This window comes from Micromonospora chalcea (assembly GCF_002926165.1).
In the GTDB taxonomy this organism is placed as follows: Bacteria; Actinomycetota; Actinomycetes; order Mycobacteriales; family Micromonosporaceae; genus Micromonospora; species Micromonospora chalcea.
Window position 1 is genome coordinate 1 of the sequence record NZ_MAGP01000086.1, and the last position, 99,639, is coordinate 99,639.

Sequence of the window (99,639 nt, forward strand, 5' to 3'; positions counted from 1 at the left end):
CATGATCGACCGGATCAGCGGCAGTGGGGGTGGGTGGGCGTCCCGGGATGCGGGAGACGGGGGCAGGGTCGGCGCGGGTGATGGCTGTCATTTCTTGCGCAAGGAATGCTTGACTCTTGCAGGCCTGTGGCGGCATTCTGCTCTGACACCCTGCGCCACCACAGAACGGGAATCGACAGCGATGACCTCCGCCACCACCCCCACGCCACGGACCGCCGACGACGACTGGTGGCGGTCCGCGGTCGTCTACCAGGTGTACGTCCGCAGCTTCGCCGACGCGAACGCCGACGGGGTCGGTGACCTCCAGGGCATCCGGCAGCGCCTTCCCTACCTGCGCGACCTCGGCGTGGACGCGCTCTGGCTGACGCCGTTCTACACCTCGCCGCAGGTCGACGCCGGCTACGACGTGGCCGACTACCGCGACGTCGACCCGCTGTTCGGCAACCTGACCGACTTCGACGAGATGATCACCGACGCGCACGCGCTCGGCCTGCGGATCATCGTCGACATGGTCCCCAACCACACCTCCAGCGCGCACCCGTGGTTCGCCGCCGCGCTCGCCGCCGGCCCCGGTTCGCCGGAGCGTGAGCGCTACCTGTTCGCCGACGGCAAGGGCGAGCAGGGCGAGCTGCCCCCGAACGACTGGGAGAGCATCTTCGGCGGCCCGGCCTGGACGCGCGTGGTCGACGGCCAGTGGTACCTGCACCTGTTCGACCCGGCCCAGCCCGACCTGAACTGGCGTCACCCCGAGGTGCGGGCCGAGTTCGAGGACGTCCTGCGCTTCTGGCTGGACAGGGGCGTGGACGGCTTCCGGATCGACGTGGCCCACGGAATGATCAAGGCCGAGGGCCTGCCGGACGTCGGTTTCAACTCGATGACCACCGGCCGGCGCCAGTCCGAGCTGCTGGGCAAGGGCCGGCTGCCGTACTTCGACCAGGACGAGGTGCACGACATCTACCGCGCCTGGCGGCCGATCCTGGACAGCTACCCCGGCGGCCGGATGGCGGTGGCCGAGGCGTGGGCCGAGACCCCGCAGCGGCTGGCCCGCTACATCGGCCCGGACGAGCTGCACCAGGCGTTCAGCTTCGACTTCCTCGACGCCACCTGGTCGGCCGACTCGTTCCGCAAGGTGATCGACACGGCGCTGGCCGAGTCCACGATCGTGGGCGCGCCGACCACCTGGGTGCTGTCCAACCACGACCGGCAGCGGCACGTCACCCGGTACGGCGACGGCGAGGTCGGCCTGCGCCGCGCCCGCGCCGCCGCGCTGCTGATGTTCGCGCTGCCCGGCTGCGCGTACGTCTACCAGGGCGAGGAACTGGGCCTGCCGGAGGTGCTGGACCTCCCCGACGTGCTGCGCCAGGACCCGGCGTTCCGGCGTACCGGGGAGAGCCGCGACGGCTGCCGGGTGCCGATCCCGTGGGGCGGCGACCTGCCCCCGTACGGCTTCGGGCCCGACGGCAGCGAGCTGAGCTGGCTGCCGGCGCCGGCGACCTGGCGGGAGCTGTCGGTGGCCGCCCAGGCCGGTGCGCCCGGCTCGACGCTGGAGCTGTACCGGACCGCGCTGCGGATCCGGCACGAGCACCCGGCGCTCGCCGGGGTCGGCGGCATCACCTGGCTGGAGACCGAGCCCGGCGTACTCGCGTTCCGCCGCGCCGCCGGGGACGCCGAGCTGACCTGTGTGGTCAACATCAGCGGCGCCGACGTGACGGTGAGCGGTCACGGCCGCCCGCTCGTCGCGAGCGCCGACCTCACCGAGCGGGGCGACGGGCACGTCCTGCCGGTGGACGCGGCTGCGTGGTTCGAACGGCGCTGAGCCGGGTAACCCGCCAACGACCTGGCCGTCCGTTGTGCTCCGCGCCGACGGGCGGCTGGGCTGCCGGCCCCTTGTGGTGGGGGGTGAGGTGGTCCCGGCCCCTCGGGAGTCCGCTCCCGGGGGGCCGGTGTCCATCCTGGCAGCCCGGGGTACCACCGGGGGATGACCGCACGCGTGGCGCAGTACACCCTCGATGTCAGCGACCTGGACCGGATGGCCCGGTTCTGGTCCGCCGCCCTCGGCTACACCGTCTCGCAGGGCGACGACGGCAACGCGAAGCTCTACCCGCCGCCCGGCCGGCCCGGCCCGACCGTCTGGTTGCAGGGCAGCGGCACCCCGAAGCGCGGCAAGAACCGGCTCCACCTGGACCTGGTCGCCGACGAGGGGCAGACGGCGGAGGTCGAGCGACTGATCGGGCTCGGCGCCCGGCGCGCCGACGTCGGGCAGACCGGCGCGGAGGGCTTCGTGGTGCTCGTCGACCCGGAGGACAACGAGTTCTGCGTGCTCGACGGGCCGCCGCGCTGAGCGTCCTCAGCCGCCCTTGGCGGTGAGCAGCGCGGCGATCCGGGCGAACCCGGCCCGGATCTCCTCCCGGTCGGGCGCCTTCGCCGGCTCGGGCTCCGGCTCGCGCTCGGCGGCCCGTTCCAGCTCCTCGTCGATGACGTCCTCGAAGTCGCCGTACAGGTCAGCCTGGTCGATCCCGGCCGCCTCGTCCTCGGCGGCGATCTGCGCGGCGGCGATCTCACCCCGGATCTCCTCCGGCGTGAGCGCGGGCAGCAGCGGCTCCACCACCGCCATCAACTGCTCCTCGGAGTTCGGGGAGGGGTGGCCGTTGATCTCGTCGACCAGGGCCCGCACCGCCGCCACCGCCATGGCGGCCACCGGCTGGCGCACTGTGGTCAGCGGCGGGTCGGTGAACGCCATCAGCGGGGAGTCGTCGTACCCGACCACGGAGACGTCGTCGGGCACCGACAGGCCGCGCTGGCGGGCGGCCCGGATCGCGCCGAGCGCCATCAGGTCCGAGCCGCAGACCAGTCCGGTCACGCCGCGTTCGATGAGCCGGCCGGCGGCGGCCTCGCCGCCCTCGACGCCGAACAGCGACAGCTCGGTCAGCTCGGTCAGCTCGTCGGAGGTGATGTCGGTGAGGCGCCCCATCGCGGCCTTGTAGCCGGCGACCTTGCGCTGCACCGGCACGAACCGGTCCGGGCCGGTGATCAGGCCGATCCGGCGGTGCCCGAGCGCGACCAGGTGGGCGACCGCCAGTTCGGCGGACTCCCGGTCGTCGCAGGAGACGAACGGCGCGGGGATGCCCGGCGCGTACCCGTTGATCATGACGATCGGCAGCGGCCGGGCCAGCAGCGTGCGGTAGCGGTCGTGGTCCGCGGCGGTGTCGGCGTGCAGGCCGGAGACGAAGACGATGCCGGAGACCTGCCGGTCCAGCAGCATCTCCACGTACTCGTCCTCGCGGACGCCGCCTGGGGTCTGCGTGCAGAGCACCGGTGTGTAGCCGGTGGGGGCGAGCGCGGACTCGATGATCTGGGCGAACGCCGGGAAGATCGGATTGTCCAGCTCCGGCACGACCAGGCCGACCAGCCCGGCGCTGCGCTTGCGCAACCGGGCCGGACGTTCGTACCCGAGCACATCGAGGGCGGTGAGGACGGCCTGCCGGGTCTCGGGGGCCACGCCGGGGCGGTCGTTGAGCACCCGCGACACCGTGGCCTCGCTGACTTCGGCCTGTTGGGCGATGTCGGACAGTCGAGCGCGCATGTGCGGCACTTTAGCCCAACGGCAAAGTCTTGCGTACACTTCTGCAAGCCCTTCCATTCTCTGCAACCTCTTGCTAACGTCCCCGCAACATGCGAGAGCAGCGGCGCAGCACCCCTGTGCCGGTCAGCAAGAAATTTCAGAGGTTTCCACTGGCGGGCCGCCCTTCCCCCGGCGGGCCGCCATGACGACAGGAGTACCGATGCGCATCCGTACCGCGGGTGTGGTCGCCGTCCTCGGCCTGGCGCTCGCCGCCTCCGGCTGTGGTGACAGCGGCAGCGACGACAAGCCGGCCGCCGGCGAGTCCGCCAAGGCGACCGGCGGCAAGCTGGTCATCTGGGCCGACGACAAGCGCACGGCCGCCCTCAAGCCGTTCGCCGAGGAGTTCGGCAAGGAGAACGGCGTGACCGTCGAGGTCCAGGCCGTCTCCAAGGACCTGCAGACCAACTTCGTCACCGCCTCGCAGCAGGGCAGCGGCCCGGACGTCGTGGTCGGCGCGCACGACTGGATCGGCAACCTGGTCCAGAACGGCGCCATCGACCCGGTGCAGCTCCCGGCCGAGCAGAAGAGCGGCTTCAACGAGACCGCGATCAAGGCCGTCACGTTCAACGGCCAGCTCTACGGCGTGCCCTACGCCACCGAGAACGTCGCGCTGATCCGCAACACCGAGCTGGCCCCCGAGGCGCCGAAGACGATCGAGGACCTGGTCGCCACCGGCAAGAAGCTCAAGGCCGAGAAGAAGGCCAGCGAGATCCTGTGCCTGCAGTCCGGCCAGAACGGCGACGCCTACCACATCTACCCGCTCTACACCTCCGGCGGCGGCTACCTGTTCGGCACCACGGCGAACGGCGACTACGACCCGAAGGACCTGGGCGTGGGCAAGCCGGAGTCGATCGCTGCCTTCCAGAAGATCGCCAAGCTGGGTGAGAAGGGCGAGGGTGCGTTGAAGCGCTCCATCACCGGCGAGAACTCCATCGCCACCTTCACCGGCAAGAAGTGCGCGTTCCTGGTCTCCGGCCCGTGGGCTGTGGCCGACGCCAAGAAGGCCAACATCTCCTACGACATCTCCCCGGTCCCCGGCTTCGCCGGTGGCCAGGAGGCCCAGCCGTTCGTCGGCGTCCAGGCGTTCTACGTGGCCGCCAAGGGCAAGAACAAGGCCCTGGCCCAGGAGTTCGTCACCAACTACGTGACCAAGCCCGAGCTGGCCGTCGCGCTGTACAAGGCCGAGCCGCGCCCGCCGGCGCTGACCGCCGCCTTCGACCAGGTCAAGGGCGAGGACCCGGACCTGGCCAAGTTCTCCGAGGCCGGCAAGAACGGCCAGGTGCTCCCGGCGATCCCGGCCATGGCCGCGATCTGGGACCCGTTCGGCAAGGCGGAGGCCGCCATCATCGGCGGCGCCGACCCGGCCAAGACGATCACGGCCGCCGGCAAGACCATCCAGGGTCAGATCAAGTAATGAGCGCGCCGCTGTCCGGCCCGGGGTCTGCACCGCAGGCCCCGGGCCGGGAGCCCGCACGCCCCGGGCTCCCGCGCACGTCCCGTACCGCGCGGCAACACGCGCCGATCACCGCGACCGGCCTCGTCGTCAAGGTGGTCCTGCTCGGCCTGGTGGCCGGGATCGCGATCTGGGCGGCCTTCCCGCTCATCGAGGCCGAACACTGGATCGGGCTGGGCATCCTGGTGGCCACCACCGCCGGCCTGTTCTACCTCTACCTGAGCCGCCGGCACATCCCGGCCAAGTACCTGGTCCCCGGCACGCTCTTCCTGATCGCCTTCCAGGTCTTCCCGGTGCTCTACACCGCGAGCACCGCGTTCACGAACTTCGGCGACGGCCACCGCGGCAGCAAGGACGACGCGATCGTCGCCGTGCAGACCTCCTCGGTGAAGCAGGTCCCCGGCTCGACCGAGTACAACCTCACCATCGCCACGAAGGGCGACCCGGCGAGCGGCCCCCTGGTCTTCCTGCTCAGCGACCCGAAGACCAAGGACGTCTTCGCCGGCGACGCGGACGGGCTGCGCAAGCTGGACGCCGCCGACGTCGAGGTGAGCAGCCTCAGCGGCAAGATCACCGCCGCGGACGGCTACACCCTGCTGAACATCGGGCAGGCCAGCAGCCGCAGCGACGCCGTCACCGCGCTCATCGTGCCCACCGACGAGGGCGCCATCCGCTCCAACGGCCTCACCCGGGCCTACGAGGGCAAGGCGATCCGGGCATACGACGCCGGCTGCGACTGCGTCAAGGACAGCGAGACGGGCAAGACGTGGACCGCAGACGAGGAGTCCGGCTCCTTCGTCGCCGCCGACGGCGAGCGTCTCGCCCAGGGCTGGAAGGTCGACGTCGGGCTGAAGAACTTCAGCACCGTGCTCACCGACCCGAACATCTCCGGCCCGTTCTTCGGCACGCTGGCCTGGAACTTCGCGTTCGCGATCGGCTCCACCGGCCTGACGTTCCTGCTCGGCATGGCCATCGCGCTCGCGCTGCACTCACCCCGGATGCGGGGTACCAACTTCTACCGGGTGCTGCTGATCCTGCCGTACGCCATGCCGTCGTTCGCGATGCTGCTGATCTGGCGGGACATGTTCAACACCGACTTCGGCCTGCTCAACAACCTGTTCGGGCTGGACGTCGACTGGTTCGGCGGCAACTGGTCGGCCCGGATCGCGGTGCTGCTGGTGCAGCTCTGGCTCGGCTACCCGTACATGTTCCTGGTCGCCACCGGCGCGTTGCAGGCCATTCCGCGGGAGCTGACCGAGGCGACCTCGGTCGACGGCGCGTCGCCCTGGCAGTCGTTCCGGTCGGTCACCCTGCCGCTGCTGCTGGTGGCGCTCTCGCCGCTGCTGATCGCGTCGTTCGCGTACAACTTCAACAACGTCAACGCGATCCTGTTCACCACCGAGGGCGGTCCGTTCGCGCCGGACAACCCGACGAACGGCGCCACCGACCTGCTGATCACCTACACGTACCGGCTCGCGTTCGGCGCACAGGGCGCCGAGTTCGGCCTGGCCGCCACCGTCTCGATCTTCATCTTCGCGATCGTGGCGACGGTGTCGGCGATCAGCTTCCGGCGGACCCGTAAGCAGGAGGAGGTGTACTCGTGACCACAATCGCGCGGAAGCCCACGGCCACCCGCACGCCGGCCCGCCGCTCGCGTGGACGCTGGTTCGCGCAGGTCGGCTGGCGGCACGTGGTGGGCGTGCTGGCCGTGGCGTTCAGCCTCTTCCCGATCCTGTTCGTGATCTCGGCGGCGCTCAACCCGCTCGGCACGCTCTCCTCCACCGAGCTGCTGCCGACCGGCGCGTCGCTGGAGAACTTCACGAACCTGTTCGACCGGACCGCGTTCGGCCACTGGTTCCTCAACTCGCTGCTGCTGGCGGGCGTGGCCAGCTTCGCGTCGATCTTCCTGTCGTCGCTCGCGGCGTACGCGTTCTCCCGGATGCGCTTCGCCGGGCGCCGGGTCGGCCTGCTCGCGCTGCTGCTGATCCAGATGTTCCCGCAGTTCCTGGCGATCGTGGCGATCTTCCTGATCTTCACCACGCTCACCGACCTCTACCCGGCGATCGGGTTCAACACCCCGTGGGGCCTGTTCCTGCTCTACATGGGTGGCGCGCTCGGCGCGAACACCTGGCTGATGAAGGGCTTCTTCGACACGCTGCCGAAGGAGCTGGACGAGTCGGCGACCATGGACGGCGCGTCGCACGTGCAGGTCTTCTTCCGGATCATGCTGCCGCTGGTGGCGCCGATCCTGGCGGTGACCGGCCTGCTCGCCTTCATCGGATCGATCAACGAGTTCATCATCGCCAACGTGTTCCTCACCGAACCCGAGGCGAAGACGCTCGCGGTCGGCATGTACGGCCTGGTGGCTGGCGAGCGCAACAACAACTTCGGGATGTTCGCGGCGGGCACCCTGCTCACCGCGATCCCGACGGTGCTGGTGTTCCAACTGCTCCAGCGCTACATCGTCTCCGGACTCACCTCCGGAGCGGTAAAGGGCTGAGCCTCCTCGGCTCACGCTGCGGCAAGGGCGTCGTGTCGGCGTACACCGGAGCGGTTCTCGGGCGGACCGCCGCGGTCGGGTGAAACCGACCGCGGCGGGTGCCCGCCCCTCTCCCTGTCGGTACGACGCGAAAGGCAACACCATGTCCCTTCAGCCGCACCACGACGGCTCCGCCACCTACGTCCCGGAGCAGGAGCCCGCGCTCGGGCAGACCGTCCCCGTCTTCGTCCGGGTGCCGGCCGGATCCGGCGTCTCCCAGGTGCACGTGCGCACCACCGGCGACGGCGAGCCGCGCTTCGCCGAGGCGCGGGTCGACCGCACCGACGACGGCGACGTGTGGTGGCGGGCCGACGTCGAGGTCCGCAACCCGGTCAGCAACTACCGCTTCCTGCTCGACGGCGAACGCGGCGCCCGCTGGCTCAACGCCGCCGGCCTGGCCGGGCACGACGTGCCGGACAACGGCGACTTCAAGCTGGTCAGCTACGCCCCGCCGCCGGCCTGGGCCCGGGACGCGGTGATCTACCAGATCTTCCCGGACCGGTTCGCCCGCTCGGCCGCCGCCGACGGCCGGACCGTGCCGGACTGGGCCATCCCGTGTGACTGGGACACCCCGGTCGTCGGCCGCGGCCCGGAGACGCCCCGCCAGTTCTACGGCGGCGACCTCGACGGCGTCACCGAACACCTGGACCACCTGGACCGGCTCGGCGTCAACACCGTCTACCTGACACCGGTGTTCCCGGCGCGCTCCAACCACAGGTACGACGCGTCGAGCTTCGACACCGTCGACCCGCTGCTCGGCGGCGACGCGGCGCTGGCCCGGCTCGCCGACGCGGTGCACGCCCGGGGCTGGCGGCTGCTCGGCGACATCACCAGCAACCACACCGGCGACGCCCACGACTGGTTCACCGCCGCCGTCTCCGACGTCAACGCGCCGGAACGCGAGCTGTACTACTTCGACCTGCCCGGCTCGGACTACGAGTCGTGGAACGGGGTGAAGTCGCTGCCGAAGCTGAACTGGGGCAGCGCCGAACTGCGCCGCCGGTTCGCCACCGCCGAGGACTCGCTGCTGCGCCGCTGGCTGCGCCCGCCGTACGGGCTGGACGGCTGGCGGGTCGACGTGGCGAACATGACCGGGCGGCGGGGCGCTGACGCGTACACCCACGAGGTGGCGCGGCTGCTGCGCGAGGTGGTGGCCGAAACCCGGCCGGACGGGCTGCTGCTGGCCGAGCACGGCCACGACCACACCGGTGACCTGGACCGCGACGGCTGGCACGGGACGATGAACTACGTCGGCTTCACCGACCCGGTCTGGTCCTGGCTGCGCCACGGCGACGACCCGGTGCCGAACTTCCTCGGCACCCCGGGCGGGGTACGGCGGCGCGACGCGGGCGCGGTGCTCGCCACCATGAACACGTACCGGTCGCTGGTGTCGTGGCGCTCGTACACGCACTCGTGGCAGCTGCTCGGCTCGCACGACTCGGCCCGGATCCGCACCGTGGTCGGCGACGCGGCCCGGCAGGAGGTGGCGGCCGGACTGCTCGCCACCATGCCCGGCACGCCCGTGGTCTTCGCCGGGGACGAGCTGGGCCTGACCGGCACCAACGGGGAGGGCTCGCGTACGCCGATGCCGTGGCACCGGCGCCAGAGCTGGGACCGGCGCACGTTCGAGGCGTACCGGTCGTTGCTGACGCTGCGCCGCGACGAGCCGGCGCTGCGGCACGGCCAGCTGCGCTGGGTGCACGCGGACGCGGACACGCTGGTCTTCCTGCGCGAGGCGCCCACGTCGACGGTGCTGGTGCTGGCGAGACGTGCCCCCGGCACCCCGGTCCACCTGGCCGGCGTGGGCGCCGCAGACAACGTCTACGGCAACGCCCCAGCTCTCCACCCCGACGCCGACAACAAGGTGACCCTCCCCTCCGAGGGCCCCACGTTCCAGGTCTGGCGCCTCCGCTGATCCCACGCCCCGCCCCGTCGATCTTGCGGTTTCGGCCCGTGCCGTGCGGCTTTCGCACCGTATGCCGGGGCGGTAACTGCAAGATCGCGGGGGAGGGGTCACGGTATGACGGCAGGTCGGCCGGGTCATTACTACAAAGCGTCGTTGATGGGGGAGGATGGGCCGCGTGGAAGCTCTTCGACTGATTCTTCTCTACGTCCATCTGATCGGTTTCGCGCTGCTGCTCGGCGGCGCGATCGCCCAGTACGTCTCCGGCAAGCTGCGCATCAACGCTGCCATGCTCTGGGGCGCGATCATCCAGATCCTCACCGGCATCGGGCTGTCCGCCCCGCTGCGGGACGGGGACGAGCCGGCCCCGGCGAAACTTGTTACCAAGTTGGTGCTCGCGCTGCTCATCTTCGTCATGGTCTTCTTCTCCCGTAAGCGGGAGACCGTCAACCGTGGCCACTTCCTCGCGATCGTCGGGTTGACGCTGGTCAACGCTGCCGTCGCGGTGTTCTGGCGTTAGTTCGCCGCCAGTCGGGGAAGCTGCGGGAAACGGACGTTCGCGACACCACCGCGCACGCCCGCCGGCCGGATAAGTGACCTGCCCCACCCAAGGGTTACACCGGGGTAACGGACGCTCAACAGTCGTGCACGATTGTCGGCCGGTGGGTGGGCGCGGGCGTACGCTCCCGTCCGTAACGTGGGACGCCGGCCGCACATCGCAGGCCGGCGCAAGGGCTGCGCACCGCGCACAACGCGGTGTGCAAGGGGAAGGAGACGTCTTGCGCTCTGTGCGTGGGATGCGGATTGCCTCCGTCATTGCGGCGGGTGGACTCGTGCTGGGCGCTGCCGCGTGTGGTGAGGCTCCGGACGACGACAACAACGCCGGCGGCGACGGCGGCAAGAAGTTCAGCGCCTGCATGGTGACCGACGTCGGCGGCGTCGACGACAAGTCCTTCAACGCCTCGGCCTGGAAGGGCCTGCAGGAGGCGAAGAAGGAGAACGACAAGATCGACATCAAGTACGTCCAGTCGAAGGCCGAGGCGGACTACGAGGTCAACCTGACCGGGTTCGTCAACCAGAAGTGCGACTTCATCCTCGCCGTCGGTGGCCTGATGTCGGACGCCACCAAGGCGGCGGCTGAGAAGAACCCGAACCAGCAGTTCGCCATCGTCGACGCCAACCCGGGTGTGTCGAACGTCTACCCGATGCAGTTCGACACCGCGCAGGCCGGGTTCCAGGCCGGCTACCTGGCCGCCGGGATGAGCAAGTCCGGCAAGGTCGGCACCTACGGCGGCCTGCCGATCCCGCCGGTCACCATCTTCATGGACGGCTTCGCCGACGGCGTGGCGTACTTCAACAAGGCCAAGAGCAAGAACGTCCAGGTGCTGGGCTGGGACAAGGCCACCCAGAAGGGCTCCTTCGCCAACTCGTTCGAGAAGCAGGACGAGGGCAAGAAGGTCTCCGACGCGCTCGTCGCGCAGGGCGCCGACATCGTGATGCCGGTCGCCGGTGGCGCCGGTCTCGGCACCACCTCCGCGGCCAAGGCCTCGGGCGGCAAGTACTCGGTCGTCTGGGTGGACATCGACGGCTGCGAGAGCACCCCGGACTGCTCGGCGATCCTGACCACCGTCGTCAAGAACATCCCGGACGCCGTCAAGGAGGCCGCGCTGAAGGCCGCCGGTGGCGAGAAGCTCCAGGCCACGCCGGGCTTCGTGGGCACGCTCGCCAACAACGGCGTCTCGATCGCCCCGTACCACGACTTCGACAGCAAGGTCCCGGCGGACCTGAAGGCCGAGGTCGACAAGATCAAGGCGGACATCGCCGCCGGCACCATCACCGTCACCTCGAAGGCCCAGCCGACCAAGTGACGGTTCCGCCGGCCGCCGCGATGCGATCATCGGCAGCGGGGGCCGGCGGGCACCAGGTTTGACGATCCGGCCGTCCCGGCGCAACGGGGAAGGTACCCCGAGCGCCGGGGCGGCCGATCAGCTTGACTCCCCCCGACATCCCCACCCGGCGTGGTGGCGGCGCGGCAGGTCGCTACGCTGCACCATCGCTCGCACTCCAGGAGGTTGCGCTGAGACTCGAACTGCGCGGCATCACCAAACGGTTCGGTGATCTGGTCGCCAACGACCACATCGATCTGACGGTGGAGCCTGGAGAGATCCACGCCCTGCTCGGCGAGAACGGCGCCGGCAAGTCGACCCTGATGAACGTGCTCTACGGCCTCTACCAGCCGGACGAGGGCGAGATCCTGGTCGACGGCAAGCCGCTGAAGCTGAAGGGTCCGTCGGACGCGATCGCCGCCGGAATCGGGATGGTGCACCAGCACTTCATGCTCGTACCGGTCTTCACCGTGGCCGAGAACGTGATGCTCGGCGCCGAGCAGGTCAGGGGGCCGTTCGCCGGCATCCTCGACCGGCGACGGGCCCGGCGCGAGGTCGCCGAGGTGTCCGAGCGGTACAACCTGCGGGTCGACCCGGACGCGGTGATCGAGGACCTGCCGGTCGGCATCCAGCAGCGGGTGGAGATCGTCAAGGCCCTCACCCGCGACGTCGACCTGCTGATCCTCGACGAGCCGACCGCCGTGCTCACCCCGCAGGAGACCGAGGAGCTGCTCGCGGTGATGCGGTCGCTCAAGGCCGCCGGCAAGTCGATCGTGTTCATCACCCACAAGCTGGGCGAGGTGAAGGCCATCGCCGACCGGATCACCGTGATCCGGCGCGGGAAGACGGTCGGCACCGCCGAGCCGAGCGCCAGCCGGGACGAGCTGGCCGCGCTGATGGTGGGCCGCAGCGTCCGGCTGACCGTGGACAAGAAGCCGGCCACCCCGGGCAAGCCGGTCCTGGAGGTCTCCGGCCTGGTCGTGGACGACGACCGGCAGGTACGCGCTGTCGACGGCGTCGACCTGACCGTGCACGCCGGTGAGGTGCTCGGCGTCGCGGGCGTGCAGGGCAACGGCCAGACCGAGCTGATCGAGGCGATCATGGGCCTGCGCCCGGTGCTCGCCGGCACGATCAGCCTGGACGGCGAGCCGACGTCCGGCTGGTCGACCAAGAAGGTGCTCCGCGCCGGCGTCGGCTACGTGCCGGAGGACCGCAGTGTGGACGGCCTGGTCAAGGAGTTCTCCGTGGCGGAGAACCTGGTGCTGGACATCTACGACCGGCCGCCGTTCGGCAAGGGCCTGTCGCTGAAGCCCGAGGCCATCGCGAAGTCGGCCCGGGAGCGGATCGAGCAGTTCGACGTCCGTACCTCCTCGGCCGACGCCGCGGTCGGCACGCTCTCCGGCGGCAACCAGCAGAAGGTGATCGTGGCCCGGGAGCTGTCCCGGCCGCTGAAGCTCTTCATCGCGGCCCAGCCCACCCGGGGTGTGGACGTCGGCTCGATCGAGTTCATCCACAGCCGGGTCATCCGCGAGCGGGACATCGGCACCGCGGTCATGGTGGTCTCCAGCGAGCTGGACGAGGTGATCGGCCTGGCCGACCGGATCGCGGTCATGTACCGCGGCCGGATCATCGGCGTCGTCGGCTCGGACACCCCGCGCGAGGAGATCGGCCTGCTGATGGCCGGCATCACCCCGGACGCCGCCACCCCGGACGCCGCCACCGCGACCGACGACGGCCCTGGCAACGAGGACGAGGCATGACCAACCCGAACCCCGTCTCGGGCTCCCCGGACAAGGAACCGGCGACCGAGGCGCAGGAGTCGCTGAGCGAGGCCCGGGCGACGCCGACGCAGCCGGCCGGCGACACCGAGCAGACGGTGCCGGCCACCGCGACCGCGAAGAGGCCGGCCCCGGCCGGAGAATCGCGCCCCGGCATGGGCCGGATGTTCCTGGACAACCTCTGGGCGGCCAACACGGTCACCGTGACGGTGCTCGCGGTGCTGCTGGCCATGGTGGTCGGCGCGGTGCTGATCATCGTGTCCGACCCGGAGGTGCTGGCCACCTACAGCTACATCACGGCTCGCCCGTCGGACGCGCTGAACGCGAGCTGGACGGTGGTCAGCGAGGCGTACGCGAACCTGTTCAAGGGCGCGATCTTCGACCCGGACGCGGTCGGCTTCACCGCCGTCATGAGCCCGATCTCGGAGACGCTCACCTACGCCGCGCCGCTCGTCTTCACCGGCCTGTCGGTGGCGCTCGCCTTCCGGGGCGGCCTGTTCAACATCGGCGCCCAGGGTCAGGCGACGATCGCCGTCATCCTGGCCGCCGTGGCCGGCTTCGCGCTGCCGCTGCCGCCCGTCGTGCACCTGCTGGTGGCGCTGATCGCGGGCGCGCTCGGCGGCGCGCTCTGGGGCTTCATCCCCGGCATCCTCAAGGCCCGGGCCGGCGCGCACGAGGTGATCAACACGATCATGCTCAACTACGTGGCGGTCTACTTCCTGTCCTGGATCATCGTCCAGAACGGGGTGCAGAACCCGAACCGGTCGGACGCGATCAGCAAGCCGGTCGACTCCACCGCGCAGCTGCCCCGCCTGCTCGGCGACGACCTGCGGGTGCACGCCGGCATCCTGCTCGCGGTGGCGGCCACCTGGTTCATCGCCTGGCTGCTCAACCGCTCCACGCTCGGCTTCGAGCTGCGGGCCGTGGGCGCGAACCCGGACGCTGCCCGCACCGCCGGCATCAGCGTGACCAAGACGTACGTGCTGGTGATGGTGCTCGCGGGCATGCTGGCCGGGCTGGGCGGCTCGACCATGGTGCTCGGCACCACCGCTACCGCACTGACCCCGCTGGTGATCGCGCAGATCGGCTTCGACGGCATCCTGGTCGCGCTGCTCGGGCGCGTGAAGCCGTGGGGCGTGCTGCTGGCCGCGCTGCTGTTCGGCGCGCTCCAGGCCGGTGGCAACCGGATGCAGTCGTACTCCGGCATCTCGCTGGAACTGGTCACCGTGCTCCAGGCGCTCATCGTCATCTTCATCGCCGCGCCTGCCCTGGTGAAGACGATCTTCCAGCTCCGGGCGGCCCGCGCCGCCCGGTTGCAGACGAGCCTCGCGAAGGGCTGGTGAGCATGTCCACCACCGCTGTCCCCGAGGTCGCCGTTACCGCGGTCGACGAGGGTTTCTGGACCCGTAACCGGAAGATCGGCGTGGTCCTGCTGGCGCTCGGCGTGCTCGCGGCGGTGCTGTTCGGCGCGCTCGCGACCGACCAGCACGCCCGGTTCACGCTCAGCGAGACCGAGGGCGGCGCCGCCCTGGAGATCAACGGTACGGTCGGCGCGATCCTGTTCGGGCTGATCACCGCCGCGGCCGGAGGCGCGCTGCTGGCCGGTGTGCCGAAGCGCTGGTTCGCGCTGCTGCTCGGCGCCGGGCTGGTCGCCTTCGTGCTGAGCTTCCTGTGCTGGCAGGTCTCCGCCGCGCCCGAGGGGCGCAACTTCATGCCGCTGGTGAACGTCGTCCGTGGCACGTTCATCCTGGCCCTGCCGCTGATCTTCGGCGCGCTCGCCGGTGTGCTCTGCGAGCGCTCCGGCGTGGTGAACGTGGCGATCGAGGGCCAGCTCCTGATGGGCGCGTTCTCCGGCGCGCTGTTCGGCAGCATGTCCGGCAGCGTCTGGGTCGGCCTGGTGGCCGCCGCCATCGGCGGCGCGTTCATCTCGTTCCTGCTGGCCGTGTTCTCCATCCGCTACCTGGTCGACCAGGTGGTCATGGGCATCGTGCTCAACCTGCTCGCGGTCGGCATCACCGGCTTCCTCTACGAGCGGCTGATGCAGACCGACGCGGCGAAGTACAACAGCGCGCCCCGGTTCGGCAACTGGGAGATCCCGCTGCTGTCCGACATCCCGCTGATCGGTCCGGCGCTGTTCCGGGGCAACATCTTCCTCTACCTCGGCCTGCTGCTGGTGCTGGTCATCCACCTGGCGCTGTTCCGTACCCGGTGGGGCCTGCGGACCCGCTCGGTCGGCGAGCACCCGACCGCCGCCGACACGCTGGGCGTGAAGGTGCTGCGGCTGCGCTACCGCAACGTGATCCTGGCCGGTCTGGTGGCCGGTGTCGGCGGCGCCTCGTACACGCTGGCGCTCTACTCGTTCACCAAGAACATGATCGGCGGTAAGGGCTTCATCGCCCTTGCCGCGCTGATCTTCGGCCGGTGGAGCCCGACCGGCGCGCTGCTCGCGGCGCTCTTCTTCGGCTTCGCCGACCAGCTCGCCACCTACCTGGGCGCGATCGGCAGCAGCATCCCGAGCCAGTTCCTGGCGATGCTGCCGTACCTGGCGACGATCCTGGCCGTGGCCGGGCTGGTCGGCAAGGTCCGGGCGCCGGCCGCCGACGGCAAGCCGTACATCAAGGGCTGACCGCCCGCCGCGACACCGTGCCCGGCGGGGCGACCCGCCGGGCATCGTCGTCTCCGGCCGTGCCACGACCGATCGGCGTGAATTGGGCAGAATGGGAGTCGTGATGGAGATCGACTGGGAGCGGCTGCGGGCCGCCGCCACCGAGGTCATGCGGCACGCCTACGTGCCGTACTCGAAGTTCCCGGTGGGCGCCGCCGCGCTCGTCGACGACGGCCGCGTCGTGGTCGGCTGCAACGTGGAGAACGCCGGATACGGCGTGACGCTCTGCGCCGAGTGCGGCGTGGTGTCGCAGCTGCACGCGACCGGCGGGGGCCGGATCGTGGCGCTGTCCTGCGTCGACGCCACCGGCGAGCCGCTGATGCCGTGCGGCAGGTGCCGGCAGTTGCTGTGGGAGCAGGGCGGGCCGGAGTGCCTGGTCGAGTCGAAGGGCGGGCCGCTGCGGATGGCCGAGCTGCTGCCGCACGCCTTCGACGTGGCCGACATCGAGGCGGTGACCGGCGAGCACCCGGTGCCGGTGGTGCCGGACCGGCTGGCCGCCTGGCGGGGCCGGGGCACCGTGTTCGTGCACCCGGACCTCTCGGCCGGGCAGCAGGTCTGGACGGCGTACTGGGAGCGGTCCTCCGGCGGCGCCGAGGACGCCGAGACCGGCGTGCTGGAGGAGGGCTCGACCTGGGACGACCCGGCGAGCGCGATCGAGTGGGGGTTGGCGCGTACGCCGCGCGTGGTGGTGGTGGACGCGTCCGGCACGGTCTTCTGGGCCGGCGAGGGGGAGCCTCCGTCGGAGATTCCGGTCCGCTGGGGTTGAGCTGGGGGAATCGGGCCGAGGGTGCCCGGCTCCGGGCGGTCAGGCTTGATCCCTCCGCCGGTCACCCTCGGCCCGATTCCTCGACGGTCACCGTTCGCGGGCGAGTGCGACCATGCGCGATTACTGATTGGATCTTGTAAGTGAGTGCTTTTGCGGCGGTTGACGTCATTCGGGCCAAGCGGGACGGGGGTGTGCTGAGCGAGGGGCAGATCGACTGGGTGGTCGACGCGTACACGAAGGGTCTGGTCGCCGACGAGCAGATGTCCGCGCTGGCCATGGCGATCCTGCTGCGCGGCATGACCGCGCCGGAGATCGCCCGGTGGACCGCCGCCATGATCGCCAGCGGCGAACGGCTCGACCTGTCGCCGGTGGCCCGCCCGACAGTGGACAAGCACTCCACCGGCGGTGTCGGCGACAAGATCACCCTGCCGCTGACCCCGCTGGTCGCCGCCTGCGGCGCGGCCGTCCCGCAACTGTCCGGCCGGGGCCTGGGCCACACCGGCGGCACGCTGGACAAGCTGGAGTCGATCCCGGGCTGGCGGGCGGCGCTCACGAACGACGAGTTCATCGCGCAGCTCCGCGACGTGGGCGCGGTGATCTGCGCGGCCGGCGACGGGCTCGCCCCGGCCGACCGCAAGCTGTACGCGCTGCGCGACGTCACCGGCACCGTCGAGGCGATCCCGCTGATCGCCAGCTCGATCATGAGCAAGAAGATCGCCGAGGGCACGGGCGCGCTGGTGCTCGACGTTAAGGTCGGCTCCGGCGCGTTCATGAAGAACGCCGACGACGCCCGCGAACTGGCCCGCACCATGGTCGAGCTGGGCGGCGCGCACGGCGTACGGACCGTCGCCCTGCTCACCGACATGTCCACGCCGCTCGGCCTGGCCGTCGGCAACGCGGTCGAGGTGACCGAGTCGGTGGAGGTGCTGGCCGGTGGCGGCCCGGCCGACGTGGTGGAGCTGACGCTGGCGCTGGCCCGGGAGATGCTCCACGCGGCCGGGCTGCCCGACGCCGACCCGGAGGCGGCGCTGCGCGACGGCCGGGCGATGGACGCCTGGCGGACGATGATCCGGGCGCAGGGCGGCGACCCGGACGCGCCGATGCCCACCGCGAACGAGGTCGAGGTGGTCACCGCGGCCGAGGACGGCTGGGTCGCAGAGCTGGACGCGTACGCGATCGGGGTGGCCGCCTGGCGGCTGGGCGCGGGCCGGGCCCGCAAGGAGGACCCGGTGAGCATCCCGTCCGGCGTGGTGCTGCACAAGCGACGGGGTGACCGGGTGCGTGTCGGCGACCCGTTGTTCGAGCTGCGCGCCGAGCACGCCGAGCGGATCCCGGCCGCGCTGGCCGAGGCGCGCGAGGCGGTGCGGATCGCGCCGGACGCGCCGGAGGCGACGCCGCTCGTCATCGAGCGGATCGGCTGAGGGCCATGGTGCCGGGCCGGTCGGAGTCGCTATCCTCCCAGGCCAGGGGGGACCGACCGGCGAGGACCCGAACAGACAGGGACTGACCGTGCGCGTATCCGCCCCCGACCCCCGGGCCGTCCGGGAGGCGAGCCTGGACGAGCTGTCCCGGCTGGGCCTGCCGCTGCCCCCGCCGCAGTTCCCGCTGGTCTGGGAGCCGGGCGACGAGATCGAGCTGCGTCCGACGCCGGAGGTCGAGGCCCGGATCGCGGTGCTGCACGTGATCCTGGCCCGCTGCTTCGGCATGCCCGCGCAGGCGGCGATGAGCTGGCTGCTGGAGTCGCACCTGGTCGACTCGGTGACGCCGCCGGAGTGGCAGTTCGTGATGGGCGGCCGGGGTGACCACAGGTCGTTCGTGCTGCACCACGACGCGCTGTTCTCGCTGGCCTGGGTGCTCGGGCTGGCCAAGGAGCTGGACCCGACGGTGCCGGTGGACGAGCGGCTGGTCGAGCGGATGCCGAACCTGGTGGCGGGGGAGACGTTCGCCCAGTGGCAGGCCCGGATCCTGGCCGCGCCGCAGCACCCCGGGGACGCCGCCGCGCTGCTCGACCTGCACTACTGCCTGGACTGGGCGTACCTGGAGACGGAGAAGGCCGGCGGCGCGCTGCCGGGCCTGGTGGACGCCAACGCGATCGGTCAGCGCCGGTGGGCGCTGGAGTGGGCGGTGGTGCTGCGCGGGCCGTACCACGACGAGCCGCCGGGCTGGGAAGAGGTCGACCTCTCCACCTGAGCCGGGTCAGCGCGGGCGGTGCACGCCGAGCCGGACCGAGAGCGTGACCGGGACCGGCTCGGGCAGCGCGGCGATGCGCGCGGCGAGCCGTTCCGGTTCGGCGTGCCAGGCGCTCGGTCCCATCCCGACGAGCGTGGTGACCTCGGCGCGGGTCAGCGCGAGGCGGGCCCGGTGCCCGGTCGCGGACTCCTCGGCGAAGTGGGCGCCGAGGCTGCCCGCGACCCGGTCGGCCTTGTCCGGGTCCACCCGCAGCAGGTCCAGCGCCTCGACCAGTTCGGCCAGGTGGTCGGCGGCCGGGGTGACGACGAGCAACGCGCCGCCGGGGTCGAGCACCCGGTGGAACTCCGGGCCGTTGCGCGGCGCGAACACGTTCAGCAGCACGGCCACCGACCGGTCGGCCAGCGGCAGGCGCTGCCAGGTGTCGGCGAGCGCGGCGGCGGCCCGCGGGTGGGCGCGGGCCGCGCGGCGCAGCGCCGGCTTGGAGACGTCCAGGGCCAGGCCGGCGGCCTCCGGCAGCGCCGCCAGCACCGCCGCGAGGTAATGCCCGGTCCCGGCGCCGGGCTCGACCACCAGCGGGTACGGGTCGACGCCCGCGACGCGTACCGCTGTGGTCGCGAGCGCGGCGGCGACGGCGTCGTAGTGGCCGGCGGCGAGGAAGTCGGCGCGGGCGGCGACCATCTCGGCGCTGTCCCCGGTGTGCGGGGAGCGGCCGGCGAGCAGGTTGACGTACCCCTGCCGGGCGGTGTCGAAGCTGTGCCCGCGGGGGCAGCGCAGGGCGCGGGTGGTGCCGGCGGTGGCGGCGGTCAGCGGTTCGGCGCAGACCGGGCAGCGCAGCCGGGCGAGGATGCGGTCGTCCACGCCTCAGTCCTTCGCTTCCGGGCGGCCGGTGGGGCGGCCGGTGAGGTGGTCGACCACCCGGTGGCTGAGCGTGCCGAGCGCGGCCAGCTCCGCCGGGGTGAGCAGGTCGATCAGGTGCCGGCGTACGGCGGCGACGTGCCCGGGCGCGGCGGCCTCGACGGCCTGGCGCCCGGCCGGGGTGAGCGTGACGACCGAGCCGCGGCCGTCGGTGGCGCACTCCTCCCGGGTGACCAGGCCACGCTGCTGCATCCGGGAGATGTGGTGGGACAGGCGGCTGCGGGACCAGAGCATGCGGTCGGCCAGCTCGCTGAGCCGCAGCCGCTGCTCCGGGGTCTCGGACAGGTCGCTCAGGACGTCGTAGTCCGGCTCGGAGAGGCCGGCGTCCTGCATCAGTTCCCGGGCCAGTTCCAGGTCGAGCAGGCGTCGCATGCGGCGGTAGCCGCGCCACGCGCGGTCCTCCTGCTCGTCCAGCCAACGCGGTTCGTCCACGGACCGATCCTACCGGTGTTGTTGACATGTCACCAAGTTGCGGTCTAGCTTGATGACATGTCAACCAAACTGCCGTCGCGGCTGGTGCGGCTGTTCGCCGGCCTGGCCCTGTTCGGCGTCAGCGTCGCGCTGATGGTCCGCGCCGACCTCGGGCTCGCGTCCTGGGACGTGCTGCACCAGGGGCTCGCCGAGCGCACCGGCCTGCCGATGGGCGTGCTGGTCAACGGCGTGGCGCTGCTGGTGCTGCTGCTGTGGATCCCGCTGCGGCAGCGCCCGGGCGTCGGCACCGTGGCGAACGTCGCGCTCGTCGGCCTGGCCCTCGACGCGACGCTGGCGCTCCTGCCGCCGGTCGCCCCGCTCGCCGGCCGGATCGGCCTGCTGGTCGCGGGCGTCCTGCTCAACGGCCTCGCCACCGCGCTCTACCTCGGCGCCCGCCTCGGCCCCGGCCCGCGGGACGGGCTGATGACCGGCCTGGCCGCCCGCGGCCTGCCGCTCGGCCCGGCCCGCACCGCGATCGAGGTGACGGTGCTGGCCGTCGGCTGGCTGCTCGGCGGCGTCGTCGGCCCCGGCACCCTGCTCTACGCGATCGGCATCGGGCCGATCGTCGCCTGGCTCGTTCCCCGGCTCACCGCGCCGGCCCCGGCCGCCGCCCCGACAGGAGTGACCTCACCATGCCCCGCCTGAACGTCGTCGTCGCCAGCACCCGCCCCGGCCGGGTCGGCCGTCGCATCGGTGACTGGTTCACCGCCGCCGCCGTCCGCCACGCCGGCTTCGACGAGGTGCGCCTGCTCGACCTGGCCGAGGTCGGGCTGCCCTTCCACGACGAGCCGCACCACCCGTCCGAGCGGAACTACGTGCACGAGCACACCCGCGCCTGGAGCGCCGAGATCGACGCCGGGGACGCCTTCGTGCTGGTGATGCCGGAGTACAACTACGGCTTCAGCGCGCCGCTGAAGAACGCGATCGACTACCTCTACCACGAGTGGCAGCACAAGCCGGTGGGCTTCGTCAGCTACGGCATGACCTCCGGGGGCCTGCGCGCGGTGCAGATGATCAAGCAGGTGGTGACCACGCTGAACATGACCCCGGTCAACGACCAGGTGGTCGTCTTCCTCCGGCAGGCGCTGGACGAGTCGGGCGAGCTGCGACCCGACCCCGGCCGTGAGGAGGCCGCCGCGCTCATGCTGGATCAGCTCGCCCGGCTGGCCGCCGCGCTCGCCCCGCTGCGGGTGACCGCATGAGCGCCCGGCTGTGGGAGCTGTTCGGCGAGCGCGGGCGCGGGGTGCTCGTCACCCTGCGCCGCGACGGCCGGCCCCAGCTGTCCAACCTCGACTACCTGGCCGAGCCCGGCCTGATCCGCTGCTCCACCACCGACGGCCGGGCGAAGGTGCGCAACCTGCGCCGCGATCCCCGGGCCAGCTTCCACGTGACCACCGCCGACGGCGGGGCGTACGCCGTGGCCGAGGGCACCGTGACGCTCACCCCGCCGGCCGCCGCCATCGACGACGCGACGGTCGACGAGCTGGTCGAGGTGTACCGGCGCATCCGCGGCGAGCACCCGGACTGGGCCGAGTACCGGGACGCCATGGTGGCCGACGGGCGGGTGGTCCTGCGGCTGGCGGTGGAGCGGGTGTACGGCTGGCGGCCCTGAACCGGCCCGGTCCACCGTCGCGCCCGTACCGGGGGTGACTAGGGTCGGAGCATGGTCGCAATCTCGTACGAGGACATCGTCAAGGTCCCGAAGGCGCTGCTGCACGATCACCTCGACGGCGGCCTGCGGCCCGCGACGATCGTCGAGCTGGCCGCCGAGGTCGGCCACGAACTGCCCACCACCGACCCGGCGGCGCTCGGCGTCTGGTTCACCGAGGCGGCGAACTCCGGCTCGCTGGAGCGCTACCTGGAGACGTTCGCGCACACGGTGGCGGTCATGCAGACCGCCGGCGCGTTGCGCCGGGTCGCCCGCGAGTGCGCGCTGGACCTGGCCGCCGACGGCGTGGTCTACGCCGAGGTGCGGTTCGCCCCGGAACAGCACCTGGAGCAGAACCTGACGCTGGACGAGGTGGTCGACGCGGTGGTCACCGGGTTCCGGGAGGGCAGCGCGCTGGCCGCCGAGGCGGGCACCCCGATCCGGATCGGCACGCTGCTCACCGCGATGCGGCACGCCGCCCGGTCGCAGGAGATCGCCGAGCTGGCCGTGCGGCACCGCGACACCGGGGTGGTCGGCTTCGACATCGCCGGCGCCGAGGCGGGCTTCCCGCCCACCCGGCACCTGGACGCGTTCGAGTACCTCCAGCGGGAGAACTTCCACTTCACCATCCACGCCGGTGAGGCGTTCGGCCTGCCGTCCATCTGGCAGGCGATCCAGTGGTGCGGCGCCGACCGGCTCGGCCACGGCGTACGCATCGTCGACGACATCACCCCCGGCAACCCGCCGGTGCTGGGCCGGCTGGCCGCGTACGTGCGGGACAAGCGCATCCCGCTGGAGCTGTGCCCGTCGTCGAACGTGCAGACCGGTGCCGCGGCCTCGATCGCCGACCACCCGATCGGGCTGCTGCGCGACCTGCGGTTCCGGGTGACTGTGAACACCGACAACCGGCTGATGAGCGGCACCTCGATGTCGCGGGAGATGGCGCTGCTGGTGGAGGCCTTCGGCTACGGCTGGAAGGAACTCCAGTGGTTCACCATCAACGCGATGAAGAGCGCGTTCATCCCGTTCGACGAGCGGCTGCGGATCATCGACGAGGTGATCAAGCCGGCGTACGCCGAGCTGATCGGCTGATCACGACTGGCGGGGGTGGCCGGAGAGCAGCGCGGCCACCCCGCGCAGCACCTGACCGGCCCGGGCCGCCTCGGCACCGAGCCCGGTCTGCCGGCGCAGCACGGCCGGCTCGGCACGCAGCAGCGCGACCCCGCGCCGGAGCAGCACCCGGGGCGCCTTGCGCTGCTCGGCGAGGTCCCGGGCGAGGCGGCGCAGGAACGTCGCGCCGCGTGGGCGGCGCAGCGCGTACGCGCCGGCGAGCACGCCCTGCCGGCGGCACTCGGCCACGATCTCGGCGGCGAAGATCCCCTCGGCGACAAAGATTGGCGATCCGTCGATGTCGAATGGCCGGGTGGCCACCCTGCGGTCCGCGCCGATCGCATAAACCGGCACTTCGGCCTTGCCCTCCCGAGCCAGTCGGGTGATTGTTTGCACCGCCATGTCCGCATCCCAGGACAGTGGGGACTCCCAATCCACCTGTCCGTTCCGACGCGGACACGTAGGGTCGTCGCCGTCCTTGTAGAAGTCGTCCAGGCAGAGCACCGGAAGTCCGGTTCGCTGCGCTATGTATGACTTTCCTGACCCGGAGGGGCCAGCGAGCAGGACAACGCGATGCGGGTGTTCCATTACCTTCAGTGACTCCGGCCAGACGGATAGCTATCAAATTGCATCAACATCTCATCACACCTCCGGTGAGGGACAACCTGGTCTTTCTCTTTGCGGGGCGGCGTGATGGAATCTCGGAGGTCCGACCCGCCGGGTCGGTCGCTCGGCGTTGCCCTCAGGTGACGTCGGGCGCGGTAATGCGAGGGCGGTGACGTGAGCAAACGGCCAACGACGGCGGGCTCCTTCCTGTCGCGGCTGCGCCGGCCGATGAGTCGGCTGCGCGACATGCCGATCTGGTCCAAGCTCGGTCTGATCATGATCGTGCCGACCATCGCCACGGTCGTGGTGGGCACCAGTGGTCTGGTCGACCACCTGGAGACGCTCAACAATGCCAACCGTGCGGGGGACCTGGCCAATCTGATCGGCTACTCGGGTGACCTGATCGACACGGTGCAGGACGAGCGGGTCGGCGCCGTGCTCTTCCTCGGCGCGAAGGAGTTCCAGACCCGGGCGCAGTACCAGGAGGGCTACAACCGGGCCAACCAGCGGGTGGACCAGGCGAAGTCGCCGTACCTGCGGCAGCGTGGCGAGATCGACGACCTGCCGCGCAACTTCGTCGGGCTGCTGGACGCGATCGACACCCAGCTGAAGGACCTCCCGGCGACGCGCAGCCAGGTGCTGAACGGCAAGCTCAAGATCAATGACGCCGACCTGACCTACCGGCAGCTGATCGAGGACCTGCTCGCGATCCGCGACTCCGCCACCCAGCTCGCCGGCGACAACGACCTGAGTGACCGGATGCGCGCGGCGGCCGCTGTCGCCCGGCAGAAGGAATTCCTGACCCAGCGCCGCGTGGTCGTCCACCAGGCGATCACCCAGAACCAGTACACCCCCGCGCTGCGCGAGCAGTTCATCGCCAGCGGCACCGGCCAGTCGCAGGCGTTCGCGACGTTCCAGGCGGTAGCCACCGACCCGGACAAGCTGTTCTACGACCAGACCGTCTCCGGGCCGGACCTGCGCCGGGCGGAGCTCTACACGAGTTTCATCTCGGGCAACAACAGCGGCTCGATGGAGAACGCCCAGTTCGGCGCGGACCAGTGGGACCAGGCCATGGTCGCCAACGCGAAGCTGATGCGGACGGTGGAGTCCCGCCTCGACGGCAACGTGGTCCGGCAGGCCGACGCGCTGCGCTCGGACACCCAGCGCCAGGTGTTCCTGGAGACCGGCCTGCTGCTCACCATGCTGCTGCTGGCCATCCTGTTCGCGTACCTGGTCGCCCGCTCGATGGCCCGCTCGCTGCGCGACCTGCGCCAGGGCGCCCTGGCGGTGGCCCAGTACGGGCTGCCGCAGGCCGTCGCCCGGCTGCGTGACCCGCAGGTGACCGGCCAGCTCACCCCGGTGCAGCTGGCCAACCAGATCGCCGAGCCGCTGCCGGTGCGCAGCAAGGACGAGTTCGGCCAGGTGACCGAGGCGTTCAACGCCGTCCACCTGGAGGCCGTCCGGACCGCCGCCGAGCAGGCCGCCCTGCGGGCGTCCGTCGCGACCATGTTCGTCAACCTGGCCCGCCGCTCGCAGATCCTGGTCGACCGGCTGATCGGCCACCTCGACCGGCTGGAGCGCGGCGAGGAGGACCCGGACCGGCTGGCCGAGCTGTTCCAGCTCGACCACCTCGCCACCCGGATGCGCCGCAACGACGAGAACCTGCTGGTGCTCGCCGGCGCGGACTCCACGCGTGTGCAGCGCGAGCCCGCCGCCCTGATCGACGTGCTCCGCGCCGCCCAGTCCGAGGTCGAGCACTACACCCGGATCGAGTTCGGGGTGATCGACCGGGACATCGAGGTCGCCGCCCACGCGGTGAACGACCTCGTGCACCTGGTCGCCGAGCTGTTCGACAACGCGACCGCGTTCTCCCCGCCCGACTCCCAGGTCATGGTGGAGGCCCGCCGGGTCGGCGACCGTGCCTCCCTCTACGTGGAGGACCGGGGCATCGGCATCAGCCCGGAGCAGCTCCGGGACCTCAACGAGCGGCTGGCCACGCCGCCGCAGGTGGACGTCGCGGTCTCCCGGATGATGGGTCTGGTCGTGGTGGCGCGGCTGGCCGCCCGCCACGGCGTCCGGGTCGAGCTGCGACCGGGCACCGACCGGGGCACCGTCGCCGACGTGACGCTGCCCACCACGGTCCTGGTGCCGCGTGCCCTGGCCGGCCGTGGTCCGGGCGCGCCGGCCCTGCCGCCCGCCGCCCCGCAGCGGAGCGGACCGACGCCCGCCTTCGGCGCCCTGGCCGCTTTCGGCAACAACAACCCGCAGAGCCTGCCGCCGGCCCCGCACCCGGGCGCCTCCGGCAACCAGGTCACGCTCGGCGGACGCGCCTTCGACCCGGCGCCGCGCAACGGCTCGGGCACCCCGGCGAACGCAGGTGGCGCTCGCGCCATGCCGGCCTGGTCCGACCTGACCGGCGCCAACCCGGGCGACGGGGACGGCGGGTTCGGCTCCCGGCCCTCGTCCGGCTCCGGATTCGAGCCGCTGCCCCAGCGGCGCAACCCGGCCGAGGGCGACCCGGGCACCAGCGGCCAGCAGCCGGCGATCCCGCGCCAGCTCCCGAGCAGCCCCGAGGCGCGGCCCTACAGCCCGCCGCCGGTCTCCGCGCCGCCGGTCCCGCCGGTGTCGGCGCCGCCGCTGCCGCCGGTCTCCGGCGCCCCGGCCGCCGGCAACCCGCTGCCGTACCGTCCGGTCTCGGCCGCCCCGGTCTCCGGCGACCCGTTCTCCGGCCGTCCGGTCTCCGCGGCGCCGGTCTCCGGCGACCCGTACACGGGCCGTCCGGTCTCCGCCACGCCGGTCTCCGGGCAGCCCACGTCGGCCGCGCCGGTCTCCGGCCAGCCGGCCGCCGGCTACCAGGTCTCCGCGCCGCCGGCGAACCAGCTGCCGGCGCGACCGGTGACGCCCGGGCCGGGCGTCGGTGCGCCGCCGGTCTGGCCGCCGGTCACTCCGGCCCCGGCCCCCGCGGCGCCGGAACGGCCCACCAGCGGCATGGACATGACCACCGAGCTGCCCCGGGTGCCGCGCACGGAGATGCCGGCCACCGCGCAGCCCGCGACCGGCCAGCCGTCGGCCGCCGGCCCGGCGACGAACCAGCCGGCTGCCACCCCGGCGACCAGCCGGCCGGCTGCCGCCCCGGCGGCGCGACCGGGCCCGGCAGCGCAGCAGCAGGGCAACCGCCAGCGGTACGCCGACGAGACGATGGAGCTGCCGATCTTCCGGGAGCTCGAGTCGGCGTGGTTCCGTACCCGCCGGCCCGGGCCCCACGAGGAGGCGGCGGCCCCGGCCCCGACGACGAACGGCGGCGACGCCACCCAGCAGTTCGCCAAGGTGGACACCGCCGGCCGGCCCGTGCCGCAGCCGACACCCGCAACGACAGGTAACGCACCGATGGCACACACTCCGACGGCCGGCGGAGCACCGCGTGACAACGGCGCGGCGAACGGGAACACCCGTCCCGCGTACGGCGGAGGGCTGCCCACCCGGCAGCCGACCGCGTCGCCGCAGTCCTCGCCCTGGCAGACCGCGGCCGACGACGGCTGGCGCGCCGCCTCGGCGGCCACCGAGGTGCCGGTCGCGGAGACCACCCAGAAGGGCCTGCCGAAGCGGAAGCCGATGGCCCAGCTCGTGCCCGGCAGCATCGACAAGCCTTCTGCCTCGGTGCAGCGGCGGACGCCGGAGGGCGTCCGGGGCCTGCTGTCGGCCTACCATCGGGGCGTGCAGCGCGGGCGTAACACCGACAGCAACACGACCGGCCCGGAGGGCACTCCGGGCGGGCAGCAGTCCTCGCAGTCTGGCTCAGGCCCGGTGGCCGGGAGCGGGCAGAAGGAGCAACAAGGATGACTACTACGCAGGATCTCGGATGGCTGCTCGCCAACTTCGCCGACCGGGTGCCCGGTGTGGCGCACGCGGTCGCGGTCTCGGCCGACGGCCTGCTTCTCGCCTCGTCCCGTGACCTTCCGCGGGACCGCGCCGACCAGCTCGCCGCGATCGCGTCCGGTCTGGTCAGCCTGACCCAGGGCGCGGCCCGCTGCTTCGAGGGCGGAGCGGTGTTGCAGACAGTCGTCGAGATGGACAACGGATTCCTGTTCCTGATGTCCATCTCCGACGGTTCGTCGTTCGCGGTGCTGGCGGCGCGGAGCTGCGACGTGGGTCAGGTCGGGTACGAGATGGCCCTGCTCGTGGACCGGGTGGGCGATGCCCTGACGCCGCAGCCGCGCACGGCTGTGGGGATGATGGGCTGAATGACGCGCTGGCCGGTGGGTCAGGTGCGGGAACAACAACGACAGCGACGGATGTCACCGGGGCGAGCCGGTGTCGGGTACGAGGGAGGTGAGCGGCGACATGGATCGTGACGAGCCGACCGGCGCATTGGTCCGGCCGTACGCCGTCACCCGTGGTCGTACCCGTCCCCGGCTCGACATCGCCCTGGAGGCGCTCGTCGAGACGACGGTGCGCGGCCGAGCGGTTGCCACTGGCAATGGTGGCCACGGTCGTGAACACCAGTACATCGCCGCGTTGTGTGACGGACGTGTGCAGTCGCTCGCCGAAATCGCGGCGCGGATGCAGCTTCCGCTCGGCGTGGCCCGGGTGCTCATCGCCGACATGGCGACGGACGGCCTGGTCGCGGTCCACGAGCCGACCATTTTGGACGACTCCGACGACGCGGTGGGCACTGAACTGCTGGAGAGGGTGCTGAGTGGACTTCGCAGGCTCTGACATGTCGCACCGGCCGCCGGCCCCGAGCGGCCGAGTGACGTCGGCGAAGATCGTTATCGCCGGTGGGTTCGGCGTCGGCAAGACGACGCTGGTCGGCTCGGTCTCCGAGATCACGCCGCTGACCACCGAGGCGATCATGACCTCCGCCGGTGTCGGCGTCGACGACACCCGGCAGGTGCCGGGCAAGACGACGACCACGGTGGCGATGGACTTCGGTCGTATCTCGATCGACCGGGATCTGATCCTGTACCTGTTCGGTACGCCGGGTCAGACGCGGTTCTGGTTCATGTGGGACGAGTTGGTCCGGGGTGCGATCGGCGCTGTGGTGCTGGTCGACACCCGGCGGCTCGCCGACTGCTTCGCCGCCATCGACTTCTTCGAGCACCGGCGGCTGCCGTACCTGGTGGCCATCAACTGCTTCGACGGCATGCAGTACCACGATCCGCAGGACGTCCGGGACGCGCTGGCGATCTCCCGCGACGTGCCGGTGGTGCCGTGCGACGCCCGTAACCGGGAGTCCACGAAGCACGTGCTGATCTCGCTGGTCGAGTACGTGCTCACCATGCGGCGCTCGCGGGCCGTCGCACCCGCCTGACCGACGCGCGGAAGCGCCCGGCGGCCTGAGGCCACCGGGCGCTTCTTGCCGTCCGGGGACGGACACGGTACGCGGTCGCCCGGTGACCTCCAGGAAGGACTCGCCGGGCGGCGCTCCGGGTCAGCCGAGACGCGTCCAGCCGCCCCGGTAGACCTGGTAGACGGCGAGCGAGTCGGGTTCCATGCCACCGTGCCGCGCGGCGGTGAACGCGTACCCGCCCGCGATGCCCTGGACCGCCTGCGCCTGGAGCAGCGCCCGCAGGCGGCCCCGGTCCAGGCTCGTCGCCATCCGCGCCGACCACGCGAGGAGCTGGAGGGCGTCCGAGGCGTACGGGGCGAAGCCGGGGCTGCCGCCGTGCCGCTGGGTGTAGCGGGTGGCGAAGTCCCGCCGGGCCAGCTGCGCCGTGGTGGTGGCGGTCACCGCGGAGATGTCCAGGCAAGCCGGGTGCACGGCGTATGCGCCCTCCACGGCGGCGGCGTTGGCCCCCTGCACGGTGTCGTCGGCGACCGCGCCGGCGTCGAAGAAGATCGGGCCGCGGTGCCCGGCGGCGCGCAGCTCCCGTGCCGCGGCACCGGAGTCCGGCGCGGTGGCCCAGACGACAACGCCGTCCCGCTCGCCACCAGCGACGCGCTCGGCGGCGGCACGGAAGCGCCGGCCGGTCGCCGGCAGGCGTACCGTGCGGGCCAGGTCGGTGCTGCTGTCCGCGAGCGCCTCCCGCATCGCCCGCACACCCGAGTCGCCGTGCAGCCCGTCGGCGGCGAGCAGGGACACCTTCCGGACCTTCATGGACTCGAACAGCTCCACCAGGCGGCGTGCCATGTCCACGGCGTCCGGCGTGAGCTTGTAGGTGAACGTGCGCTCGTCGAGCGGCAGCACGATGCGGTCACCGTAACCGAGCGAGAGGAACGGCGTCTTGACCTGCTGGGCGGCCGTCGCCAGGGCGACGGAGGTCTCGCCGAGCACGCCGCCGATCAGGGCCTGCGCGCCGGCCCGGGTCAGCTCGGCGGCATGCCGGGCGGCGACCTGCGGGTTGCTGCCGTTGTCCAGGATCTGGAGCCGGACCGACCGGACCAGGTTCCCGACCGGGATGCCGGTGCGGTTGAGCGAGTCGGCGGTGAGCTGCAGGGCCTGCCGCTGGGCGACGCCGAGCACCGACCCCGCGCCGGTGAGCTCCAGGCTCGCCCCGACGATCAGATCCTGGTCGCTCGGCGCGCTGCTGGACGGGCCGTCCTCCGGCCGCTGGCCCTGCGGCGCGCAGCCTGCCAGCAGCACGCTCCCGGCCGCGGCGGCGAGGACGCCCCGCCGGGTGAGCACAGTGGAGTCGAACGCCGGTGTCGCCATTGGAATCGCCTTCCCACCCCGGCGAACAGGCGCCGCCGCTGGTCCGCCGGGTATGTTCCCGGCCGGTCCAGCCCAGCGTCAAATCGCCCAGGTGTGGGATGAAACACCCCACTCGTGGGCCTGGCGGACTCTGATCAGGAGCGGTAACCGGCCGAGCGGTACTCGTACTCCCGGTCGTCCTCGCGGTCCCCGGTGTCGCGGGTGAAGTCCCAGCCGCCGGCCGCCTCACGGCCCGGACGGCCGCCCACGGCGAAGCCGCCGATCTCCTGGCCACGCCGCCAGCCCCGGAAGTATCCGGTGGTGTTCTCGGCCAGGCTCGCCGCGTTCCGGACGATCCGCAGGGGACGCTCCTCGCGCAGCGGGGAGCCCGGCACCAGGTTGGCCTGCGGCACCCGCTTCGGCAGGCCGGCCTTGGTCTCCGCGCCGACGGACGGGCGGGCGGCCTGTTCGGCCGCCTGCCAGCCGGTGTCAGCGGTGCTGGACCACTCCAGGTCGGCCTCGTCCCCGTGCCCGACGAACCAGGCGGACTTGGCCTGCGCGAAGATCAGCAGGTCACCGTCGCCGTCGTCGGAGACCGGCGGCGGGCGGTGCTCCTTCGGCGCCGGACGCCGCTCGGGCGGGGCGGGAAGTGAGGCGCGGGCCGGGTCGCCCTGGTCGACGAGGCGCAACGGCGGCGTGTCCAGCCCGGGATCGGCCTGCCGGCTCATCTCGTCGCGCAGCGCCCGGTCGGCCAGCGGCGGAGGCTCCACCAGCCGCAGCATCGGCGGCTCCTGCGGAAGGTCGTCGGCGAGCCACGGCGGCGTGACCCGGCCCGGGTCGCTCGGCGCGTCCACGCCCCGTCCGTACGGGTAGGTGGTGCCCTCCCGTTCCCGGGCGGCGTCGTCCTCGTTGTTCACGAGCGGCCAGTTCGCCCGGGAACCCGGCGGCGCCGCCTCCGGCGCCGGTGGGCGCGGAGCCGGCACCGGGATGCTCAGGTCGGTGGCGCTGAACCCGCCGGTCGGCGGCTCCTGGTGCGGATTGGTCTTCGGGCGGGGCGGAATGACGGTGCGCTGCCGCTCCGCCCGCGCCTTGTTGATCGCCGCGGTGGTCAGCGTCGGCCGGAACGTCTCGCCGGCCTCGGCCGGCGGCACGGCGCCGCGCGGCGACGGGGCGATCGGGGTGATGCCGGGCGGCGGCGGAGGCGGCGCCGAGACGGGCCGGTTGGTGGGTCCGTCCACCCGCGACGGCAGCGGCGCGCCGGTCGGCTCGGGCCGGGACGGCGGCGCGGAGGCCGGACGGCCCAGCGAGGCAGCCGGAGCCACGGGAGTCACCGGGGCCGGAGCGACCGGCGGAGGCGTGACCGGGGCGGGAGCGACGGGTGGCGGGGCGAGCGGCCGGGGCGTCGTCGTGGCGGCCGGGCCGGAGACCGGCTCGGGCCGGCCGCGGCGCCCGCCGGGAATCGGCTCCGGGCGGCTGCGCCGTCCGGCCGGCTCGGGTGCGCCGGCCGGCTCGGGACGACCACGGTGTGCCGGCTCGGCGGCCGGCTCCGGCTGGACCGGCCGCACCGCGCGCAGGTCGGTGGCCGGGGCCAGCTCGTCGACCTGCTCACCGCGTCGGGCGGCGGCCCGGCGGCCGGTGGCGGGCGCGGGAGCGGTGCGTTCGGCGAGCGCGCCCACGAGCGCGTCGCATCCGGCGTCACAGGTCCGGACCGAGGCGACCGCCTGCCGTACCGTCTCGGCGACGGCGGCGGTGAGCGTCCGGTTGACGGTGGCCCGCCGGGGTGTCTCGGAGATGGCGACCCGCAGCGCGGTCACCGCGTCGGAGATGTCGCCCGCGTCCGCCAGACCCTCGGCGGCCAGCTGCGCGACCACCGCGTCGGCGGTCAGCCCGCCGTCGCGGCCACGGGCCGCGGAACCGGTGAGCATCCCCGGCTCGGGCAGCGCGTCGAGAACCGCGAGGGCGACCCGGTCCGCCGGGTCCGGATACGCGCGCAGCGCGGCCGGGTAGAGCTCGCGGAGCACCTCGCGCAGCGTCACCGCGGCCGAGTGCCGGCCGCTCGCCAGCGCCGCGTGCGCGGCCAGGACCTGCGTGTATCCGGCTAGCTCACGCGGCGCCGGGAGGGTCACCGCGGAGAGCGCGCCGGCCTGCAGCGCGCGGACCAGCGCGACCGCGCGGCGCTCGGCGGGCGGGGACTGCATCTCCTCCAGGGAGTCGTCGTCGGCGAAGCGCTCGGCGAAGTCGTCGACCGAGTCGTCGTCGGCGATCGCCAGCGGACGGCCGGCGGCGCTCAGCAGCGAGGTGACGATGTGGTCGTCGCTGTCCGCGGCGATGGCCGCGCCGCTCGGACCGCCGGACCGCTCCACCAGCAGCGCGACCAACTGGGCGTACCCGGCGGCCTCGTCGGCGATCTCACAGACGTGCAGCAGACGGCCTGCGTCGTCGACCACAGCGGACGTCAGCGTCGTTCCGGCCGAAGCCGTTCGGTCGGCCGGATCTGCCGAGGCCAGACCGCAGTACACGCGCACGAGCGCCACGGCGTCGTCCTCCTCCCGGGACACAGGTCTTGCTCTGCCAGAGACTGATGCTCCCCGCTCCGGGTCAGTCGCGCCAGTCCACAACCGCAGAGATCTTGCCGACAATGGTGCGCCAACCCAAACTTGCGGTTTGTGCCCCGATTTTCTTCAGCCGGCGCCGACCCAGGAAACCACCGATTCCGCCGTTGACGGAAGCCCGCAGCGCCTCGTCCAGATCGTCCAGGCTCGAGCCGGCGGAGAGCATGTCCAGCACGGCTGGTAGCCGCAGCGCGTACGCCAGGTCACGGGCGATCTCACCAGCTTCGATGAGTAGCTCGTGGTCCCATGCGTCGTGGCCGCCGCGCAGGTTCTCCACCACCAGGTCGAGTTCGTAGGTGTCCTCGTCCAGCGGGGCGATGTCGGCCGGTTCCAGCCGTTCGGACAATTCATTCCAGCTGTCCAGTTGGGACAGGTCGTTGGGCGCGCCGGAACGGATGAAAGAGACCAATGACTCCGGGGTCTTGAACAGCAGGAGCCGGCCCTTGTGGGTGAGGAAGGCCGGCACCTCCTCGTCGCCCGCGGCGTCCTCGTCCTCGTCGTCGTCCTCTTCGTCCTCGGACTCGGCCTTGTCCTCGGTCGCGTCGTCGTCCGCCTCGCCCTTGCGGCGCCCCTTGGCGGCCTTCTCGGCCTTGTCGTCGTCGTCCTCGTCGTCCTCCTCGGCGGAGAGGGCGGCGAACTCCTCGTCGAGGATCACCACCTCCTCGTCGTCCTCGGTCTCGACGACCTGGCGACGGGCCAGGAAGGGGTCGTCCTGGTCGCGCTCGGCGACATCGGTCGGGGTCAGCTCGCGCGCCGGCCGGTACGCCCGCAGCGTGAAGCCGGTGCCGGCGGGCAGCGCGATCTCCACCGGGTCGATCCGCACCTCGTCCCAGAGCGCGCGGTCCGCCGGCGGGCGGTCCGCCTCGACCTCGTCGGCTGCGGCGGGCGCGTCGGTGTCGTCGAGCTCGGGCTCGTCGGCGTCGGGCCGTTGGGGCGACTGGCGGGCCACGCTGACCTCCGTGTGCGTTCGGTTGCCCACCCGGCGGCGTCGCGCCGCCGAGTGACTCTGCGCACATACCCTAGTGGGCGAACCGTTGCGGCCGGGAGCCGCACCCCTTGGCGTTCCGGAGGATCGACAAGTAGCGTTGCTACGCATGAAGGCGCAGGCGCTGCACGGACACCTCGACGCGCTGCTGCTCGCCGTGCTGGAACAGGGCCCGCGACACGGCTACGCGATCATCGAGGCGTTGCGTGCCCGCAGCGGCGGGACGCTGGATCTGCCCACCGGCACCATCTATCCGGCGCTGCGCCGGCTGGAGCGGGCCGGGCTGGTGGCGAGCACGTGGAGCACAGTCAACGGCCGGGAACGCCGCACCTATGAACTGACCGAGGCCGGTGGCCGGGCGCTGGTGGGGGAGCGGGCCGGCTGGCGCGAGTTCAGCGCCACCGTCGGCCGGTTCCTCGGGGCGGACGAGCCGCCCACGGCCCCGGCCTGAACCCCGCCGGCCGGACCGGTGGGCCGGCCGCTCGGGCGGCCGATCGGCTCAGCCGGCCAACCGCCGCTCGGCGAGCACCCAGCAGCGGGCGGCCCGGACCAGTGCGAACCAGGCCGCGGACACCACCGTCGCCCCGATGATCATCGGGGGCCAGGTGAGCGCGGCGTCCCACAGCCCGACCGACCAGCCGAACAGCGCGCCGCCGGCGGTCACGCCGAGCGCCAGGGCGCCGGTCAGACCGAAACCGATCAGTCGGGCCGGACGGACGAGCCGGGGCGACCCCCACCGGGCGGTGAGCGGGCCGACGAGCAACGCGGCCAGCGCCAGCGCGGCGATCACGCCCCAGATGACGTTCAGCCCGGCGGAGAGCAGCAGGTAGCTCGCCGGCGGCGGGGGACCGCCGCTCCAGCTCGACCCCTGCCAGGTCAGGTCACCGGCGGCGATCAGCACCACCGAGATCAGGAGCGTGCGCAGCGCCAGCCCGCGCAGCGCGCCGGTGGCCAGCTCGGCCTGGAACTCCGGCACGAGCTGCCGGTCACTGCCGAACTCGGCGACCGCCCGCCGCTCCGCCTCCGCGCGCGGCAGGCCCTCCTCCCGGTACGCCTCGACGGCGTCCTCCAGCGCGTGCCGCGTCTCGGTCAGCAGGTCGGCCTTGAGCCTGTCCGGCCCGTACAACCGTCCGGACAGCTCGCGCAGCCGGCGGTCGACCACCGCCTCGTCATGGACCCGCATGCGCACAAGCCTGCCATCGGGGGACGGGCTACCGCGTCAGGGAAAACCCCGATCGGATTCAGTGCGCGCTACGGCGTGACCGCCAGGTAGCCGCGTTCGGCCGTCTGCTGCCGCAGCCACTGCTCCCGGTACCAGCCGGGGCGTGCCACCAACTCGTCGTGCCGGCCGCGCTGTACCACCCGGCCGCCGTCGAGCACCACGATCTCGTCCAGCCCGGCCAGGCCGCTGAGCCGGTGGCTGATCAGCAGCACCGAGTGCCCGGCCGGGGTGGCGGCGAGCGTGGAGTCCAGCACCGCGTCGGCGGCGGACGGGTCGAGCCCTTCGGTCGGCTCGTCGAGCACCAGCACCGGCGGGGCGGCCAGCAGCGCGCGGGCCAGCGCGAGGCGCTGCCGCTGCCCGCCGGAGAGCTGCCCGCCCTGCTCGCCGACCACTGTGTCCCAGCCGTCGGGCTGTTCGCGTACCCAGTCGAGCAGGCCGGCCGCCCGGGTCGCGGCGACCAGGTCCGCCTCGGTGGCGTCCGGACGGCCGAGGAGCAGGTTCTCCTTGACCGTGGCGTGGAAGACGTACGCCTCGGCGAGCAGGCCGCCGACCACCCGGGGCAGGTGCTCGTCCGGGATCCCGGCCACCGGCACGCCGCCGACGGTGACCCGGCCGGTGTCGGGGCGTACCGCGCCGGTGAGCACGGCGGCGAGCGTGCTCTTGCCGGCGCCGCTCGGCCCGACCACCGCCACCCGGCGGCCGGCCGGCAGGTCGAGGTCGAAATCGGCCAGCGCGGGGGCGGCCCCGGTCCGGTAGCGGACCGTCACGTCGGCGAACCGTACGTCGTGGCCGTCGATCGCGGGCTCCGGCGCGCTCGTCGGCGGCGCCGTGGCGGCGGGCTCGGCCAGCAGGTCGGCCACCCGGGCCAGCCCGGTCCGGAGCTGGGCGCGCTGGCGGGCCGCCGCGACGAGCGCGAGAGCCACCTCCACGGCGGCGAGCGACCCGACCGCGAGGACGCCGACGAGCACCCCGCCGACCCCGGCCCGCAGCGCGACGGCCACCACCGCGGCGGCGGTGAGGCCACCCACGAGTACGCCCGTCGCGTCCACCGCGAAGCCGGTAGCGGCGAGCCGGCGTTCCAGCTTCGCCAGCCGCGCGCCCCGGTTCTCGGCGGCGGCGAGCGCGGCGCCGGTGGCCCCGAACGCGGCCAGGTCGGCGGCGCCGTGGGTGAGGTCGACCGCGTCCACCGCGAGCGCGCCGCGCAGCGGGGCGACCTCGTCGGCGGCGCGGCGGGTGAGCCGGGTGGCCAGCGCGGGCAGCGCCACGCCGGCCACCAGCAGGCCGATCGCGAGCACACCGGCGGCCGGCGGTGAGATCAGCGCGGCGACGCCGACCGCGAGCACGCTGACCACCGCCGCGGCCGCTCCCGGCACGAGCACGCGCAGGAGCAGGTCCTGGGCCGCCTCCACGTCCGACACCAGGCGGCTCAGCGCGTCCCCGGTACGCCGGCCGGCGTCGCGCCGAGCGGCGAGCGTGGCGAACACCCGGGCCCGTACGTCGGTGATCATGCGGAGCACGGCGTCGTGCCCGGCGAGCCGTTCGGTGTACCGCAGCACGCCCCGGCTGACCGCCAGCGCCCGGACCGCCACGATGGCCACCGTCAGCCGGTCCAGCGGCGGGCGGCCCGCCGCGCTCATCAGCAGCCAGGTGGCGGTGGCCATCAGCGCCAGGCCGGCGAACTCGGTGGCGGCGGCGAGCAGCCCGGCGCCGAGCAGCCGGCTCAGGTACGGCCGGGCCAGGCGCAGCACCGCCCGTTCCGCGCCGGGGATCATCGGGCCACTCCCGGCCCGGTGGCGGTCGGGTGCAGTTCGGTGACCCGGCCGTCCTCGACGCGCAGGATCCGGTCGGCGTCGGCGAGCAGCGCGGGCCGGTGCGCGACGAGCAGCGCGGTACGTCCGGCGACCAGCCGCCGGGTGGCGTCCAGCACGACCGCCTCGCTGGCGGAGTCAAGCCGCGCGGTCGGCTCGTCGAGCAGCACGATCGGCGCGTCCCGCAGGAACGCGCGGGCGAGCGCGACCCGCTGCCGCTGACCGCTGGACAGGCCGTGGCCGCGTTCGCCGAGGCGGGTGTCCAGCCCGTCGGGCAGGGCGTCGACCACCTCGTCCAGCGCGGCGTCGGCGACCGCGGCGGCGAGCACGTCGTCCGGGGTGTCCGGCGCGCCGAGGCGGATGTTGTCGGCGAGCGACCCGGCGAACAGGTGCGCCCGCTGCGGCACCCACGCCAGTTCGCGCCGCCAGGCGTCCAGGTCGACTCCGGCCAGGTCCACGCCGTCGACGGTGACCCGGCCGGAGGTCGGTGCGACGAAGCCGAGCAGCAGGTTGAGCAGCGTGCTCTTGCCCGCGCCGCTGGGCCCGATGACGGCGATCCGGTCGCCGGGCCGGATGGTCAGCGTGACGTCGCGCAGCGCTGTGGTCCGGTCGTACGCGACGCTCACGCCCTCGAAGCGGATCTCGCCCCGGCCGCCCGGCGTGGGACGGCGGGGTTCGGTGGTGGCGGGCGCGTCGGTGGCGGAGAGCGTGAGCGCCTCGTCCAGCGCGGTGAGTCCTTCCATGCTGGCGTGGAACCGGCTGCCCGCCGCACGCAACGGCAGGTACGCCTCCGGGGTGAGCAGCAGCACCAGCAGCGCGGTGGAGAGCGTGAGGCCGCCGCCGAGCAGCCGGATGCCGACCGGCACCGCGACGAGCGCGACGGAGAGCGTGGCGACGAGTTCCAGCACCAGCGCGGACAGGAACGCGATGCGCAGCGTCTTCATGGTGGCCTGGCGGTGGCCGTCGGCCATCCGGCGTACCACGTCGACCTGTCCCCGGGACCGGCCGAACGCGCGCAGTGTGGGCAGCCCGGCCACCATGTCGAGGAAGTGCCCGCCGAGCAGTGACAGCCGCCGCCACTGCCGTTCGGTGGCGGCCTGCGCCTGCCAGCCGAGCAGCGCGCCGAAGATCGGGATGAGCGGGATGGTGAGCGCGATGATCAGCGCCGAGCTCCAGTCGGCGAACACGATCCGGGCCAGCACCGCCACCGGCACCGTGACGCTCAGCACGAGCTGCGGCAGGTAGCCGGTGAAGTAGGGGTCGAGCGCGTCGAGCCCGCGCCCGGCCAGCGTGGCGAGCTGCCCGGCCCGCTGCCCGGCGACCCAGGTGGGGCCGTGCCGGCCGACCGCGCGCAGCAGGTCGGCGCGCAACGCCGCCTTGACTGTCGCGGCGGCCCGCGCCGCCACTGTGCCCTGCGCCCAGCTCACCAGCGCCCGCCCGGCGACCGCCGCCACGAGACCGGCCAGCGCCGGCCGGTGCAGCCGCCCGTCGAACGCGGTGGCCAGCAGCGTCGCCAGCGCGGTCGCCTGGGCGATCACCAGCAGCGCGGTCAGCCCGCCCAGCGCCGCGAGCACGGCGAGGTCGCGCCGGGCCGCGGGGACCCGACGCAGCAGACGCGGGTCGAACGGGCGGCGGTTCACCAGTACACCGGTGCCCTGCCGTCGATCCGTCCCCGGAACACCCACCAGCACATCGCCTGAAAGCCTAGTAGGGCCGGCACGAGCGGTAACGCGAGCCATCCCAACAGTGCCAGCGTCGGACGGCCGGCGGCCGCCTCGGCCACCGTCAGCGAGGCTGCCGGGTCGGCCGTGGAGACCAGGATCCGGGGCCAGAGCGCGGCCCCGACCAGCGGCGCGGGCAGCGCCAGCGCCGTCGCGGTCGCGGCGAAGGCCACACCGGCCCGGCCCCGCCGCAGCGCCGCGCGGGCCGTCAGCAGCGCGGCCACGAGCGCCAACGGCAGGAGTACGGCCACAGCCGGGCGCGCCACCGCGGCGCGTACCCGATCGGAGAGCACGCCCAGGACGGTGGCCGCGCCGACCGCGACGAGTGCGGCGGGCACCAGGCCGGCGGCCAGCCGGGCGAGGGCCGGGGCCTCGGCGGCGGGCAGCCGGAGCGTGAGGAACGTCGCACCGTGCACCGCCACCAGCGCCAGCAGGGCCAGCCCGGCGGCGGCGACGAACGGGGTGGCGAGATGACCGACACCGACCACGTGCCCGTCGGCGCTCAGCGGCACGCCCTGGAGCAGCCCGCCGAGCACCGCGCCCCAGCCCAGCGCGGCGAGCACGCCGCCGACCACCACCACCCGGTCCCAGCCGGCGCGCGCCGTTCCGGAGACCGGGCGGCTGCGCAACTGCACCCCGGCGGTCACCAGCACCACCCCGGCCAGCGCGGCGAGCACCGCCGGGTAGAAGCCGGAGAGCAGCTCGCCCTCCAGCCGGGGGAACGCGCCGAACAGGATGCCGACGGCCGCCACCAGCCAGACCTCGTTGCCGAGGAAGAACGGCCCGAGCGCGGCGAGCGTGGCCCGGCTGCCCGGCGTCGGGCCGCGCCGGGCCAGCAGCAGGCCGACGCCGTAGTCGTAGCCGCCGAGCACGAGGTAGGTGGCGAAGAAGAGGCCGAGCAGGGCGTACCAGGCGAGTTCCACGGCGGGCTCCCTCAGACGAGCACTGGCTGGTGGTGGGGGTCGGTGTCGGGCGCGGGTGGTCGGCCGAGGGCGGGGTCGTACGCGCCGCGCGCGGCGTGCCGGGCCAGCAGCGTCCAGTTGGTCACCGCGAGCGCGCCGAGCAGCAGGCTGAACCCGATCAGCGAGGCGAGCATCAGCCCCGGCGAGACCGGGGAGACGGCCTGCGCGGTGGGCAGCAGCCCGTACGCGGCCCAGGGCTGGCGGCCGACCTCGCGGGCGATCCAGCCGAGCAGCATCGCCACGAACGGCAGCGGCAGGCCGAGCAGGATCAGCCAGAGCGGGAACCGCAACCGGATGATCCAGTCGCGCCAGAGCAGCGGCAGCAGGAGCCAGAGGGCGCCGAGCGTGAAGCCGATCAGGATCATGAAGCCGAGGCCGACGTTGGAGAGCACCGGCGGATCCCAGTCGCCGGGGCCGTACCGCGCGGTCCAGTCGGCGACGAGCGTGTCGCGCTCCGGCCCGCCGCCGAACTTCGTCGGCTGGAGCTGCGCGACCGGGCCGAACTGGGCGAAGCCGAAGCCCTGGAGCGTGCTGACCGCTAGCGCCGCGGTGACCAGGCCGAGGCGCAGCGAGGTGCGGAACAGTGCGTAGTCGCTGGTACGCCGCAGCAGGTGCCAGGCGCTGACCGCGGCCATCAGCAGGCCGCCGGTGACCAGGCTCGCCGAGATCACGTGGCCGAACGCCATGCCGAACGTGGGATTGGTGAGCAGCGCGCCGAAGTCGGTGAGGTGGGCGACGCCGTCGCGGACCTCGTACCCGACCGGGTTCTGCAGCCAGGCGTTCGCCACCATGATCCAGAACGCCGAGGCGTACGCGGTGATCGCCACGCCCCAGAGCAGCGCCAGGTGTACGCCGCGCCGCAGCCGGTGCCACCCGAAGATCCACATGCCGAGGAACGTGGACTCCAGGAAGAACGCCACGAGCGTCTCGATGGCCAGCGGCGCCCCGAACACGTTGCCGACGTAGCGCGACAGCCCGCTCCAGTTCAGCCCGAACTGGAACTCCATCACGATGCCGGTGGCGATGCCGAGCACGTAGTTGATCACGTAGAGCTGGCCCCAGAACCGGGTCAGCCGCTCGTACACCGGTTTGCCGGTGAGGAAGCCGGCCGTCTGCAACCCGACCAGCAGCGTGACCAGGCCGAGCGTGACCGCCACGAACAGGAAATGGATCGAGGTGGTGGTGGCGAACTGGAGGCGGGCGAGGAGCAGCGGATCCACTGTCGTCCTCCCATGGGTCGACTCTCTTGTCGTAGTCAACCTACACGTAGCTTCACTACCTATAGAGGTGTGCGAACCCGGAGAAGTCCCTTAGGGGGCGAGATCAGCTCAGGAACAGGGCGAACGGCAGGGAGACGAGCGTGCCCGCGACGGCGAGCGCCATCGCGCCGAGCACCCGCGGCGGGCGGTCCGCGACGAGCAGCCGCTGCACCCGTACGTCCAGATCGCGGTCGCCGAGTCCGAGCGTGCCCGCCGGTTGCACCCGGTGCTCGGCGGCGGCGAACCGCCGCAGCGCACCGGCGAGCAGCGCGTCCGCGTGCAGCTCCCGGGCCTTGTCGTCGGCGCGCATCTCGACCAGCAGCGCCACCCTCGCGTGCGCGTCCCGCACCCACTGGAACCAGGGCAGCGCCCGGCACAACGCGGTGAACGGCAGCAGCACCAGATCGTGCCGCTCCTGGGCGTGCGCCCGCTCGTGGGTGAGCACCGCCGCCAGCTCGGCCGGGTCGAGCAGGTCGAGCGTGCCCGCGCTCACCACCACCCGGGGCCGCACCCCCGGCAGGCAGTACGCCGCAGCGCTCGGGTGGTCGAGCACCAGCGCGCCGGGCACCGTCGGGTCACGCCGGGCCACCAGGTGCAACAGCTCCCGGTGCCGGCGCTGGGCGCGTACCGCGCCGTGCAGGCTGCGTACCGTCGTGGTGAGCAGCACCACGCCGATGCCGAGACCGACGCCGACCAGGCTGAGGTGCACCGCGCCCACACCGGCCGGAAGCGTGCCGTGGGCCAGGTCGTCGGCCAGCGCCAGCAGCGCCCACCCGGTCGCCCGGTCGTAGACGTCGAGGCCCAGCGCCATCGGCAACCCCATGGCCGACAGGCCGAGCGCCAGCCCGACCGCCTGCCAGCACAGGATCGCCACCCGGGGCGCGCGCCACGTCCAGCGCGCGGCGGCGAGGACCTGCGCGGTCAGCCAGCAGGCCAGAATGGTCGCGGCGAAGTGCAGGGCGTACGCCACGGCGGCCGCCTACCGGTCCGTCGCCTCGTCGAGCGCCGGCCGACCGGGCCGCGGGTCCTCGATCCGGCCGGTCGTCCCTGCCTCGGCGGTCGCTGGCCCGGTCGCTCCGGTCTCGGTGGTCGTTGGCCCGGTCGTCCCGGTCTCGGTGGTCGCTGGCCCGGTCGCTCCGGTCTCGGTGGTCGCTGGCCCGGTTGCCCCGGTCTCGACGATCGTGGGCCCGGTCGCTCCGGCCTCGGCGCTGAGCGCGGCGCGGAGCACGTCCGCCTCCGTGCCGGTCACCGAACGGGCGAAGCGCACCAGCGCGGCGTCCCGGCTGCCGCCGAGATCGAGGGCTTCGAGCATGAGCTGGGCGATGTGCGCCTCGCGGGTGGCGGCGGGGCGGTAACGCCAGGCGCGGCCCTCCCGCTCGCGCTGCACCATGCCCTTGCCGGCGAGCCGGTCGAGCACGGTCATGACGGTGGTGTAGGCCAGTTCGCGGCCGTCCAGGGCGTCGGCGACCTCGCGCACCGTCACACCGCCCGAGGCGGCTGGTGCCGCGTCCCACAGCACGTCCATCACCGCACGCTCAAGGTCCCCCAGCCGAGTCACCCACCAATCCTACCTCCGGTAGTAGACCCTCTCCGCCGCCCCGGTCCCCGGTTCCGGTCCCCGCCCCTCGCTCCCGAAGATCAACACCAGCTCGGGGAGGTGGTGTGGTCCGAGGCGGCTCGATGCAGCCACCTCCCCGTACTGGTGTCGATCTAGCTCTCCTCGGACGGCCCCGCCAAGATCCACTCCGCCTCGGGGAAGTGGTGCAGTCCCGGGTCGGTCGATGCGGCCCTCTCGGGGATCTGGTCTTGATCGTGCTGGCCTCAGGGTGGGCGCCTCGGCAAGATCCACGCCAGTTCGGGGAGGTGGTGGCATTCGGGGCGGGTTGATGTGACCACTTCGCCGTACTGGTGTCGATTTTGGTGCGTGGGAGGGCAGGGTCAGCGCCAGTTCGGGGAGGTGGTGCAGTCCCGGGCTGGTTGATGTGGTCACTCCGGGGAAGTGGTGTTGATCTTGCTGGGCGGCCGGGTGAGTGTCGGGGCGCGGCTCGGGTCACTTCGGGGGTTTGGTGTTGATCCTGTCGGCCTTGTGCGGGTGCCTCGGCAAGATCAGCGCCAGTTCGGGGAAGTGGTGGCATTCGGGGCGGGTTGATGTGACCACTTCGCCGTGCTGGTGTTGACCTTGGTGCGTGGGGGCGAGTCGGCACCGGTTCGGGGAGGGTGGTGCTGTCCGGGGTCGGTTGATGTGGCCACCTCGGGGAGGTGGTGTCGATCTTGCTCGGCTGCGGGTGGGACCGACGACCGTTCGCGGAAAGTGCGGGGACGGGAAGTGGCGGCAACCCGGGAGGGTGTGCCGCCACTTCGGGCCGGGGCCGGACTGCCGCCTGTCAGACGCCCTTGGGGTGCCAGACCGTCTTGGTCTCCAGCAGCGTGGTCATCCGGGTGATGCCGGGATCGGCGTACCAGTCGTGGTCGGCCGGGGCCGGCCGGAGCACCCGCTTGAGGTTCTCCGCGGCCTTGATCTCCAGGTCGGCGGCCAGCTCGGCGTCGGCGACGCCGGTCAGGTCGATCGCGTTGACGTCCATGTGCGCGGCGAGCGTCGGCACGGTCTCGGTCAGCCGGCCGGTGAGGATGTTCACCACCCCGCCCGGCAGGTCGGAGGTGGCGAGCACCTCCGCCAGCGTCACCGCCGCCAGCGGCGCCGCCGGGGAGGCGGCCACCACGACCGTGTTGCCGGTGACGATCGCCGGGGCGATGACGCTCACCAGGCCGAGCAGCGCGGGCTCCTCGGGGGCGGCCACCGCCACCACGCCGGTGGGCTCCGGCGCGGACAGGTTGAAGTACGGGCCGGCCACCGGGTTCGCGCCGCCGTACACCTGGGACAGCTTGTCGGACCAGCCCGCGTACCAGACCCAGCGGTCGATCGCGGCGTCCACCTCGTCGGCCGGTACGCCCAGGGCGACGAACTGCTCGCGCCGGCCCTCCAGCATCTCGGCGACCCGGTAGAGGATCTGACCCCTGTTGTACGCGGTCGCCCCGGCCCAGCCCTTCACCGCGGCGCGGGCGGCCACTACCGCGTCCCGCGCGTCCTTCCGGGAGGCAAGAGACACGTTCGCGGATTGCACGAGATACGACCGTCCCGACTCGCTGCGCGGGAACTTCCCGCCGATGAAGAGCTTGTACGTCTTGCGTACCGCGACCCGCTCAGACATTGAGGTACCCCTCCAGCCCGTGCCGGCCGCCCTCGCGACCGTAGCCCGACTCCTTGTAGCCGCCGAACGGCGACGTCGGGTCGAACTTGTTGAACGTGTTCGCCCACACCACTCCTGCGCGCAGCCGGTCGGCCAGCCACAGGATCCGGGAACCCTTGTCGGTCCAGATTCCGGCCGACAGCCCGTACGGCGTGTTGTTGGCCTTTTCGACGGCCTCCGCCGGGGTGCGGAACGTGAGCACGGACAGCACCGGGCCGAAGATCTCCTCGCGGGCGATCCGGTGGGCCTGGGTGACGCCGGTGAAGATGGTCGGCGCGAACCAGAAGCCGCGCTCGGGCAGCTCGCACGGCGGCGACCAGCGCTCCGCGCCCTCGGCGGACCCGGCGTCGGACAGCTCCCGGATGCGGGTGAGCTGCTCGGCCGAGTTGATCGCGCCGATGTCGGTGTTCTTGTCCAGCGGGTCGCCGACGCGCAACTGGGCCATCCGGCGCTTGAGCGACTCCAGCACCCGGTCGGCCACCGACTCCTGGACCAGCAGCCGGGAACCGGCGCAGCAGACGTGCCCCTGGTTGAAGAAGATGCCGTTGACGATGCCCTCGACGGCCTGGTCGATCGGCGCGTCGTCGAAGACGATGTTCGCGGCCTTGCCGCCCAGTTCCAGCGTGAGCTTCTTGCGGGTGCCGGCGACCGAGCGGGCGATGGCCCGGCCCACCTCGGTGGAGCCGGTGAACGCGACCTTGTCCACGCCCGGGTGCTCGACCAGCGCCCGGCCGGTGTCGCCCGCGCCGGTGACGATGTTGACCACGCCGGCGGGCAGGTCGGCCTGCTGGCAGATCTCGGCGAACAGCAGCGCGGTCAGCGGGGTGGTCTCGGCGGGCTTGAGCACGACCGTGTTGCCGGCGGCCAGCGCCGGGGCGATCTTCCACGCCAGCATGAGCAGCGGGAAGTTCCACGGGATGACCTGCGCCGCCACGCCGAGCGGCTTCGGGTCCGGGCCGAAGCCCGCGTGCGGAAGCTTGTCGGCCCAGCCGGCGTAGTAGAAGAAGTGCGCGGCGACCAGCGGCAGGTCGACGTCGCGGGACTCCTTGATCGGCTTGCCGTTGTCCAGCGACTCCAGCACCGCCAGCTCGCGCGAGCGTTCCTGAATGAGCCGGGCGATCCGGAACAGGTACTTGGCCCGGTCCCGGCCCGGCATCGGACCCCAGACCTTCTCGTACGCGGTCCGGGCGGCGCGCACGGCGCGGTCCACGTCGTCGGCGCCGGCCTCGGCGATCTCGGCCAGCACCTCCTCGGAGGCCGGGTTCACCGACTTGAAGCTGCCGCCGGAGGCCGGGTCGACGAACGCGCCGTCGACGAAGAGCCCGTACGAGGGCTTGATGTCCACCACCGAGCGGGACTCGGGGGCGGGTGCGTATTCGAACATCGCGTTCAGTCCAGGGTGAAGTAGTCGGGGCCGGCGTAGACGCCGGTCGTCAGCTTGGTGCGCTGCATGAGCAGGTCGTTGAGCAGGCTCGACGCGCCGAACCGGAACCAGTCCGGGCTCAGCCAGTCGGCGCCGACCGTCTCGTTGACCATGACCAGGTACTTGATCGCGTCCTTGGTGGTCTTGATGCCACCGGCCGGCTTGACGCCGACCTGACGCCCGGTGGCGGCGCGGAAGTCGCGGACCGCCTCCAGCATCACCAGCGTCACCGGCAGCGTGGCCGCGACCGGGACCTTGCCGGTGGAGGTCTTGATGAAGTCGCCGCCCGCGAGCATGGCGAGCCAGGACGCCCGCCGCACGTTGTCGTACGTGGCCAGCTCGCCGGTCTCCAGGATCACCTTGAGGTGGGCGTCCCCGCACGCTTCCTTGGTGGCCACGATCTCGTCGTAGACCTCGGCGTAGCGCCCGGACAGGAACGCGCCCCGGTTGATCACCATGTCGATCTCGTCCGCGCCGGCCTCGACCGCCGCGCGCACGTCGGCGAGCTTGATCTCCAGCGGGGCCTGACCGGACGGGAACGCGGTCGCCACGCTGGCCAGGTGCACGCCGCTGCCGCGGAGCACCTCGGCCACGTACGGGACCATCGACGGGTAGACGCAGACGGCGCCCACGTGCGGGCAGCTCGGGTCGGCCGGGTCGGGGCGCAGCGCCTTCGCGGCCAGCGCCCGCACCTTGCCGGGCGTGTCCGCGCCTTCCAGGGTGGTCAGGTCGACCATCCGGATCGCCAGGTCGATCGCCTCGGCCTTCGCCGTGGTCTTGATGGAGCGGGTGCCGAGCTGCGCCGCCCGCTGCTCCGCGCCGACCTGGTCCACGCCGGGCAGGCCGTGCAGGAAGGTCCGCAGAGCGGTCTCGGATCGTCCCAGCTCGGAGAGATCCGACCGGGCCGACGTCGTTGTCGCCGTCATGCCCCGAATAGTACGCACTCGCGAGTCCTGTGATCTTGGTCACGGACAACGGGTTGCGAGCGTCGTACGTGAGCGGGGTCGCTGGTCGGGCCGCACCCACCGTGCGCCGGTCCACGGAGCGGTAGGTTGAGCGATCGTGGACGTAACCGTCATTGACCATCCGCTCGCCCAGACGCGGCTGACCGCCATGCGGGACGCCCGGACCGACTCGTCGTCGTTCCGGGCGGCGCTGCGCGAACTCACCACCATGCTGGTGTACGAGGCCGCGCGCTCCTTCCCGGTCGAGAAGTACTCGATCCAGACCCCGGTCACCGCCACCGAAGGCAGCCGGCTGGCGAACCCGCCGCTGCTGGTGCCGGTGCTGCGGGCCGGTCTCGGCATGGCCGACGCCGCGCTCGGCCTGCTGCCCGAGTCGTCGATGGGCTTCGTCGGCCTGGCCCGCGACGAGGAGACGTACGAGCCCCGCGCGTACATGGAGTCGCTGCCGCGCGACCTCAGCGGCCTGCCGGTGCTGGTGCTCGACCCGATGCTCGCCACCGGCGGCTCGCTGGAGCACTGCTGCCGGCTGCTCGCCGACCGCGGCTGCACCGACATCACGGTGCTCTGCGTGCTGGCCGCGCCGGTCAGCATCGAGCGGCTGGAGCGCTCCGGCCTGCCGCTGCGCCTGGTCACCGCCTCGATCGACGAGGGCCTGAACGACTCGAAGTTCATCGTCCCCGGCCTGGGTGACGCCGGCGACCGCCAGTTCGGCGGCATGCCCCGTTTCTGAGGCCGGTCCCGGTGCGGAGGGTCGGCCCTCCGCACCGGGAACCGGACTGCCCCGGCGAGTTGGTGCGCGGGGGTGCGGGGAGGCGCTAGCGTTCCGGGCCATGACTGGTGTTGCGCTCGCCGAAGAGCTGCTGCTCCTCGCGTACGACGACGAAACCGGCAAGGCCACCATGCCGCGGATCAGCCTTGACCTGGGCATGGCCGCGGCGGTGCTGGTCGAGCTGGCCCTGGCCGGACGGCTCGCGTACGCGGACGGGAACCTGGCGGTGATCGATCCGGCGCCGACCGGTGAGCCGATCGCCGACGCCGTACTCGCCAAGATCGCCGCGGAGACCCCGCACACGCCCTCGTCGTGGGTGCAGCGGCTGCCGGACGGGCTGCGCGACCGGATCCTCACCGACCTCTGCGGGCGGGGCGTGGTCCGGGACGTGGAGGAGACCGAGCTGGACTTCATCCACGTGCACCGCTACCCGGTGGCGGACCCCTCGGTCGAGGCGGACATCCGGCAGCGTCTGGCCGACGCGCTGACCAGCGGGCAGCTCCCCGACGAGCGGACCGCCGCGCTCGCCACGCTGGTCGCGGTGCTGCGCATGGAGCCGGCGCTCGGGCTCACCGGCCCGGCCGCCGAGGATGCCGGGCGCCGCCTGGAGGAGATCGCCGCCGGCGCCGGGTTCTCCGGCACGGTGAGCCTGGACGACAGCGTGGTGCGCCCGTCGATCAGTCTGGTCATCGCCGCGCTGGGCCAGGCCGTCGACGCCGCCCTGGGCAAGCGGTAAGGAAGGGCCCCCTCTTAACGCCTCCGGTAGAGGAAGGGCCCCTTATTAACGCGAGGCGTTAATAAGGGGCCCTTCCTTACACCCGGTCAGAGGCCGAGGGCGGCGGCGATCTCGTTGCGCAGCTCGGTCACGGCGGCACGCGCGCGCTGCCGGGCCGCCGGCACGTCGCCGCCGGTCACCGGCTCCACCACCTCCAGGTACGCCTTGAGCTTCGGCTCGGTGCCGGACGGCCGGATCACCACCCGGGCCGCGCCGGTGCGCAGGATCACCACGTCCGCGTCGGGGAGCAAGTCGGTCGCCTCGGTCACCGGCTGCCCGAGCAGCGCGGTCGGGGTGGCCGCCCGGATCCGCGCCATCGAGTCCGCGATGACCCGCAGGTCCTCCACCCGGACCGAGAGCTGCTCGGTGTGGTGCACGCCGAACTCGGCGGCCAGCTCGTCCAGCCGGTCGAGGAGCGTACGGCCCTCGGCCTTCAGACCGGCGGCCAGCTCGGCGACCGTCAGCGCGGCGGTGATGCCGTCCTTGTCGCGTACGTGCTCCGGCGCGACGCAGTAGCCGAGCGCCTCCTCGTAGCCGTACACGAGCGGCTCCCGGCCGCCGCCGGCCCGGACGATCCACTTGAACCCGGTGAGCGTCTCGTCGTAGGGCAGCCCCCGGGCCGCCGTCATGGCGCGCAGCAGCGCCGAGGACACGATCGTGGTGGCGTACAGGCCGGTCACGCCGCGCCGCATCAGGTGGTCGGCGAGCAGCGCGCCCACCTCGTCGCCGCGCAGCATCCGCCAGGACCCGGCGTCGCGTACGGCCACCGCGCAGCGGTCCGCATCCGGGTCGTTGGCGATGGCGAGATCCGCGCCGGTGCGGTCGGCGAGCGCGACGAGCAGGTCCACCGCGCCCGGCTCCTCCGGGTTGGGAAAGCTGACGGTCGGGAACGCCGGGTCCGGCTCGGCCTGCTCCGGCACCACGCCCGGCACGCCGAACCCGGCGTGCGCGAAGGCGGCGGTCAGCACCGCGCCGCCCACCCCGTGCAGCGGCGTGTACGCCACCTTCAGGTCGCGCGGCCCGGTCGGGTCCACCACGGCGGCGGCCCGTTCCACGTACGCGGCCACCAGGTCGTCGCCGAGCACCTGCCCGGCCGGGCCGAGCGGCACCTCGGCGAGCGGGCCGACGGCCCGGATGGCCGCCTCGATGCCGGCGTCGGCCGGCGGCACGATCTGCGCGCCCGCACCCAGCTCACCGCCGAGCTGCGCACCCAGGTAGACCTTGTAGCCGTTGTCCTGCGGCGGGTTGTGGCTGGCGGTCACCATCACCCCGGCGACCGCGCCGAGCTGCCGGACCGCGAACGCCAGCACCGGCGTGGGCAGCGGCCGGGGCAGCAGCAGCGCCGGACGGCCCGCCCCGGTGGCCACCTGGGCGGTGCGCTCGGCGAAGGCCAGCGAGCCGCGCCGGGCGTCGTACCCGATCACCAGCGGGCCCTCGCCGCCCTGGGCGGCGAGCCAGCGCACGAGCCCGGCGGCGGCCTGGGTGACCACGGCGAGGTTCATGCCGTTCGGCCCGGCGCGCAGCGGGCCGCGCAGTCCGGCGGTGCCGAACGTCAGCGGGCCGGCGAACCGGTCGGCCAGGTCGGTCGCCGTGCCGGGCAGCCCGTCCAGGACGGCGCGCAGCTCGTCGCGGTCGGCCGGGTCCGGGTCGTCGGCGAGCCAGCGCTCGGCTCGGACGCGAAGGTCGTCTAGGTCAGTGGTTTCCGCCGCCATTGCCTCTTGATAGCACGGCGGCGGATCACCACTGGCCGTCGGCCTCGACTCAGTTCGCCTCGGTGAGCTGGAACGAGCCGACCATCGCGTCGAAGATCGGCTTGCTCTCCGCGAACCGCGCGTCGGTCGAGGAGAGGTAGAACGAGTAGACCTTGCCGTCCTTGACCACGCCCCGCCAGATGCCGTGACGCATGGACTCACCCTCGCCGCAGGTGTATTCGAGCTGGCCCGCGGTCTGCCCGGCGAGCGGCTGCTCGGAAACCGACACCTCGGTGTAGGGGGCGGGACAGGTCTTGCTCTTGGCGCTGTTCTTGTTCAGGTTCCGCGAGGCGAACTCGGCCCAGCTGATCGAGGTGCCGCCCCACGGCTCGGCGATCACCCGCACCTTGCGGCCCTCGTCCTCGGGGTCGACGTAGTCGACGTAGAGGCCGCCGGTCTGCCGCTGCCAGCCCTTCGGCACCTGGATGGTCACGCCCTTGACGGTCTGCTCCTGCATCTCGGGCGCGGCGGCGGCCGAGTTCGACGGCAGCGTGCCCACGATCGGCGGTGGCGTGTCGTCGCCGCCGCTGGTCAGCGCGATCACGCTCACCAGCAGCACCACGGCGAGGCCACCGGCGGCGGCGAGCTGGACCTTGCGCGGCCACGCCTTGATCCGGCCGAGCAGGCCCTTGGCCGAGCCGAGCGCGCCGCCACCACCGGCGGCCGGAGCGGTGGCCGGCGTGGTCCACGGCTGGCCGGTGCCGGGCACCGACCACTGGTTGCCGCCGCCGTACACCGGCTGGGTGGCGTCGGCGGCACGGCCGTAGACCGGCTGGGTGGTCGGCACCTGCTGGGTGGCGTCCGCTCCGGCGCCCTGGCCGAGCCGGACCGTGGCGTCCGGCGAGATGCGCTGGGTGGCCTCGGGCGCGGGCCCGGACATCGCGCCGGTCGGGGTGTGCAGCGGTCCGGCCAGCGCGTCCGCGCTGGTCTCGTCCAGCGCGGCGTCGCCCGCCGCCGGCTTCTCGCCGGCGGGCCGCTCCCTGCGGCGCAGCGCGGCGAGCCGGTCGGTCAGCGACTCGTCCGGACCGATCATGGCCCGACCGCCGATCTGGCCGCTCGGCTTCGGCTCGGCCGCGATGGCCGGCGGCGTGGTCGGGCGCGGCACCGGCACCACCGCGTACGGGTCGGTGACCGAGTTGACCGCGGTGGCGGTGCTGGTCAGCGGCCCGGCGAGCAGTTCGCGCAGGTTGGCGCGGGCCCGGTGCACGTCCATCCGGCGGGCCGGGTCCTTCTCCAGCAGCCCCATCAGCACGCCGGTGAGCGGGCCGCTGCGCTGCGGCGTAGCGGGCGGGTCCTCGACCACGGCGTGCATGGTCTCGATCGGGTCGCCCTTGTCGAACGGGGGACGGCCCTCGACCGCCGTGTAGAGCGTCACGCCGAGCGAGAACAGGTCGCTGGGCGGCCCGAACTCCTGGCCCATGGCCCGCTCGGGAGAGATGAAGTGCGGCGAGCCGAGCACCATGCCCGGCGTGGTGAGCTGCACGTCGGTGGGCATCCGGGCGACGCCGAAGTCGGTGAGCACGCAGCGGCCGTCGGAGCAGATCAGCACGTTGGCCGGCTTGACGTCGCGGTGCAGCACACCGATGGCGTGCGCCACCTCCAGCGCGCCGAGCAGCGCGATGCCAATCTTGGCGACGGCGCGCGGCGCGACCGGCCCGTCCTCGATCACCATGTCGGCGAGGCTGCGGGCGTCCAGCAGCTCCATCACGATCCACGGCCGGCCGCCCTCGGTGACCACGTCGTAGACCTGCACCACGGCCGGGTGCTGGATCGCGGCGGCGGCGCGGGCCTCCCGCAGCGTCCGTTCGTAGAGCGCGTCGCGGTCGCTCGGGGCGAGCCCCGGCGGGAGGACGACCTCCTTGACCGCCACGTCGCGGCGCAGCAATGTGTCTGTGGCCCGCCAGACCGTGCCCATGCCTCCGTTGCCCACCGGGGAGCGCAGCGAGTAGCGACCACCGATGGTGGTGCCGGGCGCCGCGCGTCCAGTGGGGGGACTGGCCGGTCCGCCGCTCCACGTCGGAATCTGAGTCACAGAAAAGCCACCGGGGGATATCGAGGGGGCTGGGACACAACCCCTCTATCTTGCTGGTTCCGACGCCCGATGCGAAACCCGACGCGGCGGGCGTTTACCTACTCGACGGTATGTGGCCGGTTGCTCACCTCCGGTGGTGTGCCGTGGCCAGGTGTGCGGTATCCCTCACCCACCAGGCGGTCAGCGCGTCCTACCATCCGGTAATGAGCGATGCGCGGTCAAGCGAGTCGGGTTTCCCGATCCAGGGCGTCTACACGGCGGCAGACCTTCCGGCGGACCTGGAGGCCCGGCTGGGCGAGCCGGGCGAATTCCCGTACACCCGCGGGGTCTACCCGACGATGTACACCTCCCGGCCCTGGACGATGCGACAGTACGCCGGCTTCGGCACCGCGACCGAGAGCAACGCGCGGTACCACCAGTTGCTGCGCGCCGGGACGATGGGCCTGTCCGTCGCGTTCGACCTGCCCACCCAGATGGGGTACGACTCGGACGACCCGATCGCGCACGGCGAGGTGGGCAAGGTCGGGGTCGCCATCGACTCCATCGAGGACATGCGCACGCTGTTCGGCGGCATCCCGCTGGACAAGGTCTCCACCTCGATGACGATCAACGCGCCCGGCTCGGTGCTGCTGCTGCTCTACCAGCTCGTGGCCGAGGAGAACGGCGTGCCGGGGGCGGCGCTCAACGGCACGATCCAGAACGACATCCTCAAGGAGTACATCGCCCGGGGGACGTACATCTTCCCGCCGAAGCCCTCGCTGCGGCTGGTCGCCGACACGTTCGCCTACTGCCGGGCCGAGGTGCCCAAGTGGAACACCATCTCGATCTCCGGCTACCACATGGCCGAGGCCGGCGCCTCGCCCGCGCAGGAGGTCGCGTTCACGCTGGCGAACGGCGTGGAGTACGTCCGCGCGGCGCTCGCCGCCGGGCTCGCAGTGGACGACTTCGCGCCCCGCCTGTCGTTCTTCTTCGTGGCCCGCACCACGCTGCTGGAGGAGGTCGCGAAGTTCCGCGCGGCCCGGCGCATCTGGGCCTGGCTGATGCGTGACGAGTTCGGCGCGAAGAACCCGAAGTCGATGATGCTGCGGTTCCACACCCAGACCGCCGGCGTGCAGCTCACCGCCCAGCAGCCGGAGGTGAACCTGGTCCGGGTGGCGGTGCAGGGCCTCGGCGCGGTGCTCGGTGGCACCCAGTCGCTGCACACGAACAGCTTCGACGAGGCGATCGCGCTGCCCACCGAGAAGGCGGCCCGGCTGGCGCTGCGCACCCAGCAGGTGCTGGCGTACGAGACGGACCTGACCGCCACCGTCGACCCGTTCGCCGGGTCGTACGTGGTGGAGGCGATGACCGCCGAGGTGGAGGCGGCGGCCACCGAGCTGATGGACCGCGTGTTCGACCACGGTTCGGCGGTGGACGCGATCGAGGCCGGTTTCCAGAAGCGCGAGATCGAGCAGTCGGCGTACCGGATCGCCCAGGAGATCGACTCGGGTGAGCGGGTGGTGGTCGGCCTCAACCGGTTCCAGATCGACGAGGAGGAGCCGTACGAGCCGCTGCGGGTGGACCCGGCGATCGAGGCGGCGCAGGGGGAGCGGCTGGCCCGGCTGCGCGCCGAGCGGGACTCCGGCGCGGTGGAGCGCGCACTGGCCGAGCTGCGTTCCGCGGCCGAGGGCGACGCCAACGTGCTCTATCCGATGAAGGAGGCGCTGCGCGCCCGGGCCACCGTCGGCGAGGTGTGCGGCACGCTGCGCGAGGTGTGGGGGATCTACCGGCCGAGCGATCGGTTCTGACGTTTTCAGGCGGCGGTCCCGTCGGCGCACGCAGGTGCCCGGCGCGGGCCGCCGTCGTGCGTCCGGTAGTGGTCTGAACTGGGCAAACGGGGCTGCTGAGGCGTACCGTTGGTCCTCTTCCGGGCGACGGCGCCCGGCCGGTCACGGCGGGTGGCCGGGCGGTGGCGCCCGGTGCCGCGCGTGTGCGATTCGGCGATTCGGGTAACCGGATCGGATGAACGGGACGGACAGCCTGTGCGGTCGACGGCCGGGCGGTCATGTCACCGTCGGGAGTCTTCCGGCAGCCGACAGTTGTCGCGCAATTGTCCGAGCGGCAGTTAATTGCCGCGACTAATGCGACAATTCGGAACAGCGGCCCGGATATTAGTGGCCGTTGAAACGGTTACGCGTTGTAGGAGGTGGGAGGCGGATGACGGGCTCCGACCGTGATCTACCTGCTGTCCCGCAGATATTCGAGCACTCTCACCAGGGCATTCGTGACGCTGCGCGGTCCGACCGCTACGCGAAAGATGTTGCGCAGCGTCACCGCCGGAGGTCTAGGCTGTCTGCTGTTCTACCCGATGATCCATCCATCTCTAGTGATCGAGAATTCGACGTGACGAGTGCGTTGACGCTGCCTTCCGGCGGCCCGCTGGCGTCGTCCCGGCCCGAGGCGCCGACCGGTTCCCAGCCCCTGCCCTTCGAGCTCGACCATCTCCTCGCGCTGCGCGTGCCCGGCCTGATCGCGACCCGCCGGCACCTCCACTCCCACCCGGAACTGTCCGGCGAGGAGTTCGAGACCGCCGCCCTGGTGCACCGCGAGCTGTCCCTCGCCGGGCTGAAGCCGCGCCTGCTGCCGAAGGGCAACGGCGTCATCTGCGACATCGACGGACGCCCGGACGGCCCGGTGATCGCGCTGCGCGCCGACATCGACGCGCTCCCGCTGGACGACCCGAAGGACGTGCCGTACCGCTCGACGGTGGAGGGCGTCTGCCACGCCTGCGGCCACGACGTGCACACGTCGGTGATGCTCGGCGTCGGCATGCTGCTGGCCCAACTCGCCGACATCGGCCAGCTCGACGGCCGGGTACGGCTGATCTTCCAGCCGGCCGAGGAGATCCTGCCCTGCGGCTCGCTGGAGGTCATCGAGGCCGGTGGTCTGGAGGACGTGGTGCAGATCTTCGCGCTGCACTGCGACCCGAACCTGCCGGTGGGCAAGGTCGGCCTGCGGGTCGGCCCGATCACCGCCGCCGCCGACAACGTCACCGTCCGGCTCACCGGGCCGGGCGGACACACCGCCCGCCCGCACCTGACAGTCGACCTGGTGGACGCGCTCGGCCGGCTGGTGACCGAGGTCCCGACCCTGATCAGCCGCCGGGTGCCGGCCAACAGCGGGCTGCTGCTGGTGTTCGGCCACGCCTCGGCCGGCACCCGTTACAACGTCATCCCCTCCGAGGCGTGCGCGGCCGGCACGCTGCGGGTGATGGACCGCGACACCTGGGACGAGGCGCCCAAGATCGTGGCTCAGGTGGTGCGGGACGTGCTCGCGCCCACCGGCGCCACTGTCGATCTGGAATACCTGCGCGGCCGGCCGCCGGTGACGAACGACGCCGGCGCGATCGGCGTGCTCACCGCCGCCACCGCCGCCGCGCTCGGCCCCGACGGCATCGCCGAGACGCCGCAGAGCATGGGCGGCGAGGACTTCTCCTGGTACCTGGAGCACGTCCCCGGCGCGCTCGCCCGCCTCGGCGTGGGCCGCAGCGGGCCCAATGTGGACCTGCACCGGGCCTCGTTCGACGTGGACGAGCGCGCCATCGAGGCGGGCGTACGCCTCATGGTCCAGACCGCGCTGCGGGCACTGGCGGCGGCGCGCTGACCGGAGCCTCGGCCGGACCGGCCGGGCCCGGCGGCATCGGGCCCAGGCCCGGCTGCGGCATCGCGCCCGGGCCGGGCGGCGGCGTCCGCCGGGCCCGCCGGCGCCGCCACAGGAGCAGCAACCACAGCGGTACGCCGATCACCACCGCGAAGGGCAGCACCGCCCCGAGCACGGTCAGCGCGATGCGGGCCGAGGCCCGGAACGCCGTCCACCCGCCGTCCAGCCCGCTGCGGAAGCCCAGATCCGCCTCCTCCTCGGCGGTGCTGGCGTCCTGCCCGAGCAACGTCACGGTGATGGTGGAGAGCGCGGTCAGGTCCGCCAGCCGGCGCTTGCGCGCCTCCAGCGCGGCCAGGTCCGCCTGACGGGTGCCCACCTCGTTCTCCAGCCGGACCAGCTCGTCCACCGAACTCGCCTGGGCGAGCAGCTTGCGGGCGCTCTCCACCCGCGCCCGCTGGGTGGCGATCCGGGCGTCCAGGTCGACCACCTGCTCGGTGACGTCCTCGGTGCGGATCTCCCGGCGCTCCTGGCGGCCGAGGCCGGCGAGCTGGTCGATCACACCGGCGAACTTGTCCGCCGGCACCCGCAGGGTCAGCACCGCCCGGGCCTCGGCGGAGCGGCTCGACCGCCGGTCGCCGCCGACGAACCCACCGGCCGCTGTGACCGCGGTGACCGCCTCCAGCGACGCGGCCTCCACATCGTCCACCCGGATCTGCATCGTCCCGGTGTAGATGATGGACCGCTGGTCGACCCGCAGGTCCGCGCCGCCGGTGCCGCCGGGAGCCGCCTGGTCGCGATCCGCGCCGCCCGCGGCGGGCTGCTCGCGCGCCGCGCCTCCGTCCATGGCCGGCGCCGCCGCGTCGCCGCCGCTGTCCTCGTCCGCGCCGCAGGCGCCCACGGCGAGCGCCGCGACCAGGCCCACCGCCACCAGGGCAAGGCCCCGGAACCGTCGTCCACCCATTCCCCGTACTCCGATCGTCGGCGGCCCCGCCCACCGGGACCGATACCTCGGACGTGGCGCGTGGTCGCGCCGGTTCCGGCAGACTGCGCTGAGGACATCACGATTCGGTATGCGAGGAGTCACGATGCACGTCACCAAGTACTCGCACTCCTGTCTCCGGCTGGAGCACGACGGGGCGGTGCTGGTTGTCGACCCGGGTGGCTTCAGCGAGCCGGAGGCGCTGGACGGGGCGGACGCGGTGCTCGTCACCCACGAACACCCGGACCATGTGGACGTCGCCGCGCTCACCCGGGCGCTGGAGCGGCGGCCGGTGCCGGTGCACGGCCCGGCCTCGCTCGCCGGGGTGCTCGGCGACGCCGCCGAGGCGCTCGTCACCGTCTCGCCGGGGCAGTCGCTCACCGTCGCCGGAGTGCCGGTGCGGACGTACGGCGGGCAGCACGCGGTCATCCACCCGGACATCCCGGTGATCCCGAACATCGGCTACCTGTTCGCCGACGTCCTCTACCACCCGGGCGACGCGCTGTTCGTCCCCGACGACGTGCAGGTGGACACGCTGTTCGCCCCGATCCACGCGCCCTGGTCGAAGTTCTCCGAGGTGGTCGACTTCATCCGCGCGGTCGCCCCGCGCCGGGCGTACGCGCTGCACGACGCGCTGCTCAACGGCAACGGCCTCGGCGTGCTGGACCGGCAGTACACCGCGTTGTCCAAGACCGACTACCGCCGTCTGGAGCCGGGCACCCGGATCGACGTCTGAGCATGGCCGAGGTGCCCGCGGAGGTGATCCGGCAGCTCTACGCCACGCCGCCGGACCGGTTCGTCGCGGCCCGGGACGCCGCCGTCGCGCAGGCGCGGCAGTCCGGCGACCCGCGTACCGCCCGCGAGATCGCCAAGCTGCGCCGGCCCACGGTGGCGGCCTGGCTGGTCAATTTGCTCGCCATCCGCCGACCCGAGCTGGTCGCCGACCTGAGCCAGCTGGCCGAGTCGCTACGCGCCGCGCAGCGCGACCTGCGCGGCGGCACGCTGCGGGAACTGTCCGCGCAGCGGCGCGCCGTCGTGGGCGCGCGGGTGGCGGAGGTACGCCGGCTCGCCGCCACCGAACCCGCCGCGCCACCGGCCGGGCGGCTGCCGCTGGGCGAGGTGGAGGCGACACTCAACGCCGCGCTGTCGGACACCGAGGTGGCCGAACAGGTACGCGCCGGACGCCTGCTGCGGGCCAGCCACTACGCCGGGTTCGGCGAGGTGCCCCGCCCCCAGCTGCGGCTCGTGACAGGGGGCGAGGAGGCGCCTGTCGTACCGGATCGGGCGGTTGAGCGGGCCGACGCGCGCCGGGCCCGCAACGAGCGGGCGGCGCGGGCCGAACGGGCCGGGCGGCGGCGGACCGCGACCCGGGAGCTGACCCGGGCCCGGACGGACCTGGACCGGGCCGAGAAGGAGCTGGCGGCGGCCGACGCGGCCGAGCGGGACGGCGCCGCGACGCTGGACCGGATCGAGACCGAACTGGCCGAGCTGGAGCGTCGCCGGGCCGTGGCCGAGCAGGAGCTGAGCCGGGCCCGGCTGGCCCGGCGGGGCGCGGAACGGGCGGCCTCCGCGGCCCGGCGCCGGGCCGGTGAGGTGGAGGCCGTGTTGGAGGCGCTCGACGCCGAAGAGGGGGATGCCGACACCGGTGACGACCGGGCAGACTGAGCGTGATGAATGGCTACGGTGGAGTGACGGGCGGCCGATGACTCCGGAACAGCTCGCCGCCGCCTGCAAACCGCTGGTGCTCGAACTCGGGGAGGCGTTCGCGCGCTGCCCGTCCACGCTGCGCCGGGCGCGGCTGCTGGGCATCTCCGGGTGGGCCTTCTACATCACCGGACGGGCCGGTGCGCTCGGTGACGTCCGCGCCGAGACCGTCGCCGCGGCGCTGGGCTTCATCGCCCCCGAGGCGGTCACCGACGGCTGGGACGCCGCCGCACGCACCGTCCCGCCGCTGGAGGTGGCCGCCGCCAACCTGGCCGAGTGCTGCCGGTGGGGCACCGCCCGGCTCGGTGACGGCGCCGAGTCGTCCCGGCTCGCCGCGCTGCTGGGCCGGGCGGTCGAGGCGGCCGACGGCAGCGGCATGCCGCTGTTCGCCGCCTGGCGGGCCATGCCGGTGCCCGACCCGTCGCCGGGCGCCCGGGCGGCGGTCGGCATGCTGCTGCTGCGCGAGCACTTCGCCGGGGCGTACCTGCTGGCGGTACGCGCGGCCGGGCTGACCCCGCTGGAGGCGGTGCTGGCCGGGCCGGAGGGCGAGGCGGGCGCGGCGGCGTGCGGCTGGGCGCCCCCGTACCCGCCGGTCGGGCCGCTGGTGCGACGCCGACTGTGGGCCGAGGCGGTGACCGACCGGCTGGCGTCGGCGGCGTTCCGCGCGCTCAGCACCGCCGAGGGGGCGGAGCTGCTGGGTCTGCTCGCCGCCGCGCGGAAGCGCGCCCGGCGCGGATAAATGGGAGGCGGCCCCGCCGGTCCGGCTGCCAGGATCTGGCCCGTGACGCTCCCCGCCGGCTGGTCGGCCCGCCGCCCGACCCTCGACGACGTGCCCGCGATCCTGGCTGTGGTGCACGCCTCCGACACGTTCGCCGTGGGCTACCCCGACTTCGACGCCGAGGATGTGCGGTCCGCGCTGATCGCGCCGTTCGTCGACCCGGCGCGGGACTCCTGGCTGGTCACCGACCCGGACGGTACGGCGGTGGCCTGGTCGATCCTGGCCAACCCCAGCGGTGTCGGCCGGGAATGGGTGGACGTCCTGGTCGACCCCGACCGTGGCGCCGACCTGCGCGCGCCGTTGCTGGCGCGGCTGCTGGAGCGGGTCGCCGAACGTGCCGCCGAGCGCGGCCTGCCCGCGCTGACCGCCCGCGCCGGCGTGTACGCGCCGGAGACCCGCTGGGCCGGTGAGCTGGCCGAGGCCGGGTTCACCCGGATCAAGCGCTACATCCGGATGAGCCGCTCGCTGGCCGACCTGCCCGCCGAACCGGCGCCCCCGCCCGGGGTGACGGTGCGGCCGCTGCGCGCCGACGACGAGAACGACCTGCGGCTGTTCCACCGGATCTACGACACCGCGTTCCGGGACACGCCCGACCACGACCCGCTCGACTTCGAGCAGTGGCGGGACCTGCTGCCCTCGTACGGGAAGGTCTGGGACGAGTGGTTCCTGGCCGAGGTCGACGGCGAGCCGGCCGGCGCGCTCCAGTCCTCCGACCAGGCGCTCGACCAGGACCGGGGGTGGGTGCGGACGCTGTCGGTGCTGCCCGCGTACCGGCGGCGCGGGGTGGGTGCGGCGCTGCTGCGCCGGGCCTTCGCGGTCTACGCGGCGAAGGGCCGCGAAGGGGCCGGGCTCGGTGTCGACCTGGCCAACCCGACCGCACCGGTCACGCTCTACCGCTCCGTCGGGCTGGTGGAGGAGCGTTGGGTCGACATGTACGAGCGGAGCGTGCCCGCCTCGCGGGTGTGACCCGGCACCCCTCGTACCGGGGTCGCCGAGCGCGGGTGCGGCCGCACGGCGCACACTGTGGGTGTGGGAGACGCGCTACGCGGACGCGGTGCCGGTGGGGCGGGACCGCAGCTCGGTGACGTAGTCGTCCGGCGCGCCCGCCTTCTCCGCGGCGTTCGCCAGCTCCGACAGGTACCACGCGGTGGGCAGACCGCCCTCGTAACCGTCGAACACGTAGACCCACGCGGTCACGTCGCCGTCGAGCGTCGAGACGCGCACGGTCAGCCTGCGGTACGTCTCGGCGGTCACGCCCTCGATCTCGTCGAGCTGCGCGGCGTCGTACGGGTGGATGTCGTAGAGCGCCACGAAGACCCGGTCACCCGGGGACTCGACAACGGTGCTGACCGAGCCCTCCCATCCGATGACGTCCTCGCCGGCGAAGGTGAGCCGCCACCCCTCCAGCCAGCCGGTACCCACCATCGGCGAATGCGGGCAGTAGGCGCGCATGCGGGCCGGGTCCAGGTTTGAGCCGTAAGCAGCGTAGAGACGCACGGCGACGACGATAGCCCGGCTGGCGGGTGGGGGAGAATACGACAGTGCGTGTCGAACCCGACGGGGAGAAGAAAGTCACTGTGAGCACAGACGAGGGGCTAATGCTGTGAGCCAGATCGTGATCATCGGCGGCGGGCCGGCCGGGTACGAGGCGGCCCTGGTCGCCGCGCAGTTGGACGCCGAGGTCACAGTGGTCGAGGCGGAGGGGGCCGGCGGCGCCTGCGTGCTCTCCGACTGCGTGCCCTCCAAGACGTTCATCGCCAGCTCCGAGGTGGTCACCGGCTACCGGGACACCGAGGAGTTCGGCGTGCACTCCGACGGCCTGGAGGCGGTCACCGTCGACGCCCGGGCGGTGCACGAGCGGGTCAAGCGGCTCGCGCTGGCGCAGTCCGCCGACATCCACACCAAGCTGGTCAAGGCCGGCGTCGAGTTCGTGGCCGGCACCGCCCGGCTCGGCGAGGACACGCTCGGCCACACCCACCGCGTGATCGTCACCCCGGCCGGCGGCGGCGAGGAGTACTCCATCGCCGCGTCGACGGTGCTCGTCGCGACCGGCGCGACCCCGCGCCAGTTGCCCACCGCCGTACCGGACGGCGAGCGCATCCTGACCTGGCGTCAGGTGTACGACCTGCCCGACCTGCCCGAGCACCTGATCGTGGTCGGCTCCGGCGTGACCGGCGCCGAGTTCGCCAGCGCGTACCTGGCCATGGGCGTCAAGGTCACGCTGGTCTCCAGCCGGGACCGGGTCATGCCGCACGAGGACGCCGACGCCGCGATGGCGATCGAGCGGGTGTTCCGCAACCGGGGCATGAGCATCCTGAACAATTCCCGCGCCGAGGCGGTCCGCCGCGTCGGCGACGGGGTGGAGGTGGTGCTCTCCGACGGCCGCCAGGTCACCGGCTCGCACGCGCTGATCGCCGTCGGCTCGATCCCGAACACCGCCGACCTGGGCCTGGCCGAGTACGGCGTGGAGCTGGCCCGGGGCGGTTACGTGACTGTCGACCGGGTGTCCCGTACCAACGTGCCGGGCATCTACGCGGCCGGCGACTGCACCGGCGTGCTGCCGCTCGCGAGCGTCGCGGCCATGCAGGGCCGGATCGCCATGTGGCACGCGCTGGGCGAGGCGGTCCGGCCGCTGCGGCTGCGTACCGTCGCGGCGAACGTCTTCACCGACCCGGAGCTGGCCACCGTCGGCGTCTCCCAGGACGAGGTGGACGCCGGCAAGACCCCGGCCCGCCAGGTGATGCTGCCGCTGTCCGGCAACGCGCGGGCGAAGATGGACGACCTGGCCGACGGCTTCGTCAAGCTGTTCTGCCGGCCCGCGAGCGGCCAGGTGATCGGCGGCGTGGTGGTGGCGCCGAAGGCCAGCGAGCTGATCCTGCCGATCACGATGGCGGTGGAGAACAACCTCACCGTCAACGAGCTGGCCCACACCATCACCATCTACCCGAGCCTGTCCGGCTCCATCACCGAGGCCGCCCGCCAGCTCATGCTCCACGAGCTGGAGTAGCCCCCTTCTTTCGTCGATCATGGAGTTGCGGCCCCCGATCCGACCGGTATGCCCGGTCTGTGCGGGGTCACAACTGCATGATCGACGACTTTGGTCAGGGTGAGGTGCAGGGCCAGGGTGGTGATGACTGCCGTCTCCGTGAGGATGAGCGCGCGCTCGATCAGGCCCAGCAGGGCCCGGTCGCCGGGGTAGGCGGACCAGATCATCGCGCCCGCCAGCAGCAGGCTGGCCACGGTCAGGCCGCGCAGCCAGGCCGCGGCTCCCGCGACCGGGTTGCGGGCCAGCAGCCAGCCGGCCACGGGCAGGGCCAGGAACGACAGCACCGAGGCGTACCGGTGCACGTACGCGGCGGTGTCCATCGGCGTACCCGGCTCGTTAGTGGGCACCACCGCCGCGGCCAGCAACCCGGCCGACCAGGCGGTGAGCAGCGCGAGCGGCACCCGGCCCGCACCGGCCCGGCGCAGCGCCGGCAGCAGCACCAGGCTGGCCGCCGCGAGCACCGCCATCGCGGTGTCGATGACGCCGCCCCGATCGGAGACGGCGAAGTCGCTGACGGTCAGCGACCAGGGATCCAGATCGTCGCTCACCCCGACGTGACCCATCACCGCGAGCACCGCCGCCAGGACGATCCCGCCGAGGGCCAACAGGCCGCTGCTCCGCGTTCCAGGCATACGGCCAGCCTGTCGCCGGAACCGCCCCAGACGGATCCGGGACCACCACCCACTTCGCTACCCGGGTCGTCCCCTACCGGACCCCCGAGAACGGCGTCAGGTCCCGTCGGGTGAAGGCGCATCGTCTGCCGGGTCTCCCGTCGACTGCGCGCCGTTGATCGAGGCCAGCATCTGTTCTCTGAGCTGCCCGCGCCGGGTCACGCGCTCGGCGTCATCCCATGAGGGATCGATTCGCCGAGCCCTGGCCTTGACGTCGTGCCACGCCGCCGTGTCGCTCATGGCCTGTTCTTCCTTCACGTCGATCAGGTGCTCGGGGGTCAGCTGCCGGTCGAGTCGGCGGTGGCCTCGGCGCGGGTCTGCCGGGCGCTGCTGATCCAGGTCATCGCCCATCCGGCCAGCGCGAACCCGGCCGCCGCCACCCCACCGATCAGCAGCAGCCGCCACGCCGAGTGGGTCAGCGCCGTACCGCCCAGGTGGCCGACGAGCGCGCCGTAACTGGACCAGGCGAGCGCCGCCGCCGCCTCGTAGGGCAGGAAGAGGCGGTACGGGTAGCGGCTGCGGCCGGCCGAGAAGCAGGCCGCCATCCGGCCGCCGGGCACGAACCGGCAGAGCAGGATCACCAGCGGCCCCGGCTCGCGCAGCCCGCGGGTGACCCGGGTGACGGCCCGGCGTGCCCGTCCGCGTGGCGTGGCCCGTGCCGGCCGGCGGGTCGGCGTGGTGCGGCCGATCAGGTAGCAGGTCAGGTCGCCGATGAAGACGCCGGCCGCGCCGACAGCGATGGTGACCGGCAGGCTGAGCCCGCCGTAGACGGTCAGCGCCCCACTCGTGATCATGACGAGCTGGGTCGGCACCACCGGGACGAAGGCGTCGGCGATCAGCAGGGTCAGCAGCAGCGCGTACGCCCACATGGGCGACGCGACGTCAGAGATGAGCTCGGCCACGACCGCCACCTCGCCGGAGTTCTCCGTTCGACCGGATCGAGGGTGACGCCGTGTCCGGCGTCACCACCACCGGCCCCACCTGGCGGTGACCAGCGACACCGACGGGCCGTAGGTGTGGAACGAGCCGACCCGGCCGGAAGTGACGGATGGGCGGGGCCGCGGAGCGGGGCGGCGGATCGACGGATCGCGGCGTACCGTTGGCGGGACGCGGCACCGGAGCCGTCGGGTCCCCCGTTCCCGATGTCCGGGCCGCCGCGGGTCGCCGGCAGGTCCCGTGTCGGCGACCCGCACCCTCTCTCCGAAATCCAGGTGCGCCGGTGCCGTCCGCGCGTCTACGGTCGGGGCATGCGCAGCGCGGTAGTGACCACGACGCCGGGTGTTCCCGGCGCGCCGCACTGACGTTTCCGTCGACGAGGCCCCGGGGCGATCCGCTCCGGGGCCTCGCGGCGTTCCGGGCCTGCTCGCCTCCGGGTCGTACCCGATCAAGGAGAGCGACATGATCGACCACCGCAGGCTCGGCCGGGACCTGGAGCTGTTCGTCTCCGACCCGCTCGCGGGCGCCGGGCTGCCGATCTGGCTGCCGGACGGCGCCGCCGCCCGGCACGCCGTCGAGGAGTACGTGCGGGAGCTGGAGCGGCGGGCCGGCTACCGGCACGTCTACTCGCCGCCGCTGGGCAAACGGGAGCTGTTCGAGCTGTCCGGGCACCTCGGCTACTTCGCCGACGACATGTTCCCGCCGATGCGGCTGAGCGCCGACGACGAGTTCGTGCTGCGTCCGGCGCTGTGCCCACATCACGCGCTGGTGTTCCGCGCCCGGGGCCGCTCCTACCGGGAGCTGCCGCTGCGGATCGCCGAGCTGGGCGGCATGTACCGGGCGGAGCGTTCCGGGGTACTCGGCGGGCTGTCCCGGGTGCGCGCCATCTCGCTCAACGACGCGCACACCTTCTGCGCGCTGGACCAGGTCGGTGACGAGGTCCGCGAGGTCCTGCGGCTGATCGGCGAGGCGCACGCCGCGCTCGGCGTGCGTCCCGCCGGGTTGCGGCTGTCGTTGCGCGGGCCGGGCCAGCGGTACGTGGGCGACGACGCGAGCTGGGCGCGGGCCGAGGACCTGCTGCGCGCGGCGCTCGACGGGGTGGACGTCGTGGAGGCGCCGGGCGAGGCCGCGTTCTACGGCCCGAAGATCGACATTCAGATCGTGGACGCGGCCGGTCGGGAGTCGACCATCTCCACCGTCCAGCTCGACTTCGACAAGCCGGAGCGGTTCGACCTGTCGTACACCGACTCGGACGGCCGCCGGAAACGGCCGGTGATGGTGCACCGCAGCCTGGTGGGCAGCATGGAGCGGCTGTTCGCGTACCTGATCGAGGTGCACGAGGGCGCGTTCCCGGCCTGGTACGCCCCGGTGCAGTTGCTGCTGCTCCCGCTCGACGCGGCGCAGGCCGACGCGGCCGCCGGGCTGGCCCGCCGGGCGGAGGCGGCCGGGCTGCGGGCCGAGGTGGACCATGCCGGCTCGCTCGGCGCCCGCATCCGCGACGCGGCCCGCAGGCGCATCCCGTACACCGGGGTGGTCGGCCCCCGGGAGGCGGCCGACGGGTCGCTCTCGCTGCGTCTGCGCGACGGCCGGGTGCTCGACCCGATGCCCGCCGCGCAGGCGCTGGGCCTGATCGGCGCGGTGGTCGCGAGCCGGTCGGCGGCGCTGCTCCCGGTCTGACCCCGGCCCGTCCGGGTGCCGGGAAGGCACCCGGACGGGGACCGGTGTCGGACCTGTGGCCGGGTCCACGTCAGTTCCCGACCGGCGTGCCGGCACCGGCACGCATTCCGTTCGGCGGGCCGGCCGGTGCCGGCGCCGGTACCTCGTCGGTGATCACCGCGCCGGTGAACTGCGCCCGGTAGAGCCGGGCGTACGCGCCACCGGCGGCGACGAGCTGCTCGTGGGTGCCCTGCTCCACGATCCGGCCCTGCTCCATCATCAGGATCAGGTCGGCGTCGCGGATGGTGGAGAGCCGGTGCGCGATGACGAAGCTCGTCCGGTCCGAGCGCAGCGCCGCCATGGCGCGCTGGAGCAGCACCTCGGTGCGGGTGTCCACCGAGCTTGTCGCCTCGTCCAGGATCAGCAGCGACGGCTCGGCCAGGAACGCGCGGGCGATGGTGATGAGCTGCTTCTCGCCGGCGCTGACGTTGCTGCCCTCCTCGTCGATCACGGTGTCGTAGCCGTCCGGCAGGCTGCGGACGAACCGGTCCACGAACGTGGCCCGCGCGGCGGCGAGGATCTCCTCCTCGGTGGCGTCCGGGCGGCCGTAGGCGATGTTGTCCCGGATGGTGCCGCCGAACAGCCAGGTGTCCTGCAGCACCATGCCGATCCGGCCGCGCAGGTCGTCGCGGCGCATCGTGGAGATGTCCACCCCGTCCAGCGTGATCCGGCCGGCGTCCAGCTCGTAGAACCGCATGACCAGGTTGACCAGCGTGGTCTTGCCCGCGCCGGTGGGACCGACGATGGCGACCGTGTGGCCCGGCTCGGCGACCAGGGACAGGTCGTCGATGAGCGGCTTCTCCGGGTCGTACCGGAAGGAGACGTGCTCGAACTCGACCCGCCCGTGCGGGTCGGCGATCCGGGCCGGCTCGGCCGGGTCGGGGCTCTGCTCGTCGGCGTCGAGCACCGCGAAGACCCGCTCGGCCGAGGCCACGCCGGACTGCAGCAGGTTGGCCATCGAGGCGACCTGGGTGAGTGGCTGGGTGAACTGCCGCGAGTACTGGATGAACGCCTGCACGTCACCGAGGCTCATCGAGCCCGACGCCACCCGCAGCCCGCCGACCACCGCGATGGCGACGTAGCTGAGGTTCCCGATGAAGAACATCGCCGGCATGATGATGCCGGAGACGAACTGCGCGCCGAAGCTGGCCCGGAACAGCTCCTCGTTCTTGGCGTGGAAGGCGGCCTCGACCTCCTTCTGCCGGCCGAAGACCTTGACCAGCTCGTGCCCGGTGTACGCCTCCTCGATCTGGCCGTTCAGCTCGCCGGTGTGCTTCCACTGCGCGATGAACTTGCCCTGGGACCGCTTCGCGATCTGGCCGGTGACCACCACCGACAGCGGCACCGCGACCAGCGCGACCAGCGCCAGCAACGGCGAGATCCAGAACATCATTCCGAGTACGCCGACGACTGTGAGCAGCGACGTGAGCAACTGGCTGAGCGTCTGCTGCAGCGTCTGCGACACGTTGTCGATGTCGTTCGTGACCCGGCTCAGCAGCTCACCCCGGGGCTGCTTGTCGAAGTACGGCAGCGGCAGCCGGTTGAGCTTGTCCTCCACGTCGGCGCGCAGCTTGAGCACGGTGCGCTGCACCACCCCGTTGAGCACCCAGCCCTGCGCCCACTGCAGGATGCTCGCGCCGATGTAGAGCACCACCGCGAACGCCGGCACCCGGCCCAGCGCGTCGAAGTCGATGCCGGCGCCGGGGATGACGTCCATCCGGGCCAGCATGTCGGCGAAGTTGCCGTTGCCCTCGGCGCGGGCCGCCTCCGCCGCCGCCTCGGTGGTGGTGCCGGGCGGGAGCTGCCGCCCGATCACCCCGCTGAAGATGATGTCGGTGGCGTGGCCGAGCACCTTCGGTCCGACGACGCTGAGCCCGACGCTGCCCAGGGCCAGCGCGAGCACGCCGGTGAGCTGGAGTCGGTACGGCCGCAGCCGCCCCAGCAGGCGGCGCGCCGACGGCCCGAAGTTCATCGCCTTCTCGGCCGGCATGCCCATGTTCATGTGCGGCGGTCCACCGGCGGGCCGGCGTCCGGCCGGAGGCAGCCGCTTCGGTTCGTTCTTCTGCTGCGGAACCGGCGCGCTCACGCGGCCACCTCCGCCGTCTGCTGCGACGCCACGATCTCGGCGTACGTGGGGCAGCTCTCCAGCAGTTCCTCATGTCGTCCCATCCCGACGACACCCCCGTCCTCGAGCACGATGATCTGGTCGGCGTCGACGATCGTGGAGACCCGCTGGGCCACGATCACCACCGCCGCGTCCGCGGTGACCGGCTTGAGGGCGGCCCGCAGCCGGGCGTCCGTGCCGAGGTCGAGCGCGGAGAAGGAGTCGTCGAAGAGATAGATCTCCGGTTTGCGTACGAGCGCGCGGGCGATCGCCAGCCGTTGCCGCTGGCCACCGGAGACGTTCGTGCCGCCCTGCGCGATCGGCGCGTCCAGTCCGCCCGCCATCTCGGCGACGAAGTCACGCGCCTGGGCGATCTCCAGTGCGGCCCACAGGTCGGCGTCGGTGGCGTCCGGGTTGCCGTACCGCAGGTTGCTGGCGACGGTGCCGCTGAACAGGTACGGCCGCTGGGGTACCAGCCCGATCCGCCGCCACAGCTCCTCCGGGGCGAGTTCCCGGACGTCCACGCCGTCGACCGGGACGGCGCCGGCGGTCGGGTCGACGAGCCGGGGGATCAGGGTCAGCAGCGTCGTCTTGCCGGCGCCGGTGGAGCCGATGATCGCGGTGGTGCGGCCCGGTTCGGCGCGGAACGAGATGTCGTGCAGCACCGGCGCGCTCGCGCCCGGGTACTGGAATCCGGCGCCGCGCAGTTCCAGCTCGCCGTGGCCGGTGACCTCGGTGACCGGGTCGGGCGCCGGCACCACCGACGAGTCGGTGTCCAGCACCTCCTCGATGCGTTCGGCGCAGACCGCGGCCCGGGGCACCATCATCAGCATGAAGGTGGCCATCATGACCGCCATCAGGATCTGCATCAGGTACTGCAGGAACGCGGTCAGCGCGCCGACCTGGATCTGGCCGGAGTCGACGCGCGCCGCGCCGAACCAGAGCACCGCGACGCTGGAGACGTTCAGGACCAGCATCACGATCGGGAAGATCAGCGCCTGGAGCCGTCCGATCCGCAGCGCGGTGGCGGTCAGGTCGGTGTTCGCCGCCCGGAACCGGTCGGTCTCGTACGGCTCCCGGACGAAGGCCCGGACCACCCGGATGCCGGTGATCTGCTCGCGCATCACCCGGTTGACGGTGTCGATCCGGGTCTGCATGAGCCGGAAGCCCGGCACCATCCGGCGGATGATCAGGCCCAGCGCGACGGCGAGCACCGGTACGCAGACCAGCATCAGCCAGGAGAGCCCGACGTCCTCGCGCAGCGCCATCACCACGCCGCCGACGCTCATGATCGGCGCGGCGACCAGCATGGTGCAGCTCAGCAGCACCAGCATCTGCACCTGCTGGACGTCGTTGGTGTTGCGGGTGATCAGGGACGGCGCGCCGAACCGGGCCACCTCGCGGGCGGAGAAGCTGTTCACCCGCCGGAAGATGGCGCCCCGCACGTCGCGGCCGAAGCCCATCGCGGTCTTCGCCCCGAAGTAGACGGCGGCGATCGAGCAGGCGATCTGGAGCAGGCTGACGAGCAGCATCCAGCCGCCCGTACGCAGGATCTGGTCGGTGTCGCCGACGGCGACGCCGCGGTCGATGATGTCGGCGTTGAGGCTGGGCAGGTAGAGCGAGGCGATGGTGCCGACGAACTGGAACGCCACCACGGCGACCAGCCATCGTCGGTACGGGCGTAGATGTGTGCGGAGCAGGCGGATCAACACGGATGGCTCCCCGTTGGCGGCTCGGTGTCGGACTCGCTGTCCCGGTTCAACCGACGGAGGTCTCCGTCGGACATGCCGGTGATGATTTCGATCAGGAACTCGCGGATGACCGCCCGCTTGTCCGGGTCGGCGTCGACGGACGTCAGTGGCCGGTCGCTGTGGATCATGTCGATGATGGTGCGGGCGTGCTCGCCGCCCTTGTCGGTGAGGGCGAGCCGGACGGTGCGGCGGTCCTCGGGCGCGCGGCGCCTGGTGACGAAGCCGTCGCGTTCGAGGGTGTCCACGATGCCGGTGAGCGTGGCGGGCCGGACGAAGCACAGCTCGGCCATTTCCCGGTGGCTCACGTCGCCGGATCGGAGGAGGATCATCAGGACCCGCATGCCGGCGGACGTGAGCCCGTGGTGTTCGGCGAGGTAACGCCCCCAGTGCTGCTCGACGACGTGGCCGGCGATGGAGACCAGCCGGCCGAGTGGCGCGTGGTGCAGGGCGTCGGGGAAGCGGACGAGCGGGCCCATGTTCACGAGCGTCAGATTAGCTCCCGAACCATCAGGGCCCAAACTATTTCTGAGAATCTCCTCAGCCGCGGTCGGCGCGGGCGCGCGGAGGCTCGTCCGGGGCGGTGGCGACGTACTCGCGCATCACCTCGGTGACCTCGCGCAGGAACGCCGTGGTGGCCTCGGCCTGCTCGGGGGTGAGCCGGGAGACCGCCCGGTCGACGCCGACGAGCATCGGGCGCAGCGCCTCCAGCACCTCACCCACGCCGCTCTCGGTCACCTGGAGGCTGAGCCGACGCCGGTCGTGCGGGTGCGGGGCCCGGGCGACGTGACCGGCCTGCACCAGCCGGTCCACGAGCGTGGTCGCCGAGGCGGACCGGATGCCGAGCCGGTTGCCCAGTTCGACCGGGCCCAGTGGCTCCGGGCTGGAGATCAGGTGATGGATCGCGGCGGCGTCGGTCGAGTTGAGGCCCAGGCGGCGGGCCAGCGCGGCCCGGGTGTCACCGGCGATCCGCAGCACCTCGCGCAGCGCCCGGGAGGTCTCGCTGCTCGGCGGCGGACCCGGTGCGGGCTCCCCGGTTGACGGCACCCCCTCCATGGGATAAAGCTAGCACTTCGGGTAGCTAGAAAATCTAGCTAAAGGGAGGGCGCCATGCGCGGCGACGGGCGCGGACGCTGGTTCGGGCTGCTGGCCATCAGCCTCGGCGTAGCGATGATCATCGTGGACGCCACCATCGTGAACGTCGCGGTGCCGCAGATCATCCGGGACCTCGACATCACCTCCACCGACGCGCAGTGGGTGCAGGAGGCGTACACCCTGGTCTTCGCCGCGTTGCTGCTGGTCGCCGGCCGCTTCGCCGACCGGTCCGGACGGCGGCGGATGTTCCTCGTCGGCGTCACAGTGTTCGTGGTCGCCAGCGTCCTCGCCGCGCTCGCCGGCTCCGGCGAGACGCTCATCGCCGCCCGGGTGCTCCAGGGCGTCGGCGGGGCGATGATGCTGCCCACCTCGCTCTCCCTGCTCAACGCCAACTTCACCGGCCGGGAGAAGGGCATCGCGTTCGCCGTCTGGGGCTCCACCATCGGTGGCGCGGCAGCGCTCGGGCCGCTGCTCGGCGGCTGGCTCACCACCACGTACTCCTGGCGGTGGGCCTTCGGCATCAACGTCCCGGTCAGCCTCGCCGTGATCGTGGCGACGCTCGTGCTGGTGGCCGAGTCCCGCGACGACCGGGCCGAACGCGGCCTGGACCTCACCGGCGCGCTGCTCTCCGTGATCGGCATGACCGGCGTGGTCTTCGCGCTGATCGAGGGCCGCACCTACGGCTGGTGGGAGCGGGAACGGCCGTTCAGCCTGTTCGGGCTGGACTGGACCGCGTCGATCTCACCGGTGCCGGTGGCCGCGCTCCTCGGGCTCGCCGCGCTCGGGCTCTTCCTGACCCAGCAGGTACGCCGCAACCGGGCCGGCCGTCCGGCGCTGCTCGACCTGTCGCTGTTCGGCATCGGCTCGTTCCGCAACGGCATCCTGGCCGCCGCGATCGTCAGCCTGGGCGAGTTCGGCCTGCTGTTCGCGCTGCCACTGTGGTTCCAGAACGTGCTCGGCTACAGCGCCTTCCGGACCGGCCTGGCGCTGCTGCCGCTCGCCGTCGGCAGCTTCCTCGCCAGCGGCATCGGTGCGCCGCTGACCCAGCGCTGGGGCGCGGCCCGGGTGGTCCAGCTCGGTGTCGCCGCCGAACTGGTCGGCGTGGCCGGGCTCGGATTCGTGGTCGCGCCGGACACCAGCTGGTGGGCGCCGGTGGGCTTCCTGTTCGTCTACGGCGTTGGCGTCGGCCTGGCCACCGCCCAGCTCACCGGCGTCTCGTTGTCCGAGGTGCCGGTACGCCGCAGCGGCCAGGGCTCGGGCCTGCAGAGCACCGCCCGGCAGGTCGGCTCAGCGCTCGGCATCGCGGTGCTCGGCACCGTGCTCTTCGCCGGCCTCGGCGGGCTGCTCGGCGACCGCCTGGCCGACCAGCCCGGCCTCGACCCGGCCCAGCGGGACCAGGTGGTCAGCGCGGTCAAGGAGAGCGCCGGCGCGGCGATCGGCGGGCTGGAGGCGGACCCGCGTACCGCGCCGATCGCCGAGGAGGCGAAGGCGGCGTTCTCCGACGCCACCCGGTACGCGGCGTTCGCGGGCGCCGGCTTCCTGCTGATCGGCCTGGTCGCCTGCCTGCGCCTGCCGACAGTTCGCCATGGGGAGACCGGGGAATCCCAGCCCGCCGAGACGGAGCCGTCCCGGGCCTGAGCCGGGTTCCGCCGGTCGGCGTGGGCGGGCAGGGTCGCCGGGCCCGCGGCGGGTCATCCGCCGAGGGTCACCGCCAGCGCCGCGGCCACGAAGACGACCTGGAGCGCGGTACGGACGCCGAGCGGCGTCACCGGGCGCCCGGCGAGCGTGAGGCGTCGCCGTGCGGCTGACACGTTGGCCGGGAACATGGCGAGCATCAGCAGTGCCAGCCCGGCCGCCGCCGGGCGCGCGGTGGCCGGGAACAGCAGCGCGAGCGCGCCGGCGAGCTCCAGCACGCCGGTCACTGTGACCAGCAGGTCCGGCCGGGGCAGGGACGGCGGGACCATCGCGATGAGGTCGTCGCGACGGGACGCGAAGTGGGCCACGCCGGTCAGCACGAACATCAGCGCCAGCCCAACCCGCAGCGCGGGGTGCCACCCGTCCAGGGCGTCCACGCCGAGCAGACCGGCTATCCGGGCCAGCGCGGTGCCGGCGAGCAGTGCGATCAGGGGTGCCATTGTCGATCCCTCCGACGAACATCTTGTCGCTGACAAGATTGCGGCGATGGTGCCATCTTGTCAATGACAAGTTAGGGTGACTGCATGGCCTCGTACCACCACGGCGACCTCCGCCGCGTCCTGCTGAGCACCGCCGCCGAGGCGATCGCCGAGTCCGGACCGGCCGCGCTGAGCCTGCGTGAGCTGGCTCGGCGCGCCGGGGTCTCGCACGCCGCGCCGGCGCACCACTTCGGCGACAAGGCCGGGCTGCTCACCGCGTTCGCCACCCAGGGCTTCGACCTGCTCGCCGACGCGTTGCGGCAGGCCGGGGACGACCTGCTCGACACCGGCGTGGCCTACGTCGGGTTCGCGGTGCGGCACCGGGCGCACTTCGACGTCATGTTCCGGCCCGAGCTGTACCGGGCCGACGACCCGGAGCTGGTCGCCGCCCGCGCCCGCTCCGGCGACGTGCTGCGCGAGGGGGTGGCCCGGCACACCGGGCGGGAGCCGGACGCCGACGCGCTCGCCGCCTGGTCGATCGTGCACGGCTTCGCCACGCTCTGGCTCTCCGGCGCGCTGCCGCCACGGGTGGGCGACGACCCGGAGGCTGCCGCCCGTACCGTGATCAGGCGGTTGTTCGACTGAGCCGGCCGAACGTCACCAGCTCGTCGGCAGCGGCATCCCCTCGGTGTACCCGGCGGCGCTCTGCACACCGACGAGCGCCCGCTCGTGGAACTCCTCCAGGCTGCGCGCGCCCGCGTAGGTGAACGCGCTGCGCACCCCGGAGATGATCTCGTCGATGAGGTCCTCGACGCCGGGCCGGTTCGGGTCCAGATACATCCGGGCCGAGGAGATGCCCTCCTCGAAGATCGCCTTCCGGGCCCTGTCGAACGCGCTGTCCTCGGCCGTACGGGCGCTCACCGCACGCGAGGACGCCATGCCGAAGCTCTCCTTGTAGCGCCGCCCGTCGGCGTCGGTGTACAGGTCGCCGGGGGACTCGTAGGTGCCGGCGAACCAGGAGCCGATCATCACGTTCGACGCGCCCGCGGCCAGCGCCAGCGCCACGTCGCGCGGGTGGCGTACGCCGCCGTCGGCCCACACGTGCCGCCCCAGCGAGCGGGCCGCCGCGGCGCAGTCGAGCACCGCGGAGAACTGCGGACGGCCCACGCCGGTCATCATCCGGGTGGTGCACATCGCGCCCGGCCCGACACCCACCTTCACGATGTCCGCACCGGCGTCGACCAGGTCACGTACGCCATCAGCGGTGACCACGTTCCCCGCCGCCACCGGCACCGGCGGGTCCAGCCGGCGGACCGCCCGCAGCGCCTGGAGCATCCGCTCCTGGTGCCCGTGCGCGGTGTCCACGACGAGCGTGTCCACCCCGGCCTCCAGCAGGGCGGCGGCCTTGCCGGTGACGTCGCCGTTGATGCCCACCGCGGCGGCGATCCGCAACCGCCCCCGGTCGTCCACCGCGGGCTTGTACAGCGTGGCGCGCAGCGCGCCCTGCCGGGTCAGCACCCCGACCAGGCGGCCGTCGCCGTCCACCACCGGCGCGATCCGCCGCCGGCCCGCCGACAGCCGGTCGAATCCGGTACGCGGGTCCGCGTCCGCCGGCACGGTGTGCAGCTCGGTCGACATCACGTGCCGGAGCTGGGCGAAGCGGTCCACCCCGACGGTGTCCGCCTCGGTCACCACGCCCATCGGCCGGCCGTCCCCGTCGACCACCACCACCGCGCCGTGCGACCGCTTCGGCAGCAGATGGATGGCGTCGCCGACGGTGTCGGTCGGGCCGAGGGCGATCGCCGTGTCGTGCACCAGGTGCCGCTGCTTGACCCAGCCCACCACGTCGGCGACGACCTCGATCGGGATGTCCTGCGGGATCACCGCCACCGCGCCGCGCCGGGCCACCGTCTCGGCCATCCGCCGGCCCGCGACGGCCGTCATGTTCGCCACCACGAGCGGGATCGTGGTGCCGGTCCCGTCGGTGGTGGCCAGGTCGACGTCGAGCCGGGAGCCCACCTCGGACCGGTTGGGCGCCATGAAGACGTCGTTGTAGGTCAGGTCGTGCGCGGGGACCGCGCCGTGAAGGAACCGCACCCGGCCATCATTCCCGCCCCGGGCCGTGCCCGCCCCCGGTGGTGGCTCACACCACCCGGCCTCGCGCTGTTAAGAAGGGGCCCCTTCACTACCTCAAACGTTAAGAAGGGGCCCTTCCTTACACCTCAGGCGATGGTGCAGATCGCGGCGCCGGACGTGATCACCGCGCCGACCTCGGCGGCGAGCCCGCTGACCGTGCCGGCCTTGTGCGCGTGCAGCGGCTGCTCCATCTTCATCGCCTCCAGCACCACGACCAGGTCGCCCTCGGCCACCTCGTCGCCGTCGGCGACCGCGATCTTCACGATCGTGCCCTGCATCGGCGAGGTGAGCGTGTCGCCGCTGACCGCGGCACCCGCCTTGCCTCCGCCGCCCCGGCGGGCCGGCTTCTTCGCGGCGGGCGCGGCTGCCGCCGTACCCGCGCCGAGCCCGGCGGGGAGGACGACCTCCAGCCGCTTGCCGCCCACCTCGACCACGACGGTCTCGCGCTCGGCCGGCTCGTCGGCGGCGCCGGCGGCGGCGGTGAACGCCGGTACGGTGTTGTCCCACTCGGTCTCGATCCACCGGGTGTGCACGGTGAACGGTTCGGCGGTGAACGCCTCGTCGCGGATCACCAGGCGGTGGAAGGGCAGCGCGGTGGCCATGCCGTCGACCACCATCTCGTCGAGCGCCCGGCGGGCCCGCTCCAGCGCCTCGGCGCGCGTCTCGCCGACGATGATCACCTTGGCGAGCAGCGAGTCGAAGTTGCCGCCGATCACGTCGCCGGCCGAGATGCCGGTGTCCACCCGCACGCCCGGCCCGGAGGGCAGGCGCAGCGCGGTGACGGTGCCCGGGGCGGGCAGGAAGTTGCGGCCCGGGTCCTCGCCGTTGATCCGGAACTCGATGGCGTGTCCGCGCGGCGTCGGGTCCTCGGTGAAGCGCAGCTTCTCCCCGTCGGCGATGCGGAACTGCTCGCGCACCAGGTCGATGCCGGCGGTCTCCTCGGTGACCGGGTGCTCGACCTGCAGCCGGGTGTTCACCTCCAGGAAGGAGATCGTGCCGTCCGCGCCGACCAGGTATTCCACGGTGCCGGCGCCGTGGTAGCCGGCCTCGCGGCAGATGGCCTTGGCGCTGTCGTGGATCTGGGCGCGCTGGGCGTCGGTGAGGAACGGCGCGGGCGCCTCCTCGACGAGCTTCTGGTGCCGGCGCTGCAGCGAGCAGTCCCGGGTGCCCACCACGATCACGTTGCCGTGCTGGTCGGCCAGCACCTGCGCCTCGACGTGGCGCGGCTTGTCGAGGTAGCGCTCGACGAAGCACTCGCCCCGGCCGAACGCGGCGACCGCCTCACGGGTGGCCGACTCGAACAGGTGCGGGATCTCCTCCATGGTGCGGGCGACCTTCAGGCCACGCCCGCCACCGCCGAAGGCGGCCTTGATCGCCACCGGCAGGCCGTGGTCGACGGCGAACGCCATCACCTCGTCCGCGTTGCCCACCGGGTCGGGGGTGCCGGGCACCAGCGGCGCGCCGGCGCGCTGCGCGATGTGCCGGGCGGTCACCTTGTCGCCGAGGTCGCGGATCGCCTGCGGGGTGGGGCCGATCCAGGTGAGCCCGGCGTCGATGACGGCCTGGGCGAAGTCGGCGTTCTCGGAGAGGAAGCCGTAGCCGGGGTGCACCGCGTCCGCGCCGGACCGGGCCGCGACGTCGATCAGCTTGTCGATGCGCAGGTAGCTGTCCGCGGCGGTGTCGCCGCCGAGCGCGTACGCCTCGTCGGCGAGCGTGGCGTGCAGGGCGTCCCGGTCGGAGTCCGCGTAGACGGCGACGCTCGCCAGGCCGGCGTCGCGACAGGCGCGAATGACGCGGACGGCGATCTCGCCGCGGTTGGCGATGAGAACCTTGCGCACCTTGAGGCTCCTCCCGGGAGGTCGTTGCCGGGAGTTTAGCGGCCTACCTGCGGAGCCTAACGATCGCTCAGTGTGGGATGCGGCACTGTAGTCAAATTTGCCTATTACGCTTGTCCGGTGTCGGCAACGAGGATGATGATTCTGGGCCTGGTCCGGTGGATGCAGCCGGTGCACGGCTACGACGTGCGCCGTGAGCTGCTGAGCTGGAGCGCGGACAAGTGGGCCAACGTGCAGCCCGGCTCGATCTACCACGCGCTGCGCAAACTCACCGACGAGGGCCTGCTGCGGACCGTCTCGGTCGAGCAGGTGGGCGCCCGCCCGGCCCGCACCACGTACGAGGTGACGGCGAAGGGGGAGGACGAGTTCGAGACGCTGCTGCGCGCGCAGTGGTGGCAGGTGCAGGAGCCGCCGGACCCGTTCGTGGCGGCGTTCTCCTTCCTGCCGGCGATGCCGCGCGAGGAGGCCGCGGCGGCGCTGCGCAACCGGGCGAACCTCCTTCGCGCCGGGGTCGAGTCGATGCGCGCCTCGCTCGACTCGGACTGGGTACGCACCCGCAAGCCGGTGCACGTCGGGTGGATGTTCGAGCTGTGGCTGGCCCGCGCCGAGGCGGAGACGGCGTGGTGCGAGCGGATCGCGGAGCGGATCGAGTCGGGAGTGTCGTACCTGCCCGATGGGATGGAGCGGGCCGAGGGCTGGTCGGGCTGGACCGACGGCTCCCGATGACACGACATAATCAACGTTGACCAAAGAAGCTATATCGCGTTAGCCTCGGCAGGAATCGCGGGGGATTCGTGCGTCCTCGCGGACGATCGGCGGCCGGTCAGGCCCGCCCGGACGACCAGGAGCAGAGATGATCGAGACCAGGGGGTTGCGGAAGTCGTACCGCTCCCGCGAGGGTCGCGAGACGAAGACCGTGGACGCCGTCCGCGGCGTCAACCTCGACGTCGCCGAGGGGGAGATCTTCGGCTTCCTCGGGCCCAACGGCGCCGGCAAGACCACCACGCTGCGGATGCTCGCCACGCTCATCGAGCCGGACGGCGGCGAGGCCACCGTGGCCGGCGCCGACCTGCGCAAGGACCCGGCCGAGGTGCGCCGCCGGATCGGGTACGTGGCCCAGGGCGGCAGCACCTGGGACGAGTCGAGCGCCCGCGAGGAGCTGGTGCTCCAGGCTCGCCTCTACGGCATTAGCAAGGCCGAGGCGCACCGACGCGCCGAGCGCGCGCTCGAAGCCTTCCAGCTCACCGAGTACGCCGACCGCAAGTGCAAGACCTACTCCGGCGGCCAGCGCCGGCGGGTCGAGATCGCGCTCGGCATCATCCACGAGCCGAAGATCGTCTTCCTGGACGAGCCGACCACCGGCCTCGACCCGCAGAGCCGCGCGCACATGTGGGACGAGATCCGCCGGCTGCGTACCGAGGGGATGACCGTCTTCATCACCACGCACTACCTGGACGAGGCGGACGCGCTCTGCGACCGCATCGCGATCATGGATCACGGCGAGATCGTCGCCGAGGGCACGCCGGCCGAGCTGAAGCGGGAGATCTCCGGCGAGGTGGTGATCGTCGGACTGGACGCCCCGAGCACCCCGCGCGCCGCCGAACTGCTCGACACCGAGGCGTACGTGAGCAAGCTGGAGACCGTCGACGAGGGCGGCCTGCGCCTCTACGTCGACGAGGGCGCCACCGCCATCCCGCAGGTGCTGCGCCGCCTCGACCACGCCGGGCTGGACCTGCGCTCGATCGAGCTGCACCGGCCCAGCCTCGACGACGTCTTCCTCACCAAGACCGGCCGCTCGCTGCGCGAGTCCTGACCCCCGGAGAAGCTGTCATGAAACTCGCCCGCGACACCTGGCTGATCTTCCAGCGCCAGACGCAACTGCTGCTGCGCAACCCGGTGTGGATCTTCGTCGGCGTCTTCCAGCCGGTGATGTACCTGCTCCTGTTCGCCCCGCTGCTCAAGCCCGCGCTGAACGCCCCGACGCAGGCCGCCGCGTACAAGATCTTCGTGCCCGGCCTGCTCGTGCTGCTGGCCATCTTCGGCGGCCTGTTCCAGGGCTTCGGCCTGATCGCCGAACTGCGGGCCGGCGTGATCGAACGCTCCCGGGTCACCCCGGTCAGCCGGCTCGCGCTGCTGCTCGGCCGGTCCCTGCGGGACGTGGTCTCGCTCATCGCGCAGGCGGTCATCATCACGCTGCTGGCGCTCGCGTTCGACCTGCGCGTCTTCATCGGCAACCTGCTCCTGGCGTACCTGATGCTCGCCCTCATCGCGCTGATGACCTCGGCCGTCTCCTACGGCATCGCGCTCAAGGTCAAGAGCGAGGACGCGCTCGCCCCGCTCATGAACACCGTCGCGCAGCCGGTGCTGCTGCTCTCCGGCATCCTGCTGCCGCTCACCTTCGCGCCGGGCTGGCTCCAGGGCGTGGCCAAGTGGAACCCGTTCTCCTGGGCGGTCGAGGGCACGCGCGCGCTGTTCAACGGCGACCTCGGCAACGACCGCGTCTGGCAGGGCCTCGGCATCATCGCGGTGCTCGCCGCCGCAGGCGTTTTCTGGGCCGCCCGCCAGTTCGCCCGCAGTGTCCGCTGACCAGGGGAGACGTACCTCTCAGGAGGCAGGGGGCACCGGTGCCACGCGCGTAGCGTGGGCCGGTGCCCCGCCTCACCCGTGACCGGATCACCTGGCTGACCTACGCCCAGCTCGGTCTCTGGGGCTTCTTCCTCTACGGATTCGGCCCGGTCGTACCGCTGCTCCGCGACGAACAGGGCACCAGCGCCGCCGTCGCCGGCCTGCACAGCACCGGCATCGCCGTCGGCGCGCTGGCCGGCGGAGCGCTGTTCGCCCCGGTCGCCCGCCGCCTCGGCCGCGGCCCCGCCATCTGGCTCGGCCTCGCCGGCGTCGCCGCCGGCGTCACCGCGCTCGGCCTGCTCCGCCCGCTACCGGCCACGCTCGCCGCCGTCGCGGTCATCGCCACCTTCGGCATGATGATCGTCAGTGGCGTCAGCGTGGTGCTCACCGCCCGGCACGGACCCGCCGCCCCCGCCGCGCTCACCGAGGCCAACGCCGCGTGCGCCGGCATGGGCATCCTGGCGCCGCTGACCATCGGCGCCAGCGTCGACGCCGGCCTCGGCTGGCGACCGCTGATGGCCGTCGAGGTCGGGCTGATCACGCTTGTCGCGCTCGCGGCTCTGACCTTCCGGGTACGCGGGCCGAACCGCGCCCCCGCTGTCGCGGCTGCCGGCACACCGGTCGCCGTGGCCGCATCCACCCGGGTGCCCGCCGTCCCCACGTCCGGGGTGGCCGAGGACGCCGCGCCCGCTCCGGCAGTACCCGCCGTCGGCGCATCCGACGCCGCCGTGCCCGCTTCGGGCGCTCCCGTCACCGTGTCGTCCGGGGGCGCCGCGCCTGTGCCCGCTTCGGCCGTGCCCGCGCCGGGGTTGCCGGCGTCGGAGGTGCCCGCCTCCGGGGTGCGTGGGGCAGCGGGGCGGCTGCCGCGTGCGTACTGGATCGCCTGGATTCTGATGTCCGTCACCGGGTCGATCGAGGTCTGCCTGTCGCTCTGGACCGCCGACGTGCTGCGGACCCACGCCGGGCTGAGCGCGGGCGGGGCGTCGGCGGCGGTGGCCGCGATCGTCTGCGGCATGTTCGCCGGCCGGATCGCCGGTGGCCGGGCCGCGCTGCGCTGGCCGCCGGTGCCGCTGCTGCTCGGCGCGCTCACCGTCTCGCTGGCCGGGTTCGCGCTGTTCTGGGGCAGTACGGTCGGCTGGCTCGCCGTCACCGGCCTGGTCGTGCTCGGCCTGGGCAACGCGCTGCACTACCCGCTGGCGATCTCCATCGCGCTCGCAGTCGCCGGTCCGGCCGCCGACAAGGCGGCGGGCTGGTCGGCGTACTCGATGGGTGTGGGTTTCGGGATCGCGCCGGTCGCGCTCGGCTGGGTGGCCGACGGCGCCGGCCCGCACCCGGCGTTCCTGCTGCTGCCCGCGTTCATCGCGGTGGCGGTGCTGCTGACGGTGCGGCTGGGGCGTGCCTTGCCCGCGCCGGTCCGCGCGACTTGATCGACTCCGTTTCGGCGAGGTGGCGGTATCTGGTGTTCAGGGTTGCCGCCACTTCGGCGAGGTTGTGTTCGGGCCGGCTCAGAGCACTCGGGCGAGTGTGACGCCGTCGGCGATCGGCAGCATGACCGCCTCGACGCGCACGTCCGCGATCACCGCGTCGTTGAAGGCGGCGATCGCCCGGTCGTCGGCGTTGCGCGGGGCGAGCACCCGGCCGTCGCGCAGCGTGTTGTCGACGGCGACCACCGCGCCGGGGCGCATGCGCGGCACCAGCTCGTCCCAGTAGATCGGGTAGCCGACCTTGTCCGCGTCGATGAACGCGAAGTCCAGGTAACGCTCGCGGGGCAGCTCGCGCAGCGTCTGGGCGGCCGGGCCGATGCGCAGCTCGATCCGGTCCTGCACACCGGCGCGCTCCCAGTAGCGCCGGGCCACGCCCGTGTACTCCTCGGAGATGTCGAAGCAGGTCAGCCGCCCGCCATCGGCGAGCCCCCGGGCGATCGCCAGCGAGGAGAGGCCGGTGAACGTGCCCACCTCGACCGCCTGCCGTACGCCGAGCAGCCGGGTCAGGAACGTCAGGAACGCCGCCTGCTCCGGCGCGACCTGCATGACCGCCTCGGCGGGCAGGGCCGCCCGGGTCTCCTCGGCCAGCTCCCGGACGATCTCGTCCGGCGCGGACCCGTGGGCCACCAGGTAGGCGTGCAGTTCCGGGGTTAGCGGCAGAGGCTTCGTGGTCATGTCCGGACGTTAGCCGAGATGCTCGATCTCCTGGCCCCCGGGCGCGACCTTCGTCCACAGGTCGACGATGCTCAGCTCCACCTCGGCGAGCAGTCGGCGCAGCAACGGCAGGGACAACCCCACCACTGTGCCCGGGTCACCCTCGATCCCGGTCAGGAACGCGCCGCCCAGCCCGTCGATGGTGAACGCGCCGGCAACGGCCAGCGGCTCGCCCGTCGCCACGTACGCGGCGATCTCCTCGTCGCTGATGTCGGCGAAATGCACAGTGGTCGACGCGACGGCCTCGGCCCGCGACTCGTACGTCACGTCGATCAGACTGTGCCCGGTGTGCAGGACACCGCTGCGCCCGCGCATCCGCTGCCACCGCCGGGTGGCGTCCGCCGCGTCATCAGGCTTGCCGAGGATCTCACCGTCGAAGGCCAGCACCGAGTCACAGCCGAGCACGAGAGTGCGCTCATCCCGCGACGGCCGCAGCCGATCGCGTACGGCCTGCGCCTTCAACCGGGCCAACTCCAGACACAGATCCTCGGCGCGCTCGCTGACCACCTGCGACTCGTCCACGCCGCTGACCAGCACGTCGGGCTCGATGCCAGCGGCCTGGAGCAACTTGCGGCGGGCGGGAGACTGCGAGGCGAGCACGAGGCGCACCGGTACGGAGGTCGACACCCCGCCGACGCTACCGGCTGACCCTCGGCGGCGGGTCGTCGGCACGTCGGCGCCGACGCCAGAACAGGTATCCGCCGCCCGCCGCCACCAGCACACCCAGGGTGGCGAGCCCGCGTACGGTCGCGCTGCTGTCGTCGCCCTTTTCCGGGGCTGCCTCCGCCGACGCCGGTGGCGTGACGTTCGAGGACTCGAAGCCGAGCGGGGGGACATCAGCGGTGAGCGCCGCTACCAGGTCGATGACGCCGTAGCCGTACTGGTCGTCGCGGCCTGGTGGTCCCTTGTCGACGGCGGTGGCGGTCAGCCGGTGGGCGACTTCCTGCGCGGGGAGGTTGGGGTACTTGGAGCGGATCAGGGCAGCAGCGCCGGCCACAATCGCGGTGGCATCTGACGTACCGGTACTCCGGCGGTATCGACCCGCGAGGCTAGTGGAGTAAATGTCCACTGCGGGCGCGACGATATCCACATCCGCCCCGGAGACCGAGAATTCCGCTTTGTTGCCTTGCCTGTCAACGCCGCCTACGGCAATCACGCCCTGCTCGGATGCCGGATAGCTAATCGAGGTTTCGCTCGGGAAATTCCCAACGGCTGCTACTACGACGATATTCGCATTGAGTGCGGATTTGACCGCAGATTGCAAGCGAGGAGTAGGGGTGCTGGCCGCGGATATACTTATTATATCTACATGTTGAGTTATTGCATACTCAATGCTGGCCGCTAAGTCATCGGGCTGGCCTAGTCCGGTCGTTGGCGTGTCGAAGATTGGGAGGATCTTGGATTTCGGTGCCACTCCGAGTGCCCCACGAGTCCCTCCCCGCCCATGCGCTGCGATGAGGCCCGCCATGCCGGTGCCGTGACTATTCGTGTCACGAAGGCCGTCTCCGCTTCCTCCCGAAATAACATCTGTTCCTGGAACTAAGTTCTTCTCTAGATCCGGGTGAGCCTCTACTCCCGTGTCAGGAACTGCTACAACAATCCCATCGCCTTGACTGATGTCGTGGGCCTCTGTGGCCCTCAAGAACCTTAGGTGCCACTGATCACCTCTCACCCGATCTGACCCGTCCGCGGCCGGTGACAATGCTGATGTCATCAAGCCAGGGCTCAGTGAGATGGTGAGTGACACGGCCAAGCTCCGTGCCACGAGCAGTGCTTCGAGAATCACCGATTGAAGCCTATGGCGGGTCCCGGGTCAATCGGTCCCTCGTCAGGTGGCTCCAAGATTGGATCGACGCCACGTTCGACTTCCCAGGGGTTGTCCGCATCCCAGCGAAGTTCTGAATCCCTATTCAAGCCCATACTACTCTGCCTCCCGTGGCTGGGAGACAGGCCGGGCGCGCCGCCCAAGGGAGTCAACCCAGGGGTGCCGATGTGTGGACCTCGGCCGGCATTCGGTCGAGATCCGGCAGCTCCCGTCGGTGCAGTTCCGGCCCCGCCTCCCCCGATGACTCCACCCGGAGGATTGACGCGTCTAGTTGGGCCACCCATGCCGGGCTGGCCGAGGGGAGCCCCAGGGATCAAGCCGCTTGCTCCGGTCGGACGCGGTGGAAGTGGCCGGTTGGTGCCTTTTCCGGCAGTTGGATCGTTCCCTGGCGGACCCAAGCCGGTGCTGCGGTTGGGTGCGGAGGGAAGGGGGATGCTGGGCGTACCAGAAGGATTGTTAGGAACAGTAGGGGATGCGGATCCGGGCATAGCTGGGACAGGCGTACTTGAGCCCGCGTTGCCTAGGATGGGACCCCCGCCTATAACGCCGCTCGTATGTGGGATGGCTGGTTGAGTTGGCGGTATCGCTGCGACGTTCGGTCGATGTTCGGTGGTTGGTCCGGGCGGCGCAATTGGCACTGGGGCGATGGGAGGGATGATTGGTGCCGGATCTGCTCCAGGATACGGATCAGACGAATGTGGGTCGGCCCTCGGTCCCGGCCGGACTGGTGCGGGTGGGCGCTGAAGCATGACCTGGGCGTGCTGCAGCTCGCCGCTCAACCCCGTCATCAACCCGCGCGCCCGTACGTTCAACTGCTCCAAGTCGTCGTCCGTGACCGGGGGCCGTTCCGGCAACCGGCTACCCGCCACCGCCTTCGGGTCGGCGATCGTCGCCTCGTACGCCCGCTTCTGCCGCAGCCTCTTCTCGTACTCCTCGTGCAGGGGTTGCAGCTCGGCCCGCGCGCTGCCGATGGCGCGGGTGGCGGCGGCGAGCGCGTCGTAGTTCGCGGCGGCGGCGTCGTGGGTGCGCTGCACGCGGTCGATGAGCTGGTCGAGTTCGGCGATGTACGCCCGCGCGGCGGCATTGGTCTCGGGTGGCCAGGCCTCGGCGAGGCCGCGCCGGTATTCCCGCAGCCGGCTGAGGTGGGTCAGCGCGAGGTCACAGACCTTGCGCCAACCGGCGACCTGCTTCCACTGGCCGGCGGTGTCCTGGTCCTGGAGGCACGCCCACATGCTGAGGACGTCCATCAGCCGCCAGTCGGTCAGCCCGGAGGTGCGTCCGCTGCCCCGTTCGATCACGGCAGGATCACCCGGCTCTGTTCGGGGGCGGTGGGGTCGGCCAGTGGCGGCAGCGGGCGGGCGACGGTGCTCGACGGCCCGGCGAGTGCCCGTTCGACGTCGGTGACCCGTGCGGAGGAGAACGCGTCGGCGTCGCCGTAGTGGTTGGCGATCCGGCCGGCGGCGTCGGCGAGCCGGCCGGTGGCGGGTGCCAGGTCCCACACGGCGCTGACCGCTGCCGTCTGGGTGTCGTGGTGGGCCTGGAGGAAATGGACCAGCTCGATGAAGGCGTCGGCCGGGTTCGGCACCGGGGCCCTCATGTCGTCGGCGATGTACGACAGATGCGGCGAGTAGTTGCGCGTCACCTCGTCCTGGAGGCGGTCGGCGAACTCCCGCATCTGTCGGATGTCGGCCTCGATGCCGCCGTAGCCGCGCAGCCAGCCGGCTGGCTGGTTGTCCTCCGGGATCATCGGAGCCTCCTGCCCGTCACCACACGGTTTCCCTGAGTGAGGTTAGTGGCTCAACGTGGATCCCGGCAGCCCCGCCCGGCGCCGCGGGTGGAACCAGACGTCAGCGGGGCAGGCCGGAGGCCCGCCACGCGCCGGCGCCGGCGACCGGGCCGGCGAGGGCGGGACGTGCGCTGCGCGCCCACTGCGACACGGGGGCCGGCGTGGCGGCCTGGGCCGGGCGGGTACGCACCATGATCGCGCCGACCAGAGCGGCCAGCTCCTCGGCGGTGGGCACGCCGCGGACGATCCGGAACAGCGGCTCTTCGGCAGACATGCCCCAAGGGTAACCGTCACGAATTCGACCTTCGCCGTACAGTGGCGTGCCGACGGTGTAGGCGTCGCAGCGGCCGGGTACGGTTTCTGCGATGTCGAACGCGCTCCCCCAACTCGTCGCCGACCGGTACCGGCTTATCACGCCGCTCGGTCAGGGCGGCATGGGCCGCGTCTGGAAGGCGCGGGACGAGGTGCTGCACCGGGACGTGGCCATCAAGGAACTGGTCCCGCCGCCCGGCCTCACCCCGGAGGAGCGCCGCGAGATGCGCGAGCGCTCGCTGCGGGAGGCGCGGGCGATCGCCCGGCTCAACAACGTCAACGTGGTCCGCATCTTCGACGTGCTGCGCACCGACGGCGATCCGTGGATCGTCATGGAGTACGTGGCGTCGAAGTCGTTGCAGGACACCATCGCCGAGGACGGTCCGGTCTCGTCGGCCAAGGCGGTCGAGATCGGCCTCGGCGTGCTGAACGCGCTGAAGGCCGCGCACAAGGCGGGCATCATGCACCGCGATGTCAAGCCGGGCAACGTGCTGCTCGGCGAGGACGGCCGCGTGGTGCTCACCGACTTCGGCCTGGCCACGATTCCCGGCGACCCGAACGTGACGCGCACCGGCATGGTGCTCGGTTCGCCCGCGTACATCTCGCCGGAGCGTGCGCGGGACGGCACGGCCGGGCCGGAGGCCGACCTCTGGTCGCTCGGCGCCACGCTCTACGCGGCGGTCGAGGGCAAGTCGCCGTACGCGCGTCCGTCGGCGATCGCCACGCTGGCCGCGCTCGCCACCGAGCCGCTGCCGCCGCCGCGCAACGCCGGGCCGCTCAAGCCGGTGCTCCAGGGCCTGCTGCGCAAGGACCCGGACGAGCGGATCACCGCCGAGGTGGCGGAGCGCATGCTGCGCAAGGCCGCCGGTCGCCGGGCCAAGGGCATTTCACTGCTGGACGGCGTACGCCGGCCGGGGCCGAACGGTCCGCGCGTGCCGCGCCCGCCGCTGGTGCCGGCGCCGCGCCCGGCCGACCAGGCCGAGCGCGCGGCGACCTCGGTCTCCGGGGCCGCCACCGGGGGTACGGCCGCAGCCGTCGACCCGACGGCGAAGGTGGCGGCGCCCACCTCGGACGCCGGCCCGACGGCGAAGGTGGCTCCGCCGGCCGCCGATCCGACCACCAAGCTCGACCCGGCGCCCTCCACCGACGAGACCCGGGTGGACGACGAGGCCCCTGTCGACGGCGTCGACCCGGCGCTGGACGAGACGCGGCTCGACGGCGAGCCGGTCACCGACGCCCCGGCGCCGGTCAGCCCGGCCGTGACCGGCTCCGCACCGGTCAGCCCGGCTCCGGTGCAGGAGGCGCAGTCGACCGGCCGGGCCACGGTGCTGCCGGTCGAGAAGTCCGCGCCCAACCGGCGCAACCTGCTGATCGGCGCGCTGGTACTGCTGCTGCTGGTCGGTCTGGTGGTGGCCGTGCCGCTGCTGAACAACGGTGACGACGGCGACGGCGGTCAGCCGACGGCCGGCACCTCCGCGTCGGCGGCGCCGCCGCCCGCGGCGAGCGAGAGCGCGTCCCCGAGCGCCCCGGCGACCAGCGCGTCGGCCAGCCCCACGCCGTCGGCCAGCCCGTCGGCGTCCGGGGCCGCGTTGCCGGCCGGCTGGCGCCTCTACACCGGCCCGAACGGCTTCAAGGTGCCGATCCCGAACGGTTTCGAGGCGCGGGTCCGCAGCGACAACGTCGTGCTCTATGAGGTCGGTGGCGCTCGGCGAGTGCTGTTCATCCAGTGGACGCCGAACCCGAAGAAGGACGCGTACGCGGACTGGAAGAGCCAGGAGTCGAGCCGGCGCAACTTCGTGCGCAACTACAAACTGGTCGGCATCACCAAGTGCGACCCCTACTTCCGCACCTGCGCCGACTGGGACTGGCTGGAGACGCGCAACGGCGACACCCGCTTCCACGTCCGCAACCGTGGTGTGGCGACCGCCAGCAACCGGGGCTTCGCGCTGCGCTGGGAGGTCCCGGCGAAGGACTGGGACGCCAACCTGGCGAACTGGGAGATCATCACCAAGGGCTTCGTGCCGGACCGTCAGAACTGACCGGGAATCCCGCCGGTCACGAAACTCGCTCGCATGGCTTTCCGTCCTCGGGGGTATGAATCCTCCGACGACGGAAGGAGGCGCGACATGGGTTACCGACGCAGGGACACCGGCCCGCGGCTGGCACTGTGGATGCTCGTTGCGCTCGGCGACGTCGTGCTGCTCCTGATCGCCGCCGGCCTGTCCGCGCCGGTCGCGGTCCTCGGTGTGCTGACCCTCACGATCGCGGGTGTGGCGGCGTGGCGCTGGATGCGCCGGACGCCCGTGCCGGCCTCCGCGCGCCGCAGAGCCTGAGCCACGTACGACGCGACAGTGGGACCGCCTCGCACGGAGGCGGTCCCACTGTCGTAAGCCGGTGGATCAGGTGTTGTTGGCCAGGGCGATCAGCCGGCTGCGGTCGCCGTTCCAGTAGTTGCGGTCCACGTTGCCGCTGATCCCGGAGACGGAGCCGGTGCTCGTGTACTGCCAGAAGCTGTAGAACGGAGCGCCGGCCGGCAGGGTGCCGGGCGAGCTGGCCCAGCGGGCGATCCACAGCGGGTGGTTGGCCCACGGGCCGCTCCAGCTGCCGGTGCACTGGTTCCACCAGCTCGTCGTGGTGTAGATGACCGCGTACCGGCCGGTGCGGGAGCGGTAGGTGTTGAGGAAGTCCTGGACCCAGTTGCGCATGCCGGTGGTGCTCAGGCCGTAGCAGTAGCCGCCGCTGTACGGGTTGCCCTCCAGGTCCAGCGCGGCGGGCAGCGTACGGCTGTCGGCGGACCAGGCGCCGCCGTTGCTGGCCAGGTAGTTGGCCTGGGTGGAACCGGCGGAGATGTTCGGCCGGGCGAAGTGGTAGGCCCCGCGGATCACCCCGGCGTTGTACGCGTTGACGTAGTTCGCGTTGAAGTTCGGGTCCTTGTAGCTCGTGCCCTCGGTGGCCTTGATGAAGGCGAACTGGATGCCCGCGTTGCGCACGCTGGTCCAGTTGATGCTGCCCTGGTAACGGGAGACGTCGATCCCGGGCGTGGTCGCGGCGGCGGCCGGTCCGGCGGTCGCCACGAGGGCCACGGCCGCGGTGGCGGCGGCGGCCAGGCCGGCAGCGAGGAGCCGGCGTACGGAGAGTCTGGTACGGGCCATGGTTGCCTCCAGAGGGACGTCCGTTTATTGACGCCCATCTTTGGAGCTTAGTGCCCTAGATCGCAATAGGGAGCAAGGAAATTTTCATCGACGCCTATCGTTCGCCCAGGTGGCGCGTCGTTTGCGGATCAGCGGAGCGCGCTCGGGTCCATCGCCCAGCGGAACGGCTCGGTGACACTGAGCGTCTCACCCGCCTTGGCCACCGCGTCCTCGACGTAGTGCGCGCCGTCGAGCCGGTGCAGCCGCAGCGAGTGGCTGTCGCCGTCCTGCTCGTGCGAGCTGTAGGGCTCCAAGCGAGCTGCGCTCACCGACCTCACCTCCGCTCCGGCGCCTCGTCCGATCAGTCTCACACTCTATGAGACTCGGCCGGTCGAACGACACGGCTCGGGCCGGTAGGCTCCCCGCCCATGCCCCTGATCGACGGCCTCACCACGCTCTGGGACACGCTGACGAGCGCCCAGCCGGACCCGCCGCCGCTGCTGGTGGTGCTCACCGCCGTGGTCGCGCTCGCCGTGGTCGCCACCCGGCTGCCGTGGCGGATCGCCCGGAACGCGGTCACCATCGCGCACGAGGGCGGCCACGCGCTCGTCGCGCGGCTCACCGGCCGCCGGCTGCACGGCATCCGGCTGCACTCGGACACCTCCGGGCTGACGCTCTCCGCCGGCCGCCCCACCGGGCCGGGGATGATCCTCACGCTGCTCGCCGGGTACGTCGCGCCGTCGCTGCTCGGCCTCGGCGGCGCGTGGCTGCTGGCCGGGAACCGGATCACGTTGCTGCTGTGGCTGGCGGTGGCGCTGCTGCTGGCCATGCTGGTGATGATCCGCAACCTGTTCGGCGTGCTCTCGCTGCTTGTCACCGGCGGCGTGGTGCTCGCCGTCTCCTGGTACACCTCGCCCGAGGTGCAGGCCGCGTTCGCCTGGACGTCGGTCTGGTTCCTGCTGCTCGGCGGCGTACGACCGGTGTTCGAGCTGCACCGGCAACGCGCCCGGGGCCGGATGCCGCAGTCCGACGCCGACCAGCTCGCCCGGCTCACGCCGTTCCCGGCGCTGTTCTGGGTGGGCGTGTTCCTGCTGGTCAGCGTGGGCGCGCTGGTGGTCGGCGCGCTGCTGCTGGCCGGTCCGATCCTGGCCGACGCGGGGCTCACCGCTTGACAAGCGGCGTATCCGGCGGGCGAGGCCACATAGGGGCAGAATCGGACCCGTGCGATACGTGATCATCGGAGCGGGCGCGGTCGGCGGCACCATCGGCGTACTCCTGGCCGACGCCGGCCACGACGTGACGCTCGTGGCCCGCGGCGCGCATCTGGACGCGCTGCGGGAGCGGGGTCTGACGCTGCGCACGCCGGAGCGTGAGGTCACCGGCCGGCTGCCGGCGGTGGCGGCGCCGGACGGCCCGCCCCTGCCGGCCGACACCGTGCTGGTGCTCACCGTGAAGTCGCAGGACACCGTGGCGGCGCTGACGGCGTGGGCGGACGCGCCGGTCGAGGGCGGCGGAACGGCGGGCGAACGGCTGCCGGTCGTGCTGGCCCAGAACGGCGTGGCGAACGAGCCGGCCGCGCTGCGGCGCTTCGCCCGCGTACACCCGGTGTGCGTGTGGCTGCCCGCCACCCACCTGGAACCGGGCCTGGTGGTCGCCAACGGGCATCCGCACCCGGGCATGCTGCACATCGGCCGCTACCCGAGCGGCGCCGACGACGCCAGCCGGGCGGTCGCCGCCGACCTGACCTCCGCCGGGTTCGTCGCGCCGGTGCGCGACGACGTGATGCGCTGGAAGTACGGCAAGCTGCTCGCCAACCTCGGCAACGGCCTCCAGGCGCTGCTCGGCCGGGGCGTGCCCGAAGCCCTGTCGAAGCGGGTACGCGCCGAGGGCGAGGCGGCGCTCGCCGCCGCCGGCATCGCGCACACCACAGTCGAGGAGGAGGCCGCCGAGCGCGGTGACCTGGTGTCGCACCGGCCCGTCGGCGGCGAGGAGCGCTCCGGCGGTTCCACCTGGCAGAGCCTGGCCCGGGGCGCGGGCTCGGTCGAGACCGACCACCTCAACGGCGAGATCGTGCTGCTCGGGCGCCTGCACGGCGTACCCACCCCGGCCAACGCGGCGGTGCAGACCGCCGTCCGCCGGGCCGTCCGCGACCGGATCCCGGCCGGCGGCTTCCCGCTCGGCGAACTCGAGAAAATGATCGGCTGAGCGGGCAACCGCACCAGGCACGCCAGGCGTGTCCCCTGCGACCGTCACTCGGGAGGTAGCAGGTGCCGGACGTCGACGGATTCGACGAGTTCTACCGGGGCAGCCGACAGCGGCTGCTCGGCTTCGTCTACGTGCTCACCGGCGACCTCGCCGAGGCGCAGGACGCCGTGCAGGAGGCGTACATCCGGGCCTGGCAGCGGTGGTCCACAGTGCGCGGATACGACGACCCGGAGGCATGGGTGCGGGTGGTGGCGAGCCGGATCGCGGTGAGCCGCTGGCGCAGCCTGCGCAGCCGGGCGCGTGCCTATCTGCGCCATGGCGCCGAGGAGAGCATGCCGGCGCCGAGCACCGACACGGTCGAGGTGGTGGCCGCGTTGCGGCGGCTGCCCGAGGAGCAACGCGTCGCTCTCGCGCTGTACTACCTGCTCGGCATGCCGGTCGCCGAGGTGGCCCGGGAGACCGAGGCCCCGGTCGGCACCGTCAAGGCCCGGCTGTCCCGGGGCCGAGCCGCCCTGGCCGAACTGCTCGCGGTAGTGGATCTGGAGGAGCCCGCCGATGCGTGACGACGACCTGGCGTTCATCGACGTGATGCAGCGGGACCTGCGCAACGTCCGCTGGGCGGAACCGGCCGAGCTGCGGGAACGTGCCCGGCGCCGCAGCCGCCGCACGGTGGCCGCCGCGGCGGTGGCGGTGCTCGCACTCACCTCCGGGGCCGCGTTCGTGGCCTCCGGGCGTGCCGCCTCACCGGCGCGGGCCCCGGTCGCCGCCAATCCGTCGGCGACGCCGTGGAGCGCCACGGAGGTGCCCGCCGAGGCGCTGCTGCAACCGTCCGACGTGCGGCCGGCCGGCACCACGCCGTGGAACGACTCCGGCCTCGACGAGGAGATCCAGCTGGACAAGATGCTGGAGGTCTGCCGGCAGGAGCAGGGCCTGCGGACGGAGTGGGTGAAGTCCCGCTACTCGCGGTCGGTGACCCTCCTGCGGAAGCGGCCGGGCGCCGGTGACCAGTCGGCCCCGCAGGCGGTGGTCCTGCAGGATGTGCACCGGCTGGCGCCGCAGGACGGCGAGCGGCTCTTCGACGAGCTGCCCGAGCTGCTCGCGCCCTGCCGCACGTGGCGGTTCACCGGCCCGGTGGAGTTGAAGGGCAAGCGGGTCCAGGCGGAGGTCGTCCACTCCTGGCAGACGGTCGACAGCGGCTTCGCCGGCGACGAGTCGGTGCTCGTGCGGCACGCCGTCGGGCAGGGCCGGCGGCTGGACACCGGGGCGCGGCTCGGTGACGGGACCCCGCCGAAGGAGCAGGTGGTGGTGCGGGTCGGTGACCTCGTCACGGTGCTGAGCACCGGACCGGGCGGCGACGAGGTGACACTGCGGGACCTGGCCCGGGTCGCGGCCGAGCGGCTGTGCCGCGCCACGAACCCGGGCTGCTGACGCCGGTGCCCCCGCCACCGAGGCGGCGGGGGCACCCGACGTACTACAGCGGGATGTTGCCGTGCTTCTTCGGCGGCAGCGTCTCGCGCTTGGTCCGCAGCACCCGCAGCGCCCGCACGATCTGGGTACGCGTCTCGTGCGGCGGGATCACGCCGTCCACGTAGCCGCGCTCGGCGGCGATGTACGGGTTGGCGAGCGTGTCCTCGTACTCGGCGATCTTCTCGGCCCGGACCGCGGCCGGGTCCTCGGCGTTCGCCAGCTCCGAGCGGTAGAGGATGTTCACCGCGCCCTGCGCGCCCATCACCGCGATCTGTGCGGTCGGCCAGGCGAAGTTCAGGTCGGCGCCGAGGTGCTTGGAGCCCATCACGTCGTACGCGCCGCCGTACGCCTTGCGGGTGATGACTGTGACCTTCGGGACGGTGGCCTCGGCGTACGCGTAGATGAGCTTCGCGCCGCGCCGGATGATGCCGTCCCACTCCTGGCCGGTGCCGGGCAGGAAGCCGGGCACGTCCACGAAGGTGAGCACCGGGACGTTGAACGCGTCGCAGGTGCGCACGAACCGGGCCGCCTTCTCCGACGCGGCGATGTCGAGCGTGCCGGCGAACTGCATCGGCTGGTTCGCCACCACGCCCACCGGGCGCCCCTCGACGCGACCGAAACCGACCACCATGTTCTGCGCGTACAGCGGCTGCACCTCGAGGAACTCGCCGTCGTCGAGCACGTGCTCGATGACCCGGTGCATGTCGTACGGCTGGTTGGCCGAGTCCGGGATCAGCGTGTCCAGCTCCCGGTCCTCATCCGTGACGTCGAGGATCGCGGGCGCGTCGAACACCGGCGGCTCGTCCAGGTTGTTCGACGGCAGGTACGACAGCAGCGCCTTGACGTACTCGATCGCGTCCTCCTCGTCGGTGCCGAGGTAGTGCGCGTTGCCGCTGCGGGTGTTGTGGGTACGGGCGCCGCCCAGCTCCTCCATGCCGACGTCCTCGCCGGTGACCGTCTTGATCACGTCGGGGCCGGTGATGAACATGTGCGAGGTCTGGTCGACCATGACGGTGAAGTCGGTGACCGCCGGGGAGTAGACGGCGCCGCCCGCGCACGGGCCCATGATCAGCGAGATCTGCGGGATGACGCCGCTGGCCCGCACGTTGCGGAAGAAGATCTCGCCGTAGAGCCCGAGGGACGTGACGCCCTCCTGGATCCGCGCGCCGCCGGAGTCGTTGATGCCGACGACCGGGCACCCGATCTTCATGGCGAGGTCCATCAGCTTGACGATCTTCTCGCCGAAGACCTCGCCGAGGGAGCCGCCGAAGACGGTGAAGTCCTGCGAGAAGACGCAGACCTGCCGGCCGTCCACGGTGCCGTAGCCGGTCACCACGCCGTCCCCGTACGGGCGGGTCTTCTCCAGCCCGAAGTTGGTCGAGCGGTGCCGGGCGAACTCGTCCAGCTCGACGAACGATCCCTCGTCGAGGAGCATCTCGATCCGCTCGCGGGCGGTCTTCTTGCCCCGCGCGTGCTGCTTCTCGACCGCGCGTGCCGACCCGGCGTGCACCGCCTCGTCGAGCCGTCGCTCCAGGTCCGCCAGCTTGCCGGCGGTCGTGTGGATGTTGAACCCGGTCTCGGTAGTCACCCGTGGAATATAACGATGGTTCAGGTGTCTGAGGCTGTGCAGTACGCCTCATCCGGGCCGTAGGCTGGCGTGATGCCCGGCTCGCCGTACACGGATCTGGACCGACCGCCGCTCTCCGCGGCCCGGCTGCGGCGCGCGCTGGTCGCGCCGAACGGGCCCTGGCGACGCTTGGAGTTGCTGGCCGAGACCGGCTCGACGAACGCCGACACGGTGGCCGCGGCGCGGGGCGGCGAGCCGGAGGGCCTGGTGGTGGTCGCCGAGCGGCAGACCTCCGGCCGGGGCCGTCGGGGCCGTGTCTGGCAGTCGCCGCCGCGCGCCGGTCTCGCCACGAGCGTGCTGCTGCGGCCCGGCGAGGCGGTCCCCGAGCGCGGCTGGGCGCCGGTGCCGGTCACCGGGTACGGGTGGCTGCCGCTGCTCGCCGGTGTCGCGCTGGTCGAGGCGGTACGCCTGCTGGCCGAGCTGGACGCGCGGCTGAAGTGGCCCAACGACCTGCTGGTGGACGGCGCGAAGTGCGCCGGCGTGCTGGCCGAGGCGGTGCCGGGGGAGAACGACAGGCCGCCCGCGATCGTGGTCGGTGTGGGGCTGAACGTGACGCTGCGCGCCGACGAGCTGCCGGAGAACCCGACCGGGCTGCCCGCCACCTCGCTCCAGCTCGCCGGCGCCACCGCCACCGACCGGGATCCGCTGCTGCGGGCGCTGCTGCGCTCGCTCGCCGACTGGTACGAGCGCTGGCGTGACGCCGGAGGTGATGCGGAGGCCAGTGGGCTGCGCGAGGCGTACCTGGCCGGGTGCGCCACCATCGGTCGCCAGGTTCGGGTGTTGCTGCCCGACGGCAGCGAGGCGCACGGCACCGCGACCGGGGTGGACGCCGACGGGCAGCTCCTGGTGGAGACGAATGCCGAGACGCTGCGGCTGGCCGCGGGAGACGTGCTGCACCTGCGGTGAAAGGAAGGGCCCCCTCTTAACGCCTCCGGTAGAGGAAGGGCCCCCTCTTAACAACCACGGGCAGCCGCCCGCGCGGCCGATGCCGACGGGATGCGCCGACCGGTTACGGTCAGCGCGTCCTGTTCTGCGAGGAGGTTCCCCCGTGGCGTTCCCCGAAGACGTGCTCACCGAGGACGAGCACGTCGTGTTGCACCTGCACCCGCACTGGAAGGCCCTGATCCGGCCGATCCTGGTGCTCGTGCTCGCCGTCGCGGCGGTCGTCGCCGGCTGGATTCTGCTGCCCGACGGCAGCGGCGGCACCATCGCGCTCTACGCCCTCGCGGTGGTCGCCCTGGCGCTGGTGCTGTGGCTGGCTCTGTGGCCGTTCCTGGTCTGGCGCACCACGCACTACCTGTTCACGAACGAACGCGTGCTGCTCCAGCAGGGGGTGCTGTCGCGCAACCGGCGGGACCTGCCGTTGACCCGGATCAACGACCACGCCATGAACCAGCGCTTCGTGGAGCGGCTGCTCGGCTGCGGCACGCTGACCATCGAGTCGGCGGGTGAGCGCGGCCAGTCGGTGCTGCACGACGTGCCGGGCGTGGACCGGGTGCAGACGAAGCTGTACGAGCTGGTCGAGGCGCACCACGACAAGCACAGCCTGGGCGACGGCGAGATGCGCGAGATCCTCGCCGACATGGCCGAGGGCAAGTCCCTGCGCGACCAGCCCTGACCGCGCCGCCGACCGAAGAGGGCCGGCACCCCCGGAAGCGGAGGTGCCGGCCCTCTTCGTCGGTCAGCGGCGCGCGCGGCGGGGCTGGAGTTCGGCGGCGAATTCGGCGTCCAGGTCGGCGCCGAGCGCGCCGCCGAGCCCGGCGTCAGCAGGTGCCGGACGGCCCCGGGGTGGCGCGTAGTCGGGTCGCCCGGCGCCCGGGGGAGGTTCCTCCTCCTCCAGCTCGCTCACCGACTCGGCCAGCTCGGCCACCGGGTCCATCTCGGCGACGTTGTCCCACTCGTCACGCGGCACCGAGTGCCAGGTCTCCTCGGCGTGCTTGGGCACCGGCTGGAAGACGAACGTGCGGTAGGACCAGAAGCGGAACAGCGTCGCCAGCAGGACACCGATGGTCTTGGCGACGTTCAGCGCCAGCAGTCCGTGTACGCCGAGGCCGTACTTGGCCAGGGCCAGGACGCCGAGTTCGATGACCAGGCCGGCGCCGTTGAAAAGGAAGAACAGGACGTATTCCCGCCGGAGTGCCGATTTCGGCCGATCCCGGTACGTCCAGTGACGATTCATCAGATACGACGTGATCGTGGCGACAATCGTCGCGATCACAGTCGCTTTCAGCTGACCGTCGCGGAAAACCGTGAGTGCCAGGGCATTGAACACCGCGTAATTGATGACGGTGTTGATGCCGCCGACGATGCCGAATTTGAGCGCCTCGTGGATGAACTTCTGCCAGCGCTCGGGCAGCAGACGGACTCCAGGCATGCGGAACACCTTAGGCAGTGGGCTGGGCCGGCTCGGCCCGGCGGGTCGGGATGGGCGGTTCGTCACGCCCCGGACTCTCGGTCGTGGCTCGTTGCCGGAACGGGTGGTGTTCCCGCGTCGACGAAGACGAACCGTCGGTACGACCAGAACCGGAAGAGCGTCCCGAGGCCGGTGCCGACGATGAAGCTGGCGATGTTGTCGGCCAGCGGGGTCTGGAACACCGCCGGCCAGACCGCGCCCAGCCCGTAGTGGCTGACCGCGAGACTTGCCACCGCGATACCGAGACCGACCGCGTTGAAGAAGAAGAACAGCGCGTACTCCCGGGCCGGGTTGGAGCGCTGCCGGTGCCGCCAGGTCCAGAACCGGTTGCCGAGGAACGCGACGGTCGCCGCGATCACCGTGGAGATGGTCTTCGCGGCGAGCGGCGGCATGTCCCGGCCACTGGACAGGAAGTTGAAGAGGACGAAGTCGACCACGAAGGCGAAGCCGCCGACGGTGGCGAACTTGCTCAACTCGTGGATCAGGTGACCGAAACGGTCGAGTAGTGCTCCGATCGGACCCCGACGGGTCTGCGGAGCCCCCGGTTGGTCCCCGGTCATCGTCGCGGCCACCCGCCGAGAGTACCGGTTGTGGGGTACACGGGCGGACCGCAACGGCGAGTCGGCCACGACGGCTTCGTCGTGGCCCTCGCGGCCGGGCCGCCCGGGTCGGGGATCTGTCGCCCGTTCTCGATGTCCGTGAGCAGAGGGTAACCCGCTGTGTGAATCTGTGGAGCCCATCACGGAATCGTCTTTCACGACATGTTCGTACGCTTCCCCGCGATCGGGCGTCGCGGTCACTCCGGGGACGGAGCGGGCCGTCGAAGGTTCACCGCAGGATTTGCGTGAAACTGCGCGCGAAAGCGGGTATCAGATCGTGAAGCCGCAGCGTGGCCGTACCTTGTGCAGTTCTTCACAACCAGTCCCACTGACTGGCGAGGCAGTCCGGTTTACGCTGAGCCCAATCCCAGGTTTCCACGAGGCGGCGTACTTGCCCGCCAGAACTCGTGCACCCCATAGATCGGTCAGCGTCGACCACAAGGAGAAGTGACATGGTTGCTCCGGCTGCTGTTCGGGGTATCGATCAGGCCCCGACGTCCCACCCCAAGCTGCTGGCCTGGGTACGTGAGGTCGCGGAACTGACCAACCCCGACCGCGTGGTCTGGGTGGACGGGTCTGATGAGGAGTGGCGCCGTCTCACCGACGAGCTCGTCTCAAACGGCACCCTCATCCGGCTGAATCCCGAGAAGAAGCCCAACTCGTTCTACGCGCGTACCGACCCCACGGACGTCGCCCGGGTGGAGGAGCGCACCTTCATCTGCTCCGTCGACGAGGCGGACGCCGGCCCCACCAACAACTGGATGGCGCCGGCCGAGATGAAGCGGACGATGACGGAGCTGTACCGCGGCAGCATGCGCGGGCGCACCATGTACGTCATCCCGTTCTGCATGGGTCCGATCGAGGCCGAGAACCCCATGTTCGGCGTCGAGATCACCGACAGCCCGTACGTGGTCGCCTCCATGCGGATCATGACCCGGATGGGGTCGGCGATCCTGGAGGCGATGGGCGACGACGCCGACTTCGTGCACGCGCTGCACTCGATCGGCGCGCCGCTGGCCCCGGGTCAGCAGGACGTGGCCTGGCCGTGCAACGAGACGAAGTACATCTCGCACTTCCCGGAGACCCGGGAGATCTGGTCCTTCGGCTCCGGCTACGGCGGCAACTCGCTGCTGGGCAAGAAGTGCTACTCGCTGCGTATCGCCAGCGTGATGGGGCGCGACGAGGGCTGGCTGGCCGAGCACATGCTGATCCTCAAGATCACCTCGCCGGAGGGCAAGGTCTACCACATCGCCGGCGCCTTCCCGTCCGCCTGTGGCAAGACCAACCTCGCCATGCTGGAGCCGACCATCCCGGGCTGGAAGGTCGAAACCATCGGCGACGACATCGCCTGGATGCGGTTCGGCCAGGACGGCCGCCTCTACGCGATCAACCCGGAGTACGGCCTGTTCGGTGTCGCCCCCGGCACCGACTGGAAGACCAACGCCAACGCCATGCGGACGCTGGACCGCGGCAACTCCATCTTCACCAACGTGGCGCTGACCGACGACGGCGACATCTGGTGGGAGGGCATGGGTGAGCCGCCGGCGCACCTGATCGACTGGAAGGGCAACGACTGGACGCCGGAGAGCGAGAACCTCTCCTCGCACGCGAACAGCCGCTTCTGCACCCCGATCACCCAGTGCCCGATCCTGGCCGACGACTACTACGACCCGAACGGCGTGCCAATCGACGCGATCCTGTTCGGCGGCCGTCGGCGGGACACCATCCCGCTGGTCACCGAGGCCCGCGACTGGGTGCACGGCGTCTACATGGGCGCCACGCTCTCCTCGGAGACCACCGCCGCCGCCTCCGGCGCGGTCGGCGTGGTGCGTCGTGACCCGATGGCCATGCTGCCGTTCATCGGTTACAACGCCGGCGACTACTTCCGGCACTGGATCGAGATGGGCAAGGGCGCCGACGGCGACGAGGCCAAGCTGCCCAAGATCTACTACGTCAACTGGTTCCGCAAGGACGCCGAGGGCAACTTCCTCTGGCCGGGCTTCGGCGAGAACTCCCGCGTGCTCAAGTGGGTCATCGAGCGGTTGGAGGGCCGGGCCGAGGCGGTGGAGACGCCGATCGGCATGGTCCCGGCGCAGGACGCGCTCGACGTCGAGGGTCTGGACATGACCCCGGAGGACGTCCGGATCGCGCTGAAGGTCGACGCGGACGAGTGGCGCGACGAGCTGCCGCTGGTCACCGAGTGGTTCGAGAAGTTCGGGGACAAGCTCCCCGGCGTGCTCTGGGCCGAGCTGGACGCGCTGCGCGCCCGCCTCGACGCGGAGCCGCAGAAGTAACAGGTGTGCCTGTTGCCCGCGCCGGGCAACATCGGATGCCATGAGGACGGCCGCTGAACCTGTCGAGGTCCGGCGGCCGTCCGCCGTCCGGGCGCTGACCACGCTGCTCGCCGTGACCGCGGCGGCCACCGTCGTGGTCGAGCTGCTCAACTACTGGTACGCCCCGGAGCAGGAGTTCGGTCTGGCCGTACGCACCGGCTGGGCGATGCTCCGATCGCTCGGCTTCCTGCTGCTGATCGGGCAGGTGAACAAGGGCCGGGTGGGCGCCCGGCCGTTCGGGCTGATCCTGGCGGTGACCACGATCTTCGCGGTCGGGCGGCTGATCGTGCCCCGGCAAGGGGTGCCCGCGCTGCCCGGCCTGATCGGGTTCGCCGTGCTCACCGCGCTCTGCGTCGCCGTGGTGGTGCTGCTCTACCGTTCCGAGGCGATCCGCGCGCACCTGGTCCGGCACCGCAAGGGCCTGGTCGTCGAGGGCGGGACGATCGCCTGGCGGGAGATGACGCCGAAGCGTCCGCAGGCGAACGGCTGGCTGCTCACCGCCCGGGTCGCGGCGTTCACCTACAGCCCGCTGATGCTGGTGCCGGCGCTGGTGGCGACCGGCGCCGTGCCGGACGGGCGGCTCGCCGCCGTACCGGCATTGATCTTCTGGTTCGGCGCCGGCATCGCGGTCAGCTACGCCGTGCTGTTCTGCACCGCGTTCCTGCTGCGCGACAAGGCGTGGGCCCGGAAGGGCCTGGTGGCCGTCACCCTCGGCGTCCTCGCGATCGACCTGCCCCTGTGCTGGTGGCTGCTCGGCGCCGACGGCCTGATCCGCGACGGCGCCCCGCTGGTCACGGCGGCAGCCCTCTGCGTCTGGTCGCTGTACCGGGCCACCCGGTCCCGTTGATGCCCGGGGTGGGGGCCGGCAGGGGAGGATGAGGGGGTGTGGGACGTCGTGGTGG

Annotated in this window: 88 protein-coding genes and 3 pseudogenes; 50 read left to right on the top strand and 41 right to left on the bottom strand. The window is 72.4% G+C overall.

Going from position 1 to position 99,639, the window contains the following annotated elements; genetic code table 11:
- Window positions 1–181: 181 nt before the first annotated feature.
- A complete protein-coding gene (locus BAW75_RS08595; protein WP_104113216.1) occupies window positions 182–1,816 on the top strand; it encodes a glycoside hydrolase family 13 protein in 1,635 nt (544 codons plus the stop codon).
- 162 nt (window positions 1,817–1,978) lie between these two features.
- A complete protein-coding gene (locus tag BAW75_RS08600; RefSeq protein ID WP_043326789.1) occupies window positions 1,979–2,341 on the top strand; it encodes a VOC family protein in 363 nt (120 codons plus the stop codon).
- A gap of 282 nt (window positions 2,342–2,623) precedes the next feature.
- On the opposite strand, the pseudogene BAW75_RS08605 reads toward BAW75_RS08600, so the two are convergent.
- Window positions 2,624–3,583 (bottom strand): annotated as a pseudogene (locus BAW75_RS08605) (LacI family DNA-binding transcriptional regulator); the annotation flags it as partial.
- A gap of 199 nt (window positions 3,584–3,782) precedes the next feature.
- Here BAW75_RS08605 and BAW75_RS08610 point away from each other — a divergent pair.
- The 12 genes from BAW75_RS08610 (at window position 3,783) to BAW75_RS08665 (ending at window position 18,802) form a co-directional block, all read left to right on the top strand.
- Complete coding sequence (locus BAW75_RS08610; RefSeq protein ID WP_043326783.1) at window positions 3,783–5,036, top strand: sugar ABC transporter substrate-binding protein; 1,254 nt, start codon at window positions 3,783–3,785, stop codon at window positions 5,034–5,036.
- A complete protein-coding gene (locus BAW75_RS08615; RefSeq protein WP_043326781.1) occupies window positions 5,036–6,679 on the top strand; it encodes an ABC transporter permease subunit in 1,644 nt (547 codons plus the stop codon). Before BAW75_RS08610 ends, BAW75_RS08615 begins: the two co-directional genes overlap by 1 nt.
- Entirely contained in the window at window positions 6,676–7,575 is a 900-nt protein-coding gene (locus BAW75_RS08620; RefSeq protein ID WP_043326779.1) for a sugar ABC transporter permease, read from the top strand. Before BAW75_RS08615 ends, BAW75_RS08620 begins: the two co-directional genes overlap by 4 nt.
- 142 nt (window positions 7,576–7,717) lie before the next feature.
- Window positions 7,718–9,529, top strand: coding sequence for a glycoside hydrolase family 13 protein (locus tag BAW75_RS08625; protein ID WP_104113217.1), 1,812 nt, complete (start codon window positions 7,718–7,720; stop codon window positions 9,527–9,529).
- Between the two features lie 166 nt (window positions 9,530–9,695).
- Window positions 9,696–10,037, top strand: a complete 342-nt coding sequence (locus BAW75_RS08630) for a hypothetical protein (RefSeq protein ID WP_043330653.1) — start codon at window positions 9,696–9,698, stop codon at window positions 10,035–10,037.
- A 277-nt stretch (window positions 10,038–10,314) separates the two neighbouring features.
- Window positions 10,315–11,385, top strand: coding sequence for a BMP family lipoprotein (locus tag BAW75_RS08635; protein WP_167435539.1), 1,071 nt, complete (start codon window positions 10,315–10,317; stop codon window positions 11,383–11,385).
- A 269-nt stretch (window positions 11,386–11,654) separates the two neighbouring features.
- The gene (locus BAW75_RS08640) at window positions 11,655–13,163 is read left to right on the top strand and encodes an ABC transporter ATP-binding protein (RefSeq protein WP_338109313.1); all 1,509 of its coding nucleotides are present in this window, start codon (window positions 11,655–11,657) and stop codon (window positions 13,161–13,163) included.
- Between the two features lie 173 nt (window positions 13,164–13,336).
- A complete protein-coding gene (locus BAW75_RS08645; protein ID WP_420914997.1) occupies window positions 13,337–14,524 on the top strand; it encodes an ABC transporter permease in 1,188 nt (395 codons plus the stop codon).
- 2 nt (window positions 14,525–14,526) lie between these two features.
- On the top strand, window positions 14,527–15,807 hold the full coding sequence (locus BAW75_RS08650; RefSeq protein ID WP_043326769.1) for an ABC transporter permease: 1,281 nt from the start codon (window positions 14,527–14,529) through the stop codon (window positions 15,805–15,807).
- Window positions 15,808–15,910: 103 nt separating this feature from the next.
- Window positions 15,911–16,612 (top strand): cytidine deaminase, encoded by a 702-nt coding sequence (locus BAW75_RS08655; protein WP_043330652.1) that lies wholly within the window; start codon window positions 15,911–15,913, stop codon window positions 16,610–16,612.
- A 140-nt stretch (window positions 16,613–16,752) separates the two neighbouring features.
- Window positions 16,753–18,033 carry a thymidine phosphorylase gene (locus tag BAW75_RS08660; protein WP_104113221.1) on the top strand — a complete coding sequence of 427 codons (1,281 nt, stop codon included), beginning with the start codon at window positions 16,753–16,755 and terminating at the stop codon, window positions 18,031–18,033.
- Between the two features lie 88 nt (window positions 18,034–18,121).
- Complete coding sequence (locus tag BAW75_RS08665; protein ID WP_043326765.1) at window positions 18,122–18,802, top strand: DUF4272 domain-containing protein; 681 nt, start codon at window positions 18,122–18,124, stop codon at window positions 18,800–18,802.
- A 6-nt stretch (window positions 18,803–18,808) separates the two neighbouring features.
- On the opposite strand, the gene BAW75_RS08670 is transcribed toward BAW75_RS08665, so the two are convergent.
- Together BAW75_RS08670 and BAW75_RS08675 are read right to left on the bottom strand one after the other, a co-directional pair.
- Window positions 18,809–19,660: a putative RNA methyltransferase gene (locus BAW75_RS08670; protein WP_104113222.1), complete on the bottom strand. Its 852-nt coding sequence runs from the start codon at window positions 19,658–19,660 to the stop codon at window positions 18,809–18,811.
- 3 nt (window positions 19,661–19,663) lie between these two features.
- Window positions 19,664–20,149, bottom strand: coding sequence for a MarR family winged helix-turn-helix transcriptional regulator (locus tag BAW75_RS08675; protein ID WP_043326762.1), 486 nt, complete (start codon window positions 20,147–20,149; stop codon window positions 19,664–19,666).
- A 57-nt stretch (window positions 20,150–20,206) separates the two neighbouring features.
- On the opposite strand from BAW75_RS08675, the gene yczE reads away from it, so the two are divergent.
- Genes yczE through BAW75_RS08695 form a run of 4 tightly spaced genes read left to right on the top strand, consistent with a single transcriptional unit; the run spans window position 20,207 to window position 22,928 of the window.
- Window positions 20,207–20,833, top strand: coding sequence for a membrane protein YczE (gene yczE / locus BAW75_RS08680; RefSeq protein ID WP_104113223.1), 627 nt, complete (start codon window positions 20,207–20,209; stop codon window positions 20,831–20,833).
- Window positions 20,821–21,390 carry an NADPH-dependent FMN reductase gene (locus tag BAW75_RS08685; RefSeq protein ID WP_043326759.1) on the top strand — a complete coding sequence of 190 codons (570 nt, stop codon included), beginning with the start codon at window positions 20,821–20,823 and terminating at the stop codon, window positions 21,388–21,390. The genes yczE and BAW75_RS08685 overlap by 13 nt, the downstream gene beginning before the upstream one ends.
- Window positions 21,387–21,800, top strand: coding sequence for a PPOX class F420-dependent oxidoreductase (locus tag BAW75_RS08690; RefSeq protein ID WP_104113224.1), 414 nt, complete (start codon window positions 21,387–21,389; stop codon window positions 21,798–21,800). Before BAW75_RS08685 ends, BAW75_RS08690 begins: the two co-directional genes overlap by 4 nt.
- Window positions 21,801–21,851: 51 nt before the next feature.
- Entirely contained in the window at window positions 21,852–22,928 is a 1,077-nt protein-coding gene (locus tag BAW75_RS08695) for an adenosine deaminase (RefSeq protein WP_043326756.1), read from the top strand.
- Here BAW75_RS08695 and BAW75_RS32800 read toward each other — a convergent pair whose 3' ends face one another.
- Window positions 22,929–23,267 carry a hypothetical protein gene (locus BAW75_RS32800; protein WP_223201242.1) on the bottom strand — a complete coding sequence of 113 codons (339 nt, stop codon included), beginning with the start codon at window positions 23,265–23,267 and terminating at the stop codon, window positions 22,929–22,931.
- A 459-nt stretch (window positions 23,268–23,726) separates the two neighbouring features.
- Here BAW75_RS32800 and BAW75_RS08705 point away from each other — a divergent pair, with 459 nt between their 5' ends.
- From BAW75_RS08705 to BAW75_RS08720, 4 genes are all read left to right on the top strand, one after another.
- Window positions 23,727–27,392, top strand: a complete 3,666-nt coding sequence (locus BAW75_RS08705; RefSeq protein ID WP_104113225.1) for a sensor histidine kinase — start codon at window positions 23,727–23,729, stop codon at window positions 27,390–27,392.
- Entirely contained in the window at window positions 27,389–27,793 is a 405-nt protein-coding gene (locus tag BAW75_RS08710; RefSeq protein ID WP_013283992.1) for a roadblock/LC7 domain-containing protein, read from the top strand. The genes BAW75_RS08705 and BAW75_RS08710 overlap by 4 nt, the downstream gene beginning before the upstream one ends.
- Before the next feature lie 100 nt (window positions 27,794–27,893).
- Window positions 27,894–28,268, top strand: coding sequence for a DUF742 domain-containing protein (locus BAW75_RS08715; protein WP_073827018.1), 375 nt, complete (start codon window positions 27,894–27,896; stop codon window positions 28,266–28,268).
- Between the two features lies 1 nt (window position 28,269).
- Window positions 28,270–28,863, top strand: coding sequence for a GTP-binding protein (locus BAW75_RS08720; protein ID WP_030501201.1), 594 nt, complete (start codon window positions 28,270–28,272; stop codon window positions 28,861–28,863).
- 120 nt (window positions 28,864–28,983) lie between these two features.
- Here the strand turns inward: BAW75_RS08720 and BAW75_RS08725 are convergent, their stop codons facing one another.
- The 3 genes from BAW75_RS08725 to BAW75_RS08735 all read right to left on the bottom strand — a co-directional run bounded on the left by BAW75_RS08725 (window position 28,984) and on the right by BAW75_RS08735 (window position 33,774).
- Window positions 28,984–30,204 (bottom strand): ABC transporter substrate-binding protein, encoded by a 1,221-nt coding sequence (locus tag BAW75_RS08725; protein WP_104113226.1) that lies wholly within the window; start codon window positions 30,202–30,204, stop codon window positions 28,984–28,986.
- 134 nt (window positions 30,205–30,338) lie between these two features.
- Complete coding sequence (locus BAW75_RS08730; RefSeq protein WP_104113227.1) at window positions 30,339–32,741, bottom strand: transposase; 2,403 nt, start codon at window positions 32,739–32,741, stop codon at window positions 30,339–30,341.
- Window positions 32,742–32,781: 40 nt separating this feature from the next.
- Window positions 32,782–33,774: a DNA primase gene (locus BAW75_RS08735; RefSeq protein ID WP_104113228.1), complete on the bottom strand. Its 993-nt coding sequence runs from the start codon at window positions 33,772–33,774 to the stop codon at window positions 32,782–32,784.
- A 115-nt stretch (window positions 33,775–33,889) separates the two neighbouring features.
- On the opposite strand from BAW75_RS08735, the gene BAW75_RS08740 reads away from it, so the two are divergent.
- Window positions 33,890–34,231, top strand: a complete 342-nt coding sequence (locus BAW75_RS08740) for a PadR family transcriptional regulator (protein ID WP_043326746.1) — start codon at window positions 33,890–33,892, stop codon at window positions 34,229–34,231.
- A 48-nt stretch (window positions 34,232–34,279) separates the two neighbouring features.
- On the opposite strand, the gene BAW75_RS08745 is transcribed toward BAW75_RS08740, so the two are convergent.
- The 10 genes and pseudogenes from BAW75_RS08745 to deoC all read right to left on the bottom strand — a co-directional run bounded on the left by BAW75_RS08745 (window position 34,280) and on the right by deoC (window position 46,349).
- Entirely contained in the window at window positions 34,280–34,963 is a 684-nt protein-coding gene (locus tag BAW75_RS08745; RefSeq protein ID WP_043326744.1) for a permease prefix domain 1-containing protein, read from the bottom strand.
- Between the two features lie 68 nt (window positions 34,964–35,031).
- Window positions 35,032–36,828 (bottom strand): annotated as a pseudogene (gene cydC / locus BAW75_RS08750) (thiol reductant ABC exporter subunit CydC); the annotation flags it as partial.
- Entirely contained in the window at window positions 36,771–38,450 is a 1,680-nt protein-coding gene (cydD, locus tag BAW75_RS08755) for a thiol reductant ABC exporter subunit CydD (RefSeq protein WP_104113229.1), read from the bottom strand. The pseudogene cydC and the gene cydD, both read right to left, overlap by 58 nt.
- On the bottom strand, window positions 38,447–39,454 hold the full coding sequence (locus BAW75_RS08760) for a cytochrome d ubiquinol oxidase subunit II (protein WP_104113230.1): 1,008 nt from the start codon (window positions 39,452–39,454) through the stop codon (window positions 38,447–38,449). The genes cydD and BAW75_RS08760 overlap by 4 nt, the downstream gene beginning before the upstream one ends.
- Before the next feature lie 11 nt (window positions 39,455–39,465).
- A complete protein-coding gene (locus BAW75_RS08765; RefSeq protein ID WP_104113231.1) occupies window positions 39,466–40,713 on the bottom strand; it encodes a cytochrome ubiquinol oxidase subunit I in 1,248 nt (415 codons plus the stop codon).
- A 103-nt stretch (window positions 40,714–40,816) separates the two neighbouring features.
- Entirely contained in the window at window positions 40,817–41,722 is a 906-nt protein-coding gene (locus tag BAW75_RS08770) for a M56 family metallopeptidase (protein ID WP_104113232.1), read from the bottom strand.
- Between the two features lie 141 nt (window positions 41,723–41,863).
- Window positions 41,864–42,310 (bottom strand): annotated as a pseudogene (locus BAW75_RS32570) (BlaI/MecI/CopY family transcriptional regulator); the annotation flags it as partial.
- Window positions 42,311–43,136: 826 nt separating this feature from the next.
- Window positions 43,137–43,961, bottom strand: coding sequence for an aldehyde dehydrogenase family protein (locus tag BAW75_RS08785; protein ID WP_104113233.1), 825 nt, complete (start codon window positions 43,959–43,961; stop codon window positions 43,137–43,139).
- Window positions 43,954–45,384, bottom strand: coding sequence for an aldehyde dehydrogenase family protein (locus BAW75_RS08790; RefSeq protein ID WP_064447631.1), 1,431 nt, complete (start codon window positions 45,382–45,384; stop codon window positions 43,954–43,956). The genes BAW75_RS08785 and BAW75_RS08790 overlap by 8 nt, the downstream gene beginning before the upstream one ends.
- 5 nt (window positions 45,385–45,389) lie before the next feature.
- The gene (deoC, locus tag BAW75_RS08795) at window positions 45,390–46,349 is read right to left on the bottom strand and encodes a deoxyribose-phosphate aldolase (protein ID WP_104113234.1); all 960 of its coding nucleotides are present in this window, start codon (window positions 46,347–46,349) and stop codon (window positions 45,390–45,392) included.
- Window positions 46,350–46,485: 136 nt separating this feature from the next.
- Between deoC and upp the strand changes: the two genes are divergently transcribed.
- Both upp and BAW75_RS08805 read left to right on the top strand, forming a co-directional pair.
- On the top strand, window positions 46,486–47,118 hold the full coding sequence (gene upp, locus BAW75_RS08800) for a uracil phosphoribosyltransferase (protein WP_104113235.1): 633 nt from the start codon (window positions 46,486–46,488) through the stop codon (window positions 47,116–47,118).
- A gap of 100 nt (window positions 47,119–47,218) precedes the next feature.
- A complete protein-coding gene (locus BAW75_RS08805; protein WP_104113236.1) occupies window positions 47,219–47,893 on the top strand; it encodes a GOLPH3/VPS74 family protein in 675 nt (224 codons plus the stop codon).
- Between the two features lie 86 nt (window positions 47,894–47,979).
- On the opposite strand, the gene BAW75_RS08810 is transcribed toward BAW75_RS08805, so the two are convergent.
- On the bottom strand, window positions 47,980–49,644 hold the full coding sequence (locus BAW75_RS08810; protein WP_104113237.1) for a phospho-sugar mutase: 1,665 nt from the start codon (window positions 49,642–49,644) through the stop codon (window positions 47,980–47,982).
- 49 nt (window positions 49,645–49,693) lie between these two features.
- Window positions 49,694–51,715, bottom strand: coding sequence for a serine/threonine-protein kinase (locus tag BAW75_RS08815; RefSeq protein WP_104113238.1), 2,022 nt, complete (start codon window positions 51,713–51,715; stop codon window positions 49,694–49,696).
- Window positions 51,716–51,918: 203 nt separating this feature from the next.
- On the opposite strand from BAW75_RS08815, the gene BAW75_RS08820 reads away from it, so the two are divergent.
- Together BAW75_RS08820 and BAW75_RS08825 are read left to right on the top strand one after the other, a co-directional pair.
- Complete coding sequence (locus BAW75_RS08820) at window positions 51,919–53,502, top strand: acyl-CoA mutase large subunit family protein (protein ID WP_104113239.1); 1,584 nt, start codon at window positions 51,919–51,921, stop codon at window positions 53,500–53,502.
- A 595-nt stretch (window positions 53,503–54,097) separates the two neighbouring features.
- Window positions 54,098–55,357: an amidohydrolase gene (locus BAW75_RS08825; protein WP_043326724.1), complete on the top strand. Its 1,260-nt coding sequence runs from the start codon at window positions 54,098–54,100 to the stop codon at window positions 55,355–55,357.
- Here BAW75_RS08825 and BAW75_RS08830 read toward each other — a convergent pair.
- Window positions 55,314–56,315 carry a DUF4349 domain-containing protein gene (locus BAW75_RS08830; RefSeq protein WP_104113240.1) on the bottom strand — a complete coding sequence of 334 codons (1,002 nt, stop codon included), beginning with the start codon at window positions 56,313–56,315 and terminating at the stop codon, window positions 55,314–55,316. The genes BAW75_RS08825 and BAW75_RS08830 overlap by 44 nt on opposite strands.
- A 124-nt stretch (window positions 56,316–56,439) precedes the next feature.
- Between BAW75_RS08830 and BAW75_RS08835 the strand changes: the two genes are divergently transcribed.
- Genes BAW75_RS08835 through BAW75_RS08850 form a run of 4 tightly spaced genes read left to right on the top strand, consistent with a single transcriptional unit; the run spans window position 56,440 to window position 59,781 of the window.
- Window positions 56,440–57,069 (top strand): MBL fold metallo-hydrolase, encoded by a 630-nt coding sequence (locus tag BAW75_RS08835; protein ID WP_043326720.1) that lies wholly within the window; start codon window positions 56,440–56,442, stop codon window positions 57,067–57,069.
- A 2-nt stretch (window positions 57,070–57,071) separates the two neighbouring features.
- Window positions 57,072–57,998 carry a hypothetical protein gene (locus BAW75_RS08840; RefSeq protein ID WP_104113241.1) on the top strand — a complete coding sequence of 309 codons (927 nt, stop codon included), beginning with the start codon at window positions 57,072–57,074 and terminating at the stop codon, window positions 57,996–57,998.
- Window positions 57,999–58,035: 37 nt separating this feature from the next.
- A complete protein-coding gene (locus tag BAW75_RS08845; RefSeq protein WP_043326717.1) occupies window positions 58,036–58,776 on the top strand; it encodes an SCO6745 family protein in 741 nt (246 codons plus the stop codon).
- A 42-nt stretch (window positions 58,777–58,818) separates the two neighbouring features.
- On the top strand, window positions 58,819–59,781 hold the full coding sequence (locus tag BAW75_RS08850) for a GNAT family N-acetyltransferase (RefSeq protein ID WP_043326715.1): 963 nt from the start codon (window positions 58,819–58,821) through the stop codon (window positions 59,779–59,781).
- Between the two features lie 75 nt (window positions 59,782–59,856).
- On the opposite strand, the gene BAW75_RS08855 is transcribed toward BAW75_RS08850, so the two are convergent.
- Window positions 59,857–60,312: a gamma-glutamylcyclotransferase gene (locus BAW75_RS08855; protein ID WP_030501227.1), complete on the bottom strand. Its 456-nt coding sequence runs from the start codon at window positions 60,310–60,312 to the stop codon at window positions 59,857–59,859.
- Between the two features lie 106 nt (window positions 60,313–60,418).
- Here BAW75_RS08855 and BAW75_RS08860 point away from each other — a divergent pair, with 106 nt between their 5' ends.
- Window positions 60,419–61,822, top strand: a complete 1,404-nt coding sequence (locus tag BAW75_RS08860; protein ID WP_043326713.1) for an NAD(P)H-quinone dehydrogenase — start codon at window positions 60,419–60,421, stop codon at window positions 61,820–61,822.
- Window positions 61,823–61,839: 17 nt separating this feature from the next.
- Here BAW75_RS08860 and BAW75_RS08865 read toward each other — a convergent pair whose 3' ends face one another.
- The 3 genes from BAW75_RS08865 to BAW75_RS08875 all read right to left on the bottom strand — a co-directional run bounded on the left by BAW75_RS08865 (window position 61,840) and on the right by BAW75_RS08875 (window position 63,434).
- Window positions 61,840–62,493: a DUF998 domain-containing protein gene (locus BAW75_RS08865; RefSeq protein ID WP_104113242.1), complete on the bottom strand. Its 654-nt coding sequence runs from the start codon at window positions 62,491–62,493 to the stop codon at window positions 61,840–61,842.
- 96 nt (window positions 62,494–62,589) lie between these two features.
- Window positions 62,590–62,883: a hypothetical protein gene (locus BAW75_RS08870; protein WP_124778836.1), complete on the bottom strand. Its 294-nt coding sequence runs from the start codon at window positions 62,881–62,883 to the stop codon at window positions 62,590–62,592.
- The gene (locus BAW75_RS08875) at window positions 62,811–63,434 is read right to left on the bottom strand and encodes a DedA family protein (RefSeq protein ID WP_043330647.1); all 624 of its coding nucleotides are present in this window, start codon (window positions 63,432–63,434) and stop codon (window positions 62,811–62,813) included. The genes BAW75_RS08870 and BAW75_RS08875 overlap by 73 nt, the downstream gene beginning before the upstream one ends.
- Before the next feature lie 496 nt (window positions 63,435–63,930).
- Between BAW75_RS08875 and thrS the strand changes: the two genes are divergently transcribed.
- Window positions 63,931–65,145 carry a threonine--tRNA ligase gene (gene thrS, locus BAW75_RS08880; RefSeq protein WP_104113243.1) on the top strand — a complete coding sequence of 405 codons (1,215 nt, stop codon included), beginning with the start codon at window positions 63,931–63,933 and terminating at the stop codon, window positions 65,143–65,145.
- A gap of 70 nt (window positions 65,146–65,215) precedes the next feature.
- On the opposite strand, the gene BAW75_RS08885 is transcribed toward thrS, so the two are convergent.
- The 4 genes from BAW75_RS08885 to BAW75_RS08900 form a co-directional block, all read right to left on the bottom strand.
- Window positions 65,216–67,270, bottom strand: coding sequence for an ABC transporter ATP-binding protein (locus BAW75_RS08885; protein WP_104113244.1), 2,055 nt, complete (start codon window positions 67,268–67,270; stop codon window positions 65,216–65,218).
- The gene (locus BAW75_RS08890; RefSeq protein ID WP_104113245.1) at window positions 67,267–69,000 is read right to left on the bottom strand and encodes an ABC transporter ATP-binding protein; all 1,734 of its coding nucleotides are present in this window, start codon (window positions 68,998–69,000) and stop codon (window positions 67,267–67,269) included. Before BAW75_RS08890 ends, BAW75_RS08885 begins: the two co-directional genes overlap by 4 nt.
- On the bottom strand, window positions 68,994–69,515 hold the full coding sequence (locus BAW75_RS08895) for a MarR family winged helix-turn-helix transcriptional regulator (protein WP_043330646.1): 522 nt from the start codon (window positions 69,513–69,515) through the stop codon (window positions 68,994–68,996). Before BAW75_RS08895 ends, BAW75_RS08890 begins: the two co-directional genes overlap by 7 nt.
- Window positions 69,516–69,576: 61 nt before the next feature.
- The gene (locus BAW75_RS08900; protein ID WP_064447643.1) at window positions 69,577–70,092 is read right to left on the bottom strand and encodes a MarR family winged helix-turn-helix transcriptional regulator; all 516 of its coding nucleotides are present in this window, start codon (window positions 70,090–70,092) and stop codon (window positions 69,577–69,579) included.
- A gap of 54 nt (window positions 70,093–70,146) precedes the next feature.
- Here BAW75_RS08900 and BAW75_RS08905 point away from each other — a divergent pair, with 54 nt between their 5' ends.
- The gene (locus tag BAW75_RS08905; RefSeq protein WP_104113246.1) at window positions 70,147–71,769 is read left to right on the top strand and encodes an MFS transporter; all 1,623 of its coding nucleotides are present in this window, start codon (window positions 70,147–70,149) and stop codon (window positions 71,767–71,769) included.
- 53 nt (window positions 71,770–71,822) lie between these two features.
- On the opposite strand, the gene BAW75_RS08910 is transcribed toward BAW75_RS08905, so the two are convergent.
- On the bottom strand, window positions 71,823–72,266 hold the full coding sequence (locus BAW75_RS08910; protein ID WP_104113247.1) for a DoxX family protein: 444 nt from the start codon (window positions 72,264–72,266) through the stop codon (window positions 71,823–71,825).
- A gap of 84 nt (window positions 72,267–72,350) precedes the next feature.
- Between BAW75_RS08910 and BAW75_RS08915 the strand changes: the two genes are divergently transcribed.
- On the top strand, window positions 72,351–72,890 hold the full coding sequence (locus BAW75_RS08915) for a TetR/AcrR family transcriptional regulator (protein WP_064447645.1): 540 nt from the start codon (window positions 72,351–72,353) through the stop codon (window positions 72,888–72,890).
- Window positions 72,891–72,902: 12 nt separating this feature from the next.
- On the opposite strand, the gene BAW75_RS08920 is transcribed toward BAW75_RS08915, so the two are convergent.
- Both BAW75_RS08920 and BAW75_RS08925 read right to left on the bottom strand, forming a co-directional pair.
- Window positions 72,903–74,342 (bottom strand): GuaB1 family IMP dehydrogenase-related protein, encoded by a 1,440-nt coding sequence (locus tag BAW75_RS08920; RefSeq protein WP_043326696.1) that lies wholly within the window; start codon window positions 74,340–74,342, stop codon window positions 72,903–72,905.
- A 125-nt stretch (window positions 74,343–74,467) separates the two neighbouring features.
- Window positions 74,468–76,219, bottom strand: coding sequence for an acetyl/propionyl/methylcrotonyl-CoA carboxylase subunit alpha (locus tag BAW75_RS08925; RefSeq protein WP_069087149.1), 1,752 nt, complete (start codon window positions 76,217–76,219; stop codon window positions 74,468–74,470).
- 132 nt (window positions 76,220–76,351) lie between these two features.
- On the opposite strand from BAW75_RS08925, the gene BAW75_RS08930 reads away from it, so the two are divergent.
- From BAW75_RS08930 to BAW75_RS08945, 4 genes are all read left to right on the top strand, one after another.
- Window positions 76,352–76,942, top strand: coding sequence for a PadR family transcriptional regulator (locus BAW75_RS08930; RefSeq protein ID WP_043326691.1), 591 nt, complete (start codon window positions 76,352–76,354; stop codon window positions 76,940–76,942).
- A gap of 127 nt (window positions 76,943–77,069) precedes the next feature.
- Window positions 77,070–78,029: a daunorubicin resistance protein DrrA family ABC transporter ATP-binding protein gene (locus tag BAW75_RS08935; protein WP_043326688.1), complete on the top strand. Its 960-nt coding sequence runs from the start codon at window positions 77,070–77,072 to the stop codon at window positions 78,027–78,029.
- Window positions 78,030–78,046: 17 nt separating this feature from the next.
- Window positions 78,047–78,802: an ABC transporter permease gene (locus BAW75_RS08940; protein ID WP_104113248.1), complete on the top strand. Its 756-nt coding sequence runs from the start codon at window positions 78,047–78,049 to the stop codon at window positions 78,800–78,802.
- Between the two features lie 62 nt (window positions 78,803–78,864).
- Complete coding sequence (locus BAW75_RS08945) at window positions 78,865–80,268, top strand: MFS transporter (RefSeq protein WP_104113249.1); 1,404 nt, start codon at window positions 78,865–78,867, stop codon at window positions 80,266–80,268.
- A gap of 78 nt (window positions 80,269–80,346) precedes the next feature.
- Here the strand turns inward: BAW75_RS08945 and BAW75_RS08950 are convergent, their stop codons facing one another.
- Genes BAW75_RS08950 through BAW75_RS08960 form a run of 3 tightly spaced genes read right to left on the bottom strand, consistent with a single transcriptional unit; the run spans window position 80,347 to window position 82,804 of the window.
- Window positions 80,347–81,000 carry an O-methyltransferase gene (locus tag BAW75_RS08950; protein ID WP_064447649.1) on the bottom strand — a complete coding sequence of 218 codons (654 nt, stop codon included), beginning with the start codon at window positions 80,998–81,000 and terminating at the stop codon, window positions 80,347–80,349.
- Window positions 81,001–81,009: 9 nt separating this feature from the next.
- Window positions 81,010–81,666, bottom strand: coding sequence for a Maf family protein (locus tag BAW75_RS08955; protein WP_069087146.1), 657 nt, complete (start codon window positions 81,664–81,666; stop codon window positions 81,010–81,012).
- Between the two features lie 10 nt (window positions 81,667–81,676).
- Window positions 81,677–82,804, bottom strand: a complete 1,128-nt coding sequence (locus BAW75_RS08960; protein WP_402925792.1) for a S8 family serine peptidase — start codon at window positions 82,802–82,804, stop codon at window positions 81,677–81,679.
- An 807-nt stretch (window positions 82,805–83,611) separates the two neighbouring features.
- Between BAW75_RS08960 and BAW75_RS33305 the strand changes: the two genes are divergently transcribed.
- Window positions 83,612–83,866, top strand: a complete 255-nt coding sequence (locus BAW75_RS33305; RefSeq protein WP_069087145.1) for a hypothetical protein — start codon at window positions 83,612–83,614, stop codon at window positions 83,864–83,866.
- A 292-nt stretch (window positions 83,867–84,158) separates the two neighbouring features.
- Here the strand turns inward: BAW75_RS33305 and BAW75_RS08970 are convergent, their stop codons facing one another.
- Window positions 84,159–84,611, bottom strand: coding sequence for a hypothetical protein (locus BAW75_RS08970; RefSeq protein ID WP_069087144.1), 453 nt, complete (start codon window positions 84,609–84,611; stop codon window positions 84,159–84,161).
- 100 nt (window positions 84,612–84,711) lie between these two features.
- The gene (locus BAW75_RS08975) at window positions 84,712–84,924 is read right to left on the bottom strand and encodes an acyl-CoA carboxylase subunit epsilon (protein ID WP_030501250.1); all 213 of its coding nucleotides are present in this window, start codon (window positions 84,922–84,924) and stop codon (window positions 84,712–84,714) included.
- Between the two features lie 91 nt (window positions 84,925–85,015).
- Here BAW75_RS08975 and BAW75_RS08980 point away from each other — a divergent pair, with 91 nt between their 5' ends.
- Entirely contained in the window at window positions 85,016–87,001 is a 1,986-nt protein-coding gene (locus tag BAW75_RS08980) for a serine/threonine-protein kinase (protein WP_043326670.1), read from the top strand.
- 87 nt (window positions 87,002–87,088) lie between these two features.
- The gene (locus BAW75_RS08985; RefSeq protein WP_043326669.1) at window positions 87,089–87,295 is read left to right on the top strand and encodes a hypothetical protein; all 207 of its coding nucleotides are present in this window, start codon (window positions 87,089–87,091) and stop codon (window positions 87,293–87,295) included.
- A 66-nt stretch (window positions 87,296–87,361) separates the two neighbouring features.
- Here BAW75_RS08985 and BAW75_RS08990 read toward each other — a convergent pair whose 3' ends face one another.
- A complete protein-coding gene (locus tag BAW75_RS08990; protein WP_043326667.1) occupies window positions 87,362–88,114 on the bottom strand; it encodes a GH25 family lysozyme in 753 nt (250 codons plus the stop codon).
- A 128-nt stretch (window positions 88,115–88,242) separates the two neighbouring features.
- Complete coding sequence (locus BAW75_RS08995; RefSeq protein WP_043326664.1) at window positions 88,243–88,422, bottom strand: hypothetical protein; 180 nt, start codon at window positions 88,420–88,422, stop codon at window positions 88,243–88,245.
- Window positions 88,423–88,521: 99 nt separating this feature from the next.
- On the opposite strand from BAW75_RS08995, the gene BAW75_RS09000 reads away from it, so the two are divergent.
- The 4 genes from BAW75_RS09000 (at window position 88,522) to BAW75_RS09015 (ending at window position 91,726) form a co-directional block, all read left to right on the top strand.
- Window positions 88,522–89,265, top strand: a complete 744-nt coding sequence (locus BAW75_RS09000) for a M50 family metallopeptidase (protein WP_104113250.1) — start codon at window positions 88,522–88,524, stop codon at window positions 89,263–89,265.
- 49 nt (window positions 89,266–89,314) lie between these two features.
- Window positions 89,315–90,298 carry a ketopantoate reductase family protein gene (locus tag BAW75_RS09005; protein ID WP_104113251.1) on the top strand — a complete coding sequence of 328 codons (984 nt, stop codon included), beginning with the start codon at window positions 89,315–89,317 and terminating at the stop codon, window positions 90,296–90,298.
- 62 nt (window positions 90,299–90,360) lie between these two features.
- Window positions 90,361–90,861, top strand: a complete 501-nt coding sequence (locus BAW75_RS09010; RefSeq protein ID WP_043326656.1) for a SigE family RNA polymerase sigma factor — start codon at window positions 90,361–90,363, stop codon at window positions 90,859–90,861.
- On the top strand, window positions 90,854–91,726 hold the full coding sequence (locus BAW75_RS09015) for a hypothetical protein (protein ID WP_104113252.1): 873 nt from the start codon (window positions 90,854–90,856) through the stop codon (window positions 91,724–91,726). Before BAW75_RS09010 ends, BAW75_RS09015 begins: the two co-directional genes overlap by 8 nt.
- 43 nt (window positions 91,727–91,769) lie before the next feature.
- Here the strand turns inward: BAW75_RS09015 and BAW75_RS09020 are convergent, their stop codons facing one another.
- Entirely contained in the window at window positions 91,770–93,353 is a 1,584-nt protein-coding gene (locus BAW75_RS09020; RefSeq protein ID WP_013284052.1) for an acyl-CoA carboxylase subunit beta, read from the bottom strand.
- 72 nt (window positions 93,354–93,425) lie between these two features.
- Between BAW75_RS09020 and BAW75_RS09025 the strand changes: the two genes are divergently transcribed.
- The gene (locus BAW75_RS09025) at window positions 93,426–94,298 is read left to right on the top strand and encodes a biotin--[acetyl-CoA-carboxylase] ligase (protein ID WP_043330645.1); all 873 of its coding nucleotides are present in this window, start codon (window positions 93,426–93,428) and stop codon (window positions 94,296–94,298) included.
- 142 nt (window positions 94,299–94,440) lie between these two features.
- Window positions 94,441–95,010, top strand: coding sequence for a PH domain-containing protein (locus tag BAW75_RS09030; protein WP_104113253.1), 570 nt, complete (start codon window positions 94,441–94,443; stop codon window positions 95,008–95,010).
- A gap of 63 nt (window positions 95,011–95,073) precedes the next feature.
- Here the strand turns inward: BAW75_RS09030 and BAW75_RS09035 are convergent, their stop codons facing one another.
- Both BAW75_RS09035 and BAW75_RS09040 read right to left on the bottom strand, forming a co-directional pair.
- Window positions 95,074–95,766 carry a GtrA family protein gene (locus tag BAW75_RS09035; RefSeq protein ID WP_043326646.1) on the bottom strand — a complete coding sequence of 231 codons (693 nt, stop codon included), beginning with the start codon at window positions 95,764–95,766 and terminating at the stop codon, window positions 95,074–95,076.
- Between the two features lie 62 nt (window positions 95,767–95,828).
- Window positions 95,829–96,365: a GtrA family protein gene (locus BAW75_RS09040; protein ID WP_043330644.1), complete on the bottom strand. Its 537-nt coding sequence runs from the start codon at window positions 96,363–96,365 to the stop codon at window positions 95,829–95,831.
- 491 nt (window positions 96,366–96,856) lie between these two features.
- Here BAW75_RS09040 and BAW75_RS09050 point away from each other — a divergent pair, with 491 nt between their 5' ends.
- Both BAW75_RS09050 and BAW75_RS09055 read left to right on the top strand, forming a co-directional pair.
- On the top strand, window positions 96,857–98,698 hold the full coding sequence (locus tag BAW75_RS09050; protein WP_104113254.1) for a phosphoenolpyruvate carboxykinase (GTP): 1,842 nt from the start codon (window positions 96,857–96,859) through the stop codon (window positions 98,696–98,698).
- Between the two features lie 40 nt (window positions 98,699–98,738).
- The gene (locus tag BAW75_RS09055) at window positions 98,739–99,584 is read left to right on the top strand and encodes a hypothetical protein (RefSeq protein ID WP_104113255.1); all 846 of its coding nucleotides are present in this window, start codon (window positions 98,739–98,741) and stop codon (window positions 99,582–99,584) included.
- The last annotated feature ends 55 nt before the right edge of the window (window positions 99,585–99,639 follow it).

What these genes read in the sequence shown, in the direction of transcription:
- BAW75_RS08595 (WP_104113216.1), top strand. Translation starts at nt 182, where the DNA reads ATGACCTCCGCCACCACCCCCACGCCACGGACCGCCGACGACGACTGG.
- BAW75_RS08600 (WP_043326789.1), top strand. Translation starts at nt 1,979, where the DNA reads ATGACCGCACGCGTGGCGCAGTACACCCTCGATGTCAGCGACCTGGAC.
- BAW75_RS08610 (WP_043326783.1), top strand. Translation starts at nt 3,783, where the DNA reads ATGCGCATCCGTACCGCGGGTGTGGTCGCCGTCCTCGGCCTGGCGCTC.
- BAW75_RS08615 (WP_043326781.1), top strand. Translation starts at nt 5,036, where the DNA reads ATGAGCGCGCCGCTGTCCGGCCCGGGGTCTGCACCGCAGGCCCCGGGC.
- BAW75_RS08625 (WP_104113217.1), top strand. Translation starts at nt 7,718, where the DNA reads ATGTCCCTTCAGCCGCACCACGACGGCTCCGCCACCTACGTCCCGGAG.
- BAW75_RS08635 (WP_167435539.1), top strand. Translation starts at nt 10,315, where the DNA reads ATGCGGATTGCCTCCGTCATTGCGGCGGGTGGACTCGTGCTGGGCGCT.
- BAW75_RS08645 (WP_420914997.1), top strand. Translation starts at nt 13,337, where the DNA reads ATGGGCCGGATGTTCCTGGACAACCTCTGGGCGGCCAACACGGTCACC.
- BAW75_RS08650 (WP_043326769.1), top strand. Translation starts at nt 14,527, where the DNA reads ATGTCCACCACCGCTGTCCCCGAGGTCGCCGTTACCGCGGTCGACGAG.
- BAW75_RS08655 (WP_043330652.1), top strand. Translation starts at nt 15,911, where the DNA reads ATGGAGATCGACTGGGAGCGGCTGCGGGCCGCCGCCACCGAGGTCATG.
- yczE (WP_104113223.1), top strand. Translation starts at nt 20,207, where the DNA reads ATGTCAACCAAACTGCCGTCGCGGCTGGTGCGGCTGTTCGCCGGCCTG.
- BAW75_RS08685 (WP_043326759.1), top strand. Translation starts at nt 20,821, where the DNA reads ATGCCCCGCCTGAACGTCGTCGTCGCCAGCACCCGCCCCGGCCGGGTC.
- BAW75_RS08690 (WP_104113224.1), top strand. Translation starts at nt 21,387, where the DNA reads ATGAGCGCCCGGCTGTGGGAGCTGTTCGGCGAGCGCGGGCGCGGGGTG.
- BAW75_RS08695 (WP_043326756.1), top strand. Translation starts at nt 21,852, where the DNA reads ATGGTCGCAATCTCGTACGAGGACATCGTCAAGGTCCCGAAGGCGCTG.
- BAW75_RS08710 (WP_013283992.1), top strand. Translation starts at nt 27,389, where the DNA reads ATGACTACTACGCAGGATCTCGGATGGCTGCTCGCCAACTTCGCCGAC.
- BAW75_RS08715 (WP_073827018.1), top strand. Translation starts at nt 27,894, where the DNA reads ATGGATCGTGACGAGCCGACCGGCGCATTGGTCCGGCCGTACGCCGTC.
- BAW75_RS08720 (WP_030501201.1), top strand. Translation starts at nt 28,270, where the DNA reads ATGTCGCACCGGCCGCCGGCCCCGAGCGGCCGAGTGACGTCGGCGAAG.
- BAW75_RS08725 (WP_104113226.1), bottom strand. Translation starts at nt 30,204, where the DNA reads ATGGCGACACCGGCGTTCGACTCCACTGTGCTCACCCGGCGGGGCGTC.
- BAW75_RS08740 (WP_043326746.1), top strand. Translation starts at nt 33,890, where the DNA reads ATGAAGGCGCAGGCGCTGCACGGACACCTCGACGCGCTGCTGCTCGCC.
- BAW75_RS08745 (WP_043326744.1), bottom strand. Translation starts at nt 34,963, where the DNA reads ATGCGGGTCCATGACGAGGCGGTGGTCGACCGCCGGCTGCGCGAGCTG.
- BAW75_RS08785 (WP_104113233.1), bottom strand. Translation starts at nt 43,961, where the DNA reads ATGTCTGAGCGGGTCGCGGTACGCAAGACGTACAAGCTCTTCATCGGC.
- BAW75_RS08790 (WP_064447631.1), bottom strand. Translation starts at nt 45,384, where the DNA reads ATGTTCGAATACGCACCCGCCCCCGAGTCCCGCTCGGTGGTGGACATC.
- deoC (WP_104113234.1), bottom strand. Translation starts at nt 46,349, where the DNA reads ATGACGGCGACAACGACGTCGGCCCGGTCGGATCTCTCCGAGCTGGGA.
- BAW75_RS08805 (WP_104113236.1), top strand. Translation starts at nt 47,219, where the DNA reads ATGACTGGTGTTGCGCTCGCCGAAGAGCTGCTGCTCCTCGCGTACGAC.
- BAW75_RS08810 (WP_104113237.1), bottom strand. Translation starts at nt 49,644, where the DNA reads ATGGCGGCGGAAACCACTGACCTAGACGACCTTCGCGTCCGAGCCGAG.
- BAW75_RS08820 (WP_104113239.1), top strand. Translation starts at nt 51,919, where the DNA reads ATGAGCGATGCGCGGTCAAGCGAGTCGGGTTTCCCGATCCAGGGCGTC.
- BAW75_RS08830 (WP_104113240.1), bottom strand. Translation starts at nt 56,315, where the DNA reads ATGGGTGGACGACGGTTCCGGGGCCTTGCCCTGGTGGCGGTGGGCCTG.
- BAW75_RS08835 (WP_043326720.1), top strand. Translation starts at nt 56,440, where the DNA reads ATGCACGTCACCAAGTACTCGCACTCCTGTCTCCGGCTGGAGCACGAC.
- BAW75_RS08840 (WP_104113241.1), top strand. Translation starts at nt 57,072, where the DNA reads ATGGCCGAGGTGCCCGCGGAGGTGATCCGGCAGCTCTACGCCACGCCG.
- BAW75_RS08845 (WP_043326717.1), top strand. Translation starts at nt 58,036, where the DNA reads ATGACTCCGGAACAGCTCGCCGCCGCCTGCAAACCGCTGGTGCTCGAA.
- BAW75_RS08865 (WP_104113242.1), bottom strand. Translation starts at nt 62,493, where the DNA reads ATGCCTGGAACGCGGAGCAGCGGCCTGTTGGCCCTCGGCGGGATCGTC.
- BAW75_RS08870 (WP_124778836.1), bottom strand. Translation starts at nt 62,883, where the DNA reads ATGGGCGATGACCTGGATCAGCAGCGCCCGGCAGACCCGCGCCGAGGC.
- thrS (WP_104113243.1), top strand. Translation starts at nt 63,931, where the DNA reads ATGATCGACCACCGCAGGCTCGGCCGGGACCTGGAGCTGTTCGTCTCC.
- BAW75_RS08895 (WP_043330646.1), bottom strand. Translation starts at nt 69,515, where the DNA reads ATGGGCCCGCTCGTCCGCTTCCCCGACGCCCTGCACCACGCGCCACTC.
- BAW75_RS08900 (WP_064447643.1), bottom strand. Translation starts at nt 70,092, where the DNA reads ATGGAGGGGGTGCCGTCAACCGGGGAGCCCGCACCGGGTCCGCCGCCG.
- BAW75_RS08905 (WP_104113246.1), top strand. Translation starts at nt 70,147, where the DNA reads ATGCGCGGCGACGGGCGCGGACGCTGGTTCGGGCTGCTGGCCATCAGC.
- BAW75_RS08910 (WP_104113247.1), bottom strand. Translation starts at nt 72,266, where the DNA reads ATGGCACCCCTGATCGCACTGCTCGCCGGCACCGCGCTGGCCCGGATA.
- BAW75_RS08915 (WP_064447645.1), top strand. Translation starts at nt 72,351, where the DNA reads ATGGCCTCGTACCACCACGGCGACCTCCGCCGCGTCCTGCTGAGCACC.
- BAW75_RS08930 (WP_043326691.1), top strand. Translation starts at nt 76,352, where the DNA reads ATGATGATTCTGGGCCTGGTCCGGTGGATGCAGCCGGTGCACGGCTAC.
- BAW75_RS08935 (WP_043326688.1), top strand. Translation starts at nt 77,070, where the DNA reads ATGATCGAGACCAGGGGGTTGCGGAAGTCGTACCGCTCCCGCGAGGGT.
- BAW75_RS08940 (WP_104113248.1), top strand. Translation starts at nt 78,047, where the DNA reads ATGAAACTCGCCCGCGACACCTGGCTGATCTTCCAGCGCCAGACGCAA.
- BAW75_RS08950 (WP_064447649.1), bottom strand. Translation starts at nt 81,000, where the DNA reads ATGACCACGAAGCCTCTGCCGCTAACCCCGGAACTGCACGCCTACCTG.
- BAW75_RS33305 (WP_069087145.1), top strand. Translation starts at nt 83,612, where the DNA reads ATGACCTGGGCGTGCTGCAGCTCGCCGCTCAACCCCGTCATCAACCCG.
- BAW75_RS08970 (WP_069087144.1), bottom strand. Translation starts at nt 84,611, where the DNA reads ATGATCCCGGAGGACAACCAGCCAGCCGGCTGGCTGCGCGGCTACGGC.
- BAW75_RS08975 (WP_030501250.1), bottom strand. Translation starts at nt 84,924, where the DNA reads ATGTCTGCCGAAGAGCCGCTGTTCCGGATCGTCCGCGGCGTGCCCACC.
- BAW75_RS08980 (WP_043326670.1), top strand. Translation starts at nt 85,016, where the DNA reads ATGTCGAACGCGCTCCCCCAACTCGTCGCCGACCGGTACCGGCTTATC.
- BAW75_RS08985 (WP_043326669.1), top strand. Translation starts at nt 87,089, where the DNA reads ATGGGTTACCGACGCAGGGACACCGGCCCGCGGCTGGCACTGTGGATG.
- BAW75_RS08990 (WP_043326667.1), bottom strand. Translation starts at nt 88,114, where the DNA reads ATGGCCCGTACCAGACTCTCCGTACGCCGGCTCCTCGCTGCCGGCCTG.
- BAW75_RS09000 (WP_104113250.1), top strand. Translation starts at nt 88,522, where the DNA reads ATGCCCCTGATCGACGGCCTCACCACGCTCTGGGACACGCTGACGAGC.
- BAW75_RS09015 (WP_104113252.1), top strand. Translation starts at nt 90,854, where the DNA reads ATGCGTGACGACGACCTGGCGTTCATCGACGTGATGCAGCGGGACCTG.
- BAW75_RS09025 (WP_043330645.1), top strand. Translation starts at nt 93,426, where the DNA reads ATGCCCGGCTCGCCGTACACGGATCTGGACCGACCGCCGCTCTCCGCG.
- BAW75_RS09035 (WP_043326646.1), bottom strand. Translation starts at nt 95,766, where the DNA reads ATGCCTGGAGTCCGTCTGCTGCCCGAGCGCTGGCAGAAGTTCATCCAC.
- BAW75_RS09040 (WP_043330644.1), bottom strand. Translation starts at nt 96,365, where the DNA reads ATGACCGGGGACCAACCGGGGGCTCCGCAGACCCGTCGGGGTCCGATC.
- BAW75_RS09050 (WP_104113254.1), top strand. Translation starts at nt 96,857, where the DNA reads ATGGTTGCTCCGGCTGCTGTTCGGGGTATCGATCAGGCCCCGACGTCC.
- BAW75_RS09055 (WP_104113255.1), top strand. Translation starts at nt 98,739, where the DNA reads ATGAGGACGGCCGCTGAACCTGTCGAGGTCCGGCGGCCGTCCGCCGTC.